Raw genomic sequence first — 115,343 nt, 5'->3', positions numbered from 1 at the left:
GCATCCACAGCAGTCGGTTAACGATCGCAGTTTGCCCGACCATCACCCCTTTCGGGCGTCCGGTGGAGCCGGAGGTAAAGATGATGTACGCCGTATGCTCCGGCTGTGAGAGCGCCAGCGGAGTATCATCATCCGCCGCAAGCGGCTGCTGATAACACAGGGTTTCAAGACCCGGGATATCGCTAAAGCGGGCCAGCTGATCTTCTGCCGTAATCAGCAGCGTAGGACGCGCGTCCTCCAGCATCATACGCAGGCGGTCGTCCGGATACCCGGTATCCAGCGGCAGCCAGGCCGCGCCGGCCTCAACGATGCCGTGCAGCGCGAGGGTGAGGAACACCGAACGCGGCAACGCCACCGCCACGCTGTCGCCGGGCTTGACGCCGCGTTCACGCAGCAGCCGGGCCAGCGCCACCACCTGCTGACGCATTTCCCGATAGCTGAACTGCCGGGTGGCATCCGCCAGCGCCGGGGCATCTGGCGTTTTCGCCGCCTGTTCCGCCACCAGGGCACTGAGCGTCGTCGTCGGCAGCGCCACGCCGGTATCATTGACCTGCGCCAACTGCGCCGTCTCGTCGGCCGAGAGCAGATTGGCCTCTGCGCAGCGTAGCGCCGGATCGGCGGCAAACTGGGTCAGCAGCGCGGATAAACGCGCCACGTGCGCGCGCAACGTGGTCTGGTCGTAGCGCGCTTTGTTCGCCAGCACTTCCAGCGACAGTCCGCCGGACTCATCCGGAAACAGCGCCAGTTCAAGATCGTTTACCGGGCCGGTCGCCAGGGTGTGGGTCACCGCCTCGATACCGTCAATATCCAGAACATAATCAAAAACTTTAACATTGAGCACCGGGCCAAACAGCGGCTCATCGCCCGCCGCTTTGCCGCTATCGCGCACGATTTGTTCGGCGTCGTAACGCTGGTGGCGACGCATCTTTTTCAGCTGGGCGCTGAGACGCAACGCCAGCTCCGCCAGGGTCTCTTGCCCATCGATATGTATCGCCAGCGGCAGGACGTTCAGTACCGGGCCGGTTGCGGTCAATGCCGCCGAGCCCATCCGCCGCATAAAGATAAAGCCCGCAGCATAGTCCATGCGGTTGCATAAACGGCCGAGCCACAGGGTGGTTAGCGCCAGCGCCAGATCGGCTCGCTGACACTGCGGTGCGCCGGCGGCCAGGCGGCTGAACAGGCCGGCATCCAGATCCAGCTTCAGGCGCCAGATATCGGTACTGGTCGCCCGCCCCGCCAGCGGTGCCGCAGAGAGCGATGCCGGTGACGGCAGGGCGTTGCGTTGCGCCATCCAGAACGCTTTATCGCGCTGCCAGGCCTCGCTGCCGTAGTAGCGCTGATACTCTTCAACAACCTCAGCGAAAGGGGTAAACGGTGACGCCGGCGTCGCCTCCCCACGTTGCCAGGCGCGATAAATCGCCGCGATCTGGCGGGTAATAGCGGGGAAACTGAAGCCATCGACCAGTAAATGATGATAACGCTGATACCAATACCAGCAGTCATCCGCCACGCGCAGCAGCTGGTGACAAACCAGCGGATTACCGCCATCCACGCGTAAATTCTGCCCGAGGTCGGCCTGCATTAACGCCAGCGCGGCGTCGTGCGGATCGCGCGCCTCGCGCAGATCGCAATAGTCAGGTTCGGCAAAAGCGCGGTGCTCATCGACCCATTGCCAGGCTTCGCCGTTATCTTCGCAAAAGCGCATGCTGAGCGTGTCGGCCTGCGCCAGACCAGTGACGATCGCCCGTCCCAGCAGCGCCGGGTCCAGATTGCCACGCAGTTCGACATAGTGGGCGACACTCCATGCGCCGGGCAGCGTAGAGAGCCGCTCCGCCATCCAGATCCCAGGCTGCGCCGCGACCAGCGGTAAACGAGTGCTCATGTCCGGCTCCTTGAGGTTGCATAGTGGGCAGGGGTAAGGGTTGACCAGTTCGCCGCCAGCCAGCCGTTGCACGCCTCTAAGGACTGCGGCGGGCATTCCACTACCCAGCCTTGCGGTAGCGCGCAGTGGTGCGGCCACAGGCTGTACTGCTGTTGTTCGTTGCGCAAAATGTAAAACTGCCCTTGCGGATTATCGAAGGGGTTGCTGAATTGCATACCAAACTCCTGTCTTTACTCGTCATCCTCCCGTCGGCTTTCGCCCTGGCTAGCGCCTCGGGGTATGCGGAAGGATGTTGAGTCTGAAGCGCACTTTGTTATTGCGCGCGGCTCAACGGCTGCCAGAGCTGGATGAGCCCAGCCGTCAGCCCACCACGCCAGCAAAGCGCATCGTGCCCGCCGTCAACCTGACGCCAGAAAATCGTCTGCTGTGTCTGCTGTAGTTGTGATAAAAGCGCCTGATTGGCGCGAAAAATAAGCGGCTCACGCTCTCCGGCTTCCAGCCAGATTCGCAGGCCGTGGGGGCGGAGCACGCCCTGGCTCAGGCGTTCGATCAGCAGGCCGGTTTGCGCGCCGCCGCGATGCGGCCACCAGTAGGAACCAGACTGACTCAGCACGCAGCCAAAGCGCTGCGGCCAGTACAGCGCGGCAAACATCGCCGCCAGGCCGCCAAAGCTCTGACCGGCGACCACGGTGCGATCGGCGCGGTCGCTAAAAGGCGCGATTTGGTGTACCCGAGGCAGTAGCTCTTCCTGCACCGCCAGCCAGAAATCGGCGTGACAGGGCAGCTCCCGACTCCGGTGTTCGTTGTCGATAACATCAATCAGCAGATAGACCGCAGGCGGCAGTTTTGCCTCGCGCGTCAGCCCGGCCAGTGCGGACCAAACCGGCATACTCTCGGCCCAGAACTGGCCATCAAGCAGTACCGCCAGCGGACGCTCTGCGGCAACGGCCTCACCGGTGGTGTAAACCCATATCCGCCGCGTGTTACCCAGCCGGGCGCTGTGCCATTCAATGCACACTGGCGGTTGATAAGGTGTATTCCGCAGCGACCAGCCGGGTTGTTCCGGCGCCAGCGGCAGCTCCAGCGCCGAAACCGCATGGCCGCGTCCGCCTTTCCAGCTTTGCGGGTTTAACGGATCGGCTATCGCCCGCGGCAGCAGTCTGCGCCAGCCTTCCCGCAGCAGCGTACGGTCCGGGCTACCGCCGTTGAAAATCTCAGGGGCAAAATCGTCATCGCGATCGGAGGGAATAAAGCAGTAGCTGCCGCGCCAGGCGGGCGACAGCGTGGTTTGCCATTGCCAGGCATCGGTACCGGGCACGCGCTTCAGGGTTTGCGGCACGGCATTTTGATGATGGTCGGTGACGCCGGTGATGTAAATCCACACCCGCTTCGTCAACGAAGTCTCTTCGCTGCCCGCCGGATCTCGCCACCAGAAGGTCACCCGATAGCCATCGCCAACGGCCTCAGCCTGCGGACCGGAGATCCCCTGCCACCAGTCATCACTTCCTGTCATTAACATTCCGTCATTAACCCTATGTTTACCGTGATTTTTCTCAATAAACGTAATTTTTATTGATAATATTATTGATAACTATTTGCATTTGCAATAGCGTATTACCGCGCTTTGGGAAGAGTCACTTCTAATTACACATGTCAGAAAGGGCCATTTGGTCAGCGATGGAATGCCTTCGCCCTCTACTGACCACATTTCTGCCGCCTCCCCTCCCGGTGGGAAGGGGTTTCAGGGGCATGCGGCAACGGAAAGCAGGACGTAAAATGAATAACAAGATCAAATCTTTGACCTTGCTGGTCAATCTGGGAATTTATGGGGTCGCCTTCCCGCTGTGTGCGGAAGAGACCCTCGACAGTAAAAAAACGGCTACCGAAGAGACGATGGTGGTTACTGCCGCCGAACAAAACCTGCAGGCGCCGGGCGTATCGACGATCACCGCCGAGGAAATTCGTAAACGTCCCCCCGCTCGCGATGTCTCCGAAATTATCCGCACCATGCCGGGCGTTAACCTGACCGGCAACTCCACCAGCGGCCAGCGCGGTAACAACCGCCAGATTGATATCCGCGGCATGGGCCCGGAAAATACCCTGATCCTGATTGATGGCAAACCGGTCACCAGCCGTAACTCCATCCGCCTGGGCTGGCGCGGCGAGCGCGATACCCGCGGCGATACCAACTGGGTCCCACCGGAGCTGATTGAGCGCATTGAAGTCATTCGTGGACCGGCGGCGGTACGCTACGGCAACGGCGCCGCGGGCGGCGTGGTCAATATCATCACCAAAAAAGGTGATAACGAGTGGCACGGTTCATGGAACACCTACATGAACGCCCCGGAGCACAAAGATGAAGGCTCCACCAAACGCACCAACTTCAGCCTGAACGGCCCGCTGGGCGGCGACTTCAGTTTCCGCCTGTTAGGCAACCTCGATAAAACCCAGGCCGATGCCTGGGATATCAACCAGGGCCATCAGTCAGAACGTACCGGTATTTACGCCGATACGCTACCGGCCGGCCGTGAAGGGGTGGAGAACAAAAATATCAACGGCGTCGTACGCTGGGATTTTGCACCGATGAACTCGCTGGAGTTTGAGGCGGGCTACAGCCGCCAGGGCAACCTGTACGCCGGGGATACGCAGAACACCAACAACGATAACAGCAGCAGCGGCCTGGTGAAGAAAAACTACGGCAAAGAGACCAACCGTCTCTATCGCCAGAACTATGCGATCACGTGGAACGGCGGCTGGGATAACGGCATTACCACCAGCAACTGGGCGCAGTACGAACACACCCGCAACTCCCGTCTCGGCGAGGGGCTAGCAGGCGGCCTGGAAGGCCTGTTTAACAGCGATAAGTTTAGTGATATCGACCTCTCCGACGTGATGCTGCACAGCGAAGTCAGCGTTCCGTTCGACCTGTGGGTCAATCAGAACCTGACCCTGGGCACCGAGTGGAACCAGCAGCGGATGAAAGACATGTCCTCTAACGGCCAGGCCCTACAGGGCGGTCCGATTGGAGACATGAGCAACGATCGTAGCCCGTACTCGCAGGCGGAGATCTTCTCGCTGTTTGCCGAAGACAACATCGAGCTGACCGACTCCACCATGCTGACCCCGGCGCTGCGCTTTGACCACCACAGCATTGTGGGGAACAACTGGAGCCCGTCGCTTAACCTGTCTCAGGGACTCGGGGATGACTTCACCCTGAAGATGGGCATCGGCCGCGCCTATAAAGCGCCGAGCCTGTACCAGACCAACCCGAACTATCTCCTGTACAGCAAAGGCCAGGGCTGCTACGCCAGCGCCGATAACGTCGGGTGCTACATGCTGGGTAACGATAACCTGAAGGCAGAAACCAGCATCAACAAAGAGATTGGCCTCGAATTTAAACGCGACGGCTGGCTGGCGGGCGTGACCTGGTTCCGTAACGACTACCGCAACAAGATTGAAGCCGGCTATGCGCCAATTGGCCAGACCGGAACGGGTAAAGTCGTCACCGATATTTATCAGTGGGAAAACGTACCGAAAGCGGTAGTAGAAGGCCTGGAAGGAACATTGAACGTCCCGGTTAGCGAAACCGTTAACTGGACCAACAATATCACCTACATGCTGCAGAGTAAGAATAAGGAGACCGGCGACCGTCTGTCGATTATTCCGGAATATACGCTGAACTCAACGCTGAGCTGGCAGATATACCAGGATGTTTCGGTGCAGTCGACCTTCACCTGGTACGGCAAGCAGGAACCGAAGAAGTATAACTACAAAGGTCAGCCGGTCACCGGCAGCGAGAAGAACGAGGTGAGCCCGTACAGCATCCTCGGTCTGAGCGCGACCTGGGACGTTACCAAATACGTCAGTCTGACCGGCGGCGTGGATAACGTCTTCGATAAACGTCACTGGCGCGCGGGTAACGCCCAGACAACGGGTAACACAGCGACCGGCGCTTATATGTACGGCGCGGGCGCCGAAACCTATAACGAATCGGGCCGGACCTGGTACATGAGCGTCAACACGCAGTTCTGATTACGCGCCTGAAGACCAGGCCGTTCTCCCCCCGGAGGGCGGCCTGGCTTTTTGGCCTCCTGCCAGGCTATCCCCTCACCTGCATCCTGACGTAGGATGACACTATGCAAACGACACACTCCACTTTTCTTTTTGCCGACCATCGGCTGCATCAGATTGATTTCGACCCGGCCACCTTTGCGCCTCACGATATCCTGTGGCTCTCCCACCACCCGCAGATCGAACATTGCGGCCGGAAACGGCAGATGGAACATCTTGCCGGGCGTATCGCGGCGGCCTGCGCCCTGAAAGCAGTGGGCGTGAAAGGCGTTCCCGGAACAGGTGACCAGCGGCAGCCGCTGTGGCCTGCCCCGTGGTCTGGCAGCATCAGCCACTGCGACACCCGCGCGCTGGCCGTCGTCGCCGCCCGACCGGTCGGTATCGACATCGAAAACGTGCTCACCCTCGCGCTGGCGGAGGAGCTGGAAAGCAGTATTATCAGCCCGGCGGAACGCGGGGTGCTGAAGGCGAGCGGACTGCCCTTCGAACTGGCTCTGACCCTGGCTTTTTCGGCCAAAGAGAGTGGGTTTAAGGCCCTGCCTCTCGCGCAGCAGGCAGGAACAGGGTTTATGCACTTTCGGATAACTGACATTCAGGGCGAGGTCATCACTTTGTGGACTGCGCGGCAGGTGTTCCAGGTGCATTGGATGGTGGATGAGCCCTACGTCATCACGCTTTGCCAAACGCAACACCGGTAATAAAGGAAGAACCCGCGCGGTCAGGGCCGCACGGGGGAAACGTCATGCTGACTCAACACATCGTTTTGGCGAGGGCGATAATAGCCTGGGCATCAAAACCGTGGTGCTGACGCATCCAGCCACGATCCGCCGCCGCCGCATATTCGCCATCTGGAATACCCAGCCGTTTCAGCGGAATACCGATACCTGCCTCCGCCATAACCTCTGCTACCAGACTTCCCAGACCACCGTTCACATTATGCTCTTCAACCGTAATCACCGCGTTGCATCCCTTCAGCGCGGCCAGTAACGCTGAGGTGTCACAAGGGCGAATCGAAGGTACGCTAACCACCTGCGCCTGAATCCCTGACTCTGCCAACGTTTGGGCGGCCTCGACAATTTCATGCACCGTCGAACCGGTAGCGACCAGCGCCAGATCGTGGCCTTCACGCAACGTGTTTACGGCGCCGGGAGCAAAACGATAGTTTTCAGCATACAGCTCCGGCAGCGCTTTGCCGTCGAGACGGATGTAAACCGGCCCCTGATGATGAAGGGCGTAGTCGATTATCTGCCGACATTCCCGTGGCGATGACGGCGCGTAAATCTCAATGTTGCCGAATCCACGCATCACCGCAAGGTCATCAATAGCGTGGTGCGTACTCGCCAACGGGCCATAGCTGGCTCCCGCATTCAGACCAAATAATTTGACGTTGGTGTTGTTGTAACAGACATCGACTTTAATCTGTTCATTGGCGCGGGAAATCAAAAATGGCGCGGCATTGCAGGTCACCGCCACTTTCCCCCCCAGCGCCAGACCGGCCGCCATACCGACCATGCTTTGCTCGGCAATACCGACGTTAACCAGCCGGTCAGGGAAATGTTTAATAAATGGCGCGATTTTTGCGGTTGATGTTGAGTCGGCGACAACAGGCACCAGATCAACTCCATTTTCTACGGCATCGATAAACGCCTGAACCATCACGTTTGCCAGGTGTTCTGCATTACTCATCTTTCAGTTCCTCCAGTGCCAGCGCAATCTCCTCACCTTTCGGCACCCGGTGGTGCCATTCCGGACGCCCCTGGATAAAGGAGATGCCGGCGCCTTTCGTGGTATTCGCAATAACGACGTTGGGTTTCCCTTCCTGCTTTAATCCTTCAAGCGTCGCGACAACCGAGGCCATATTATTGCCCTGACATTCGGTCACGGTCATACCAAAGGCCTGCCATTTTTCGGCAAGCGGATCGGTATTCATAATTTCGCGGGTTGGTCCGGCCAGCTGCAGGTTGTTTTTGTCATTAATAATGATCAGATTATCAAGACCGTAATGTGCGGCGGCCAGCGCGGCCTCCCAGTTACTCCCCTCAGCCAGTTCACCATCGCCGGTAATGAGGAAGACGCGGCGGGCGCTGTGGCTCTTTTTCGCTGCCAACGCCAATCCTACCGCCACGGGCAAACCGTGCCCTAAAGCCCCGGTATTCAGCTCGATGCCCGGCGTCTTCTGGCGAACCGGATGACCGGGAAGGTGGGAGTTGGCATGCTGATAGGTGCTCAGCCAGTCGACCGGGAAGAATCCCGCCTCGGCCAGCACGCAGTAGTAGCAGCCCACCGCATGACCTTTCGACTGGATATAGATGTCACGCCCTTCATCGGCAATGCGGTCCGCTGCAACGTTCAAAATACGAAAGTACAGCGCGGTTAAGAGCTCCACCTGCGACAGGTCGGCGCCGGTATGACCGCCGGCAGGGCTGTTGGCGTTCAATCTGATAATGTGGCGGCGTACCGCACGAGCCTGACGCTCAAGTGCCTGAACATCGTAGTTATAGGGATTCATTTAATACCTCTGAATTTAATTTCAACTTGGAATATTTATTCCGCAAGGGACTAAAAAAACCAGATATCCCCTGGCAGCGCATCACAGCGCTTTCGCCGCTGCACCAGACTCAGGAACATTCTGCCTCCTCACCATCAGGCATACCTGCGCCTGGATAATTTTTCAGTTGACCTGAAATCACCATGAATATATATTCATATATGACTCTTTATTCAATTATGCAACCGCTGTTCTGTTTTTGTCCATAGCTGTTTTAGAGGATTGATAAAAGTTAGAGTCTCATCACACTTAAATGTCTTTTTTTTTCGCGTATGATTACAGGCTCTAACATAATGGCTGCACGTTAATGATTTTCGGGGATATATATGGCTAAGCAGGATGAACAACGGCTATTAGTTAAGATTGCCACTCTTTACTACCTTGAAGGACGCAAGCAGTCCGACATTGCTCAACTTCTCTCGCTTTCTCAGTCATTTGTCTCCCGCGCCATCACCCGCTGCCAGAAAGAAGGGGTGGTCAAAATTAGCGTCGTGCAGCCCTCGAATATTTTCCTGAATCTCGAAAAAGGCATTGAGGATCGCTACGGCATAAAGCAGGCCATCGTGGTGGACACCGAAGAGGATGCCAGCGACCATACCCTTAAACGAGCCATCGGTTCGGCCGCGGCCCACTATCTTGAAACGCGGCTACGGCCAAAAGATCTGATTGGCGTCTCCTCCTGGAGCTCGACCATTCGGGCTATGGTTGACGAGGTTCACGCGCAGAACCTGAAAGCCAGCGGCGTGATTCAACTGCTGGGCGGAGTGGGTCCTAACGGCAATGTGCAGGCAACGATCCTCACTCAGACTCTGGCGCAACGGCTAAACTGTGAAGCCTGGCTGCTGCCTTCGCAAAGTATTGAAGGCTCGGTGGAAGAGAAAAACCGGCTGATTGCCAGCCAGGATGTAGCCGATGTGATTTCACGTTTTGATGAAGTTGATATCGCTATCGTCGGGATTGGTATTCTCGAACCTTCACAGCTGCTCAAAACATCAGGCAACTATTACCACGAAGATATGCTGCAGGTGCTGGCGGAGCGCGGTGCCGTCGGGGATATTTGTCTGCACTATTACGATAAAAACGGGCAGGCGGTGTTACGTGATGATGAAGATCCTGTTATCGGCATGGCGCTGGAGAAAGTCAAAAAATGCCCCAATGTCGTCGCGCTGGCCGGCGGTAGCGATAAAGTCGCCGCCATCAAGGGCGCCCTCTCCGGCGGTTATATTGACGTTTTAATCACCGATTATCCGACCGCCAGGCTGCTCGTCACCGCCTGATCCGCCGCTAAAACATCTTTTCTCATGCCTTTGCGCCCTCCTGGAAGACGCAAAGGCACATCAAATAAATGCTTATATTTCAATTTAATAAATAGTTTAAGCGCGGTACCCACTCAGCATCCCCTGTACATTTCACGATCCAGATAAGTGTGATTGCCAGCACAATTGATAACTTTCCCTCTGGCCCCAGAGAAACTTTCTGGCTAAGGTATTAAATAAATAATCACTATCGAATATATATTCAGTGATTAAAAAAGTGATAACGAAATGTCACATCATGGCCTGCTAAGCAGCAATGCGATAACGAGGAATGCTCGCCCTTCCCTTCGCGCCAGGACGACGTGTGACTCAGGAGACTATCTAATGCTGGCAACACAGAAAGAGTTCATCATTGCGCTCGATGAAGGTACCACTAACGCCAAAGCGGTGGTACTTGACGGCCGTGGCAACGTTATTGTGAAGTTTTCTCAACCGTTAGCTATCCAGACACCGCGCGATGGCTGGGTAGAACAATCCGGAGAGGCGTTAGTCGAGGCCTCGCTGGCGGTAATAGCCAATGCTATCGACCACGTTGGCGCAGAAAACGTGGCGGCATTAGCCATCAGCAACCAACGTGAAACCGCCATCGGCTGGTACCGCCAGAGCGGCAAACCGATTAACGCCGCCATCACCTGGCAATGTACCCGCAGCGCGGGGTTCTGTGAAGCGCTGCGCCGCGATCGCAAAGAATCCCGGATTAAATCCACCACCGGACTGCCGATTGCCCCGCTGTTTTCCGCCTCAAAAATGCGCTGGCTGCTGGAGTCGCTGCCGGAAGGCCGGGAGATGGCTGAACGCGGTGAGATTTGCCTCGGTACCATCGATAGCTGGCTGCTGTGGAACCTGACGCAAGGCGCAGCATTCAGCTGCGACTATTCCAACGCCGCGCGGACACAGTTACTCAATTTACATACCGGTCAATGGGATGACGAAATGCTGGCGCTGTTCCAGATCCCTCGCGCCGCGCTGCCTGAGATTAAACCCTCCAGCGGGTTATTCGGTTATACCCGAGGGCTGGCCGCCATTCCTGACGGCATCCCGGTGATGGCGATGGTCGGCGATTCACATGCCGCGTTGTTTGGTCACGCGCTCGGTGAACTGGGCTGCGTTAAGGCCACTTATGGCACGGGATCGTCGGTCATGGCGCCGGTGAAGTCAGCTCAATGCGATATTGCCGCACTGGCCACCACCATCGCCTGGCACGATGGCGACAGCATCATTTATGGTCTGGAAGGCAATATCCCCCATACCGGCGATGCGGTGGCCTGGATGGCCGATAGCACGGGATTAAGCGAGCTCTCCGCGCACGAACTGGCCCACGAGCTCAATACCCTGCCGGCCTCCGTCGATTCCACGCTGGGCGTCTATTTTGTCCCCGCGCTAACCGGTCTTGGCGCCCCCTGGTGGGACGACAGCGCGCGCGGGGTTATCTGCGGGCTCAGCCGCGGCGTCAAGCGCGCCCACCTGATTCGCGCCGCGCTGGAATCCATCACTTACCAGATTGCTGATGTGGTGCTTACCATGCGCCAGCATGACGACTTTCACCTGGCGGCGCTGATGGTCGATGGCGGGCCGACAAAAAATGACTGGCTGATGCAATACCAGGCCGATCTGCTGGGTTGCCCGGTGATGCGCAGCGATGTCCCTGAACTGTCGGCGATTGGCGCGGCCCTGCTGGCCCGCAAAGCGATTCATCCCGGTACGCTGACTGATTTAAGCGCGTTCTTAACCGAACACAGCGAATTTCGCCCCGATATGGCGCGCCATCTGCGTTTACAGAAAAGATGGCAGGAATGGCGCCATGCGGTGGACAGAACATTATGGAAACCGGCCCCGTCCGCCTGACGCCCCACCAGGGATCCTGCTGCGCGACGAACCTGAATCATCAACATAAGGAGAGCCCCGGACCATACAACTGATTTTCAGGCCTTGCGTTGTTTCACCGTACCCGACAATAACAACATAGAGAGAACATTGTCATGAAATTACGTTTAACGCTGTTAACTGCTGCAACCCTGACCGCTTTTTCATTTTCTGCTCAGGCGGTAGAAAAAGGCACCATTATGATTATGGTCAACTCGCTGGATAATCCGTATTACGCCTCGGAAGCCAAAGGCGCCAGTGAAAAAGCCAAACAGCTGGGATATAAAACGACGGTTCTGTCACATGGCGAAGATGTCAAAAAACAGAACGAACTTATTGATACCGCTATTGGTAAAAAAGTTCAGGGTATTATTCTCGATAACGCCGACTCAACCGCCAGCGTCGCCGCCATTGAAAAAGCCAAAAAAGCAGGCATTCCCGTGGTATTAATCAACAGGGAAATTCCTGTCGATGATGTGGCGCTTGAGCAAATCACGCACAATAACTTCCAGGCGGGTTCGGAAGTCGCCAACGTATTTGTTGAGAAAATGGCGGAGAAAGGAAAATACGCCGAGCTCACCTGTAATCTTGCCGATAATAACTGCGTGACCCGCTCCAAATCTTTCCATCAGGTTATTGACCAGTATCCTGACATGGTCAGCGTCGCCAGACAGGATGCCAAAGGAACGTTAATCGACGGCAAACGCATTATGGACAGCATCCTGCAGGCTCATCCGGACGTTAAAGGGGTGATTTGCGGTAACGGCCCCGTCGCTCTGGGCGCTATCGCCGCGCTAAAAGCCGCGAACCGTACGGACGTCGTGGTTGTCGGCATCGACGGCAGCAATGACGAGCGTGATGCGGTTAAAGCGGGAACCCTGCAGGCCACCGTGATGCTGCAGGCCCAGTCCATCGCCGCTCAAGGGGTCACCGACCTCGATAACTTCCTGCAAAAAGGGGTGAAACCGGCGAAACAGCGCGTCATGTTCCGCGGCATCCTGATCACTAAAGATAACGCAGACAAAGTTCAGGACTTCAATATCAAGTCCTGAGTTCGGGTTGTTGCGCCCCTTGCGGGGCGCACAGGAGAGTCTCATGTATAAAAAAACCTGGCTGGCATTGGCCATCGTAGCACTGGGAGGTTGCCGCATTGTCTCTCAGCAAGAGCTGGCCGATCTTAAATCCCCGCCCAATCCGCACATGGCACATATCGATCGGACGTGGCAGGAGAAAATTGTACCGCAGGTAGTCGCACAGGCTCGCCCCGCGGAAGCGTTAATGACCGCGCTACATGCGGCCAAAGATTTCGACAGCGCTTGTAAAACATTGGGTTATCGCGCTCAGGAAGAAAATCCGTGCATTTTCTTCGTCAAGGTTGAAGGTAAGGTCATCAAGCTTGACGCCACGTCACGCAGCGGAAAAATGACCGTTCAGGATCAAAATGGCCGCGCTATCGTCGTGCAAACGGGTCCGACGCTGCGTGGGACCCAGCTGCGCGATGGCTATAGCGGTGCCAGCTATGCCGACTTTAACGATCAGGTCCTGTTTGGCGAATATGGCCGGGCCATTAATGAACAGGCCGTAAAAATGATTAACGGCGCACAGCTAAAATCCGGCGAAACGGTTGAGGTCTATGGCGTATTTTCCGCCTGGGATATACCGCAAACATTCCCTGATATTACACCAGCGAAAATTGTTCACCCCGGAGGACAATAAGATGTCAGCGCAAGAAATCGTCACTCCCCAACCAGTCGAAGCTGAAGTTATTATCGAAACCCGCGGATTATCTCGCGTTTACCCAGGCGTTATCGCCTTAGATAACGTCGACTACCGGGTTTATCGAAATAAAGTCAACGTTCTGATCGGAGAAAATGGTGCGGGCAAATCCACCATGATGAAAATGCTTGCCGGTGTCGAAACGCCTTCCTCCGGACAAATTATTCTCGAGGGTTCTCCCGTTTCATTAAATTCGACTCACCAGGCTGAAAAACAGGGTATCAGCATTATTTTCCAGGAGCTGAATTTATTCCCGAATATGAATGTCATGGATAATATTTTCATGGCTAATGAGTTTTTCCAGAAAGGAAGGATCAACGAAAAATACCAATACGAACTGGCTAAATCACTGCTGGAACGACTGGAGCTTGATGTTGATCCCTACACTCCGCTCGGGGAACTGGGTATTGGCCACCAGCAGCTGGTCGAAATTGCGCGCGCCCTGTCCAAAGATACGCGCGTATTGATTATGGATGAGCCCACCTCCGCCCTCAGCCAGTCTGAAGTCAAAGTCCTGTTCAATGTTATCGGGCAGCTTAAACGGCGCGGCGTCACCATCATCTATATCTCCCATCGTCTGGAAGAACTGATGGAAATTGGCGACCACATTACCATTTTCCGCGATGGCCGTTTTATCAGCGAACGGACCGTCAGCGATGCCAGCATCCCGTGGATCATTGAACAGATGGTCGGCGATAAGAAAAAGCATTTCGACTATCAACCGGCCCCCAAAGGCGAAGCGGTGCTGGCGGTGGACGGTCTGACCGCGCTGCACCATAGCGGCGGTTACAAACTTAATGATGTCACCTTTACCTTATGTAAAGGGGAAGTCATCGGCATTTACGGCCTGCTGGGCGCCGGGCGTACCGAGCTATTTAAAGGACTGGTCGGCCTGATGCCGTGCCAGAATGGCAGCATCCATCTCAACGGTGAAAACATCGGCAGGGCCCCTTTTCAGGCCAGACTCAAAAAAGGGCTGGCGCTGGTACCGGAAGACAGACAGGGCGAAGGCGTGGTGCAGATGATGTCCATTCAATCCAATATGACGCTCTCCGATTTCAGTCTTCAGGGGTTTCGCCGCGCCTGGCAATGGCTGAATCCGCATAAAGAGCATGACAGCGTTAAAGAGATGATTCAGCAGCTTGCCATCAAAGTGAGCGATCCCGAGCTCCCCATCACCTCTCTGAGCGGCGGCAACCAACAAAAAGTGGTGCTGGGGAAAGCGTTAATGACGCAGCCGCAGGTCGTTTTTCTGGATGAACCCACGCGCGGCATCGACGTGGGCGCCAAAACGGACGTTTATCACCTGATTGGCAAAATGGCGCAACAGGGGCTGGCCGTGATGTTCTCCTCGTCAGAGCTGGATGAAGTGATGGCTCTGGCAGATCGTATTTTGGTGATGGCCGATGGCCGTATTACCGCTGATTTACCGCGTCATGCGGTCACCCGCGAAAAATTAATCGCGGCTTCAACACCTCAAGATTAATCAGGCTGGAACCCATCATGAACCAGAAATATATGATCTATATGTACCTGCTGAAGGCCAGAACGTTTATCGCTCTGCTGCTGGTTGTTGCGTTTTTCAGCGTGATGGTACCGAATTTCCTGACGACGTCGAATCTGCTGATCATGACCCAGCATGTGGCCATTACCGGCCTGCTGGCTATCGGGATGACGCTGGTCATTCTGACCGGGGGAATCGACCTTTCAGTCGGCGCCGTGGCCGGGATTTGCGGCATGGTGGCCGGCGCCCTGCTGACCAACGGGCTGCCGCTATGGAACGGTAGCGTCATCTTCTTCAACGTACCGGAAGTCATCTTGTGCGTGGCTATCTTTGGCGTGTTGGTGGGGCTGGTTAACGGCGCCGTGATCACCCGCTTTGGCGTGGCGCCCTTCATTTGTACCCTGGGAATGATGTACGTCGCCCGCGGTTCTGCCCTGCTGTTTAACGACGGTAGCACTTACCCCAATCTCAACGGCATGGAAGCGCTGGGCAATACCGGTTTCTCCACTCTCGGCTCCGGTACCGTCCTGGGAATTTATCTGCCGATCTGGTTGATGATCGCTTTTCTGCTGCTGGGCTACTGGCTGACCACGAAAACCCCGCTGGGCCGCTATATCTACGCCATTGGAGGCAATGAGTCCGCGGCCCGTCTGGCCGGCGTCCCGATTGTTAAGGCCAAAATCTTTGTTTATGCCTTCTCCGGACTCTGCGCCGCGTTCGTCGGGCTGATTGTCGCCTCACAGCTGCAAACCGCGCACCCGATGACCGGCAACATGTTCGAAATGGATGCGATCGGTGCCACCGTTCTCGGCGGGACCGCGCTGGCGGGCGGTCGCGGCCGGGTGACCGGGTCGATTATTGGCGCCTTCGTGATCGTCTTCCTCGCCGACGGAATGGTGATGATGGGGGTCAGTGATTTCTGGCAGATGGTGATTAAAGGCGTGGTCATCGTCACCGCCGTCGTCGTCGATCAGTTCCAGCAGAAGCTACAGAACAAGGTCATTCTCATGCGCCGCCACGAAGAAAAGCTGGCGACGGTTCACCCCAGCGGCGCGGCATCCAGTTAATTCACGCATAGCACCGATTCTTCCGCCGGGCGTAACCGCCCGGCTTCGCTAAAGGGAAAAAAGTATGCACAGAAATTTTCACAATAAAACCATCGTCATTACCGGAGCCTGCCGTGGTATTGGCGCCGGCATCGCCGAACGCTTTGCACGCGATGGCGCCAGGCTGGTGATGGTCTCTAATGCACCGCGCGTCCATGAAACCGCAGAAACCTTACGCCAACGTTATCAGGCCGATATTCTGTCGCTGGAGATTGATGTCACCGATGAAGCCCAGGTTCAGTCCCTGTACGAACAGGCCGCAGCCCGCTTCGGCACCATTGATGTCTCTATTCAAAACGCCGGAGTGATCACCATCGATTATTTCGATCGTATGCCAAAAGCCGATTTCGAAAAAGTGCTGGCCGTGAATACAACCGGCGTCTGGCTGTGCTGTCGCGAAGCGGCCAAATATATGGTCAAACAGAACTACGGCAGTTTAATCAATACCTCGTCCGGTCAGGGGCGCCAGGGCTTTATCTACACCCCGCATTACGCCGCCAGCAAAATGGGCGTTATCGGCATTACGCAAAGCCTGGCTCATGAGCTGGCACCGTGGAACATCACCGTCAACGCCTTCTGCCCCGGAATTATCGAAAGTGAAATGTGGGACTACAACGACCGGGTGTGGGGCGAAATTCTCAGCAATGAACAAAAGCGCTATGGCAAAGGCGAGCTGATGGCGGAATGGGTAGAAGGTATACCGATGAAACGGGCGGGGAAACCGGAGGATGTTGCCGGACTGGTGGCCTTTCTCGCCTCTGACGATGCGCGCTATCTCACCGGGCAGACGATTAACATCGACGGCGGCTTAATCATGTCTTAATACCCGCCAGGGTTTTGACCAGAAGAGTAATCACTATGATCGCAAAAGATTTTGCTCAACAGTTGTTTAACCTGCAGGACCGCGTTGCCTTTGTCACCGGCGCGGGCAGTGGTATTGGCCAGATGATTGCTTACGGGCTCGCCAGCGCGGGCGCGCGCGTCGTCGGTTTCGATTTGCGCGAAGACGGGGGACTTGCCGAAACCGTGCGTCATATTGAAGCGATAGGCGGCGAAGCCTGCTTTTATACCGGGGATGTGCGCCAGCTAAGCGATCTTCGCGCTGGCGTCGCGCTGGCCAAAAGTCGCTTCGGCCGTCTCGATATCGCCGTCAATGCCGCCGGTATCGCCAACGCCAACCCGGCGCTGGAGATGGAGACGGAACAGTGGCAGCGGGTTATTGATATCAATCTCACCGGCGTCTGGAACTCCTGTAAAGCGGAAGCGGAACTGATGCTGGAATCCGGCGGCGGCTCGATTATTAATATTGCCTCGATGTCGGGAATTATCGTTAACCGCGGGCTAGAACAGGCGCATTACAACAGCGCCAAAGCCGGCGTGATTCATCTCTCTAAAAGCCTTGCCATGGAGTGGGTCGGCAAAGGGATTCGCGTCAACTCAATGAGCCCGGGTTACACCGCGACGCCGATGAATACCCGTCCTGAAATGGTCCATCAGACTCGCGAATTTGAAAACCAGACGCCCATTCAGCGCATGGCAAAAGTTGAAGAGATGGCGGGGCCGGCTCTGTTTCTCGCCAGCGACGCCGCCTCATTTTGTACCGGCGTTGATTTGGTCGTTGATGGCGGATTTATCTGCTGGTAAGCCGCGCATATCGCGACATTCGCTCGAAAAAAGGCGCCCACAGGGCGCCTTTTTCCTCACTCCACCGTCCGCCGCCTACATCCCGGGAAACATCACGCTGTTCCCCGGCGCTTCCCGGTGCAGATGGATAAAGTTCAGGTGACGCTCGTACTGATCGAGAATATCGGTGATCACCTGCTCCTTGCTGTAGTCCATCAGGTCGTTGCCCTGGCTGCCCTCCAGCAGGAAAGTTTCCAGACGATAGTAGGTCGATTTACCGCTGCGCGCCCGGTAGGTGAAGCCCGGAATCGAATACTGCTGCGGCCAGATCTGATAGACAAAATTCTGTTCATCGCCCATATGCACCAGCAGGTCGAGATGGCCCAGATTATCCCCCTCCTCCGGCGGTAAACTTTTCAGATCCACATAGGCGCCGCGCAATTTAAGCTCCTGCGCCACCTCCTCCATCGCCGGGTAGCACACCGTCTCCATCATCTGACGCGTATAGCGGGTTCCCGGATAGTTCATCAACCGCGACAGGCGTTTCTTCCAGCTCAGTCGATCCTGCACGCCGAGCGGGCGCGGGGCGGTATCGCGACTGGCGCTCTCGCGGCGATAATCTTCGACCTTCAATGATTTATACAACCCCGCCATCACAAAGAAGATCACGAAACTAAACGGCAGCCCCATGATCACCGTGGTGTTCTGCAGCGCCGAAATCCCGTTGGTCATCAGCATTCCGATGGTCAGCAGACCGATAGCAACCGACCAGAAGATACGCAGCCAGTTCGGCGCATCGCTGTTGATATCTTTGAGTTTCGAGGTGAAGTTCCCCAGCACCAGCGCCCCTGAGTCAGCGGAAGTCACATAGAACAGCAGCCCGGTGATGGTGGCGACCGAGGCGCTGAAGGTAAAGGCCGGGTACTGGGCCAGCAGGTTATAGAAGCCGCGCTCCGGATGAGCCATCGCCTCTTCGGCAAAGGCGACATTGCCGTGAATAATTTCGTACAGCGCGCTGTTACCGAAGACCGACAGCCAGAGTAAGGTGAAGGTAAACGGAATAATCAGCGTCCCCAGCACAAACTGACGAATGGTGCGCCCGCGCGAGATACGCGCCAGGAACAGCCCCACAAACGGTGACCAGGCAACCCACCAGGCCCAGAAAAACAGCGTCCAGTTGTTCATCCACTCGACCGGGCGATCGAAAGCGAAGCTGTTGAGGGTCATGCCCATAAAGCGGTTCACGTAGTCGCCAACGTTCAGCACCAGCGCGTTCATCAGAAACTCGGTATCGCCCATAAACAAGATGAACAGAATCAGCCCCAGCGCCAGCACCACGTTCAGTTCGGAGAGAATACGAATCCCTTTATCGACCCCGGAGGTCACCGAAATCGTGGCAATAATCACCGACAGGACAATCAGCGCCGCTTTCGCCCCCAGCGAATCCGGAATATCAAACAACACGTTCAGACCATAATTAAGCTGTACGACCCCGATCCCCAGCGTCGTGGCAATCCCAAAAATGGTCCCGACCACCGCCGCAATATCCACGCTATGGCCGATGGGACCATCGATTTTTTTACCGAAAATGGGATAGAGGGCGGAGCGTATGGTGAGCGGTAAATTATAACGATAGCTAAAGTATCCTAGCGCCATACCCATCAGAGCATACATCGACCAGCCGGTCAGCCCGTAGTGGAACAAGGTCCAGACCATCGACTGACGCGCGGCCTCCATGGTCTGCCCGGCCCCTTCCGGCGGCTGCATATACTGGGTGACCGGTTCGGCGACCGAGAAGAACATCAGGTCGATACCGATACCGGCGGCAAACAGCATCGCCGCCCAGCTCAGCATGCTGAACTCCGGTTTGGAGTGCTCAGGCCCGAGCTTCACCGAACCGAAGCGCGAGCAGGCAATGCAGACCACAAACACGATATACAGCGTGGCCGCCAGCAAATAGTACCAGCCAAAAGTCGTTGAAACCCAGTTCAGGGTACGGCCAATCCAGGCCGCGGAAAAATCGCTGAAGAAGATAGTCATCAGGGAAAACAACAAAATCAGTCCGGCGGAAGTATAAAAAACCACCGGATTGATTTTGTCCTTTTCTCTGCTCGGCGAAAGGTCTGTCATCCAGTATCCTCACTGTTTTTGTAACTATTAAAATCCAAAGCCGCAACAATTAAGACACATTTTATATTGAACGTCCAATCAAAAACCGCTTTAATAGATAAACAAATCTGATGAATGGAACCAAGGAAATGCCCAAACTGGGGATGCAACCGATACGCCAGCGGCAGCTTATTGACGCCACCCTCGAGGCGATAAACGCGGTGGGAATGCACGATGCCACTATCGCGCAAATTGCCCGACGGGCGGGCGTATCGACCGGCATCATTAGTCACTATTTCAAGGATAAGAACGGTCTGCTGGAAGCAACGATGCGCGACATCACCGGCCAGCTCCGGCTGGCGGTACTGAGCCGTTTGCACGCGCTGCCGGGCGCCAGCGCCGAACGGCGGCTGCGGGCCATCGTGGCGGGTAATTTCGACGACAGCCAGATAAGCAGCGCGGCGATGAAAGCCTGGCTCGCCTTCTGGGCCAGCAGCATGCATCAACCGATGCTCTACCGTCTGCAGCAGGTCTGCAGCCGACGTCTGCTGTCGAACATCGTCTATGAATTTCAGCGCGAGCTGCCGCGCCAGCAGGCGCAGGAGGCCGGTTATGGTCTCGCCGCCTTAATCGACGGACTGTGGCTACGCGCGGCGCTGAGCGGTAAACCGCTCGATAAAGCCCGCGCCGAAACGCTCGCCGACCATTTCATCAGCCAGTATCTGCCACCGACGTCTCAATAATGGAGGAAACCATGTCCCGAATGGCCGAACAGCAGCTTTATATCCACGGTGGTTACGTCCCTGCCACCAGCGGGAAAACCTTCGAGACCCTCAACCCTGCCAACGGGGAAGTACTGGCGACAGTCCAGGCCGCGGGTCGCGACGATGTCGACCGGGCGGTAAAGAGCGCCCAACAAGGGCAAAAAATCTGGGCGGCGATGAGCGCCATGGCACGTTCGCGTATCCTGCGCAAAGCGGTGGATATTCTGCGCGAGCGTAACGACGAACTGGCGCGGCTGGAGACGCTGGATACCGGTAAACCGCTGAGCGAAACCGCCCATGTCGATATCGTCACCGGCGCCGATGTGCTGGAGTATTACGCCGGACTGATCCCGGCGCTCGAAGGCAGTCAGATCCCGCTGCGCGACAGTTCATTCATCTATACCCGCCGCGAGCCGCTCGGTGTCGTGGCCGGGATCGGCGCCTGGAACTACCCGATTCAGATCGCGCTGTGGAAATCCGCTCCGGCGCTGGCCGCCGGTAACGCCATGATTTTTAAACCGAGTGAAGTCACCCCGCTCACCGCCCTGAAGCTGGCGGAAATCTACCGCGAAGCCGGCCTGCCGGACGGCGTATTTAACGTCCTGCCGGGCATCGGCGCCGAAACCGGGCAGTACCTGACCGAACATCCGGACATTGCCAAAATCTCCTTTACCGGCGGCGTCGCCAGCGGCAAAAAAGTGATGGCCAACTCCGCCGCCTCATCGCTGAAAGAGGTGACCATGGAGCTGGGCGGCAAGTCGCCGCTGATTGTCTGCGACGATGCCGATCTCGACCTCGCCGCCGATATCGCGATGATGGCCAACTTCTACAGCTCCGGCCAGGTCTGCACCAACGGTACCCGGGTGTTTGTTCCGACGCGGGCTAAAGCGGCGTTCGAGGAAAAAATTCTCGCCCGCGTGGCGCGGATTCGTCCCGGCGACCCGTTTGAGGAAACAACCAACTTCGGTCCGCTGGTGAGCTTCCCGCATCGCGAAAATGTCCTGCGCTATATCGCCAGCGGTAAGCAGGAAGGGGCGCGTCTGCTGTGCGGCGGCGGTGTGCTGCAAGGCGATGACTTCGCCAGCGGCGCGTGGGTCGCCCCCACGGTATTTAGCGACTGCCGCGATGATATGACCATCGTACGGGAAGAGATCTTTGGCCCGGTGATGTCGATTCTGACCTATGACGATGAGGCAGAAGTGATTCGCCGCGCCAACGCCACCGAATACGGCCTTGCCGCCGGCGTGGTGACGGCGAATTTAAACCGCGCCCACCGCATCATTCATCAGCTTGAGGCCGGGATCTGCTGGATCAACAGCTGGGGAGAGTCCCCGGCGGAGATGCCGGTCGGCGGCTATAAGCACTCCGGTATCGGCCGCGAAAACGGCGTGATGACGCTCCAGAGCTACACCCAGGTGAAATCCATCCAGGTTGAGATGGGTCAGTTTCAATCCATATTTTAACCAGGAGGTCATTTTTGCAATTTGACTACATCATTATTGGTGCCGGCTCTGCCGGCAACGTACTGGCGACACGACTGACGGAAGATTCTCATACCACCGTCCTGCTGCTGGAAGCCGGCGGCCCGGATTATCGTTTTGATTTCCGCACCCAGATGCCCGCCGCGCTGGCTTTTCCGCTACAGGGCCGACGCTATAACTGGGCCTACGAGACCGAACCCGAACCGCATATGAATAACCGGCGCATGGAGTGCGGTCGCGGCAAGGGGCTCGGCGGCTCGTCGCTGATTAACGGCATGTGCTACATCCGCGGTAATGCAATGGACCTCGACAACTGGGCCGCCGCGCCGGGGCTTGAGCAGTGGAGCTATCTTGACTGTCTGCCCTACTACCGCAAAGCGGAAACCCGCGATATCGGCGCCAACGACTACCACGGCGGCGATGGCCCGGTGAGCGTCACCACGCCGAAGCAGAATAATAATCCGCTGTTCCATGCCATGGTGGAAGCCGGTGTCCAGGCCGGCTATCCGCGCACCGACGATCTCAATGGCTACCAGCAGGAGGGATTCGGACCGATGGATCGCACCGTGACCCCGCAGGGACGCCGGGCCAGTACCGCCCGCGGCTATCTTGACCAGGCCCGCGCGCGCCCAAACCTGACGATTCGCACCCATGCGCTGACCGACCATATTATTTTTGCCGGTAAGCGCGCGGTAGGCGTGGAGTGGCTGGAGGGCGATAGCACCGCGCCGTCAAAAGCAACGGCCAGTAAAGAAGTGCTGCTCTGCGCGGGAGCCATCGCTTCGCCGCAGATTCTGCAACGTTCCGGCGTCGGCGATCCCGAACTGCTACGCCAGTTTGATATCCCGCTGGTGCACGCCCTGCCCGGCGTCGGTGAAAACCTGCAGGACCACCTGGAGATGTATTTGCAATACGAGTGCAAGGAGCCGGTGTCGCTCTATCCGGCGCTGCAATGGTGGAATCAGCCGAAAATTGGCGCTGAATGGCTGTTCGGCGGGACCGGCATCGGCGCCAGCAACCAGTTTGAAGCGGGCGGGTTTATTCGCAGCCGGGAGGCGTTTGCGTGGCCGAATATTCAGTATCACTTCCTGCCGGTGGCGATTAACTACAACGGTTCGAATGCGGTGAAAGAGCACGGCTTCCAGTGCCACGTCGGCTCCATGCGTTCGCCCAGCCGCGGCCATGTGCGCCTGAAATCACGCGACCCGCATGAGCATCCGGCAATTCTGTTCAACTATATGTCCAGCGAACAGGACTGGCAGGAGTTCCGCGACGCGATCCGCATCACCCGCGACATCATGAACCAGCCGGCGCTGGATAAATATCGCGGCCGGGAAATCAGCCCGGGTCTGGCGTGCCAGAGCGATGCCGAGCTGGATGAGTTCGTGCGTAATCACGCCGAGACCGCTTTCCATCCCTGCGGGACCTGTAAAATGGGCTATGACGAAATGGCGGTGGTCGATGGCGAGGGGCGGGTTCACGGTCTGGAAGGGCTGCGGGTAGTGGATGCGTCGATTATGCCGCAGATCATCACCGGCAACCTCAACGCCACCACCATCATGATTGGCGAGAAGATAGCCGATGCCATTCGCGGCCGCGCGCCGCTGCCGCGCAGCACGGCGCGCTATTATGTGGCGAACGGCGCGCCGGTGCGTCGTCAGGCCGCTGTTAAGGGATAGCAAGCCTGCTCGGGCTCGTGTTCTGACATCTCTGCCGGGCGGCGGCTGACGCCTTGCCCGGCCTACGACAGCGAGTCTGTTCCGTAGAATCAGTCTACCGCCCCTGTTTGTCGCGAAGCCCTTACCTGCCTACCGGCACTGCGCCGGTAGGCCCATGCAGGCGAAGCGCCGCCGTATTTGTGAATAAGAAAGATTGACTGACTGGAGGTAGGCCCGCGCAAGCGAAGCGCCGCCGGGCAATTCCCGATGCACGCACTTTGTCCGCTGGCTGCAATCAGCGAAAATCCTCCAGCCGCTTCAGCTGTCTCCCTTCATTATCAAAATTCTCCGCCGCCAGCCATGCGCGCAGCGCCGCATCCCGCGCCGCCCACTCGCTATCAATAATCGACAGCTGGTCGCTATCGCGGGTGCGCCCTTTCCGCACCATTTTTTGCCGCAGACACCCTTCCCAGGTAAAACCCAGGCGCTCCGCGGCCCGTCGTGAGGCAATATTCATCGAATCACATTTCCACTCCAGCCGGCGATAGCCCTGCCCGAAGGCATTTTTCAGCAACAGCCATACCGCTTCCGTGCCCAGCGGCGTGTTCTTCATCTTCCGCGACCAGGTCACATGGCCGATTTCAACGGTCCCCATTGCCCGATCGATGGCCATATAGCTAACCAGCCCAACCGCCCGCTCGGTCTGCAGATCGATAACCGCAAACGGCACCAGCGCATCATCGTTGACTTTACCTGCCACCCAGTGGGTCGTCGCTTCCACGCTTGCCGGACAGGTGCTGGCCAGCCATGTCCAGTCGCTCTCATCTCCCAACGCGTAGGCGGCGAACAGATCGGCGGCATGGCGCTGCACCTCCAGCGGCTCAAGCCGGCAAAAGCGCCCGCTTAACGGCGTGCGTTTCAGGATCCTGGCCCCCTGCCAGTCTGCGACAACATCATTCACCACCTGACCATATTGATTGATTTCCGGCATGCCCGCACCCCGTTGAATTGTAATGAAATTGTTATATCAAGAAGCGCGGCGGACAAAAAGCGCGCCGCCGCTTTTTTTCATTAATAACCCAGCGCTATGAATTATTCTTTTTAAGCATAAGCTTATCCATATTTTGACTTTACGACTGCGGGGAAGCGGCCTAACGTAGCGAAGCATAAATAATCAAAACAACATTTTTTCAGGGATTGCACATGACCAAAAAACTGCTGTCTTTACTGGTGCTGACCGCACTCTCCGCCGCCGTCCATGCCGCGACACCGCCCTCCACCCTGGTCGTTGCCCAGGGTCTTGACGACATCGTCAGCCTCGACCCGGCAGAAGCCAATGAGCTTTCCAGCATTCAGACGGTACCGAGTCTCTACCAGCGCCTGGTTCAGCCAGATCGCGACAACCCTGAAAAAATCACCCCAATTCTGGCCGCAAGCTGGCAGGCCGACCCGGCGGCGAAAACCTTGACCATCAAGCTGAAGCCCGATGCCAAATTTGCCTCGGGCAACCCGCTGCGTCCGGAAGACATTATCTTCTCCTATACCCGCGCGGTGACGCTGAATAAGTCCCCCGCGTTTATCCTCAACGTCCTCGGCTGGCAGCCGGACAACATCGCCAGCCAGCTGAAAAAGGTCGATGACCATACGCTGCAGCTGCACTGGACCGCTGACGTCAGTCCGGCGGTCGCGCTGAATATCCTCTCCACGCCGATCGCCTCCATCGTGGATGAAAAGCTGGTGGCGCCGAACGTCAAAGATAACGATTTCGGTAACAGCTGGCTGAAAATGCACTCGGCGGGCAGCGGCGCGTTCAAAATGCGCGTCTATCAGCCGCATCAGGCCATCGTGCTGGAGGCCAACAACAGCTCGCCTACCGGGGCGCCGAAGCTGAAAAACATCATTATTAAAAACGTCCCCGATCCGGCCTCTCGCCGCCTGCTAATTCAACAGGGTGATGCCGATATCGCCCGCGATCTCGGCGCCGATCAGATAGCCGCCCTGCAGGGGAAACCCGGCGTTAACGTGCTGAGCATTCCCTCCGCCGAGCAGAATTACCTGGCATTCAACACCGGCAACAGCGCTAACCCGCTGCTGAAAAACCCGGCTCTGTGGGAAGCCGCGCGCTGGCTGGTGGACTACGACGGCATCACCAAAGATCTGCTTAAAGGCCAGTATTTTGTGCATCAGAGCTTCCTGCCGGTTGGTCTGCCGGGCGCGCTGGATAATAATCCGTTCAAATTTGACCCGGAGAAGGCCAAAGCGATTCTCGCCAAAGCGGGCATTAAGGACGCGCACTTCACTCTTGATGTCGAGAACAAACCGCCGTTCATTACTATCGCCCAGTCGATGCAGGCCAGCTTTGCCCAGGGCGGCGTGAAGATTGACCTGCTGCCGGCAGCGGGCAGCCAGGTGTATGCCCGCGTGCGCGCGAAGCAGCACCAGGCAGCTATTCGCCTGTGGATCCCGGACTATTTTGACGCCCACTCCAACGCCAGCGCCTTCGCGTGGAATGATGGTAAATCCAGCACCGTTGCCGGTCTCAACGGCTGGCAGATCCCGCAGCTAAATAAAGAAACCCAGGCGGCGGTCGCCGAAGCGGATCCGGCAAAACGCCTCGATCTGTACAAAAAAATGCAGGAAGAGCTGCAGCGAAGTTCGCCGTATGTATTTGTTGACCAAGGGAAAACGCAGATCGTGGTCCGCGATAACGTCAAAGGCTATCAGCAGGGCCTCAACGCCGATATGGTCTGGTACGATAACGTCACCAAGTAATTTCCCTTGTTGCCGGGTGGCGCTGCGCTTACCCGGCCCGGGTTCTCGTTTTTTGTAGGCCGGGTAAGGCGAAGCCGCCTCCCGGTATGAAGAGACTTCCCATGCCACATCTTTCCACGCGCGTGCTTCAGGGGCTGCTTACCCTGCTACTCACGCTCTTTGGGCTGTTGCTCGTCACGTTCGCGCTTTCCGCGTTTTCACCTGTCGATCGGGTGCTGCAAATCGTCGGCGATCATGCCAGCCAGTCGACCTATGATCAGGTTCGCCACCAGCTCGGGCTCGATCGCCCGCTGCCGGTGCAGTTCTGGCACTATCTGGTTAACCTTGCCCACGGCGACCTCGGCACGGCCAGCTCCACCGGCCAGCCGGTGCTGCACGACCTGCTCGCCACCTTTCCCGCCACCCTCGAACTGGCCACCCTGGCGCTGATCGTCGGGGCGCTGTTCGGGGTGATTGCCGGCGTGCTGTGCGCCCGCTACGCCGGTTCGCCGTGGGATCTGGCGGTACGCACCTTGACCTTGATCGGCAACTCGGTTCCCATTTTCTGGCTCGGGCTGCTGATGCTGGCGTTGTTCTACGCCAAATTGCAGTGGACGCCGGGCCCCGGGCGACTGGACGATATCTATCAATATACCGTCGAACCGCGAACCGGCTTCGTGCTGATTGATACCTGGCTCTCTGGCGATAAAGAGGCCTTCAAAAACGCCATTGGCCATCTGCTGCTGCCGGTGCTGCTGCTGGGATACTATTCGCTGGCCAGCATCACCCGTCTGACGCGTTCCGCCTGCCTCAGCGAGATGAATAAAGAGTACATCCTGCTGGCGCGCGCCAAAGGGGCCAGCGAAATGACGATTCTGCTGCGGCACGTACTCCCCAACATTCGCGGCACTCTGCTGACGGTCATCGCCCTGGCCTGGACCTCGATGCTGGAAGGCGCGGTGCTGACGGAAACCGTCTTCTCATGGCCGGGAATTGGCCGCTACCTGACTACCGCGCTGTTCGCCGGGGATACCACGGCGATCATGGGCGGTACGCTGCTGATTGGCGCCAGCTTTGTGTTCATTAACAATCTCACCGACCTGCTGGTGCGGTTGACCGACCCGAGGGTACGCTGATGCCGGCTTATCTGTTTTTGCGTCGTCTGCGTCGCTCCCCCGCCGCCTTTTTCGGGCTGATCGTCATCGCGCTGCTCCTGCTGGTGGCGCTGTTCGCGCCGTGGCTGGCGCCGCTCGATCCCAACTGGCAGGATGCCGCGGCACGCCTGCAAAGCCCCGATGCCCGGCACTGGCTCGGCACCGACAGCTATGGCCGCGACCTGCTCTCTCGCCTGATTTACGGCGCGCGCCCGGCGCTGGGGCTGGTGGCGTTAGTCACGCTGATTACGCTCCCCGCCGGTCTGCTGGTGGGGATACTTTCCGGCTATTACGGCGGCTGGCTGGAGCGTATTCTGATGCGATTTACCGACGTGGTGATGTCAATGCCGCGGCTGATCCTCGCCTTTGCCTTTGTCGCCATGCTGGGGCCTGGGTTGGTTAACGGTGCGCTGGCACTGGCGCTCACCACCTGGCCCGCCTACGCTCGCCAGGCGCGGAGCGAAATTCAACGTCTGCGCCATAGCGATTATCTGGCCGCGGCGGAAATGATGGGCATTCGCGGCTGGCGGCTGCTGACTGGCCATATTTTACCGCTGTGCCTGCCTTCCGCCATCGTGCGCCTGGCGCTGGATCTCGCCGGCATTATTCTCGCCGCCGCCGGGCTCGGTTTCCTCGGTCTCGGCGCGCGTCCGCCGATGGCGGAATGGGGGGCGATGATCGCCGACGGAATGCAGGTCATTTTCGATCAGTGGTGGATTGCCGCCGCGCCCGGGGCGGTGATCCTGATAGCCAGCCTGGCCTTTAACCTGCTGGGCGACGGCCTGCGCGATGTTCTGGAGCCGCAACATGACTGATACCCGACTCACCGTTCAGGGGTTAAGCATCGACTACCCCTCTGCCCGGGTGGTGAATAACGTCAGCTTTACGCTCGGCAACGAGCGGCTGGCGCTGGTGGGCGAATCCGGTTCCGGCAAATCAATGACCGCCCGCGCGCTGATGGGACTGGTGCGTCGTCCGGGCGTGGTCAGCGCAGAAACGCTGAACGTGCTGGGACACGATCTTCTGACCCTCAACGATCGCCGCTGGCGCGCGCTGCGCGGCAACGATATCGCCATGGTGCTGCAGGATCCGCGCTATGCGCTGAATCCGGTACAGACCATTCAGGCACAGCTGGAAGAGGCATTAACGCTGCATCAGCGCCTGAGCCGCCGCGCGCGGCAGGAGGCGGTGAAAGCCGCCGTTGCCGCCGTCGGCCTCGATTTACCCGTACTCAGCCGCTACCCCGGCGAACTCTCTGGCGGGATGGGGCAACGGGTGATGATCGCCATTGCGCTGTTGAACAACCCGAAGGTGCTGATTGCCGACGAGCCGACCTCGGCGCTCGATTCCCGCCTGCGCAATCAGATCCTCGAACTGCTGGTGGAACAGTGCGAGCAGCGGCAAATGGCGATGCTGCTGATCAGCCACGATCTGCCGCTGGTGGCGCAACATTGCCACCGGGTACTGGTGATGTACCAGGGGGCGCAGGTCGATGAGATGCACGCCCGCGAGCTACCTCAGGCCACGCATCCCTACACCCGTACGCTGTGGACCTGTCGTCCCGATGCGAGCACCTACGGCCAGATGCTGCCCACTCTCGACAGAACACTGGACTTTACGGAGGCGGCGCATGGCAGTCGTTAATCTCGATGCATTGCAGGTCATTTTTGCGGAAAAAACGGCGGTGTCCGCCGCCAGCTTCAGCGTTGAGGCCGGGGAAACCTTCAGCCTGATCGGCGCTTCCGGCTGCGGGAAATCGACGATTCTGCGGGTTCTCGCCGGACTACAGCGCGAGTGGCGCGGCGGCGTTCAGCTGTTTGGCAAAGCGATAGCCCCCGGCGTTCGTTTTCAGGGCGAGCTGCGCCGCAACGTGCAGATGGTGTTTCAGGATCCCTATGCCTCTCTGCACCCCAACCATACGCTGTGGCGTACCCTGGCCGAACCGCTGAAAATCCACGGTCTCGACGCCATCCGGCAGCGGGTCGATACCGCGCTGGAACAGGTGGGGCTCCCCGCCGACGCCGCGCGTCGTTATCCGCATCAGCTTTCCGGCGGTCAGCGCCAGCGCGTGGCCATTGCGCGCGCGCTGCTGCTGCGCCCGCAGATCCTGCTGTTAGATGAGCCTACCTCGGCGCTGGATATGTCGGTACAGGCGGAAATTCTCAATTTGTTGAACCGATTGAAGCAGGAGCACGGCATGACCTATCTGCTGGTCAGTCATGATGCCGATGTGATTGCACATATGTCGGATCGGGCGGCATTTATGGCCGAGGGAGTCATTCAGCGCTTCTTCGATCGCGAGGCGCTGGTGAAAGGTGAACACCGGATGGCGGGATAGCGGGGAAACTCCCCGGTGGCGCTGCGCTTACCGGGGCTACGGGGTCGTGCGGTCGGGTAACCCGGATAAGGCGCATCGCGCCGCTATCCGGGAAACTCCCCGGTGGCGCTGCGCTTACCGGGGCTACGGGGTTGTGCGGTCGGGTAGCCCGGATAAGGCGCTGGCGCCGCTCTCCGGGAAACTCCCCGGTGGCGCTGCGCTTACCGGGGCTACGGGGTTGTGCGGTCGGGTAGCCCGGATAAGGCGCTGGCGCCGCTATCCGGGAAACTCCCCGGTGGCGCTGCGCTTACCGGGGCTACGGGGTCGTGCGGTCAGGTAGCCCGGATAAGGCGCATCGCGCCGCTATCCGGGAACAAGGTTGGCTTATTTCGCCAGCGTGGCGAAGCGGGCGAATACGCTGTCAAAAATCGCCAGCCCTTTCGCAATCTGCTCGGCGCTGATGGTACAGGGCGGTACCACGTGAATGCGGTTTTCCACCACAAAGGCCAGCAGACCGGCTTCGGTTAAGGCCCCTTTAATCGCCGCCATATCCGCCGCGGTTAGCGGTGTTTTAGCTTCGCGGTCGCTGACCAGCTCCAGCGCCTGGAACAGCCCGCGGCCGCGGACATGACCAATGATCGCATGTTTTTCCGCCAGTGCCTCCAGCCCCGGACGCAGGACGTGATTCCCCACCTGCGCCGCGTTTTCGACGATGTTTTCCTCTTTCATGGCGTCGATCGTCGCCACAATCGCCGCCATCGCCAGCGGATGGCCGGAGTAGGTCAGGCCACCGGCAAAGAAATGGTCGTCAAAATAGCGGGCAATCGGGTCGCTAATCAGCACGCCGCCCGCAGGCACATACCCGGCGTTAACCCCTTTGGCAAAGGTCACCAGATCCGGCACCACGCCATCTTGCTCGAAGGCAAACCAGCTGCCGGTACGGCCAAACCCGGCCATCACCTCATCGAGGATCAGCACAATACCAAACTCGTCGGCCAGCGCCCGTACGCCCTGCATATAGCCATCAGGCGGCACCAGAATGCCAGCGGTTCCGGGAATTGACTCCAGCAAAATGGCGGCAATAGCGCCAGGGCCTTCGCACTCAATGATTCTGCGCAGATGCGCCAGCGCGCGCTGACACTCCTCCTCTTCCGTCACGGCATTAAATTCGCTGCGATAGAGGTAGGGGTTGAAAAAGTGAACGTGGCCGCGCGAGTACTCGTTCGGCACCCGGCGCCAGTCGCCGGTGGCGGCAATCGCGCTGCCGGTATTGCCGTGGTATGAACGATAGGCCGACAGCACTTTATCGCGTCCGGTATAGAGCCGCGCCATGCGGATAGCATTCTCGTTGGCGTCGGCTCCGGCATTGGTAAAGAACACTTTGCTGAAGCCTTCCGGCGCCAGCTCGACGATGCGTTTCGCCGCTTCGCCGCGGGCGAGGTTGGCGGTCGCCGGCGCAATTGTCACCAGCTCCTCCAGCTGCGCTTTCATCGCCGCCAGTACGCGCGGGTGCTGATAGCCGATATTGACGTTAACCAGCTGACTGCTGAAATCAAGGTAGGTTTTGCCTTCATAATCCCACAGTTCACAGCCCCTGGCCCCGGCAATCACCAGCGGGTTGATGTTGCCCTGTACCGACCACGAATGGAAAACATAAGCGCGATCCAGTTGGCGAACGTCATCGTTGCTTACCGTTACATCGTTCTGTATTGCCAGCTTCATACCCTGCCCTCTGATGTCATTGTTGTTGGCTCCATCATTGGTCGCCCGACGGAAAAAGGGATAGAGCCAGTCGCTCGAAAAGGTTGTGACACCGTGTCACAACGCCACCTGACAACTGGCCCTGTGTCGCCGCTCGCGGCGTTTTTATAGTGAGGGCAACAATGCGCACAGGAGAGTGAAATGACCACCAACAACGTAGTGTTTATTACCGGGGCCACCTCCGGTTTTGGGGAGGCAGCGGCACAGGTGTTTGCCGAAGCGGGCTGGTCGCTGGTGCTGAGCGGCCGCCGCCTGGCGCGCCTGCAAAAACTGTATGACCGGCTGAGCCTGCTGGTGCCGGTACATATTATCGAGCTGGACGTGCGTGACAGCGAGGCCGTTGCCGCCGCGGTGGCAGAGCTGCCCGCCGCCTTTGCCGATATCAAAACGCTGATTAACAACGCCGGGCTGGCGCTGGCGCCGCAGCCGGCGCAGAAGGTCGACCTGCAGGACTGGAAAACGATGATCGATACCAACGTTACCGGCCTGGTTAACGTCACCCACGCGCTGCTGCCAACGCTCATTCAGCATGGCGCCGGCGCCAGTATCATCAATGTCGGCTCCATTGCCGGTCAGTGGCCCTATCCGGGCAGCCACGTCTACGGCGCCAGCAAAGCGTTTGTGAAGCAGTTCAGCTACAACCTGCGCTGCGATTTACTCGGTACCGGGGTGCGGGTGACCGATCTGGCGCCGGGCATTGCCGAGACCGAATTCACTCTCGTGCGCACTAAAGGCGACCAGGCGGCATCCGATAATCTGTATCGCGGCACCACCCCGCTGAGCGCGCAGGATATCGCCGGGCAGATGTTCTACATCGCCACCTTACCGGATCATATGAATATCAACCGCGTAGAAGTGATGCCGGTGCGCCAGGCCTGGCAGCCATTCGCTATTGACCGGGATTGATTGTAGACCCGCCCGATTGATCTCCCCCCTCCCCGGTGGCGCTGCGCTTACCGGGGCTACCTGTTTCCGGCCGCCTGCGGCCAGAGAAAAGCGCTGACAGCAACTTAAGTCATTCTGCAACAACAAGACTTCCCGCGATGCTCCGGTATCCGCTGAAATCAGCGAACCGGAGCTCGGCAGGCAGGGGCTGGACGCCAGGGATGGGAGGAGTAGCATCGCGTTGAGCGTCGGGAGGCGAGCGCAGCGCCGATTTCTTTGCCGTACCGTGGGGATGGTGAAGCAGGAGAGGGTTTCTCCCCCTTTATCCGTTCACGTGCCACGATGAAACAGTTCTGTGAATGGATGGTGAACGGAACCAAATACCTTGCTGCCGGAACACCTCCCCGGATAGCGGCGCGATGCGCCTTATCCAGACTTCCCGACCACACAATCCTGTAGCCCCGGTAAGCGCAGCGCCACCGGGGGAGTTTCCCGGATAGCGGCGCGATGCGCCTTATCCAGACTCCCTGACCGCACAACCCCGTAGCCCCGGTAAGCGCAGCGCCACCGGGGAGAGCGGCCGCAGGCGATCGGGCCCCTCGTATTAGCGGCGGCTCTGCAAAAACTGGCGTACGCGTTCAGAATCCGGGTTGGTGAAAAATTTCTCCGGCGGCGCTTTCTCAATCAACAGCCCTTTTTCGAGAAACACCACTTCATCCGATACCTGGCGGGCAAAATCCATCTCATGAGTCACCACCACCATGGTGTAGCCCTCCGCCGCCAGCGCCTTCATCACTCCCAACACTTCGTTGACCAGTTCGGGATCCAGCGCCGATGTCGGCTCGTCAAACAGAATCACTTCCGGCGACATCGCCAGCGAACGGGCAATGGCCACCCGCTGCTTCTGCCCGCCGGAGAGGGTAATCGGCCAGGCGTCGGCCTTGTGCGCCATCCCGACCTTTTCCAGCTGCTGTATGGCGATTGCAGACGCTTCATCGCGCTTCATTCCTTTGACGTGGAGCAGCGCTTCGCTGACGTTCTGCTGCACGGTCAGGTGCGGCCACAGGTTAAAGCTCTGGAACACCATCCCCACCCGCTCACGAATCTTCGACAGCTGGCGATGGGACATGGCTTTGCCATTCTGTTCATCGATCCCCAGCCGCTGGCCGCCGATATGAATCTCCCCGCGGTCCGGCTGTTCCAGCCAGTTCATACAGCGCAGCAGCGTCGACTTACCGGAACCTGACGACCCCAAAATGCTGACCACCGATCCCTTTTCGACGGTCAGGTTGATATCGCGCAGCACTTCAATATTATCAAACTGCTTAGAGACGTTTTTAATGCTTACTGCAGTGGTATCAGGCATGACTCATTCCTCTTCTGGCTCCGAGGGCGCTCAGTCGCTTAATCAGCAACTCCAGCAAAATGCTGATCGCCCAGTAGAGTGCAATCGCGACGATAAAAGCGTTAAACGGGATGAACCAGGTCGCCTGCACGCTGTTGGCCGCGGCGGTAATTTCCTGAACGGTGATAATGCTGAGAAAAGCGGTATCCTTCAGGCAAATAATCAGCTGGTTGCCGAGCAGCGGCAGCGCCGATGAGACGATATTCGGCAAAATAATCCGCCGGTATATCTGGTAACGTGAAAAGCCCTGCGCCACCGCGGCCTCAATATATCCGGCGGAGAAGACCCGACGCTGGCTGCGCAGGATTTCAAAGAAATAGGCGCCGTGGTAGATCATCAGCGCCACCAGGCCGGCACTCCAGGCGTCCATACTGATCCCCACTTCCGGCAGGCCGTAATAGAGCAGATAGGCGAGGATTAAGAACGGAATCGCGCGCATCAGGCTGACAAAACCGATAATCACCCGGTTAAGCCAGCGCTTTTGATATTCGGTCAAATAGCACAGCACAATGCCAATGGCTAACCCCACAACGGCGGCCAGAATGAATAGCTCAAGAGTGGCGATCAGGCCGGCAATAAAGCTGTCGCGCGCTGACCAGATAATGGCCCACTGATTCATAGATCCTCCGGTTGTTATCGTGCCAGGCGTTTCGCTTTACGTTCCGCCAGTCCCTGCAGCTTCAGCAGCATGCCGATTATCACGACATAAAGCAGACCCGCCGCAAGAATCGGCGACAGGGGCTCATAGGTGACGGATGAGATGCGGTTGGTCACGCGGGTCAAATCGACCACGCCGATCACCGCAATCGCCGGGCTGCCTTTAATCAGGAAAGACATTTCGTTCACCAGCGCCGGCAGGCTTTCGATCCACATTTGCGGCAGCATGATGTAGCGAAAATAGGTCCAGCGGCGCATCCCCACGGATTCTGCCGCCTCACGCTGTTCACGCGGGAAGGTACGGAACGCATTGCGCCAGATTTCGGCGTTAAAAGCCGAGGTGTTGAGGGTCAGCGCCACGATTGCCGCCACGTTTTTATCCAGATTAATCCCCACCGTCGGCAGCGAGAGAAACAGAAACAGCACCAGCGTCACCAGCGGCGTGGCGCGCGCCAGGCTGATATAGACCACCAGCAGCTGGTCAATAATCGGCAGACGCAGCATCCGCACCAGCGCGATCAGCAGACCAATCACCACCCCAAAGGCGATAGCGATGGCCGAAATCCAGAGGGTCGTCCATGCGCCTTCAATCAATAACTGCCAGGAAATTACATCCATATGGCCCTCCTGTGGATTAAAAACGCGGCGGTGACCCGCCGCAAAATGTTACAAACCAGCCAGTTTATGGAACTGTTCCGGGCTGGTAATCGCTTCCGTCGGGAGGTTATCGTAGGTTTCGCCAAACCATTTTTTCTGCAGCTCTGCAAGCTTGCCGGTTTCGCGCATATGGTTGATAAATTTGGTCATGTAGGCCAAAAGCTGCGGTGAGTTTTTCGGAATCGGCCAGGCCATATAGCCCGGGCCGGACACCGCCAGTCCTTTGGCGAAGACCTTCGGTTTGGCTTTCGCCAGGTCGTTGACGGAAATCACCACGTTAATCACGTAATCGAGGCGCTTATTGGCAAGGTCGGCGTAGGCTTCCGGATAGGAGGGATACTCCACCACCGGCCCGAGCTTGCCGCCGGTTTTTTCCAGCATCGCTTTCAGTTCAGGCAGTCGCGCCAGCAGCGCGCTGCCCGCCTGCAGCCCCACTTTTTTGCCGCTCAAATCGGCGATGGTGTTGAGAGAGTTATCGCCAGCGCGCTTGACAAAATAGTGCTGCGCCGAGGCCCACGGCGGCGTGAAGTCAAAGACCTTAAGTCGATCGTCGGTAATCACCGCGCCGGTTAACGCCATATCGTACTGACCGGTGGAGACCGCCGCTAACAGGCCGGTCCACGGCAGGATGCTCTGGTCGACGTGGAATTTCGCATACTTGCGTAGCTCCTCCAGCATATCTTTGTTAAAGCCATCGGCCTGGCCGTTGCTCATAAAGTTAAACGGCGCGTAATCATCTTCGGTCGCGACTTTCAGGGTGCCGGATTTTTCAATTTCCGGGAGATCTGCTGCCGCTGCGTGATAAGAAAAAGCCAGTGCCATAACGGCGCCCAGACACATTGAACCCAACGATTTGTTCATCAATCCACCCCTAATTAATTCGCCAGACGTGTTCATTCCCGAACATGAAAAGGTTTTGCAAAACTTGTGCCGACGGAAGTTCCGTTCCGCGACTGATGAATGCGTTTTTACTGTAGGGAGCGTTTTTGTTTTCCGGATAGAGCCAGTTTCGTTGCGTCCGTGTGTCAGACTTTTTCAGGGTGGTATGGAATTTGCTGCAGGGTAGACAGAGTATTCACGTAAGGAGCCCCGCATGATCCGTCACCTTTTGCACGTCGAGTTCGACCAACGTCGCGGTTTACAGGAGCAGGTGCGGGAGACGTTGGTTAACGCCATTCTGAGCGGTATTTTTTCCGCCGACACGCCGCTGCCCTCCTGCCGTCAGCTGGCCAGCCAGCTGCGGGTATCGCGCAATACTACGGCGCTGGTTTTTGAGAGTCTGGTCAGCGAAGGGTATCTCATCAGCCGTCCGCGCAGCGGATACTATCTGCATCCCGACTATCAGCATTCCGCCGCGACGGTTGCCGTGCAGGATGCACCGGATGACGAGCGCGCTGCACCACGCTGGGGCGCGCGACTGCAAATCACTCCCAGCCAGCAGGAGTCGATTCTTAAACCCGCCGGCTGGATGAATTATCGCTATCCGTTTATCTATGGCCAGCCGGATACCCGCCAGTTTCCGCTGACCACCTGGCGTTCGGCGGCCAACTGGCTGCACGGCGGCGTGCGCGATCCGGCCTGGGTCGTCGATCACATCGACCAGGACGTCCCGATGCTGATTGAGCAGATCCGCACCCGGGTGCTGCCCAAGCGCGGCATCGTCGCCGCAGCGGATGAGATCCTGATTACGCTCGGCTCGCAGAACGCGCTCTACCTGCTCACCCGCCTGCTGATGTCGTCCACAACCCGGATCGGCGTCGAGAATCCCTGCTTCCGCGAGGCGATTAATACCTTCCTGCTGGCGGACGCCAACATCGTGCCGCACCCGGTGGACGAAGAAGGGATCGTGCTCGACGATGCTCCCTGCGATTACTACTACGTCACCCCCGGCCACCAGGTGCCGACGGGGGTGGCGATGAGCCAGGCGCGGCGCGGCCAGCTGCTGGAACATGCGGCCCGCCACGATGCGGTGATCGTTGAAGATGATTACGACTCGGAAAGTAATTTTATGCTGAACCCGCTACCGGCACTGAAAGCCAGCGACCGTAGCGGGCGGGTGATTTACGTCAGCAGCCTGTCGAAGGCGCTGTCTCCCGGCCTGCGGCTGGGATTTATGGTGGCCGACCCGGACCTGATTGATGAAGCCCGCGCGCTGCGGCGGCTGATTTACCGCCACCCGCCCACCAATATTCAGTATCAGATGGCCCATTTTCTCGCCCAGGGGCACTATGAAACCCACCTGCGCCGCTACCACTTTGACTCCGCCCAGCGCTGGGAGCGGCTGAATAATGCGCTGCACCGCTACCTGCCGGAGTGCCGGATTATTCCCGGGAGTGAACATGCCAATGCCTTCTGGCTGGCGACACCGAAACAGATCAATACCCAGCAGCTGACCTGGCGAGCCGCCCATGCCGGGGTGCTGATTGAACCCGGCGCGCGCCATTTTCTCAACGCCAACCCGCCGGAAAATTTTTTCCGCATGGGCTTTCACGCTATCAATCCCGATGCGATTGCGCCCGGCGTCGAGGTACTGTGCCACCAGCTGGCGCAGCTGGGGTAAACGAAGTCTGTCGTCGCCCCCCGCGCATCCTGCATTCCGTAGCCCGGATAAGGTGCGCGCGCCGTCATCCGGAGAAATCCCCCGGTGGCGCTGCGCTTACCGGGGCTACAGGGGCGTGCGGTCGGATTGCCCGGCTAAGCGTCGCGCCAGCCGGGGAGATCCCGGGCGGCGGGTTACGCCACCTGCGCGTACTGCAGCATGACCTGCAGCAGCACGTTTGCGCCGGCGGTAACGTGCCCGGGAGAGGCGTACTCGATTTCGTTATGGCTAATCCCGTCTTTGCAGGGAATAAAGATCATCCCCGTCGGCGCCAGATAGCTCATATATACCGCATCATGCCCGGCACCGGAGACGATCTCCCGCGCCGGATAGCCAAGTCGCGCCGCCGCATCGGCAATGGCCTGCTGGCAATCCGGATGGAACGGCGCCGCCGGGTAATGGCTGACTTCCTGTAACGTCACCGCCAGGCCGCTCTCCTGCTGCACGCGGGTGATAAAAGCCCGCAGCTGGCGGTCCATCTCATCGACCGCCGCGTCGCTGATATTGCGCATATCGATGGAGAAGGTGACCTCGCCCGGCACCACGTTGCGGCTGTTGGGATAGACCTGCACCATCCCGACGGTACCGCGCCCCTCTTCGCTACGCCCGGCAATCGCCACCACCTCCTGCATAATCCGGGTCGCTACCTGCAAGGCATCCTGACGTAGGCGCATCGGCGTTGGCCCGGCATGAGATGCCTGCCCCGTCACCACGCAATCGTACCAGCGGATCCCCAGCACCCCCTGCACCACGCCGATGATTTTCTCTTCATCTTCCAGGATCGGTCCCTGCTCGATATGGGCTTCAAAGTAGGCGCCGATCGGATGATCGCCGGGAGTCTGGCTGCCGACATAACCGATACGCGCCAGCTCCTCGCCCACCGTTTTTCCCTGCGCATCCTGCGCGGCATAGATTGTTTCCAGCGGGAATACTCCGGCAAAGACCCCAGACCCCATCATGACCGGCACAAAACGCGAGCCTTCTTCATTGGTCCAGAACACCACTTCAATCGGCGCTTCGGTTTCAATATCGAGGTCGTTCAGCGTACGCACCACCTCCAGCGCCGCCAGCACCCCGTAGTTACCGTCAAATTTCCCGCCGGTAGGCTGAGTATCAATATGGCTTCCGGAGACAATCGGCGGCAGCAGCGGGTTGCGCCCTTCCCGGCGCATAAACACGTTACCGATTTTATCAACCGTGACGCTCATCCCCGCCTCTTGCGCCCAGCCGATGACTACATCCCGTCCCTGTCGGTCGAGATCGGTGAGCGTCAGGCGACAGCAGCCGCCCTTCGGCGTCGCGCCGATTTCCGCCAGCGCCATCAATGAATCCCATAACCGTTCCCCGTTAATACGCCACCCCGTCGCCCCGGCAACCGGGGTAAAAAGAACCTCACTGCTCATCTTTGTCTCCTTGCGCAAATGCAACGGCCAGCTCCACCAGCAGACGATCGCTGCCGCGCGGCCCTAAAAAAGAGATGCCCAGCGGCAGACCGCCGGCCTGAGCCACCGGCAGCGTCACCTGCGGACGTCGGGTCATCACCGAAATCAACAATAAATCGTGGGAAAGACGCCGGGTGGTCTCAATCTCCTCAGCCTGCGCCGTCAGCAGCGGCGCACCGTCGGGCACGGTGGGCAGAACCAGTATCGCGTCGCCCAACAGCGCATCCCACCAACGGGTAAAGTGCTCCCGCCGCTGGCAGGCGGCCTCATACTGCGCCGGGGTCACCGCTTTTCCCCATAAGAAGCGTTCGCGTACATCCGGCCCCAGCTGCAGGCCATAGCGTTCTATCGTCTCCCCCTGCGCCTGCCAGGCCTCAAATCCCTGAATCTGCCGAAAGGCGAGGTAGATCTCATCGATGTCCGGCAGCGACGCATTCAGCGGCGTGAAGGTGCCAAAAACGCGCTCAAGCCGCTGCCGGACGGGCAACAATGCCTGCTGGCTACGCAGCGGCAGGCGGGAAAAAAGAGCGTCATGGCACGCCAGCGCCACGCCGGCAATCGCCGGAGGCTTCGCGTCCAGCAGGCAGTCAGCGACCGCCCGAAAGACCTCCGGCGTTTGGGCGAAGAAACCGCAGGTGTCCATCGTGGCGCACAGCGGCTGGCAGCCGTCGAGCGAAATGCGCCCGTGCGTGGGGCGCAGGCCAAACAAGCCGCAGTAGCTTGCCGGGGTACGCACCGACCCGCCGGTATCGGTGCCCAGCGCAAAATCGCACACGCCGTTCGACACCGCCGACGCCGACCCGGATGACGAACCGCCGGGTATATGGTTCGGCGCAGCGCCGTTGCGCGGCGTCCCGTAATGCACATTGTGGCCGCTCATCGAGTAGGCCAGCTCGCTGGTGTGGGTTTTACCGATAAAACGTGCGCCGTTATCCAGCAGGCGCTGCACCACCGGCGCCGTGCGGCGTTTAATGCCGGAGAGCGCCAGTAAATGTGGGTTACCGCCGCCGGTGGGATAGCCCGCAACATCAAACAGATCTTTGACGGCAAAGGTCATCCCGCTGAGCGGCCCGCTCAGCGCGTGGGGTACCGGCTGCGGCGGGTAAGGCATAAATGCGTGATTATCATCCTGCATGCGTATCACCTCTTTTACTCGGTCGACCGTTCAGGCATACAGCGCCGGTTTTTCGACGCCCGACGTCAGTTCTCGCCAGCGATGGCAACTCACCACATGACGCTGTCCCACCTGTTCGGTCACGGGTTGAGTTTGCCTACAAACGGGTCTCGCATGCGGGCAACGGTCGGCGAACGCGCAGCCCGGCGGCAGGCGGGAAAGATCCGGCGGCGAACCGGGAATGCAATGCAGCGCGTCGCCTTTTTTCAACCCGTCTTTGGGACGGCTACCCAGCAGCACCTGGGTATAGGGATGGCGAGGACGGGACAAAATATCCGTCATCGACGCCTCTTCAACGATCCGTCCGGCGTACATCACCGCCACCCGGTCGGCTATCTCCACCGCGGCGCCAATATCATGAGTCACAAAGATAATCGCCAGCTCGCGCTGCTTTTGCTGCTCGCGCAACAGGATCAGAATCTGGATCTGCACCGTGGCGTCCAGCGCGGTGGTCGGCTCATCCGCCAGCAGCAGCTGCGGATTGCACGACAGCGCCAGAGCAATCATCGCCCGCTGGCGCATACCGCCGGACATTTCGTGCGGGTAGGCATCCAGCCGTCGTTCCGGACTGGGGATCCGCACCTGACGCAGCGCCTCCAGAGCCCGCTCCCTCGCCGCCTGACGCGACAGCCCTTCATGGCGACGCAGCCCTTCAACGATCTGCTGACCGACGGTATACACCGGATCAAACGCCAGCAGCGGCTCCTGAAAAATCATCGCGCAGCGGGCGCCGCGATAGGCCCGCAGCCGGGAAGCGCTCATCTTCAGTACCTCCTCATCGCCGACGCGCAGCGTCCCCGAGAGCACGCTGCTTGTAGGCGGATGCAGGCGCATCAGCGCCCTCAACGTGACGCTTTTACCGGACCCCGACTCACCGATCAACGCCATCACTTCGCCTTTATGGACATCAAAAGAGACACCGTTAACCGCATTCACCGTCTGGCCATCGCGGCGAAATTCCACCCGCAGATCGCGAATATGGACAAAAGCCTCATGCGACATGACTCACCTCCTGAATGGCGATGTTCTGATGCCAGGGCGACGACGGCTGGGCCATCAGGCAGGCACTTTGATGCCCCTCGCCGACGCTTTCGAGCTTCGGTTTCACCTCGGCGCACACCGCTCTGGCGTGCGGGCAGCGGGTATGAAACCGACAGCCCGAAGGCGGTGATATCGGGCTCGGCGGATCGCCGTTCAGCGGCGAGGTCAGGGTGCGGTTTTGCGGGTCCATCGACGGCATCGAGCTGAGCAATGCGCGGGTATAAGGATGAGCGGAGCGGGTAAACAGCTGTTCCGCCGGCCCAATTTCCACTACCTCGCCGAGATACATCACCAGAATGCGATCCGATAGCCAGCGCACCACGTGCAGATCGTGGCTGATAAACACATAGGTCAGCTCAAGGGTACGTTTTAGCTCCTGCAACAGCTGCAGAACCTGCGCCTCTACCGATTTATCCAGCGCCGACACCGCCTCATCGAGGATAACCAGCCGCGGCTTCATTGCCAGGGCGCGGGCGATGTTGACTCGCTGACGCTGGCCGCCGGAGAGCGCATGCGGATAGCGGTGGGCAAAACGTTCGGGTTCGAGGCCTACGTGGGCCAGCAGATAGCGGGCATATTCGCTGGCTTCTTTGGCGCTCACACCGTGTACGCGCTGGCCGAAGGCGATACTCTCCTCCATCGTCATACGCGGATTGAGCGAAGCATAGCTATCCTGAAACACCATCTGTACCTGACGACGATACTCTTTCATCGGCAGGCGCGAGGACCCCACCGTCAGGCCATCAAAGATCAGCTCGCCGCTGTCCTGATTAAGCAGCTGCATCAGCAGGCGTGCCGTCGTCGATTTGCCGCAGCCGGACTCCCCTACCACGCCCAGCGTTTCACCTTTCATCACCGTAAAGCTGACGTTATCCACCGCCTGCACCACTTCACGGCTTTTTGCGCCACCGGCACGAAAATACTTCAACAGCTGATTGACCTTCAGCAGCGGCTGAGCCGGGCCGCCAAGGTCGATATTGATAAAAGGTTGCATCGTTACTCCTTAATCGCCATCGCCGTGCGCAGGCGGTCGGCGAGGATGTTGAACGAAATGGAGGTGATAAAAATCATCAGTCCCGGCAGGGCCGCCACCCACGGCTGGGTGTAGATGGCCGTGCGCAGGGTATTGAGCATCAATCCCCATTCCGGCTCCGGCGGCCGCACGCCCAGGCCAAGAAAAGAGAGGCCGGAGGCGAGGATCATGCATACCGAAATCAGGCCGGTGGAGAAGACAAAAATCGGGCCCAGCACGTTGCCGAGGACCTGGACGCGAATAATGGTAAAGGCGCTGGCCCCGGTAGCGCGGGCGGCCTCGATATAGTCCATATGGCGGACCTGGGCGGTAACGCTTTCCGCAATCCGCGCCACCTGCGGCACGAACACCAGCGTCAACGACAGCAGCGCATTGCCAATGCCCGCCCCCAGCGCGCCGGAGAGCGCAATCGCCAGTAGCACCGAAGGGAAAGCGTAAAACACGTCGACGGTACGCATAATCAGGGTATTGGTTTTACCGCCCGCATAGCCGGCGATAATGCCGATGGCGCCGCCGATGAAAAAGGCGAACACCACCGGAACAATGCCCATAAACAGCGACAGCCGGGCGCCGAGAATCAGGCGCGACAGCATATCGCGGCCCAGTTCATCAGAACCCAGAACAAAACCGTCGCTGCCGATAGGTTTAAGGCGTAAAAACATCGAAGTCTGATAAGGGTCTTTCACTATCAGCCACGGGCCAAACAGCGCCAGCGCCAGCAGCAGCAAAATGAGGGTGCCGACGATCAGGCCGCCGGGATCGCGCAGCAGGCGGCGAAACACGCCGCGCCAGTAGCCCTGCCGGACAGCCACAACCGGAGAAGCCGGCGCCATTTTTGTCGTCGCGGTATCCACCATAGTCAGCTCCTCTTAATTCGCGGATCGAGGGTGGTTTGCAGGATATCCACCAGCAGATTGAGCAGCACAAAGAACAGCGCCAGCACCCAGATAGTTCCCTGCAGCAACGGCAGGTCGCGCTGGAAAATCGCCGTATTCAGCAGCAGGCCGGTCCCCGGCCAGGAGAAGACCGTTTCAACGAGAATCGATCCGCCCATCAAATACCCCACCTGCAGCCCCATCACCGCCAGCGCGGTCGGCGCGGCGTTTTTCACTACGTGGAGGAAGATGCGCGATTCGTTCAGCCCGCGGGCGCGCAGGCCGACGATAAACTCCTGGCTAAGAATATCCGCCACCTGCGAACGCACGGTGCGGGCGATAATCCCGGTCGGGATCACCGACAGCGTAATCGCCGGCAGCAGCATGAACTGCAGATGCTCCCGGTCCCACTGCCAGCCAATCTCGCCAATCGGTCCGCCGCCGGTGGCCGGCAGCAGGGAAAACTTGACGCTAAAGACGATGACCAGCAGCATTCCCAGCCAGTAATGCGGCACGCTGACGCCGAAAACCGACAGCAGTGACGCCAGGCGGTCAACGATGCTGTTACGAAAGTAGCCGGCGACAAAACCAAACAGACTACCCAGCACAAAGCCGATAATGGTTGCCAGCAGCGCCAGACGCAGCGAATAGCTGACCGCCGTCAGCACTTCGCCAAGTACCGGTCGGCCCGTCGCCACCGACATGCCTAAGTCGCCATGCAGCGCCCGCCATAGCCAGTGCACGAACTGCAGCGGCAGCGGTTTATCAAAGCCATAGGCCTGCATTAATGTCTGGCGCAGCGCCTCGGAGGCATCCGGCGGCATCACCGAAACCAGCGGGTCACCCGGGGCAATCTGCACCAGCATAAAACAGATCAGCGCCACGCCGAGCATCGTCGGAATGGCCAGCAGAATGCGGTATAGCAGCGTATTGATCATCTGTTCCCCCTGTGCGGTTACTCTTTCTTACTCACCAGGCTGAGATCGATAAACCAGCTTTGTGGCTGGACCACCCCGGTCACCGCAGGTGAAATCGCGCGCGGCCCAACGTCATGGGCGACAAACAGGAACGGCACCTGGTCGACCAGCGCCGCATGCAGTTCACCGGCCGCTTTGTCCATCTCCGCCGGGGTAAAGGCGTGTTTTACCGCCGTCGCCAGTCTTTCCGTCTCCGGCGTTGCGAAATAGCCCCAGTTGGTGGCGACCGGTGGGAAGGCTTTGGCGGTCGAGAAACGGATCAGGCCGAAGTAGGGATCGTTCACCGCCGCGCTGACATTGATCGCATCGATCCCCTTCGCCGACGGATCTTTCGCCCCCAGCCGCCAGTTGGTAAACAGGGTGTTCCATTCCGTCACTTTGATATCGACATTGAAGAAGCAGCTTTTCAGGCTCTGCTGGATGTATTCATTCATCGGCAGCGGCTGCATCTGCCCGGAGCCGGAAGCGGAAGTCGCCACCGTGACGTGCAGCGGTTTCGCGGCGCTAAATCCGGCCTCGGTCATCAACTTGCGGGCGCCGTCCGGGTCGTATTTGATCTGGAAAGTGGGTTGGCCGTGCCACGGACTGTCGGCTTCATAGACGCCGGTCGCTTCGGTCATGTAGCCGCCGAGATAGCTTTTGAGTTCGGCGCGGTTAAGGCACAGGTTGGCGGCTTTGCGCACGCGAATATCTTTCCACGGCGAGCCTTCTGCAAAGGAGAACTGCCACGGCCACAGGTGCGGCTGAGTGTTGGCGTAGATTTTAAAACCCTGAGCTTTAATCTGATCGACCGAATCCGGCGCCGGGGCTTCAATCCAGTCCACCTGTTTTGACAGCAGCGCGGCGGTACGGGCATTGGCCTCCGGCAGCGGGATCAGCACCACTTTATCGACCCGTGGAATACGCTCTTTATTCCAGTAATCCGGGTTTTTATCGAGAATCAGCTGCTGGCGCGGAACCAGTTTTTCCATTTTAAAGGGACCGCTGCCCACCGCCTGAGCGGCAAACGCCGTCCACGCCTGCTTGCTGCGGGCCGCCGCATCGCCGATGCTGGCCGCTACCGCGTCATACTGCTTCTGCCAGGCCGTCGGCGAGACAATAAACAGGTTGGTGATGTTGTACGGCAGCAGCGCATCTGGCTCGGAGGTGGTCAGCGCAACCGTATATCGATCGATTTTTTCCGCCCCGCTGAGCGTCGGCATACGGGACAGCGTATTGCCAATCTGCCCCGGCGCATATTGCGGCGCGGTTTTGTTCAACACCTTATCGACGTTCCAGACGATGGCGTCGGCGTTCACCTCGCTGCCATCATGAAACTTCACCCCGGGACGCAGGGTAAAAATCCAGCGACGTTGATTCTGCGGGTCAACGTGCCACTCCGTCGCCAGGCCCGGAACCAGGCCGCTGGGCTTTTCGCCCTGTGAAAGATCCCACTCGACCAGCGCATCGTATAGCGGGATACCGGTGAAGCGGTTGCCTTCATATCCTTGATCGGGCTGCCCAAGCGTCAGGGGGATATCGGCGGCGGTCATGGCGATCCGCAGCGTGGAGGCACTGGACGGCAGGGAGGCAAAGAGCGCCAGCGCGCCGCTCACAGCAACGGCGAGATGACGTTTGCGCAAAAGTACGGTGTTATTTAGCATCACATTGTCCCTGTTAAATAAAAGTCGTTATTTAACAGGCAAGATGCATACCAGTTTATCAGGGCGAAAAATAAGTGTGAAAGCGCTTATAAAATAAGAGCAACCTATTATATCCGAATGATTTTAATTGAAAAAATAAACAACCCTTATCTTTACGCACCATCTGAGTGAAATAAGTTGCACAATTGCACCAGCCCGTTTATTGCCGCACGGGCAAAGCCGGAATAATCACTTAACATCACTTTTATAAAATAAATTCATCATTTCCGCGCAGCGATCTGCCCGCGGCGAACCCATCTATACTTCGTTTATCGCGCTAATCAGGGAGTCACCATGCCGCTACCCGACTTTCACCGCTCCGCCCCCTTCACCCTCGGGATTGAACTGGAGCTTCAGGTGGTCAATCCGCCAGGATACGACCTGAGCCAGGACTCCTCGCGGCTCATCGACGACGTGAAAAGCGGCCTGAGCGTCGGGGAGGCTAAACATGACATCACCGAAAGCATGCTGGAAATCGCCACCGGGATTTGTCGCGATATCCACCAGGCCGCGACGCAGCTGGGCACCATCCAGCAGGCGGTTTTACGCGCTGCCGCCCGCCACCATCTGCAAATCTGCGGCGGCGGCACCCACCCTTTCCAGACCTGGCAGCGCCAGCAAATCAGCGATAATCCGCGCTATCTGAAAACCGTGGAGCACTTCGGCTATCTGGCGCAGCAGGCCACGATATTCGGCCAGCACGTCCATGTTGGCTGCCAGAACGGCGATGATGCGCTTTATCTTTTACATGGCCTGTCGCGCTTCGTTCCGCATTGTATTGCGCTGAATGCGGCCTCGCCGTGGCTCGACGGCGCCGACAGCGGTTTTGCCTGTTCGCGTCTGAATCTGTTCGCCGCCTATCCTGACAACGGGCCGATGCCGTGGGTCAACAGCTGGCAGGAGTTTACCCGCTTATTCCGGCGCCTCAGCTATACCAGCATGATCGACAGTATGAAGGATCTGCACTGGGATATTCGCCCCAGCCCCCGTTTTGGCACCGTCGAAGTACGGGTGATGGATACCCCGCTCACTCTCGCGCAGGCGATCAATGTCGCCGGATTCATCCAGACCCTCGCCTGTTGGCTGCTGACGGAGAGGCCGTTTAAACATCATCCCGATGACTACCTGCTGTATCCGTTTAACCGCTACCAGGCCTGTCGCTACGGTCTGGAGGGCATCACTACCGATGTTCACAGCGGCGAACAGCGCCAGCTTCGCGAGGAGATTTTACAGCTGATCCCTCGTCTCATGCCCTACGCCGAGCGCCTCAATGCCGCCAGCGCTCTTGCAGCGATCGGGCGCCAGCTGCAGCAGGAGACGAGCGAAGCCCGGCAGATGCGCGAGTTTGTCGCCGCCGGCGGCTCGCTGATCGGTCTGGTGCAAAAGCACTGCGAAATCTGGGCGGCATAGTCCGGCAAAAAGGTATACTGCGGCCAATATTGCTTTCGCCGCCCCGCATCTTCCTGCGGCATACCTGGAACGTTCTCATGACTTTGCGCCTTCTGCCGCTGCTGCCAGCGCTGTTGCTTCCCCTCTCCGCGCTGGCCAGCGGGAAATGCACCCTCACCGACCCGTCGCTGACGCTACAAAGCTATACCGTCAATCCGCAGCGTGAGCGCATCGCGATGTACTGGAAAAAAGCGGATGGCGAGGCCTTCGGATCGCTGCGTGCGCTGCTGGCGGATATCAATCAGAGCGGACGCGTGCAGATGGCGATGAACGGCGGTATCTACGCGAAAAGCTACGCGCCGCTGGGGCTGTATATCGAAAAGGGCGTGCAGAAAGTTCCGCTGAATCGCGCTTCCGGCGGCGGCAACTTTTTTATCCGCCCCGGCGGCGTGTTTTATCTGCAAGGCGAACGGGCGAAAATCGTCAGTATCGACAAATTTAAGCCGACGCCGGGCATCGATTATGCCGTGCAGTCCGGCCCGATGCTGATTGAAAACGGCACAATAAACTGGCGTCTGAAGCCGTCTGCCGGCTCACGCAAGCTGCGCAATGGCGTCGGTATCACCCGGCAGGGCCAGGTGATTTTTATGCTCAGCGATCGCGAAACCAACTTCTACGATTTTGCCTGCTACGCGCAGTCAACGCTCAACGTGCGGCAGATGCTCTATCTCGACGGCACCATTTCAAAGATGTACCGGAAAGGCGGCAGCGTACCGTGGCAGTATCACCCGTTCGTCACCCTGATTACGGTGGAGAGCAAGCCGTCCCCGTAGCCGATTGGCTGTCCGTAGCACCACGCCAGCCGTGGCGGCGGCAACAGCAGCTCATCTCATTCAGAAACCACAAAACATGCGGCGATGCCCAGCTGTCCGCTGAAATCGGCGAACCGGAGGCCGGAGGACAAGGCTGGCCGACAGAAGCGCGCTTACATCCGCCGATGCCCCCATTCGCGCAGGCGCTGGAACAGCACGAACAGCGAGGGAATAAACACAATCCCGATCGCCGTCGCCACCAGCATGCCGCTGAACACCGTAGTGCCGATAATCCGCCGACTCTGCGCCCCGGCGCCGGTGGCGAGCATCATCGGCATAATACCGATGATAAAGGAGACGGCGGTCATCAGCACCGCCCGAAAACGCCGGGTGGCTCCCTCGCGGGCAGCATCCACCACCGACATCCCCTCTTCCCGTCTGGCCCGGGCAAACTCGACGATTAATATCGCGTTTTTCGCCGCCAGCGCGATTAACAACACCAGCCCTATCTGCACATACACATCGTTGGCATAGCCGGCTATCCACAGCCACAGCAGCGCTCCGCCGAGGGCAAACAGCACCGACAGCATCACGCTGGCCGGCAGCGTCCAGCTTTCATACTGGGCGACGAGGAACAACCACGCCATCGCCACCGCCGCCAGGACGATCCAGATGGCCTGGTTGCCGGTCTGCTGCTCCTGCCAGGAGATGCCGCTCCACGCGTAATCATACCCCTGCGGCAAATTCGATAGCAGAATTTGCTCCATCACCGCCATCGCCGTGCGGCTGCTGACGCCCTGTGCCGCAGAGCCGCTCACCGACACCGACGGGAACTGGTTGTACTGCTGAATGAACGGCGCGCCGACGGTGGGGGTGACGGTCACCAGATTGCTCAGCCGAATCCGCTCGCCGTGATGATTTCGTACGTACAGCTCGCCGATTTGCTCCGCCCGCTCGCGCCACTGCATCTCGTTTTGCACCACCACCGGATAGACACGATTGTTGATGCTGAAATCCCCGGCGCGCGTCCCGCCAAACGCCGTTTGCAGACTATTGAAGATTCGCGATACCGGCACATCCAGCCGCGCCGCCTGGTCGCGGTCGACGTTGAGCGTCAGCTGCGGCACGTTGCTACTCCAGGTGGTAAACACCTGGCTCAGCTGCGGATGCTGGTTCGCCATCCTTAGCACCTGCTGCGTTACCTGCTCCAGCTCTGCCGTCGATTGCCCGGCCTGTGCCAGAATGCGTAAATTGAACCCGGACGCATTGCCCAGGCCCGGCAACGTGGGCGGCGCAAAGGCCATAATGGTCGCCTCCGGCAGGCCCATCAGCTGTCCCTGCAATTTGCCCATCACCTCATTCAGCGGCGGCCGCTGATGCCACTCCTTCAGCATCACCGAGATAAAGCCGCCGTTGGAGGCGCTGGTTCCGTTGAGAATATTAAACCCGGACACCTGAATCACATCCTCAACCGCCGGATTGGCCAGCAGCAGCTCGCGCGCCTGGGCCATCACCGCTTCGGTACGCTCCAGCGACGCGGCTTCCGGCAGCTGTACGCTGGCGAAGAAATAGCCCTGATCCTCCTGCGGCAGAAAACCTTTCGGCATCTGGCTAAAGCTGAAGGCCACCAGAGCGGCGGCGGCGATCGTTGCCACCAGCGCCAGCCACAGACGACGGTTCATCCACCCGACCAGCGCCCCGTAGCCGTCACGCACCGTCGCCAGAGCGCGGTTAAAAGCCCGCCAGATGGCAGCAGGCTGCGCGGGACGCGGACGCAGCAACAGCGCGCACAGCGCCGGCGTCAGGGTGAGCGCGACGATGCTCGACACCGTCACCGCCGTCGACAGAGTGACGGCAAACTGGCGATACAGCTCACCGACAATCCCCGGCAGGAGCGCCACCGGAACAAACACCGCCAGCAGTACCAGCGTTGTGGCGATCACCGGCCCGGCGATTTGCCGTAGCGCCAGCGCGGTCGCCTCCGCACGCCCCACGCCTTCGGCGAGATGGGTTTCTACGCTCTCCACCACCACGATGGCATCATCGACCACCATGGTCAGGGCGAGAATAATGGCGAATAGGCTCAGCGTATTGGCGCTATAGCCCAGCAGATAAAGCACGGCAAAGCTGCCGATCAGCGACACCGGGATCGCCAGGGTGACAATCAGCGTGGCCCGCCAGCTTTGCAGAAACAGCGATACCACCAGCACCACCGCCAACAGGGTCAGCACCAGCGAGACGCCAATCTCTTTAATCGTCGCCGCGACAAAGCGCGTCGTATCGAACTTCACCTCCCAGGTCAGATCCGCCGGAAAGCGGCTGTGCAGGCGGGTCAGTTCGGCGCGCACCGCGTCGGCGACCTGCAGGGCGTTGGCGGTTGGCGTCGGATAGATACCGAGATAGGCGGAGTCTTTGCCGTTCAGCTGCGCGCCGGAACTGTAGCTGCGCGCCCCCAGTTCAATGGTGGCCACTTCGGCGAGGCGAACCAGCTGACCGTGTTCCCCGCTGCGGATCGCTATCTGGCTGAAGCTTTCCGCATCGCTCAGGCGGCCGATGCCGTTGATGGTCAGCGTCTGCTGCTGACCGTTGAACACCGGCGGCGTGCCTACCTGCCCCGCCGCCCCCTGCACATTCTGCTCCCGCAGCGCCTGGGCAATATCGTCGGTCGTCACATTCAGCGCGTTCATGCGATCGGGGCGCAGCCAGACGCGCATGCTGTAATCACGGGCGCCGAACATCTGTACTTCGCCGACGCCCGGTAGACGGGCCAGCGCCTCACGCACCTGGGTGCTGGCGTAGTTGCTGACGAACAGCGGAGAGAGCGTCTCCAGCGGCGAGTACAGGCTGACGCCCATCAGCAGGTTGCTCGCCCGCTTGCGCACCTGCACGCCGTTCTGCTGCGCATCGACAGGGAGTTGCGCCACCGCCTGCGACACCCGGTTTTGCACGTCAATCGCCGCCAGATCGGCATCGGTTCCGGCCGCAAAGGTCAGGCTCAGGCTGTAGGTGCCGTCATCGGAACTGGTGGACTCCATATACAACATATGGTCAACGCCGTTGAGCTGGGTCTCCAGCGGCGCGGCGATTGCCTCGGCGACGTCCGCCGCGCTGGCGCCCGGCCAGCTGGCGCTGACGTTGACCACCGGTGGCGTAATCTGCGGATATTGTTCCACCGGAATCAGCTTCAGTGCTACCGCGCCGATAAAGGTCAGCAGCAGCGCAATCACCATCGCAAAACGCGGGCGACGAATAAAAAACGTCAGCATCCCTTCTCCTTTCCTTATTTCAGCAACTGAACGGCGGCGCCGTCACGCAGACGCTGCGCGCCGTCCGTCACCACGCGCTCGCCCGCTTGCAGACCGTCCGCCACGACAAACTGCTGCCCCTGCTGGCCGCCCGATGTCAAACGGCGCAGCGCAACGGTGTTATGGTCCGTCACCACCCAGCTATAAAACCCCTGCGCATCCTGCTGGACGGCGGCAACCGGGATCATCAAACTCTCCTGCGCCTGTCGCGGGCGAAGAATGACCGGCACGTTGCCGCCCGGCAGCAGGCGATGCTGCGGATTGGCGAATTCGGCGCGCAGCACGACGCTGGCGGTGCGGGTATCAATCCGGTTATCGACCGAGGTCAACACCCCATCTTCCCGCCTGCCGTCGGGTTCAATCTGCGCCAGCCACGCCTGCTTCAGCGCGCCGATATCGGCATGCTGCCCGGCTTTACTGTAAAAGGCGGCTTCATCTAAGGCGAAAGAGACGCGAATCGGGTCGAGCTGGACGATATCCACCAGCATGCCGCTGGTCGGCCCCACCAGGCTGCCGACATGAAAACGACTGTGGCCAATACGCCCGCTGACCGGCGAGTCGATGCGCGTATAATCCAGCGTAATTTGCTGCGTGGTGACGCGCGCCTTCGCCTGTTCCACGGCGGCGGCGGCGACATCGCGCTGCATCCGGGCGTTATCGACATCGTTGCGGCTGATGGAGTGATTGTTTTTCAGCTGTTGATAGCGGGTCAGCAGCTGCTGGGCCTGACGCAGCGAAGCCTGCGCGCTTTTCAGCTCGGCCCCGGCCAGCGCCAGCGCAGCCCGAGGTTGGGCATCATCGAGGGTGAACAGCCGATCGCCTTCCCTGACGTACTGCCCGTCCTGGAAGTGGCGCTGCACAATGGTCCCCTCCGTGCGTGCGCGGATCTCCACGTCATGAATCGCTTCAATGCGGCCGGGAAGCGGACGTTCAGCCACATGCGGCAGCAGTTGAACGACGGTCGCGCGAACCGGGATGGCGGGCGCGGCGGTGGCCGTCAGGGCGTAACCGGCCAGGCCAAGGGTCAGGCAGACCAGGCGCAAAATATTTCTCATCGGGATTCCTTGCTGGCGATGCGGCGTCCCTCCCCTGAGCGGAGAGGGGCGCCGGGCGGATCAGGCGGTTTTACGTAACGGGCGGGTCAGACGCTTCTCGACTTCCACCACCAGGAACATCACGATGGCAATCGCCAGGGTGATAAACCAGTAGCGCAGCGGCAGCGACTCGGTGCCAAACATCGTCTGCATAAACGGCAGGTAGATAATCGCCAGCTGCAGGAGCAGCAGCACGCCGCTGACCAGCCAGATGCCTTTGTTGCGCAGCAGGCCAGTATTTAATGAGAAGCCCTCGCTGCGACGGCAGTTAATCATGTACACCCACTGCGCGGTCACCAGCATCTGTAACAGCACGGTGCGGATAAACTCGGCGCTATGGCCGCGCGGCGCCAGCCAGGCCTCAAGAATAAAGGCGGCGACGGCAATCATGGTTCCGACGAAGGCGACGCGCCAGATGGCATAACCATCCATGACGTGCTGGCCGGTTTTCCGCGGTGGGCGGTTCATGACGTTGCGCTCCGCGGCTTCGAAAGCGAGACCGAAAGAGAGCGTGGCGGAGGTTGCCATGTTCATCCACAGAATCAACACCGGCGTCAGCGGAATAATGTTCCCCGCTAACAGGGCAATGATAATCAGCAGCCCCTGCGCCAGGTTGGTGGGCATAATAAACAGAATCGTTTTCTTCAGGTTGTCGTAGACGCGACGCCCCTCTTTCACCGAGCTGGCAATGGTGGCGAAGTTGTCGTCCGTCAGCACCATGTCGGCCGCCTCTTTGGTGACTTCAGTGCCTTTGATCCCCATCGCAATGCCGACGTCGGCCTGGCGGAGCGCCGGCGCATCGTTCACCCCGTCACCGGTCATGCCGACGACTTCACCGGTATCCTGCAGCGCTTTGACCAGGCGCAGCTTATGCTCCGGACTGGTACGAGCAAAAATGTCGTACTCCACGGCGGCTTTCGCCAGTTCGCCATCGTCCATGTGCTCCAGCTGATAGCCGGTCATCGCCTGATGGCTGTTGGTGATCCCCAGCATCTGGCCGATGCTCATTGCCGTCTGCGGGTGATCGCCGGTGATCATTTTCACGCGGATCCCTGCGGTCTGGCAGGCGTGAATCGCCTCTATGGCCTCCGAACGTGGCGGATCCATCATTCCGGCGATGCCGAGGAACACCAGCCCCTCACGCAGATCGTCGTGGGTCAGCGTCGTGCTGCCGGCGCGCGCCGGTTTACAGGCGGCGGCAACCATGCGCAGCCCCTGGCTGGCGAAGCGAGAGATCTCATCCTCCCAGTACTGGCGCTCGAACGGAACCGTCCCCTGCTTTGTCATCTGCTCGCGGCACATCGCGAAAATCACATCCGGCGCGCCGGTGATCAACACACGCTCAGCGGTGTCGATTCTCTGCTGCGTCGCCATGTACTTATACTGTGAATCAAACGGAATTTTGGCAATCAGCTGCGTCTCAACCGGCGGCAGCTTTGCCTTCGCCGCCAGCACTTTTAACGCCCCTTCGGTCGGGCCGCCGGTGATGCCCCACAGGCCGCGCGCGTCCTGTACCAGCTGGCTGTCGTTGCACAGGTCAATGGTACGCAGATACGTTTCCAGTACGCTTCCGGCATGAATTTGTACCGGCTCATCGCTGCCTTCCAGATAGATATTGCCCTGCGGCTCATAGCTGTCACCCTCAACCCGGTAGCAGCAGTCGGCGGTGATAATCGCTTTGACCGTCATTTCGTTCATGGTCAGCGTACCGGTTTTATCCGAACAGACGACGGTCATCGCCCCCAGCGTTTCTACCGTCGGGAGCTTGCGAATAATGGCGTGTTTGCGCGCCATCGCCTGCACGCCGAGGGAGAGGATGATCGAGATAATCGCCGGAAGTCCTTCCGGGACCGCCGCTACGGCCAGGCTAATCAGGGAGAGCAGCAGTTCCCCCATGGGGATATCACGCAGGGCCAGGCTGAAGACAAACAGCGCCGCCATCATGGCGAGGATAATGACGAAAATCGCTTTACCCAGCTTATCCATCTGCACCAGCAGCGGCGTGCGATGTTTCTCGATACCGGCCATCATCTGGTTGATATGCCCAAGCTCCGTATCCTGCCCGGTCGCCGTCACGACGCCGACGCCACCGCCGGCGCTGATGGTGGTACCGGAAAACACCATGTTGGTCCGGTCGCCCAGCGGCAGTTCGCCTTGCAGCGCATCGGTGATTTTATCCACCACCGTTGATTCGCCGGTCAGGATCGCCTCTTCCACACGCAGGTTGTGAGTTTCGATCAGGCGCATATCCGCCGGAACGCGGTCGCCCGCCCGCAGAATAACGATATCACCCGGCACCAGATCGCGGGTGGGCAAGGTTTCGTGTTTACCGTTGCGCTGCACCCGGGCATTGCTGGAGAGCATGTTGCGGATCCCCTGCAGGGATTTCTCGGCGTTGCTCTCCTGCACGTGACCGATCAGGGCGTTGATGACCGTGACGCCCAGGATCACCAGGGTATCCACCCAGTGCCCCATCACCGCCGTCAGCGCCGCCGCCGCCAGCAGGACGAAAATCAGCACGTCGTTAAAGTGGGCCAGGAAACGCAGCCAGGCCGGCTTGCTTTTCTTTTCCGGCAGCGCGTTAGGGCCAAAGGAGGCCAGACGTTCTGCGGCCTCGGCGGAATGCAATCCCTCGGCGCGACTGTGGTTCTGCGCCAGTACCTGTTCAACGGTCTGCCGGTAGGCTGGCTGTGCCGCAGTATCTCCCGCAGGAGGCGAATTATGGGGATGATGGATTCTGGTCAAATTAAATTTTCCTTATAAATTCCGTTATTCGGAAAGCCTGAAATCATTTCTGGCCAATGAATGAATATGATTTTATATAGCGAGATGAAAATTGATCCAGGACAATTAACAGCCCTCGCAAAATTTAAAATCTGTGATAAGTTAATTCCTCAAACAACTATTACAGAATATTAATAAACATATATTAAACGAGGTTCATTATGTCAGGAATCTACCGCGGACGCCGCCTGGTGCTGTACATCCTGCTGGCTATCAGTATTGCCACGCTGGTGGGATATAGTACCTATACTTTTGTAAAGTACACTCTTTAATAATGACGTTAATTGACATTAAGATGCTATTAATTTAATTACAAATAACGCCAACAATATTAACAGAAGGAATAAAAGTCCTGATATTAGCGCTACGTATAATGGCGTAAAATAATCACTCAGGAAAGGATATTGCGTTAAATGTCATTATACCTGACAATATGTTTTTTAACTGATGATTAACAAGTAATGAAACATCCGCTCGAAACGCTGATCGCCGCCGCAGGCATTTTATTGTTGGCCCTGATCTCTTGTTTACTGCTGCCAGCGCCATCCCTTGGGTTAACGCTGGCGCAAAAACTGGTCGATACCTTCCATCTGATGGATCTCAACCAGTTTTATACCCTGCTCTTTTGCCTGTGGTTCTTAGCGCTGGGCACGGGAGAATATGTGGTGTTGCGTTGGGTCTGGCGCCGCTGGTTTTCCCTTGAGCGCTAACCCGGTAAAGTCACGCATTCCCGCCACCAGCGCCTCGCACCAGGCGGCATAATCATGGCCGCTTGATGAAGGATGGAAGCTGACGCGATAGCCTTTATCGCGTAGCGCCTGTTCAAAGGTAAGGGTATTGCTGTAGATCCCGCCATCGGCTCCCGAGGTCTCAAACCGGCCTGCCTGAAGCCAGAAACGTATCGGATAGCGCGGCGACTGCTGATACTGGCGCGTCAGCCAGCCGGCTTCCTCGCCTTTGGGCGCCCACCAGTAAGAGCCCGACAGACTGAGGACATTGGCAAACAGCCGCGGATAGCGCAGCGCGACCCACGATGCGGCCAGGCCGCCGTAGCTGGAGCCGGCGACAACGGTTTTTTGGCGAATGGCATCCAGCCCCTGTTGTCGCAGCCAGGGCAGCAGCTCATGGGCCATAAAATCGGCGAAGAAGGGGTTGGGCGGCAGCTCTTTCGCCCGGCGCGGGTGATCGAGACTATCAATAAACACCACGTTGATCGGCGGCAGCACATGGCTGGCGATCAGGCTGTCCAGCACGTTGGCGAAGCGGTATTCATCCTGATAGGTTTTGCCATCAAACAACATCAGCGTCCAGCGCGCGGGCTGCGGCAGGCGCGGACGGTAGATCATCACTTCCCGGGTATTATGCAAAAAATCGCTGCGCAGCTGATGGCGGGTCAAAGTGCCATAGCGCAACGGCTGCGCCCTACGCTGCGGCGTGCAGTAGCGCGCCGGATTGAGCGCCAGCAGCGAATAGCGGTTCCAGCGATCGCTGGCGCGGTTGACGCTGTTCGGATTCAGCGGATCGGCCTGAGCGCTGACCAGAATCGCCCGCCGCTGCTCGTGCCCGACGCCGTCGACCTGCGGGACATCCGGCGCCAGCTTATATTGCATCAGGGTATCTGCCGGTACCACGTAGCTGCGAAACCAGACATCGGAATGACCAAGCCGAAACAGCGGATCGTGATCGCCCGCCGGGGATCCCAGCAGGAAGACGTTTTTTCTCGCCCCGCGCCACAGGAAGGTGACGCGCTTGTGTCCTGCATCCACCGGTTCCACCATCGGCGTCCCTTCCTGTTCGCGCTCCTGCCAGAAACGCGTCGTAGAGCCACCCGCCGCCAGCTCCTGCATCAGCTGCTGCAAACGGGGACTGACGGGATCCAGTGCCTGGGTTTTCGCCAGCGCGGTGGTCTCCTTCATCCGCCAGCGGAAATGCCAGCGGGTGCCTTCTTCGCCGTGGAGCACCAGCGCTGAAGCGCGGTTCACCGGCAGGGAGAACAGCAGCGTTTGCTCGCCATCCGGCGGCCCTCCCGCCAGCAGCGTACGCAGCCGACGGTTATTTTCATCCAGCAGGCGGGCATCCGTTACCCCGGAAATCGTCGCCGAAACGTAGTTTTCCCCTAACGTCGGCAGATCAAAACAGACTTCGCCGCTGGCATCGAATTTTCCCTGCAGCTCTCCCTGCCGCGAAGAAGATTCGCAGTTCATTGCCACCGCCGGTAGCGCACTCATGCCGATCAGCAGACCACCCCATGCCATTTTCATCGCCCGATTTATCCCTGTAAAAATTTGTTACTAACGCTAATGCAAATGGTAATGATTTGCAATAACATCAACTCCGCTCGTTCAGGCCATTAGATTTTTCTGATGGGGGAAAGGGATGATTATGGCAATTTCAACCAAGGACATAGCAAATAAAATGTTTAAATATAATAAGATAACTAAACTCTGGGTCACGGGTCTTGCCGTGGCGACACTCGCCGGGCAGGCGCTGGCGGAGGAGACCCTCGTGGTCACCGCGAGCAGTAATGAAGATCCCACCGCGCCGGTCAAAGGGATCGTGGCGACGAAAACGCTTTCCGCGACGAAAACCGCCGCCGGGCTGGTGAAAACCCCGCAGTCGGTCTCGGTCATCACCCGCGATCAGATGGCGGCGCTGGACGTGACGTCGGTGTCACAGGCTCTGCGCTATAGCGCCGGGGTGTTCACCGAGTATCGCGGATCGTCCAACCGCAATGACGAAGTCTTCGTCCGCGGCTTCAGCTATGTACCGAAGTATCTCGACGGCCTGAGCTATGGCGCCACCGCGTCGTCGCAAACCGGCACAATGGATCCGTGGCTGCTGGAGCGCGTCGAGCTGGTACGCGGCCCGGCCTCGGTGCTGTTTGGCCAGGTCAACCCCGGCGGGCTTATCAGCATGACCAGCAAGCGTCCCACCAGCCAGCCGGTGCATCAAATCCAGTTCCGTACCGGCAACGACAATCTGGCGGAAGGCGCCTTTGATGTCGGCGGGCCGTTAAGCGACGACGGCCACCTGCTCTATCGCCTCAACGGTATCGCCCGCAGCCAGAACAGCCAGGTCGAGGATTATAAAGAGACGCGCATCGCCATTGCGCCGGCGCTGACGTGGTATCCCAACGATGCGACGCGCTTCACGTTGCTGACCAGCTATCAAAAAGATCCCGACGCCGGTTATCGCAACTTCCTGCCGCGCTACGGCACCGTCAACAGCGTCGATGGCAGCTATATTCCGCGCGACTTTAACGTCAGCGACCCCGGCTACAACCAATCCTGGCGCGAGCAGACTCTCATCGGTTATGAATTTGAGCATCAGCTCAACGACATGCTGACCCTACGGCAGAACGCGCGCTATGGGACGATAAAGCAGAAATATCGCTATCTGGTCTATTCCAACAGCGCAGCCAACAGCTCCGTGCTCTCGCGTCGCGCCCAGCATGAGGAGCGGCAAACCGATGAGTTCGGTATCGATAACCAGCTTGAGGCGCAGTTCACGACCGGTCAGCTGGCGCACACCGTTCTCGGCGGCCTGGACTACAAAACCAGCAAGGATAAGCAGTACCTCGGTCGCGCCGGCGGTTCACAGTACGATCTCGACTGGCGTGCCCCGGTCTATGGTGTGAAGGTCGATGAAAGCACCTTCCGTACCGCCAGCGATGAACAGCAGAATCTCGATCAGGTTGGCCTCTACCTGCAGGATCAGCTGAGCCTGGAAAACTGGGAGCTGCTGCTTTCCGGCCGCTATGACTGGGCGGAAGTGCGTACCACTGACTTTACCGACAGCAGTCGCACCCAGAAAAACGACAGCAAGTTTACCTGGCGTACCGGTCTGCTGTACGCCTTTGACTTTGGCCTGTCGCCCTATATCAGCTACAGCACCTCCTTCGAACCCAACCTGCAAACCAATCGTGCGCCGGGCGTCGCTCCGTTCGATCCCAGCGAAGGGAAACAGGTGGAAGTGGGTGTGAAATATCAGCCTACGCCGACGGCGTTGATGACTCTGGCGATGTACGACCTGACCCAAAGCAACGTTGCGACCTGGAACAGCGCGGCGGGATGGTATGAGAACAGCGGTAAGGTCCGCTCGAAGGGGGTGGAAGCCGAAGCGCACGCCACCTTCTTTGACAACCTCAACCTGATTGCTTCATACACCTGGACCGACGCGGAAACCGTGAATACCACCGTCGCCGGCACCGAAGGGAAAACCCCGGCGCGCATTCCGACCCATATGGCCTCGGCGTTCACCAGCTACACCCTGCCCAATGGCGCGCTAAAAAGCCTGACCGCTGGGGTTGGCGTGCGTTATATCGGCACCAGCTACGGCGATGCGAAAAACACCTTCAAGGTACCGGCGGTGGATCTGTATGACGCGATGGTCAGCTATGAGTTAGGCGAATTGAGCTCGAGCCTGAAAGGGGCGAAAGCGCAGTTCAACATCAACAATATCGCCGACACTAAATATGTTGCCTCGTGCGCCGGCGATAGCGCCTGTTTCTATGGCGTGGGTCGTACGGTGACGATGACGGTAAACTACGCCTGGTAGAAGCTCAAAATGCGTCCGCCGGTCTTTCCGGCGGACGCGCCTCAGTGGGCGCGATTGTGATTCTCTTTGCGGTAGGCACCCGGCGGCTGATGAAAGGTGCGGGTGAAAATGCGGGTAAACGTCTGCTGTGAATCAAAGCCGTATTTCAGGCAGATATCATAAACCCGCTGATCGGTGTCGCGCAGGTCGCGCGCCGCCAGCCGCAGTTTACGTTCGCGGATATAGCGCCCCAGACTCTCCCCTTTGTACTGCAAAAAGAGTCGTTGCAGATGCCATTTCGAATAACCAGAGTGACGCGCAATATCATCAATACGCAGCGGCTGATGCAAATTGTCATCAATCCACCCGACGATAGTCTCAATCACCTGAGCGGAAATAGTCATAAGTCCTCTCCTCTTTAATCAAACCCGTATTTATTGCCACCAGGTAGTAAATGATTGCGTCTTATCGGCAACCCAAACCGGCTCGCCAAGCATCGGCGTTAACAACCGCCACGGTCTTTGCTGGCTGGCCGCAGCCAGCCGCTTATAAGGATCGTCCCAGCTGTGTTTCGCCAGCACAAAGCGCCCCGCATGCCCCGGGAGCACCGCGCGCGCGCGGAGATCGTCGGCGGCCTGAGCCGTCTCGTCAGGCATCATATGAATGTATTTCCAGTCCTGGTCGTACTGGCCGTTCTCCATAATCGCCAGATCCACGGCGCCAAACTGTTCGCCGATGGCTTTAAAGTGCGGGCCGTAACCGCTATCGCCGCTGTAGTAAATCTTCTGCTGCGGGGTGACGAACATAAAGCTGGCCCACAGCGTTTGATTGCGCTTCAGCCCACGACCGGAGAAATGACGGGCCGGCAGCACATGCACGGTCAGCTCGTCGCTGATCTGCACCGCCTGATGCCAGTCCGCTTCGCTGATAATGGCGCTCTCCATGCCCCAGTAGCGCAGATGCGATCCCACGCCGAGCGGCGTCACCACGCGCTTGATTTTTGGCATCAGCGCTTTGATGGTGGCGTAATCCAGATGGTCGTAGTGATCGTGCGAAATAATCAGCAGGTCTATCTCCGGCATACGCTCCGCACGCCACGGATAGTCACCCGGGAAAGCTTTATTAATAAATGAGAACGGAGCGGCATAGTTGCTGAAGACCGGGTCAATCAGGATGCGTTTCCCCGCCAGCTGCACATACCAGGAGGAGTGGCCGAGCCACACCATCGTATCCTGCCCGATTGGCAGGCTGGCGAGATCGGTATTGACCAGCGGCAGCGGCTGCGCGGGACGGGCATTTTCGCGTTTAGTCACCAGAAACTCCCACCAGGCGGCCAGCATATTTTTCTGCCCGGTGAAGCCCGGCGTGGGGAGCTGATTATGAAACTGGCCATCGCGATAGTGTGGCGACTGTTCCACCAGACTGAGCTGCGCACCCTGCGGCGCCCGGCCAAACCCGGCATTTAAGACAAACGGCAAAGCTGTTGCTGAGGCTAATAACATAATGGCGACCACGCTGAAAGTGACACGGTTCATAACCTGACCAGATGAAACTCCCTATTATGAGAGTTTAGTGATATAACTTGATTATGAGTGAGTAAGCACTCATTATTAAGACGAATATGAAAGTCGTCAAGACGATTTTCAATTTTTTAACATCCACCGTTGCAGTGCCATGACATGGCGTGGTTAGATCGGGGTTTGATTTCGCGTGAGGTAAAATGTAGTGGCTCGTCCTAAGAGTGAAGATAAAAAACAAGCGTTGCTGGAGGCCGCAACGGCCGCCTTTGCCCAGTCGGGTATCGCCGCCTCAACATCGGCCATTGCCCGTAGCGCCGGGGTTGCCGAGGGGACGCTGTTCCGCTATTTCGCCACCAAGGATGAGTTACTCAACGAACTGTACCTCTCGATCAAATCGGGGTTAGTTAAAGCGATGGTCTCCGGACTGACGCCAAACGAAAAACGGCCGAAAGAGAACGCCCGCAATATCTGGGACAGCTATATCGACTGGAGTATTCGCCACCCGATGGAGCACAAGGCGATTCGCCGGATGGCGCTCAGCGAACGCATCACCGATGAAACCCGAACCCGCGTGAGAGAGATGTTCCCCGAGCTCAACGAAATGTGTCAGCTATCGGTCAAGCCGGTCTTTCTCAGCGACGCCTACAGCGCCTTTGGCGACGCCCTGTTTCTTTCGCTGGCGGAAACCACTATCGAATTTGCCAGCCACGATCCGCAGCGCGCCCGCGAGCTGATCGCCCTCGGTTTTGAGACCATGTGGCAAGCGCTTCACGAGAACGACGCCTGATGGACCGCGCTTCGCTGCACGCCAGCGCCCACCGGATTGCGCTCAGCTATCCGTTTACCGAACACTGCTGGCCGTTCGGCCCGGAGTATGACGTGTTCAAAGTTGGCGGGCGCATTTTTATGCTCACCATGACCCTTCGCGGTCGGGCGCTGGTGAATCTGAAAGCCGATCCGCAAAAATCGCTGCTCAATCGGGAGATTTACCGCAGTATTGAGCCGGGATATCACATGAACAAAAAACACTGGATCACCGTCGTCCCCGGCGAGGATATCAGCGAGGATCTGCTGGCCGAACTTATCGATGATTCATGGAATCAGGTGGTGAATAAGCTGACAAAAAAAGAGCGGATTCGGCTCCGTCCGGAAGGATTTTCAGGCTAGCGCGATAAGTGTTATCGCATTTTTGTCTCTTATCATTTCCCCGCCTTCGCTGTACTCTTCTCCCACTAAACGCCCCGTAAGGGGCTGTAAACTCGAATTATCTTGAGCATAAACCGTGAGGAAGAGTTATGGATATCGTCTCCGTTGCCTTAAAGCGTCACTCCACAAAAGCCTTCGATGCCACAAAAAAACTGACGGCTGAAGAAGCGGAAAAGCTGAAAACACTGCTGCAATACAGCCCGTCGAGCACCAACTCCCAGCCGTGGCACTTTATCGTTGCCAGCACGGATGAAGGGAAAGCACGGGTGGCGAAAGCCGCCAGCGGCACCTATGTTTTCAACGAACGTAAAATTCTTGATGCTTCTCATGTCGTGGTTTTCTGTGCCAAAACCGCCATGGACGACGCCTGGCTGGAGCGCGTGGTGGACCAGGAAGAGGCCGACGGACGTTTCGCTACTCCGGAAGCCAAAGCCGCTAACCACAAAGGCCGCGTTTTCTTTGCCGATATGCACCGTAAAGATCTGCATGACGACAACCACTGGATGGCGAAGCAGGTTTACCTCAACGTCGGCAACTTCCTGCTCGGCGTCGCGGCAATGGGGCTGGATGCCGTGCCGGTTGAAGGGTTCGACGCCGCGATTCTTGACGCCGAATTTGACCTGACCGCACAGGGCTTTACCAGCGTGGTTATCGTTCCGGTCGGCCACCACAGCGTGGAAGATTTCAACGCCACGCTGCCGAAATCACGCCTGCCGCAGGCGACCACCATCACCGAGATTTAATCTCCCCGCGCACGCCGCTCGCCGGCGTGCCAGATTCGTTCTGCATAGCGGCCAATCACCGCCAGCGAAACGGCGAGGATCAGGAAGAACAGCACCTTGTGCATCCCGTCCCAGAAAAACTCGAAGAAACGCGTATAGAGATTGATAGCCAGGAAGGTCAGGCCAAAACCGCGTAGCATTCCGTCATCCGTTTTCAGACTGATATAAATACAGACGCCCGCCGCGACGCCGAATAACAGCGCCCACGGCAGCTGCTGCAGCGGTGAAATGCTGTACCAGGCGTCGGGATCCCGATAGCCAAAAATCGACAGAATCCATAGCGCGATAAACAGATACGTCAGGCCCATGGCCTTACTGACGGTAAACAGCCGGCGCGGAAGCAGCCACTTTTGCAGCATAAAACAGAGCGCCAGCAGCACGCCACCGAACAGCACAAAACGCAGCGGATAGTTCATGCCCAGCCAGTAGGCCCCCCACCCCGCCAGGTAGCCGGTTTCCGCTCCGAACCAGTTGCCCAGCGCCAGCAGGAAGAACAGCCACACCAGCCCGGAACGGGCCGCCAGGCCGATAGCACCATAAATAGCGCAGCCGACCAGAAACAGTGGCGCAATATGGCCGCTGCCGTCATCCAGCCGCACGCCGAGTTGCCACAGCGCCAGCGCGGTAAACACCACGCCGACAAACAAAATCGCCTCACTGCTGTAGTGCCAGTGCGAGGCCTGCCGCTGGCGACGGAATCCCCAGAGGTAGCAAACCAGCGCCACCGCCGCAGGCAGCGCAATCCGCGCCAGCGCCGAGTCGCTGAACAGGCTCACCAGCCAGGCAATCAGTTCACTATCGGCGAACAGGCTGCCCAGCGCGATCAGCAGGCAGGCCAGCGCCGTCCAGAAGGCATAGCGGCTCAGTCGCTGCCAGTCAAAGGTGCTCACGCGCAAAGTGCCCGCCAGCCGCTGGCTTTCCGCGTGGCTCAACTCCCCCGCGGCCTGCCATTCATCCAGCGCCTGCTGAATCACCCGCTGTTGTTTCCTGGTTACGTTCATCTGCGTTCCCTGTCGCTATAAGAGAGAATCCTGTTTATCCAGCCATGCCAGCGCCTGCTCGCCGGCGTCGTCCATCGGCAGGTATACCAGCAGCCGGGAGCCATTACGCGGGGCGGAATACCAGTACATCTGCTGCAGACTAAAGCGTCCGAGCTGGGGATGATTGAAATTCTTCACCTGATTTTCCACGCCGCGGACGTCATAACGCTGATGCCACAGCGTTTCAAATTCGGCGGAGGCGGCAAAAAAGCGCGCCAGCTTATTTTCCCACAGCGGGTCGCCCCGGTGTTCGGCCATGGCCGCGCGGAAATAGGAGACAAACGTCGGCAGCACATCGCGATTTTCAATACGGCTGCGCCAGGTCTCGTGGGTGAGATAGAGATAAATACAGTTACGGTTTTCTTCGGGAAGCGCGGCAAAATCGACGCCCATCAGCCGACAAAAACTGTCGTTCCACGCCACGATATCGAAATTGGGTTTCTGGATGCTGGCCGGCTGCGGCATCAGGCTATCGAGCATCCGCCGGGTCCCCGGAGCGATCCCTTCACATACGTTGACCTGCGTGGTTTCCGGCGGCGTCAGACCGGCCAGCACGAACAGATGGCGCGTCTCCAGCGGACTGCACTGCAGCGCATTCGCGACGCCCACCAGTACCGATTCCGACGGATTAACCTCCCGCCCCTGTTCCAGCCAGGTATACCAGGTCACGCCGACATCGGCCAGCATCGCCACCTCTTCCCGGCGCAGCCCGGGCGTGCGCCGCCGCCCTACTCGCGGCAGGCCAAGACGCTGCGGATCAAGGCTTTCACGCCGGGAGCGCAGAAAGGCGCCCAGCTGCTTACGGCTATCGTCGGGCGCTATCGGCACCGTTTCACGTTGCGGCATTCCCGTCATATTGACTCCAGCATGGTAGTACCAATACCAGTATAGACAGGAACTGGTACCCGTTTAATTTATCGGTAATGCTACGGCCATCCGCTGAATGACGCAATGGAGAGATCCGATGAATTCGTCTGCTGTTTCACCCGGCCGCGCCGGTTTACTGCTTCTGTTGACCGGCCAGATGCTGCCGCTGATCGACACCTCAATTACCAACGTGGCGCTGGACTCCATTACCCATTCACTGGATGCCAGCGCCACCCAGCTGGAGCTGATCGTCGCGCTCTACGGCGTCTCTTTTGCGGTGTGCCTGGCGATGGGCAGCAAACTGGGCGATAACTACGGCCGCCGCCGTCTGTTTATGTGGGGGGTCGCGCTTTTTGGCCTCGCCTCTTTGCTGTGCGGCATGGCCAACTCCATCGGCGGGCTGCTGGCGGCCCGCACGCTACAAGGCGCGGGCGCGGCGCTGATTGTGCCGCAAATCCTCACCACCCTGCATGTAACGTTGAAAGGCAGCGCCCATGCGCGCGCGATCAGTCTGTATGGCGGGATTGGTGGGATTGCTTTTATCGTCGGGCAGATGGGCGGCGGCTGGCTGGTCTCGGCGGATATCGCCGGCCTGGGCTGGCGCAACGCGTTCTTTATCAATGTCCCGATCTGCCTGCTGGTGCTGGCGTTTAGCCCCCGCTATGTCCCGGAAACCCGCCGCGAAGCCCATTCGGCCATCGACTGGCAGGGCACCTTCAGCCTGGCGCTGATCCTCTGCTGTCTGCTGTTTCCGATGGCGCTGGGGCCGGAACTTCACTGGCCGTGGACGCTCCAGCTTTTGCTGGCGGCCGTGCTGCCGCTGCTGGTCTGGATGCGGGCCAGCGCGTTGCGTAAGCAGCAGCGCGGCGAACAGCCGCTGCTGCCGCCCCGTCTGCTGAAACTCACCAGCATTCGCTTTGGCATGGCGATCGCCCTGCTGTTCTTCAGCGCCTGGTCCGGCTTTATGTTCTGCATGGCGCTGACCATGCAGGCCGGTCTCGGCATGGCGCCATGGCAGTCAGGCAACAGCTTTATCGCCCTCGGCGTGGCCTATTTCCTCTCTGCGCTGTACGCGCCGAAGCTGATTGCCCGCTTCAGCATGGGACGTATTCTGCTGATTGGGCTGGTAGTGCAGATAGCCGGTCTGCTGCTGCTGATGGCGACCTTCGGTCACTTCGGCGCTCACACCTCGTCGCTGGCGATGGTGCCCTCTACCGCGCTTATCGGCTACGGCCAGGCGCTGATCGTTAACAGTTTTTATCGCATTGGCATGCGCGATATCAGCGCCAGCGATGCCGGTGCCGGGAGCGCCATTCTCAGCACCCTGCAGCAGGCGACGCTGGGATTAGGTCCGGCAATTCTCGGCTCGCTGTTTTTAACCCTCGCTCAACGCGGCGGCGGCACCTATCCGCAGGCGCTGATCGATTTCCTGGCCGTGGAGGTGGCAATGATGCTGCTCTTAGGCGCGATGGCCCTGCGGCTGCGCCATCATCTCAATATTCGTCCGGTGGCTACCGCCTAATAATCCATCATTGCATGACGCCTGATTTGCATAATATACATCCAGCGGTCATCATTACCGCTGGATGTACAGGAGACGTTATGCAGGAATTAATCTCACAAATTGCCGCCTTAGGCATCGAAATTACCCCTACCACTTCACTCATTATTATCTTCGGCATTATTTTACTGACCGCCATTGTCGTTCATTTTATTTTGCATAAAGGCGTGCTGCGCGCCTTCGAAAAGCGCGCGCAGGCCAGCAGCCATTTGTGGCTGCAAATCATCACCCAGAACAAACTGTTTCACCGGCTGGCCTTTACCCTGCAAGGGATTATCGTCAATGTGCAGGCGGTGCTGTGGCTGCAAAAAGGCAGTGAAGCCGCCAATATATTGACCACCTGCGCCCAGCTGTGGGTCATGATCTATGCCCTGCTGTCTTTCTTTTCACTGCTCGATGTGGTCTTCAATTTATCGCAGAAATTCGCCACCGCATCCCAGCTGCCGCTGAAGGGGATATTCCAGGGCATTAAGCTGGTCAGCGCGATTATTATCGGCATCCTGGTGATCTCATTACTGATTGGCCAGTCGCCGGCAATATTGATCAGCGGCCTCGGCGCCATGGCCGCGGTACTGATGCTGGTATTTAAAGACCCGATCCTGGGTCTGGTTGCCGGCATTCAGCTTTCCGCCAACGACATGCTGAAGCTCGGTGACTGGCTGGAAATGCCGAAATACGGCGCCGACGGCGCGGTCATTGATATTGGCCTCACCACGGTGAAAGTCCGTAACTGGGACAATACCATCACCACGATTCCTACCTGGTCGCTGGTCTCCGACTCCTTTAAAAACTGGAGCGGGATGTCCGCCTCCGGCGGGCGCCGCATTAAGCGCAGCCTGAATATTGATACCACCAGTATCCATTTTCTCGATGAGCGGGAGCAGCAGCGCTTAATTCAGGCCCGGCTGCTTAAGCCCTATATGGACTCGCGTCATCAGGAGATCAGCGAGTGGAACCAGCAAAACGCCGCCGACCATTCGGTGCTGAACCTGCGCAAGATGACCAATATCGGCACCTTCCGCGCCTATTTACAGGAGTATCTGCGCAACCACCCGCGGCTGCGCAAAGATATGACGATGATGGTGCGCCAGCTGGCGCCGGACGCCAACGGCCTGCCGATTGAGATCTACTGCTTCACCAGCACCGTGGTATGGGCAGAATATGAAAGTATCCAGGCGGATATTTTTGACCACATTTTCGCCGTGGTGGACGAATTCGGGCTGCGTATCCACCAGTCACCGACCGGCAACGATATACGTTCGCTGGCGGCGGCAAATCACGGGTAAGGGTAAGGCTCAGGCACTGGCGCGGGCAATGATGCGCCAGTCCATCATCACCCGTTCGGCGGTGGCCTCCGGGTTGTCGATTTTCTTCAGCAGTAGGGTCACCGCCGTACGGCCAATGTCGCGCGACGGCTGTTCCACGGTGGTCAGCTGCGGCGAGACCATCTCCGCCAGCTCCGTACCATCAAATCCCATGACCGCAATATCGTCCGGCACCCGCAGTCCGGCCTGGGCGATCGCCCGCAGGGCGCCCGCCGCCAGCGAGTCGGCGACGGCAAATACCGCATCCGGCCGCTCTCTGGAGGCCAGCAGCGTTTCCATTGCCGCTTTACCGGCGGCGGCGCTGAGGTCGCTGGCATAAGCCACCTGCTGCCAGGCCAGTTCACGCACATGCAGTACGTTTTTATAGCCGCGCTCGCGCAGGCGGGCATAGCGATAGCTCAGATCGTGGTTAATCAGGGCAATGCGCCGATGACCGCTCTCCGCCAGCCGCGATACCGCCCCCTGCGCCGCATCGATGTCGTTAATGCCGACGCAGGAGATACTGCCGGCATCGGCATACTCGGCGCACTGTACCCACGGCGCATCACCGATCATCATCGTCAGTTCCGGCAGACTGGAGAGCGCGTTCATCGTAATAATCCCGTCGACCACTTTCCCCGACAGCAGCCTCAGCCCGGAAGTCGAGCGCGCCAGATCGGACCCGGAATTACACAGTAAAATACGGTAGCCGTGCTTCTCCGCCTCCTCTTCAATGCCCTTCACCACTTCCGCACAAAACGGGTTCGCAATATTCGACACCATCACCAGAATCATATAGCTCCGTGCCGTCCGCAGCTGGCGGGCCAGCAGGTTAGGCTGATAGTTGCTCTCTTTAATCGCCTGCAGCACGCGTTCGCGGTTCTTCGGTTTAACGGTATCGCTGTTATTCAGCACCCGCGATACGGTTGCCACTGAGACACCCGCCAGACGGGCGATTTTCTGAATTGACATAAAGGCGGCACTTCCTGGGATAAGGGGAATAATGCGCAGGCTACCATAAACGGGCCGTCGGTGTGCAGCGGGGCGCGCGCCAGCCCGCTGATGCCCCTACGCATCGTGATGGAAAACTATTAATTATCAGGGCTATTATCCTTGCGCGTTAAGCGCGATGATTTTTCAGGTAACATAAACACCGCGCTCGGGCGCCGATAATTATAAAAGCTTACTATCAATACGTTAGGGATGATGTCATCAATGAAAATTCAAGTCGCACTGCTTGTCCTCGGCGGTTCTCTCGCCGCCCTCACCGGCTGCACCGCCTCAAAATCATCGCCGGAGCGCCATGCGTACTATTTTGTCGCCCATCGTTCTGATTTTGTCGGCGGTAATTTTGCCGTTAACCGGCAGGAAAATTACCGCTTAAATCTGCCGACCTTCACCGAGATCTATCACCGCGGCAAACAGGACCGAACCGCCGGCGTCAGCGAAAGCGATGCCCGACGCAATGCCGATGCCATTAAGCAGCAGGTTATGAAGGGTACCCGGTCACAACACACCTTCACCGGCAATGCCAGCGATAGCTGGAATAATGACATGGAGAATAAAGACGCGGTGCTGTTCGGCAACGAACTTTCCGCCGCCTATCTGGACGGGTATCTCGGCGTAAAATAAGTCATTGCGCGCCACCGGAGTGGCGCACAACCTGCCGCCTATCGCCTGACGCTGACCCAGCGCTGCTGCCGATGGCTTTGCAAAATCGCGTCAACGATATACATCACATCCGCCCCTTCATAAAATGAGGCGAAACGCCGTTCGTCGGCTGCCGGCATCGTCCCGGCGCGTACCGCCTGATAGAAGCTCAACATCATATTCTTGAAGGCGTCCGGCCACCCCTCATTATGCCCGCCGGGGAAGTGGGCGCTGGCGGCGATGTCCGCCTGCATCAGACTCGGGTCATCGCTGAGCAGCTGATTTGGCTGCGCGCGCTGGCCAATCCACAGCCGCTGCGGAAGCTCCTGATCCCACGCCAGCGAACAGCGGCTGCCGTTAATTTCAACCGCCAGGCGGTTCTTTCTTCCGGCGCTGACCTGAGAAACGGTAAAACAGCCTTTGCTGCCGTCATCAAAGCGAAACAGCACGGACCCCATATCTTCCGTATCTACCTCGCGCACCTCAAAACGCGGAGATTCCCCCGTCTGGCTGAAGGTGGACTCGCCGGAAACGGCCGCGTGGCGCGTCGGCCAGACGATAGAAAGATCCGCCATCACCTCGGTGATGCGCCTGCCGGTCATAAACTGCACCGTGTCGCACCAGTGGGAGCCGATATCCGCCACCGCCCGCGAAGCGCCGCCCAGCGCCGACTCCACCCGCCAGTTATAGTCACTTTGCTGCACCATCCAGTCCTGCAAATAGCTGCCGTGCGCCGAAAAAAGCCGTCCGACCTGCCCGGCGCGCATCATGCTGGCGGCCTGCTGGACCATCGCGAACTGGCGATAGACGAAGCTTACGCCGTGCACCACCCCCGCCTTCTCCGCCAGCGTGACCAGTTCACGCGCCTCATCCGGAAGCATGCACAGCGGTTTTTCCGAGAACAGATGCAGCCCGGCGTGCAACGCCTGGCGGTTAATCTTCGCGTGCAGGTGGTTCGGCGTGCAGTTATGTACCACCTGTAAACCGGGATGTGCCAGGAGTTCCTCAACCTGACCATAAGCATGAGCCACATTCAGCTGCCGCGCTTTTTGCTGCGCCTGCGCCAGATTGCTGTCGCACAGCGCCACCACCTCGATGTCCCCGACCCGGCGCAGCGCTTCAATATGCGCCGGACCAATAAATCCAGTCCCAACAATGCCAACCTGAATCATGCTTGCCCCTCGCGACCGCTGGCGAAATCATCAAACGCCCGTTCGGAGACGGGAATAATATGGCGGCGGATAAATTCGCTGCCTTCGCGCGCGCCGGCCTCCGCCTCCTTCAGGCAGCACTCCCACTCCAGCACCGCCCAGCCGTCAAAGTCGTACTCGGTCAGCTTGCTGAAAATGCTCTTGAAATCAATTTGCCCATCCCCGGGCGAGCGAAAGCGCCCCGCCCGCTGCAGCCAGTTCTGATAGCCGCCGTACACGCCGCTGCGGCCGTCGCGACGAAACTCGGCATCTTTGACATGAAAGGCTTTGATCCGCGAATGGTAGATATCGATATACGCCAGGTAGTCCATCTGCTGGAGGTGCAAATGGCTGGGATCGTAGAGCATATTGCAGCGCGGATGGTTATCTACCCGCTGCAGGAAACGTTCAAAAGTCACGCCATCGTGCAGATCCTCACCCGGATGAATTTCATAGCAAAGATCGATCCCCTGCTCATCGTATAGATCGAGGAGCGGACGCCAGCGCCGCGCCAGTTCATCAAACGCCTCATCAATTCGTGACGGATTATGCGGCGGCCAGGGATAAAACAGAGGCCACGCCAGCGATCCGGAAAATGTCGCATGGGCCTGCAGGCCTAAGCGCGCCGAAGCCACCGCCGCCTGACGTACTTTTTCCACCGCCCACTGCTGGCGTGCCGGCGGATTTCCGCGTAGCGCGGCGGGGGCAAAGGCGTCGAACGCCGCGTCATAGGCCGGATGAACCGCCACCAGCTGCCCTTCCAGATGGGTTGAGAGCTCGCTGATGGTCAGACTATGTTCCGCCAGTCGCCCGCGAATCTCATCGCAGTAGGTCTGGCTCATCGCCGCGCGTTCAACATCAAAAATAGCCGGATGATTACACGGGATCTGTAGCGCCTGATAGCCCAGTCCGGCGGCCCAGGCGGCGATCCCGTCCAGGGTGTTAAACGGCGCCTGCGCGCCGATAAACTGCGCCAGAAAAATCCCCGGTCCCTTCATCGTTTTCATACCCCCTCCTGATAGTTAATACTGCTCTTTCTCGCGATACTGGAAAGAGAAAAGGAAAATCAGCGCGATAACCGCCGCGGCCACCGCCGGGATCCACCAGAAGGTGACCCACGCCTGCGGTACGGTCTGCCCGGCCACCAGCTGGTTATACAGCGCGCCGGAAATTTGCGATCCCAATAGCATCCCGATGCCGTAGGTAAACATGACTATCATGCTTTGCGCCTGGCCTTTGACCTTCTCTCCCGCCACGCGGTCGGTATAGATAAAGCCGACGACAAAAAAGAAGTCGTAGCACACGCCGTGCAGCAGGATGCCGAGATAGAGCAGGAAGCGCCCCTCTTCGCTCACTCCAAGGGCAAAGAAGGCATAGCGCACAAACCACGCCACCATCCCGACCAGCAGCATGTACTTGACCCCGAGACGGCGAAACAGCAGCGGGATCACCAGCATAAACGCGATTTCCGACATCTGCCCAAATGACATCGCGGTGCTGACATCCGCCACGCCGGCATCCGCCAGCCAGGAGGCGGTGTAGGCATAGTAGGTCCCCAGCGGAATCGAGATCAGCGTGGCGCAGAGTGAGAAAATAAAGAAATGGCGCGTCTTGAGCAGCGCAAACGCATCGGCGCAGAGCAGGTCGCGAAACTTCAGCGGAATGCCTTTCGCCGCTGCCGGCGTATGCGGCAAAGTCAGGCTGTAGAGGGCCAGTAAGACCGAACACAGCGCCGCCAGATTAAAGATAGCCGTGGTATCGGAAATTCCGCTCACGCCAATACAAATCCCGGCAATAATCCAGCCGATGGTGCCAAAGACGCGCACCACCGGGAAGGTTTTATCAACATTATTCAGGCTGTGGAAAGCGATATTGTTGGTCAGCGCCAGCGTCGGCATATAGCACAACGTATAGCCAAACAGCAGGCCGATAAGCAGCGCGCCATTGTGCGCGACCAGCGCCTGGGGGACGAACCACAGGATCGCGGCTCCCGCCAGGTGCATCACCGCCATCACTTTCTGCGAAGCAAAGAAGCGATCGACCAGCATCCCCAGCACAAACGGCGACAAAATCGAGGCAATAGGCCCGGCAGAGAACGCATCGCCAATCAGCAGCGCCATATCGTATCGCGTCATCACCAGCCCCAGGGTCACCGACCAGCTTCCCCAGATAAAGAACTGCATAAACATCATTAACGCCAGGCGCGGCACCAGAAACCGGTGCTGCACGCCAACGCTTTCACGTCCTTCCGTCGTTGATACCATTTTGTCCGCCCTCAAAAAGTAATCGATTACAAAACGTCACGAAATAAAAAGTAATCGATTACAAAAAGAAGATCCTGCGCTAATTACGCTAAGCGCGAAGACGATCACAATAAAAGGCAGAACGCCCCGGCGAAGGCCGGGGCAAGGAGGCATTACGCCGGACGGCGCAGCAGCTTAAAGACGATAAACAGGAACAGGATCCATACCGGCAGCAGAATGGCCGACAGGCGCATCCCGTCGATGGTGCACATCAGCACCAGAATCAGCGCAAGGAAGGCAATACAGAGGTAGTTGCCGCCCGGTGCCAGCAGCGCTTTGAACTTCGGCTCCCGCCCTTTTCGACGCTGGGCCGCGCGGAACTTCAGGTGCGCCATGCAGATCATGATCCAGTTCAGCAGCAGCGTTGCCACTACCAGCGCCATCAGCAGACCCAGCGCTTTCTGCGGCAGCAGATAGTTCAGCAGCACCACCAGCGAGGTAATCACCCCGGAGAGGATCAGCGAATTGACCGGCACGCCGCGTTTGCTGACGCGGGCCAGAAACTTCGGCGCATTGCCCTGTACCGACAGACCGAACAGCATGCGGCTGTTGGAGTAAACGCCGCTGTTGTAGACCGACAGCGATGCCACCAGAATGACGAAGTTAAGTGCAGAAGCTACCACGTTACTGTCAAGATTATGAAAAATCATCACAAACGGGCTGCTGTCGGACTTGATTTCCACCCACGGATAGAGCGCCAGCAGCACCACCAGCGAACCGATATAAAACAGCAGAATACGGTACACCACCTGGTTTACCGCCTTCGGAATGCTCTTTTCCGGATTTTGCGCTTCGGCGGCGGTAATACCAATCAGCTCCAGGCCGCCGAAAGAGAACATAATCACCGCCAGAGACATCACCAGGCCATGCCAGCCGGTGGCGAAGAAACCGCCGTGGCGCCACAGGTTGTCAAATCCGGCTTTGCTGCCGCCGTGGCCGCCAAACAACATCCACAGGCCAAAGCCAATCATGCCGATAATCGCCAGCACTTTAATTAAGGCAAACCAGAATTCCGCCTCGCCATACAGGCGAACGTTAACGAGGTTAACGGCATTGATGATGACAAAGAAGGCCGCCGCCCAGACCCAGGTCGGCACATCCGGAAGCCAGTACTGCATATAGATGCCGGCGGCGGTGAGCTCAGCCATCCCCACCAGCACAAACATCACCCAGTAGTTCCAGCCGGAGAGAAAACCGGCAAACGGGCCCCAGTATTTATACGCGAAGTGGGCAAAGGAGCCGGATACGGGCTCTTCGACCACCATTTCGCCAAGCTGGCGCATGATCAGAAAAGCGACGATCCCGGCGACGGCATAGCCGATCAGGACGGCCGGCCCGGCCATCTGAATCGCCGGTCCGATACCGAGAAACAGGCCGGTACCGATAGCCCCGCCGAGGGCAATGAGCTGAATATGTCGGTTCTGTAAACCGCGATGAAGCGTCGGGCCGCTCTCCGCTGTGGCATCTGACTGCGTTGACGCGTCTTTCACGTCTTTCCCCTGTGAGTTTTTATGAAGGGGCACCTTTTAACACTTCTGCTCGCCCGACTTCAAGTTGCAGATGCGTTGATTGCGCGGCAAGGGATGGTGACGAACGGCGGAAAAGGGATACACAGAAGGGGCGAGCGGCGTTGTCCCGCCCCGAATTTTACGATCAGAAATCGTAGCTCATCGATACTTTAACGGTACGTGGCTGGCCCTGGAACAGATAGGTGCCGGTATCATCAATACCTGACCAGTAGTTCTCATTGGTCACATTATCCACCCCGGCACGCAGGACCATCTGGTTTTGATTCTGGTTCAGCGCCAGACGGTAGCGTACGCCCAAATCGAGGGTCGTATAGCTGTCGAGTTTTTTGCTGTTCGCCGCGTCGGCATACTGTGAACCGGTGTGGTTCACCCGTGCGGTGGCCGTCAGCCCGTCAACCGGCTTGATGTCATACTCCGCGCCTAACACCGCGTAGAAGCGAGAAACGCCGATGGCATCTTTACCATCGTTGATACCCTTCGCCGTTTTGGTTTGCTCCGGATCCAGCCACTGAACGCTGCCGTTCAGGCGCAGGCCCAGCGTCGGTTCGCCGAAGATGTTCAGTTCGACGCCGCGGTTACGCTGCTCGCCATCCAGCCCGTAGTAGCCGTTAGCATCGGAGATAGCGTTAGGCTTTTTAATTTCAAACAGCGCCAGCGATCCCCCCAGGGTGCCATAATCAATTTTCACCCCAACCTCATCCTGTTTCGAATGAGCGATCCCGGTGCTCTGCCCGGCATTTGTCGCGGTATTTGGCGCCACGCTCCCCGGCTGCAGCGCCTCGGTGTGGTTGGCGTACAGCGACAGCGTCTCCCACGGCTTGTAGACCAGACCCACCGTCGGCGTCCAGCGGCTCTGGGTATAGCGGGAAGACGTATCTTCCAGACCGGTTTTGTTGCTGTAGTTACGCACCACCACTTTCTGATGACGCGCGGCGGCGGTGAGCAGCAGGCTGTTATCAAAGAAGCCTAGCGTGTCGCTCAGCAGCCAGCCCTGGGTACGGCTGCGTGACGTGGTGAGCGGGTCGAAGTAATTGCCGCCAAAATAGGCGTTATCCGGCATCGCCACATCATGGTTGTCATAGATATTGGTGGTCGGGTTTTTCGCCGACATACGCCAGGCGGTGGCATCGGTTCTGACCTGGGCGGCATAGCCGACGTTGACCTGATGAGAGATAACCCCGGTGTTGAAATTACCCCGTACACCGCCCATTCCGCTGATCGAGTCGATGATGCGGTTGGTATCCAGACGCCCGACGGTAGCATCGCCGTTGCCGTTAACCAGCTTCGGCGCGCTATAGGTGCCGGTTTCATGCGAGTGCTGGCCGCCGAGGGCGCTGTACAACGTCCAGCTGTTGGTCAGGTCATACTCGGCTTTGGCCATACCGAATTCGCTTTCTATATCGCTATAGCCCCACTTCTGGCTGTAGTTTTTGCTGTTATCCGGCAGCGCAGGAACAAAATCGACGCCGCTGATATTGATCCCCATCGTTCCGCCATGGAACGTCTTTTTCTGATAGCCGAAATCAAGAGAGGAGCGCAAACGGTCGCCGCGATAATCCAGCCCCAGTGACCCCAGCGTCGTGCGGCGCCGGTCATTATCAACCGCGCCCTCACCTTCGCGGTGAACTAGGTTCACCCGGGCGCCAAACTGATTATCTTCGCCAAAGCGACGGCCAAGGTCGAGGCTGCCGCCGACCTGAGAATCAGCGGTATAGTCCACGCCAACGCGGGTGGTCGGCACATCATCCGCACGTTTCGGTTCGAGGTTGATCATCCCGCCGACGCCGCTGCTGGCGACGCCATTGAGCAGACCGTTAGCCCCTTTGAAGACTTCAACGCGCTCCAGCATCTGGGTATCCATCACCTGACGCGGCACCACGCCCGCCAGGCCGCCCATGGTCATATCATCGCCATCCAGCTTAAACCCGCGAATGCGATAGGTTTCGGCAAAGTTACCGTAGCCCTGCACCGCCTGTACGCCGGCGTCATTACCGATAACGTCGGCGATAGTTTGCGCCTGCTGGTCCTGAATCAGTTTCGAGGTATAGCCGATAACGCTAAACGGCACATCCATCGCCTTTTGTTCGCCAAGCATACCGATACGGCCGCCGTGGGCAATTTGTCCGTCAAGGAAGGCCGGTACCACCAGGTCGCCGCCGGCTTTAAAATCGCTGCCTTCGGTCGCCTGAACGAGCATAACCTCTTCGTTTTTGTTGCTATCCGCGGTGTTGTCTGCAGCTACAGCGCTCTGGGTAATGGCGCCAATGGTTAACGCCAGCAGCGTTTTGCGCAGCGGGAATGGGGAAGACGTGATGTGCATAATGAGTCCGTGATGAAGATAAATGGAACAAATGGCCCGCTGCCGGGCCAGAATTTTTTATTGCGCGTTCAGGTCGATGCGGACAACGCTGTCCGGACCTTTGGTGGAGTGATCTTTGTTGAACGGTTGTTTAACGGTCACAAACAGCGTCTGCCCCTCGGCATCAAGCAACAGGCTGTTTGGATTCACGGGGATATCCCACTGTTTTTTCAGCGCATAGGTAGTGCCATCGAGGCTGATAACCTTGCCGGACTCGCGCTGGGAGATATAAATCTCATTGCGTTTCGGGTTGAACAGTACCGCCAGCGAGTCGCCCAGGTCGAGCTGCTTAATCACCTTGCCGCTGTGAATATCCAGCACCAGAGTGGTTTTCGCTTTTGAGTTATCGGTGACGAACAGGCGGCCGGTCTCGCTGTCTTCGGCGATATTCAGCAGCAGCGCCGGCTTGTCGCCCAGCGGCTTCCAGCGCTGTTCAATGCGGTTATTGCGCGGGTTGATTACGAGGATTTCCCCGCCGCCGTTGGCTGCATACAGACGTCCGGTTTGCGCGGAATAGTGCAGGCCGGTCATCCATTTGCCGGTATTTTTAATCCGCGCTTTCAGCTTCAGCGTATTGGCATCAACCACCCAGATTTGCGCCGGATCGGCAACCGCCCCCACGTAGAGGGTATTATTCAGCAGCAGGATCTGGCGCGCGCCGTACGGCAGCCCCTTCTCGTTGCGCTCGCTAAACAGCAGGCGCTTTTTGACTTTGCCGGTGGCGGTGTCAATGGCGCTGATGCCGCCGTCAAGCGAGTTGGTGACGAACAGCGTTGCGCCATCCGGCGTTATCTGGACGGCAAAGTTTTTCAGGTCGGTGTAGCTCAGGCCGATGGTCTTCAGCGTTTTCGGGTCGAGCTTATAGACCGCTCCGCCCTGCACGTCTTTAAAACCTTCGGCGCTAGCCACGTACAGCGCATCGCCCCGTGGGCTGAGCGCCATTTCGTACAGCCCCTCGGCCAGTTGACGTTTGAGCGGCTGTATGACGGTCACGGCGTTTTTCTCGGCGACCGGCGGGGTTACCTTAGTGGAAGGGGGTGTGGCGCAGCCGCTTAAGACGGCAGAAATGACCAGAGCTAATACCGGAATGGTGTATTTCATCATTGAAATCCTTAACAAAATCAATAAACCGGTGGTAGCTCTGCGCCGATATTATGTTGTTCCGGCATAGCAAGACTGAACCCCACCCTACGCCTTCGCTGTTTCCTTGTGAGCGGCTCACTGGCGCAGGTTAGTCCATTCTTAGCCTGCAAACAAAAAGAAGAATGAGAACTATACTCATTATCTTATAGCGTGCAAGCCTAATCACAACCGACCCGCGCAAAAGCGATAATCTGCTGAAAACAAGGCGTTCTTATGGGGGGAGCGGCTCTCACGAGCGGGAGAAAACGACAGACCCCGCGCGCTGACCGTACGGGGTAAGGGAAAATACGGGCCACATCCGACAAATCGCACGGCCCGATATACGATCGCTTCAGCACTATAGCGGCCGATGGCGCCGGACTAATAGCGTACCATCACCGATTTGAGTTCGGTGTAATCATCGATAAAGGCGCTGCCGAACTCGCGGCCAATCCCCGACCCTTTCATGCCGCCAAACGGCACCGCCGGATCGAGAAAGGTGTGCATATTCACCCAGACAATTCCGGCGTTAATCGCGTCGGAATAGCGCAGCGCCTTGCGGATGTTCTCCGACCAGACGCTGGCGGCCAGGCCAAACGGCGAAGCGTTAATCCGGGACAGCGCCTCCTCTTCGCTTTGGTAGCCGATAAAACTGCACACCGGACCGAAAGTCTCTTCCTGCATCAGCGTGCTGTTTTCGCTCCGGACCTTCACCGCCGTCGGTAAGACAAAATAGCCGTCGCCGGGCAGCGCTTCGCCGCCGCAGACAATGGTGTCGCCCTCTTCCCGCGCTTTTTCAATCAGCTGCAGCACCTTCTCAAACTGCACCCGATTAGCCAGCGGCCCCATCAGCGTCTGTTCATCCAGCGGTGAGCCGGGACGCAGCGCAGACAGGCGCTGCTTCAGTATTTCCAGCACCGCATCCAGCTTGCCCTGCGGCAGATAAAACCGCTCGGCGGCAGCGCAGATTTGCCCCTGGTTCAGATAACCTGCTTCGATAATGCCGTCCGCCATCGCCTCGGGGGTGAGATCGTCGAGAAACAGCGCGGCGTTTTTGCCCCCCAGTTCGAGGGTGACGCGTTTTCCGGCGCCGATCGCCGCATGCTGAACTTTCTCGCCGGTCGCCACCGAACCGGTGAAGCTGACCTTGGCGCAGGCCGGGTGGGCGATCAAGCGCTGGGCGATTTCACCGCCCGCGCCGTTCACCACGTTAATCACCCCGTCCGGGATCCCCGCCTCTTTCGCCAGCTCCGCAACCCGCAGCAGCGTCAGCGGCGTATACTCGCTCGGCTTCATCACGATGGTGCAGCCGCACACCAGCGCCGCCGCCAGCTTCCAGATAGCGATCATTATCGAAAAGTTCCACGGCACGATCCCTACCACTACGCCAACCGGCTGACGACGAGTAAAGGCCGTGTACTGCTCTCCCGCCATGGACGGGAGCGAGACATCCAGCGTTTCGCCGGTGACCTTGCCTGCCCAGCCGGCAAAGTAGCGCAGGAACGCTACCGACTGATCCAGCTCAAGCATTCGCGCCAGGCCGATGGTTTTACCGGAGCACAGGCTCTCCAGCTGCGCCAGCTCCTCACGATGGCTGGCCAGCAGATCGGCCAGCCTGAGCAGCAGCGTGCCGCGCTGCAGGGTCGGCATCGCACGCCAGGAGTCAAAGGCCTGGCTGGCGCTGGCCATCGCCCGATCCGCCTGCCCGACATCCGCCGACGTTACCCCGGCAATCGCTTTGCCAGTGGCGGGGTTTATCACCGCCAGCGTCGGTCCGTTGCCGGGCAAAGCCTCTCCGGCAATAAACTGCCCGTGCGGTTGGCGTAAAAAAGCTGCTACTTCAGCAAGTAAGGTCACGTCGCTCATCGGTGGCATCCGTTTTTTCAGGAAATGTTCCTCATCACATCACGCCAGAAACAGACTGCCTATCGTTCTAAAGAACGTCATTCTTTCGGACGATATTCAGCGCCCCGCCGCCATGCTGTGATGGAGGTCTTAGCCAGGCGAGACAGACAGGGTAACGCTATGAATATCAAAATCGATGCGCTGAACTACTACGGCGCCACCAAAAAATATCAGCTGCATTTTCCGGCGCTGCAGGATGATATTGACGCCGACGTGGTGATCATCGGCGGCGGCTTTTCCGGTATCAACACTGCGCTGGAGCTGGCAGAACAGGGCATCACCAACGTGGTCGTACTCGAAGCCCGTCATTTAGGCTACGGCGGCACCGGCCGCAACGGCGGCCAGGTCATGGCCGGCATTGGTCACGACATCGAAGCGGTGAAAAAACATGTGGGTAAAGAGGGGCTGGAGACGCTGTTTAAAATCTCGAACCTTGGTGCAGGAATCATTCGCGAACGGATTAAGAAATACAATATCGATGCCGACTTTGTTCCGGGCTACGGCTATCTGGCCTATAACCAGCGTCAGCTGAAGACCCTGCGCCAGTGGGAAAAAGAGTTTAAGGCCGCCACTCCGGATGAGGATATCGCGCTCTATACCGGCAGCGATGTGCAGCAAATTGTGGGCTCCGACGTCTACTGCGGCGCGCTCAAGCATATGGGCGGCGGGCAGATCCACTCCCTGAATATGCTGCTGGGCTCGGCAAAAGCGGCGCATTCATTAGGGGTGAAAATTTTCGAATCCTCTCCGGTCGTAGAGGTGAATTACGGCAAAGAGGTGCGGGTTCGCACGGCGATGGGCAGCGTGAAGGCGGCTAAACTGCTGTGGGCCTGCGACAGCTTCCTCAATAATCTGGAGCCGGAAATCTATAACAAGACGCTGGTGACCTACTCTTATCAGGTCTCAACGGAACCCCTTTCCGATGAGCTGATCGAACGCATCAGCCCGCTACGCGGCGCCTTCAGCGACATTCGCCCGGTCATCAACTACTACCGAATTACGCGGGAAAACCGCCTGCTGTTCGGCAGCGCCACGCGCTACCTTGAATATACGCCGAACGATTTTGCCGCCTGGAATCGTACGCTGCTGGCGGAAGTGTTCCCCTATCTTAAGGATGTCAAAATCGACTTCGCCTGGGGCGGCCCGATGGCCTGTAGCGCGAACCTGTTCCCGCAAATTGGCACCCTGCGCGAGCACAATAACGTTTTCTACGTTCAGGGTTATTCCGGGTTTGGCGTCACCCCCTCGCATATCGTGTGCAAAATTCTCGCCGAAGGAATTAACGGCGGCTCAGATCGTTACCGCCTGATGAGCAGTATTCCTCACGCCACAATCCACGGTCGTGACAGCCTGCGTCTGCTGCTGGTCACCGCCGGAAAACTCATGCATCAAACCGCCGGTTACTGGAAAGGCCGGAGTTAACCAGGAGAACATCATGCAAGCATTTAAACTCGATCAACCGGTTCCTGAACTGCAGCCTATCGGCAGCGTCAGCCTGCTGGGCGCAACGCCAACCGAAGGCGATCCGCAGGTGGCGGGCGCTATGGTTTACGGCGAACCACAGGACGCCTTTACCTGCGGTCTGTTTTCGTCCACTCAGGGGAGTTTCACCATGACCTATCCGTTTACCGAACACGCCACCGTGCTGGAAGGCGAAGTTGAGCTGACCGTCTCTGGCGGCAAGCCGCAGCGCTTCGCCCCGGGCGACAGCTGGTTCGTGAAGCAGGGCACCGAAGTGGAGTGGAAAATCCTCACCCCGCGCTTCGTCAAACACTACCTGGCGAACGTCGAAAGCCGCTAACCAACGCAGACAATCCCCGGTGCCCGGCGGCGGGGATTGTATTCATGCACTGGGTCACAGATTCAACCGCCGTTCTCCACCTTCAGGACGATATTCATTGAGCCGGATGCCAACCTAAATTATGACTATCCGGAATGGCTATTCACTTCCAGCCACTCCCTGCCCTTACCTATCTTGTGCAGAGGTTGACTATGTTCAGTAAAAGACTCGCCAGCCATCTCGAACGCGGCGTCGTCGGCTTTCCTACTACCCTCGCCAGCTCCGTCGGACTGATTATGGCCAGCCCGGTGATCCTGACCGTGACCAGCGGTTTTGGGATGGGCGGCGATACCTTCGCGCTGGCGGTACTGCTGGCGTTTATCATGATGCAAGCGCAGGTCACCACCTTTGCCGAAGCGGCGACGCTAATCCCCACGACCGGCTCGGTATATGACTATATCGCCTGCGGGATGGGGCGTTTTTTCGCCATTACCGGCGCGCTGTGCGCCTATCTGATCGTGCATATTTTTGCCGGCACCGCGGAAACCATTCTGGCCGGGGTGATGGCGCTGGTGAACTTTGAGTCCATCAGCAGCCAGATGGCCGCCCATCAGAATACCTGGATGGTCGGCGTCGGAATGGTGGTGGTGTTCGGCCTGCTGAACGCCATTGGCGTCGAGATCTTCGGAAAGGTCGAAGTCGTACTGACCTTCGGGATGTGGAGCACGCTAACCATTTTCGGCCTGTGCGGAATTTTTATGGCGCCGGTGACCCATCTCTCCGGCTGGTTCGGCACGCCGCTTGATGTCAGCGATCTCTCAGGTCTGTTCGGCTATATCGGCATGGCGATGTTTATGTTCGTCGGCTGTGAACTGGTGACCCCCATGGCCCCGGAAATTAAACACGCGCACCGCACCATTCCTCGCGCGATGGCGCTCGGCCTGCTGGGCGTCGCAAGCTGCATGTTTATCTATGGTGCGGCCATTAACCGTCAGGTCGAGAACGTGGTACTGGACGCGGCCAACAACGTCCACCTGCTGGATACGCCGATGGCTATTCCGGCCTTCGCCGAACGGGTGATGGGCCACGCGGGACAGTACTGGCTGGGCGTCGGCCTGCTGCTGGCGGGCTGCGCGACCATTAATACTCTGATGGCCGCCGTACCGCGGATTATCTACGGCATGGCGCTGGATGGCGCGCTCCCGCGCTTCCTGACCTGGCTGCATCCTCGCTTCAAGACGCCGGTTATCGCCATTGCCATTGGCGTGGCGATACCCTGCCTGCACGCCTGGTATCTGAACGGCAATATCGATCGTATCGTGCCGCTGATCCTCGCCGCCGTCTGCGCCTGGGGCGTCGCCTATCTGCTGGTGACCCTTTCGGTGGTACTGCTGCGTATTCGTCGTCCGGATCTGCCTCGCGCCTACCGCTCGCCGTGGTTCCCGCTGCCGCAAATTATCTCCAGCGTCGGGATTATTATCGCCATCATCAATATCACCCCGCCGGGGATGGACAGCCGCGAAGTGCTGGTGCCATTTGGCATCATGCTCGGTCTGACCGCCGCCTATGCCCTCTTCTGGACGGTGTGCGTCCAGCGGGTCAACCCGTTCCGTCCGGTACCGGTTGAAGAGGTGGTGGAACGCGCGATTGGCAACTATGAGAAACAGAACCAAGGGGAGATGACGCCAGATGCCCTCCGTCCCCTCGTTTAGTACCCCGCTGATGAATGCGGTGCAGCGCGACCTGGCCGGCTGGAACAGCGAAAAGCTCAGCGAGCGCAGTGCGGTGCTGCACCTGAACGCCACCACCGACGTCACCTTCAGCGTTCGCCAGAAAAGGCTGTTTATGGCCAGCATTCACAGCTGCGAATTTGTCGTCGAGGGGCCGGTCACCCGGCCCGCTCAGGGTAGCATTCGCGCCCATCAATCCGGCTGGCTTAAACGCCAGCCGGTGACCTTCCGGGCGGCAAAACCGGCCGCCGATCTCGCCCGTTACCTCAACCGTTTTCCGCGTTTACAGCAGACATTAAGCGAACTGGATTACCGCCGTTTCTCCTTAACCATTGATAATCAGCGCTGGCGCTGCTGCATTGAGCCGTGGGCCGCCAGCGAGGTGGTCTGCAAAATGCCGCCGCTGCGCCGCTATCTGCGTCTCGAAAAACATCAGCGGATGCTGCTGCTGAGCGTTATGAATATGCTGCATCAGGCGATCGGTCAGTGGATGGCGCAAACGGCGACAGAGAAGTGACATCAAAGAGAAGTGAAAAGTAGTCTCACACAGGAGAGCGCTTCTCCGCCTTCCTGGCGGAGAAGCGAAAGGAGATTACTTCAGCCCAAACCGGTGCGCCAGTTCGTCAATCGCCTGGCGCTGAAAGCGGGTAAAGGCCTCGCGCGGTTGCTGTTGCTGAATAAACGCCAGCAGCGGATCCTCAACCTCGGTTTTCACGCCGCTCAACGCCTCCATCACCGCCAGCCCGCAGAACGGTACATAGGATTCGGCATAGCCCCCTTCATGCACCATCACCAGCTTACCGCCGCACAGACGATCGGCCGCCTCCTGCACCCGTTCGGTCATGGCGCGGAAACTATCGCTGTGGAGCAGCATTCGCGCCAGCGGATCCATAGCGTTGGCATCGTAACCGCAGGCGACGATAATCAGATCCGGTTCAAAACGCGCCAGCGCCGGCAGCACGATCGTTTCCAGCGCATAGCGCCAGCCGTCGTCCCCTGCGCCGGCCATCAGCGGAACGTTAATGTTGTAACCTTCGCCGGCACCGGTGCCGCGATCTTCCTCTCCGGCATAGCCCGGTGGGAAACAGCCGTCCTGGTGCAGCGAGATTGTCAGCACATCGTCACGATGCAGGTAGATATGTTGCGTACCGTTGCCGTGGTGCACATCCCAGTCGAGGATCGCCACTTTACCCAGCCCGAACCGCGCCTTCGCCCGCTCCACGGCAATGGGAATGTTGGCAAGAAAACAGAAGCCCATCGATTGATCCGGCAGGCAGTGGTGGCCCGGCGGCCGCGACAGAGAGTAGGCATTATCCAGCTCGCCGCTCAGCACCGCCTCAACCGCGGCACAGGCCAGCCCGGCAGAAAGGCAGGCAATTTCATAGCTGCCCGGCCCCAGCGGCGCCTCTTTGCCCAGCAGACCGCCGCCGCTATCGCTGATCGCCTTAAAGCGCTCCAGATAATGTGCCGGGTGAATGCGGCGCAGATCCTCCTCGCCGGCGGCCGCGCCGCCGCGTAGCTGAAGCTGCGCAGTCAGCCCCGCGACATCCATCAGGTTTTTCATCCGACGCTTGGTCTCCGGCGATTCCGCATGGCCGCCCCCTGCCGGAGGTTGTACCCAGCCGCCGACCGGTAGCGTCACCGCATGCAGGCCGGTACTGTGCCAGAAACAACGTTCATCAAAGAAGAAACCGGTTTTTCTTTTCACTCTATCCTCCCGTTGGCTCACTCTTCCCGGCGGACGATGCCGCCAGAATTAATCCTGCTGAGATCAGCGCGCAGCCGCCTGCCGCCGCAAGCAGCGCATCGGCGCTGGAAAAACGTTGTAGCAGCGCCCCGGCCAGCGCCGGACCGGCCGCCATTCCGCCGCCAATCACCAGATTGATGCTGTTCATCAGGCGACCGTTGTTATCCAGCCCGGCAACGCGCGCGAGAATAAAAGGCAGAACAAAGGTCCAGGTGAATTTGAACAGCAGCGCGGCCAGCGCGAAGCGCACCAGCAGCGGATGACTGACCAGCAGCACAATGCTGAGAATCAGCAGGCCGTAGCCCAGCCAGACCGGTATCCGGTCCGGGCGCCGCGTGCCGCGCAGAGCGGCGCCGCCCGCGCCGATAATGCCGCACACCGTCGCAGCCGCCAGCACCATGCCAATTTGCGCCGCGGTCAATCCCGCCGCGCTGCCGATGGTGCCGATAAAAGTCCACACCGCGCTGAGGCTGATATAAAACGTGAGGATCGCCAGCACCGCGCACAGCTTACGTCGCGGTGCGGCCGCGGGCGGCTGGCGGGAAGAGGCCGACATCGGCTGAAAGCGCTGAGGAAAGGCCGGGACCAGCGGCAGACAGCAGAGCATGATAGCGGCGAGGATCAGATACACCACCTTCAGGCCAAAGCTGGCAAACAGGGCGGGTAACACCAGCAGTCCCACCATTCCCAGCAGCAGTTGTCCCAGCACCCAGAAGGCATACACCCGGGAAGGATTGGCCGTCCCGGCCGCACAGCTGATACACAGGATCATCAGGGTGCCCCCCGCCAGCGAGGCGATGAAGCGGGCGATCAGCAGCGTTTCGTATTGACTGACCGCCGCCGAGACAAGATTGGCGACGAGAAACACCGCGCAGGCGCACAGGGCCACGCGGCGCCAGTTCAGACGACTCATCCACCACCATGCGGGCAGCGTCGCAAGGCTCATGGCGCCGAGTTCGGCGGAGAAAAGATAGCCAATCTCTGCCGGCGTCAGCTGCCATTCGCTGGCCAACTGCGCCGCGACCGCTGGCGCGGTCATCAGAATCCCCGGCGCAACGGCAGCGAAAATGACGATGGCCGCCAGCAGGCGGGCGGTGAAAACCAGCCCGGACGGCTGGGATAACAGCTTTTCGGCAACAGGCGTACTCGACATCGTGGTGCGTGCTCCAGTCAAAAAAGTCTCCCCCCGGGCAGCAGTCCAGGGAGTGATACCGTCAGGCATCAGGAAAACGCCGCGGTCGGCGGCGCGCGCGGGATGCGATGAGTCAGATTACAGATGCAGCGTGCGCTGAGCGGATGGCATCCAGGTTCGGGAAACGAGCTCGGTACGATTGACCACTTCGGTCTTGGCAAAAATATTGCGTAGGTGGGTCTTCACCGTGGAGAGAGAAATATCCAGCTGACGAGCAATCAGCTTATTACTGGCCCCTTCGCGGACCATGCCAACAATTTCACGCTCTTTCGCCGTCAGCATCGCCGGCAGATCTTCCTCTTCCTGGAGACAATCGTGGATGGCCAGCTCCACCAGCGGTAGCACCGCCTGGGCGCGCAGACGCTCTTCGCTGGAGAAAGCGACGTCGCGCATTAAGGAGATACCGGCAATAATCCGTCGGTCGCGGCGAATAAACACTTCGGTCATGTCGCGAACATTATTCGGCAACATAAACTCATGATAGTAATGACGGTTACGGTCACAGAGGCCTGGCGTCATCGCCGCCATGGTAATTGCCTGATGGCTAAAGCGGGACGGCAGCAGCGGATCTAACGGCTGAAAACACTCCAGATATTGCTGGTGCGTATTCGCAGAAATATTATGCAAAATATAGTGTTCTGGTTTTAAACGATGATTGACCCGATAAAACACCGCCGACGACAGTGGAATTAACTGTGAAATAGTCTGTAAACAACGGGCAATTATCGCATCATTACGACTGGCTTTTAATAAAGCAGACATGATCCCCTCCCGTCGAGGTGAAAGTGCGTTAAACGCGGATGACCAACGATACAAGAAGCATACATTTCACATTTAAGTAACACAATCATTAACATATTAACAATGTGATATTGGTTGCAAAATTTTATTTAACACACTGTTATTTAAAACATTATTATTGCGCATAGCGTTGTGTTATCGACCTAATATTAAAACATAAACAAAAGTTATTAACTTTATCCCCTGGCGCCGCGCGCTTCACATTCTCACGCTTTTCAGCGCCGAACTCGTCCTTTAGAACGATAGTCTTTTTCAACGACTCCTCTATACCTGATAAATAACACTCAGGTCATTTTCATCAGGCGCTTAACTCTGCAGGGAAGCGTAGGTTTTTCTGCTGCCCAAACAGGACCGCAGGCCGAAAAAATTAACCGGAGACGGAGTGCTGCCCCGCGCCAGAATGGCAAATAAAATAACTTAACCGGACAGGATCAAAACGATGCTGAATATCGCCGCACTACGCCAGCAGCAAATTCCGCTGGCTATGGAGCCTCGGGCAACGGTGCCCTTTCATCTTTTGATCAAACCCATTGGCCCGGCCTGCAACCTTGCCTGCCGTTACTGTTATTACCCACAGGGCGATACCCCGGTGCGGAAAATGGACGATGCGACGCTGGAGTCGTTTATCCGCCGCTATATTGCCGCCCAACCGGCCGGGGCCCGGGAGATTAATTTCGTCTGGCAAGGCGGCGAACCGCTGCTGGCCGGACTGCGGTTTTATCAGAAGGCGCTGGCGCTGCAGCAGCGCTATGCCCCCGCGGGCGTCACCATCAGCAACAGCCTGCAAACCAACGCCACGCTCATCAACGATGCGTGGTGCCGCCTGTTCCGGGAACATCACTTCACGGTCGGCGTCAGTCTGGAAGGCAGTGAAACACTGCAAAACCACCATCGTCCGGATAAACGCGGCCAGGCCAGCTACCCGGCGGCGCTGCGCGGCATCGCTCTGCTGCACCGGCATCAGGTGGAATTTAATTTACTGGTGGTGGTCCACGACGAGATGACCCGGCACGCGGCCTCCATTTACGACCATATTGTCAGTCTTGGCGCCCGCTACCTGCAGTTTCAGCCGCTGATGAGCGAAGGCGATGCCCTGGCGCAGGGCTACCGGCTCAGCGCCGATAACTGGGGGCGCTTTATGGTCGCTATCTGGCGCCAGTGGCGTAAGCGCGACGATATCGGGCGGGTTTTTGTGATGAATATTGAGCAGGCGTGGGGGCAATATTTTAGCCATACCAGCGCCACCTGCGTCCATGCCGCTCGCTGCGGCAGCAACCTGGTGATGGAGCCCGACGGCCGGCTCTACGCCTGCGATCACCTGATTAACGACCGGCATCATCTTGGCCAGCTCGACGACCGCCCGCTGGCTCAGGCGGTGGACAGCGCGACCCGCCTGCCCTTCGGCAGCGAAAAAAGCCGACGCCGGGAGTGTCAGCAGTGCGCGGTAAAAATAGTCTGCCAGGGCGGCTGTCCGGCCCATCTTAACGACGCCGGCTACAACCGGCTGTGCGCCGGCTACTTCCATTTTTTTAGCGAAATTCTTGCTCCGCTGCGCCCCTACTCCCGCGATCTGAACGGCCTGCGCGCCTGGCGCGCCCGCTTTATCGACAGTCGGGCGACGCGCTAACCGACATTTTTCCATGGTCGCGCCGCCTTCATCTTCGGGCGCGATGAATCCCCGATCCTGAACAGGAGACCCGGTAGTGAAGAAAAAAACAGTGGCCGCCGCGCTGAGCATGATCCTCTCCGGCGCAGCGCACAGCGCGCAAACCGAGCGCCCCAACATCATCGTGATTATCGCCGACGATATGGGGTATTCCGATATCAGCCCCTTCGGCGGTGAAATCCCGACGCCTAACCTGCAGGCGATGGCCGAACAGGGCGTGCGCATGAGCCAGTACTACACGTCGCCGATGTCAGCCCCTGCCCGTTCGATGCTGTTGACCGGGAATACTAACCAGCAGGCCGGCATGGGCGGAATGTGGTGGTATGACAGCACCCTTGGCAAAGAGGGGTATGAACTGCGCCTCACCGATCGCGTCACTACCATGGCCGAACGATTTAAAGATGCCGGCTATAACACGCTGATGACCGGGAAATGGCACCTCGGCTTTGTACCCGGCGCCACGCCAAACGATCGGGGCTTTCGCCACTCGTTCGCCTTTATGGGCGGCGGCACCAGCCATTTTGACGATGCGATACCGCTGGGTACCGTCGAAGCCTTCCACACCTACTACACCCGCGACGGCCAGCGGGTTTCGCTCCCCGCCGACTTTTACTCCAGCGAGGCCTACGCCGCCCAGATGAACCAGTGGATCAAAGAAACGCCGTCGGAACAGCCGGTTTTTGCCTGGCTGGCCTTTACCGCCCCCCACGACCCGCTGCAGGCGCCGGATGAATGGATTTCCCGTTTTAAAGGTCAGTACGAGCAGGGCTATGGCGAAGTTTATCGCCAGCGAATTGCCCGTCTGAAGGCGTCAGGTATTCTCCATGACGACACGCCGCTTCCTGGGCTGGATCTCGATAAAGAGTGGGCGGCACTGACGCCGGAGCAGCAAAAATACACCGCGAAAGTGATGCAGGTATACGCCGCGATGATTGCCAACATGGATGCGCAGATCGGTACGGTGATGGAAACGCTGAAGCAAACCGGGCGGGATAAAAATACGCTGCTGATCTTTTTAACCGATAACGGCGCTAACCCGGCAGAAGGCTTTTACTACGAATCAGAACCCGCGTTCTGGAAGCAGTTCGACAATCGCTACGAGAATATTGGCCGCAAAGGTTCGTTCGTCTCCTATGGCCCGCACTGGGCGAACGTCAGCAACGCCCCTTACGCGCGCTACCACAAAACCACCAGCGGCCAGGGCGGCATCAATACCGACTTTATGATTGCCGGGCCCGGGATTGTCCATAGCGGCAAAATCGACGCCACCACCATGGCGGTGTATGACGTCGCGCCCACCCTCTATGAGTTCGCCGGTATCGATGCCACGAAAGCGCTGGCGAAAAAACCGGTCCTGCCGATGGTCGGCGTCAGCTTTAAACGCTATCTGACCGGCGAAAGCTTACAGCCGCCGCGCTCCCGCTACGGCGTCGAGCTGCATAACCAGGCGGCCTGGATTGACGGTGACTGGAAGCTGCGGCGGCTGGTAAAAACCTTCCCGCAGGCGGGCGACGCGCCGTGGGGGCTGTTCAATCTTAAGCAGGACCCGCTGGAAACCCATGATGTCGCCGCACAATATCCGCAGCGGGTGCAGACCATGAGTCAGGATTACGCGGCGTTTGCCGGTCGCACCATGGTGGTTCACGCCGACGGCAAAGCCATCGACTATGTCGGCATCGACGCGAAAACCGGTCGCTACCTCGCGGTGGATCCTCAGACCATGAAACCCGTTGCGGCGCCACAGGCGATACCGGCGCCGCAGCACGATTGATTCATCCGGCGATCGTTCTTTCGGGCGATAGCCGGGAGCATATCCCCTTTCTAAGGTACAAAGCAGGCGTGTTGGGAGAGAAACGATGAGTAGAGTGGTAGTGATTACCGGCGGTGGCACCGGGATTGGCGCCGCCTGTGCACGACTGATGGCGGCGGCGGGCGAGACGGTGTTCATTACCGGCCGCCGTCTTGCCCCTTTGCAGGCGCTGGCGGAAGAGACCGGCGCGCTGGCGCTGGCGGGCGATGCCGCCAGCGGCGATGAGTGGCAGGCTCATCTGCTGCCGACGATTCTCGAACGCGCGGGCCATATCGACGTTTTAATCTGTAGCGCGGGCGGCATGGGCAACGGCGCCGTCGTGGAGACCAGCGACCGGCACTGGCGTGCGGCGCTGGAGAGCAATCTCAACAGCGCGTTTGCCAGCGTCCGCGCCTGCCTGCCATCGCTGATTGCCCGACGCGGCAACGTGCTGTTTGTCGCCTCGATCGCCTCCCTCGCCGCCGGACCGCAGGCCTGCGGCTACGTCACCGCCAAACATGCAGTGATGGGCCTGATGCGTTCAGTCGCGCGGGACTATGGCCCGCAAGGCGTACGCGCCAACGCCATTTGCCCCGGCTGGGTGACTACGCCGATGGCCGATGAGGAGATGCAGCCGCTGATGGACGCGCAGGGGATCAGCCTTGAGCAGGCCTATCAGCAGGTGTGTCGCGACGTCCCGCTGCGCCGCCCGGCCAGCGCGCAGGAGATTGCGCTCGCCTGCCAGTTCCTCTGTTCCCCGCAGGCGTCGATTATCAGCGGTGCGACGCTGGTTGCCGACGGCGGCGCCAGTGCGGTTGATGTCCCGACGCTGGCATTTGCTTAACGTTCTTACACAACAAGGATCTCACATGACTTCAGAAGCCGTATTTATTCAGGTCGGCGCGCTTGCGGACGGCTTTGCGCCTCACGGCAACGTGCTGCCGGTTGCCTCTTTGCCCGGCGGAAAGCCACTGACCTTTTATTTGGCCGACGGCGCCCGTCATCAGCTGACGATGGCCGATGACCACGCCCTGCTCTGGGACGGGCAGCCCGTTTCCGGGCGCGTGACCGCCATTCGCCCCGATGTACTGTTTATCGATTTTCTCGATCCCGGCAAGGAGAACGCCAGCATCAGCGCGGTGTGCAACCTGACGCAAAATAACGCTACCCTGGTCTACGGTCAGCTGCCGACGGAGCAGGCCGCGCGCCTCGATGCGTTCAGCCGCGTCGAGCAGGGGCTGCCGCTGACGGCAGTCGAAGCCCGCTTCCATTTTGCCCGACTGAACCGCGAGCCGGGACCGCTACCGACCTTCACCCGCGCGCTGGTGGGAATGCGTAACCAGTACACCTACAGCCCGACCGAACGCTACGAGCATATTTATCTCAACGATAACTTCTATGCCTGGCAGTGTCTGGAGGGTGTGGAGAAAGGTCTGGCGGATGTCGATCGCTGTCACTATGTGCAGGTGGCGGACGATCTGACGCTGTTCGTCTGGCGCGAGAAAATCATTCCGACGCTGGGCGTGATCCTTATCGATCTGCAGCAGATGCGCACCGACGGCAAGATTCTCGGCTATCAGGGAAGTGATTTTGCCGCGCTGAGCAATTTCCCGGTCGGGGCCAGCGCGCAGATTCTGAATGTGACGAACCATTCTTCCTGAGCGTAACGCCGGAGCCTGGCGGCTCCGGCACGTCGTCGTCAGGCGCTGGCAATCTCCAGCCGCGCCAGTTGGGCGGCATTCAGCGTCAGCTGAGCGGCACGAGCAAAGCTCTCGACCTGAGCCACGCTGGTGGCGCTGGCAATCGGCGCGGTCACCCCTTCCCGGCCCATCAGCCAGGCCAGCGCCACTTCGCCAGGTTTGGCATGATGCTGGGCGGCAACCTCTTCCAGGGTATCGATAATCCGCATTCCGCGCGGATTAAGGTATTTCCCGATGCCGCTGCCGCGCTGGCTTTGCGCCAGATCGGCCTGTTGACGGTATTTACCGGTCAGGAAGCCGGAGGCGAGGCTGTAGTAGGTGACGACGCCTATTTCCCGGCTGATGCACAGGTCGCACAGCGCCCCCTCAAAAGCGGAGCGGTGATAGAGGTTGTATTCCGGTTGCAGCACCTGCCAGGCCGGCAGCCCCTCTTTCCGCGCCACTTCCAGCGCCGCGGAAAGCTGCTGGGCATCCAGGTTAGAAGCCCCCGTCGCGCGAATTTTCCCCGCCTGCTGCAGCGCGTGAAAAGCGCTCAACGTCTCGGCAATGGGGGTTTCCGGGTCCGGCCAGTGGGCAAAATAGAGATCGATATAATCGGTGTTCAGACGGCGCAGCGAGTTTTCCACGGCCTGCTGGATCCAGGCTTTCTTCAGCCCTTTTTGCCCGGGCAGCCCTAAATCAGAGCCCACTTTGGTGAAGATTTTTACCTTATCACGCATCCCCGGACGCGCCTGCAGCCAGCGGCCAATCAGGGTTTCCGACTCGCCACCCTGGTTGCCATCCGCCCAGCGGGAGTAGACATCAGCGGTATCAATGGCGTCAAAGCCGTGGTCGACAAAAGCATCAAGAATGGCAAAACTGGTTTTTTCATCGCAGGTCCAGCCAAACACGTTGCCGCCGAAGACCAGCGGCGCGATGGAAAATCCGGTTTTGCCCAATGGACGTGTATTCATGCCGTTCACTCCTTATCGCTTATATTCTGCATCCTTCGCCAGGCCGCAAGGGGCGGGAAAGAACTATGAGTGGAGAGTCAGAAAAGGAATCTTGCGGCGGGCCCATCCGTGCCCGCCGGACGCATCACAACATTATGTCCCGGAATAGACGTCAAAGCTAAAATATTTACCCGACAGTTTTTTATAGGTTCCGTCGGCAAGAATCTGCGCGATCGCGCGGTTAATTTCCTGACGCAGCGCATCGTCCTCTTTACGCAGGCCAATCGCAGCGCCGGCGCCAAACAGCTTATCGTCCTGCAAATGACCGCCAACAAAGGCGAAATCTTTGCCCTGCGGCTGCTGCAGGAAGCTGTAGTCCGCCATCATTCCGGAGAGCACCGCGCCATCAATACGCCCGGACTCCAGATCCCGCACGACGCTGTCAGCGCCCTGATAGGCCACGATATTAATTCCCGCCGGACGCCAGTGCTGGTTGACGTAAGTCTCCTGCGCTGAGCCCTGCTCCACGCCGATCGTTTTGCCTTTGAGCTGCTCCGGCGTATTGCCGGTCAGCGTATTTTTACGCGCCACGAGGAACACCGGGCCGTTATATAGCTTGTCGCTAAAGCCAATCTGCTCTTTGCGTTTCTCGGTCATATACATGCCGGAGAGAATCGCGTCGAATTTACGCGCCTTCAGCGCCGGAATAATGCCGTCGAAGTTGCTTTCCACCCACACGCATTTCGCCTGCAGCTGCTGGCAGATGGCGTTGCCTAAATCAATATCGAAACCCGCCAGTTTGCCCTGCGGGTCTTTCCATTCAAACGGCGCAAAAGTGGGATCGACGCCAAAACGAATTTCTTTTTGTTCTGCGGCCAGCGTCGATGCGGATGCCATCAGCGCGACCCACAGCAGTAGTGATTTTTTCATTATTTACGAGCTCCAGAGATCAACGGCAGTGTGTTTCAACTAACCGGGCGAAAAACGACGCCCCGGTGGTAATAATGTCATCGTTAAAGTCATAGCCAGGGTTATGCACCATGCAGCCGCCTTTATCGCCCTTCTCGCCGTTACCCAGCAGGAAATAGCAGCCCGGACGCGCCTGCAGCATAAAGGCAAAATCTTCGCTGGCATTCATCGGTGAAATGGATTCCAGCACCTGTTCGCTACCAAAGAGTTCCGTCGCTAATGCTTTGGCGAACGCGGTCTCCTCCACGCTATTGGTCAGCACCGGGTAGGAGTCGTAGACCTCAATCTCGCTGGTCGCTCCGTAGCTTTTGGCGGTAAATTCGGTGATGTCGTGAATCCGTTTAATCAGCAGGTCGCGTACCTCCTGCTTCATCGCCCGCACGGTCAGTTCCATCACCGCGCTTTCCGGGATCACGTTAGAGGCGATGCCCGACTGGAAGGTGCCGACGGTGACAACGGCGGTTTCCCCCGGCGGCACGTTACGCGCGACGATACTTTGCAGGGCCATCACCAGCGCCGAGCCGGCGAGAATGGGATCGACCGCGCGCTCCGGATGGGCGCCGTGGCCGCCGTAGCCGTGAATGGTTATCTTGACGGTATCCGCCGACGCCATAAAGTTGCCGGCGTAGAAGCCCAGCTTGCCGACCGGCAGTCCAGGCATATTGTGCAGCGCAAACACGCAATCGCAGGGGAAGCGTTCAAACAACCCGTCTTTTATCATCAGGTCTGCGCCGCCAATCGCCTCTTCCGCTGGCTGGAAAATCACATGCACCGTGCCGTTAAACTGGCAGGCCGGCGAGGCAATATATTTTGCCGCCGCCAGCAGAATAGTGGTGTGACCGTCGTGGCCGCAGGCGTGCATTTTCCCTGGTACGGTGCTGGCCCAGGGTAATTCCGTGGTTTCAAAAATCGGCAGTGCGTCCATATCGGCGCGCAGCCCGATCGTGCGCGATGAATGCCCTTTCGTAAGCGACCCTACCAGCCCGGTTTTCCCCAGCTCGCGGGTCACCGCATAACCCCACTCCGCCAGTTTTTTCGCCACCAGCTCGCTGGTATTAAACTCTTCCAGACTTAATTCCGGATGGGCATGTAAATAATGACGGATCGCAATCATCTCTTCTTCAGCTGCTTTAATTTCTGGAATCACAAAATTGCTCATGCCGGTCTCCGGGAAATAAGAAATAGATATTCTGATTCATTCAGGCTTCAGGTAAACGGTTGTCGAAAAGTGGGATGCCAGAACCCCAAAACGTGAAGTATGAAGAATAATCTCAGACTCAATAACTTATCTGGATAAGCGTTTAATGCAAGCAAGATTTCTGATTTCCGGCGTGCGCTTCATCTCATTTACTAATGATTATTCAGCAAGTTACCGGCAATGCGAAAAAGAGTAAGGCGTTCAACAGAATGTAAAAAAGGCCAGCAACACCATGCTAATAAACCTTATTTTAATAGTGACATAGCCCACAAATAAGGCAAAATTTAAATATAAACTTTTAATTATTGGATTGTTAACGAGTTTTTATTCTACGATCGCCACGCTTAAATCAGCGTATTAAATACCCGCATTTCCTCAGGAGGCGCCATGTTGCGGGCAGCGAGCATGCCGATAGCGCAGGCAGCGAAATCACCACGACATACCTGAAAATGATTCACGACGCCTCCTCCGGAACCAACGGAAAAATAAACGCGCGCCATAAGATGGACGCAGAATAGCGTAGAACTCAAATATGAAATATCAGGCTCTTTTCCTGGCGTCAGCGCTGGCGCTGGCAGGCTGTAGCGCCCAGGGTGATACCGCCAGCCAGCAGCGCGCCAGTATTCAAAAAATACGCAGCGAAACGCTGAGCAAACTCTATTCTCTCTACCCGGAAGCCCGTAGCGATATCCAGCACGCCGATGGCTATGCCGTATTTGCCAGCAACAGCAGCAAAATTCTGGTATTAGGATTTGGCAGCGGTTACGGCGTGGTTAAAGATCTCCGCACCGGCAAAGATACCTATATGAAAATGGCTCAGGGCGGCGCCGGGCTGGGGATGGGCGTGAAGCAGCAGCGCACCGTACTGGTGTTCCACGATAAAGCGGCACTCCACACCTTTATTACCCAGGGCTATATGGTCGGCGCAGACGCGAATGCTGCGGCGAAATATGATGATAAAGGTGTCGCGCCGGTCGCCGCGTCGGCAAGCGGCGTCGCAAAGGATACCTCTTCGCTGCCGTCGAAAGTGAACGTTTATGAAATTACCGAGAAAGGGCTGGCCGCTCAGGCGATGCTCAACGGCTATAAGTACTGGCCGGATGAGGCGTTGAATAAAAGATAGATTGCACGGGATAACAGATCACCCGGCGGTAATCCCCTCTCCCTGAACGGGAGAGGGTTTGCCCGAGGGCGGATTCGCCCCTGCAGCATCGGTGCGAAATTAATGCGAAAGGACGCCGTTCACCAGAATAGACGTAATGATGCCGGTGGCCGCCGCAATCAGGACATAGTTGCCGTTAATATACGACCAGCGCTGCCCCTGCGGAGGCGGCGGCAGGCCGCGATCGTTCCAGTTGCTGACCCGATAATCATTCCCGCGATAACGCTCCGGCGCAGGTTGCCCCTTACGGAAGTCATGCCCGTTCCACGCAAAGTGGTCTTGTTCATGACGTTCCTGATGCGACTTCCCTTGTGCATGATTATTGCCGCGATTGTCGCCGGGGTTGTGACGATCCGAGCCGCGATTATCCGCGCCCTGACGATGGCTGTCGCCGTTGCCCTGAGGACCATTATTACCCGGTCCCTGCTGACGATTGCCGTCCGGACTACCGTGCCCAGAGCCGTTTTGCCACACCTGCTGTTGGCCTGGGTTACCGTTGCCGTTCGGGCCGTCGGCCCAGGCTAACGAGCTTAATGCGCAGGACAACATAACGGCCAGAGAAATCATTTTTTTCATTGTACACCTCCTGATATGCCTCCTTTTTACCGCCGGAATGTGGAGAAAGAGTGAGTATCAGGATATCCAGGACAATTCCTGGCATTATCGTTCGCTATCAACGCCGCGAGGGGCGTCGCCGCGACGTCATCACCGTCGCTGCCGATGAGGGGCAAAAAAAAGGCCGCTTTCGCGACCTTATTTTATGCAACGCTACCGGAATTATTCGGTGACTTTATTTTTCAGCTCTTCCGCACCCTGCTTGGTTTTATCCCAGCCTTTTTCGGTGGCGGCTTTAGTCTTATTCCAGCCTTTTTCCGTCCCTTCTTTGGTCTTATCCCAACCCTTCTCCGTCCCTTCTTTGGTCTTATTCCAGGTTTTTTGAGCACCTTCGCTCACCTGGCTGCCGACGCTGTCGCTTTTACCTTGCGCCGCGTGTTCGGCTTTCAGCTTCTGCTCTTCGCCCTCGTTCTGGGCCTGGTGCAGTTTTTCTTTCGCCGTATTCGCCCCTTCATGGGCCGCCGCGACGGTATCATCAGTTGCGTGTGTTGTCGCAGCAAAAACAGGGGCTGCTACCAGAATCGCAGATAACGCAATCATTGCTTTTTTCATCATTTCCTCTCTAACGTGCTTAATGTTATGAGTCATCAACAGCATGGCATAACATTCCGGTCATGACTTTAGGGATAGTTCTTAAAACCAGAGCCGTCTATTTTTCCCATTTTTCAGTCTTACTACCACGCTATTCAGGATGCACCAGCAAATTCCAGTAAGTTGTTACATTTTATGAAAATGCTTTTTCATATACCTGCCGTTTATTTTTATACGCGAATAATTATCAAAATCATTATATTTATAAATATGCAAACGGAACTCAAATTATGGCAAGAAAATCAGTAAGTTCACTCATTCTTACTGCCTTAATCTCGATCCCCGCGCTTAGCTACGCGACGCAATATCCCCTCACGGTTACCGACCTCGATGGCCGTCAGATAACGCTCCAGCATGAACCCCAGCGCATCATCCTGCAAGATGGACGGGATCTCATGTCGCTGGCGCTGCTGGATCGGGACAACCCGTTTCAACGCGTTGTGGCCTGGAACAACCTGGCGAAAAAGCAGGACGTGGCGACCTGGAAAATGCTGCAGCAGAAGTGGCCGCAGTCAGCAGCCATTCTTGATATGGGCTTTAGCGACAAAGGCAACGTTGACCTGGAAAGCGTCCTCTCCCGCCAGCCCGATCTGATGATTGCACAGCTGCGCGCAAAGCCGGCGCTGACCGAAAGCGGGGTGATCGGCAAACTTACCGCACTGAAGATTCCGGTGTTATTTGTCGATTATGAAGTCAATCCTTCCCGCGATACCGCCCCCAGCATCGACCTGTTAGGTCAGGTGCTTAACCGTGAGAGCAACGCCAAAGCTTATACCGATTTCTACCGCCGGCACCTGCACGCTATCGAGCAGCAAACGGCCACAATCACCCCAAAAGCCACGGTTTTCGTCGAAGCGCTGGCCGGCAATAGCGACGCCTGCTGCTTTACCCACGGGCACAGCGGTTGGGGCGGATTAGTGGAAGCCGTCGGCGCCACTAATGTTGGCTCCCAGCTGCTTCCCGGCGCCTCCGGATTTGTATCGCTGGAAAAAATTATCAGCATGAAGCCCGATGCCTACATCATGACGGGTTCGAAGCGCGGCAACAGCCAGGTACTGCCGCTAGGCTACCAGGTCAGCCAGCAGGAGGTTAATGCCCAGGGTGAAGCGCTGCTGGCGAGAACCGGCGTCAGCGATATCCCGGCGGTAAAAGCGAAGCGGGCCTACGGGGTTTACCACCATTTCTATAACCATCCGTGGAATATCGTCGGCATGGAGTACCTGGCAAAAGATATCTACCCGCGGGCGTTCACTACCCTGAATCCCGATGAGACGTACCACGACATCGTGCGTCGCTTTACCTCCCTGCCAGACCTGCCGTTCGTTTTTTCCTGGAAACAAGGTGAGTAACCCGCATGAGTTCGACCACTGAATCCGGCATCCGCATACGGAATACTGGTACCGACGGCGTGATGGCCCACTATCGCCAAATTCTGCGTCGCCGCATCGCATTGATGCTGCTGTTGTTGCTGCTGATTGTCGCCTCGCTGCTACTCGATTTCGTGCTCGGGCCGTCAGGCATGTCGCTACATACCCTATGGCAAACCCTGACGAACCCCGGCAGCGCAGCGGCCGGAACGCGGGTCATTGTCTGGGATATTCGTATGCCCTACGCGCTGATGGCAGTGGTGGTGGGCCTTGCTCTGGGCCTGGCCGGCGCAGAGATGCAAACGATCCTCAACAATCCGCTCGCCAGCCCTTTTACACTCGGCGTCTCCTCAGCGGCGGCGTTCGGCGCAGCGCTGGCCATCGTGCTGGGGATTGGCCTTCCCGGCATTCCCAACCAGTGGTTTACCTCCGCAAACGCGTTTCTGTTCGCCCTACTGGCCGCCCTGCTGCTGGACGGCATTACCCGCTGGACCCAGGTCGCCACTTCCGGGGTCATCTTATTTGGTATCGCGCTGGTATTTACCTTTAACGCCCTGGTATCGATGCTGCAGTTTGTTGCCAATGAGGACACGCTACAAGGCCTGGTGTTCTGGACCATGGGCAGTATCGATCGCGCCTCCTGGCAAAAAGTGGGGATTTTATTTGCCGTCCTGGCGGTCGTGATGCCACTTTCCATGCTGAATGCGTGGAAGCTAACCGCGCTGCGCCTCGGCGAAGATCGGGCGATGAGTTTTGGCATCAACGTCCGTCGTCTGCGTCTGACCACGCTTTTGCGCATTAGCATCTTATCGGCGCTGTCGGTGGCCTTCGTTGGCCCAATCGGCTTTATTGGCCTCGTCGCACCGCACATTGCGCGCCTGGTTTTTGGTGAGGATCACCGCTTTTATCTGCCCGCCAGCGCCTTTATTGGCGCGCTGGTGCTATCGCTCGCCTCGGTGGCGTCGAAGAATCTGCTGCCCGGCGCGATCATCCCGGTAGGGATAGTCACCTCGCTGGTCGGTGTTCCCTTCTTCCTGAGCATTATTTTACGCCATCGGGGGAACGTATGAGCCTGCACACCCCAGCGGAATCGGGACTGGCGCTCGGCCATTTCAACGCCGGTTATCCGAAACGTCAGGTCATTCACGATCTGACTGTCCCTCATCTACCGTGCGGTAAAATCACGGCGCTTCTGGGTCCCAACGGCAGCGGGAAATCGACGCTAATGCGGGCGATGGCGGGCCTCGGCCCGTCGACGGGGGAACTGTCACTGGCCGGAGAAAACCTGCTGACGCTACCGTTTGCCAGACGGGCAGAAAAAGTGGTCTATCTACCGCAAACGCTGCCTGCAGGCGTGCATCTGCACGTGCTGGAGTCAATTATCGTCGCCCGGCACGCTGCCGGAGGCGTACGTTCTGATAGCGAGGCGGAAGTCATGTCCCTGCTGCGCCAGCTGGGTATTGCACATCTGGCGTTAAGCTACCTGGACCAGCTTTCCGGCGGGCAAAAACAGCTCGTCGGCCTGGCCCAGTCGCTTATCCGCCAGCCGTCATTACTCCTGCTGGATGAACCGCTCAGCGCGCTGGATTTGAACTACCAGTTTCACGTGATGGACCTGGTACGCCAGGAGACCCGCCGGCGCAATATCATCACCCTGGTGGTGGTACATGATATTAATATTGCGTTGCGCCATGCCGATCATGTGCTGATGCTGAAGGAAGGCCAGCTGCTGGCCGACGGCGCGCCGTCGCAGGTGATTACGCCGGAGATACTTGCGTCGGTCTATGGCGTGCGCGGCCGGATTGAACCCTGTTCTCAGGGGATAATGCAGGTGATTATCGACGGTCTGGCAGAGGGATGATAAGACGCTGGCCAGGCACGTGAGTTGCCCGACCAGCGCCCGCTTAACGGCGTACGCAAACGACAGGTTAATGATCGAGATAAAGGTAGTTTTCCCAGCTTTTCATGCGGATCAGGATCTTCCTGATTAGCGACAGGTGCTCTAAATGGCCGGAGTAAACCGCCGCTTCAACATCGGTTCCCTGCGGCAGATGGTAGTTTTGTAGCCGCGTATCCGTCACCCGGAAGACCACCAGCGCCCGACCGCGGGTATCCAGATCGCGAGTTGTCAGCAATGTCCCCTGTCCCTGAAACTGACTCTCGCCAATCGCCGGCAGCACCTCGGTCACCTCGGCGTGAAATACCGTCCCCGGTACCGCCGGGAACAGGAGCTCGGCCTGCTCGCCTTTTTCCAGACGCTGCAACGAATTCTGGCGGAAGGCCGCCACGAACTCACGTTTGTCCGCTTCTCCCGTCGGGACAAAGGTCATCACCGGCTTCAGACCGAGGGCTGTCGACATCGTCCCGGGGCGTAAACCGACGGTGCTGACGTAGCCATCTGACGGGGCGCGAACGACGGTATTTTCCAGTTTAAACTCCGCCGCGCGCAGCTGCGCCAGCAGCGAGGCGACTTTGGTGTTTTCGCCGTTGACCACCGAATTCAGGTTATTGTGCGCCTGAACTACGCTCGCCTGAGCAGCGGCGACCGCGGCTTCATCGGCCTTCCAGCTCTGACGGCGGGTATCCACCATCTGATCTGAAAATGCGCCTTTGTCGTGGCCCGCCTGGAAGCGAGCATATTCCCGCTGCGCCCGATCGCGCAACGCTATCGCTTTTTGGAGATCGGCCTGGGCACTGTTGAGAGCGGCGTTGAGCGACAGCGCATCCTGGCTGGCCGCTTTGACCTGCGCTGTCAAATCATCAACCTGCGCCTGAAAGGGCGTCGGGTCGAGGGTGAACAAGACGTCCCCCTTGTGCAGCATTTGATTCGGCTGCACCGGCACGCTCATCACCCGGCCGCGCGTTTGCGAGACAACAGGCACCGTGCGAAAGACCTGTTTACCTATATCGGTGTAGGGGAAGTTATAGTTCATTCCCAGAATTAATGCGCCAATCAGTACCACCCCACCTAATACGGCGGTAGGCACCGTCCATTTATTCAGCGGAATACGGAAAATTTTAAATATCGCAATACTTAATGCGGCATAACACAGGAGCAGCAACGTTTCCATTATTCAGCCCCTTTATTATTTATATTGACTGCGGCACGCTGTTTCACCACATTTAATTCCTGCTGAAGGGTGTCCAGACGAGTGCAGGCCTGTTCCAGGCGATGATGCAGGTCGCTCTGTTCTTGCGCCATTTTTTGCATCCCCCAGCCGCGGTCTTCACGCCACAGAGTGGCCCAAATCCACAGCAGCGGCCACAGGATATGCAGTGTAAACAGGCTCACCCATCCGGCGTAATGGATCGCATCCTGATGCGGATGATTTCTTTTTTTAGCAATTTCATAGGGGATATCGTGAATCACAATTACCCCGTAAAACAGGATCAGGACTACCGCAACGAGGATAGCCAATGCAACATAATCCAGGGTCATAGAATAACTCCAGAGAGATAATTAAATTAAGCCGTAAGCGGAATGAAGGCGTCACGACGCCGGGGAAATAATTAAAAATAATTTTCCATGCGAGTATTAATCAGAATTTTTCAGGGATTTTCCGGTCAATGGAAATAAGCTGCCCTTTTTTCACCGTAATATATCCCCCCTCTTTCAGCGCCGCCAGCACCTGATAGACATAGCTTCTTGAAAGATTCGTTCGTTTGATAATAAAAGCGGACAAACTTTCGCGCTTGCCGGTATCAATTTCGCGGCGGTACAGATAGCGAAAGAGCATCGATTTGATGGTCTGGAACCCCGACAGATTGCCTCTTTCATTGCTGACATCCAGTACGAAGATGCCCATATAAACCAGAATTGTCGTCAGCTCTTTCATGTACTGCGGCGACGAATGATAAAAAATACGTTCAAAATCGCTGGCGGTAATTTTGCTAAAGCGACAATTTTCCTGGCAGCGGTAGAAGAATCTGGCCGACGGACAATAGTGCTCCAGCAGGCCCAGCGGCATATTTTCAATAACAATACCCAGCAGATTTTGCTCATCATCTACGGCAAGGGTCACCTGCCCTTGCCGCAAAAAGTAGATGAACCCTTCTGCGGGCTGGAAACGCTCGCCGCTGGCCAGCTCAAGATCTTCACCGCAGGCAATAACCTCTGGCAGATGGCTTGTCAGCTCCAGCGACTGGTAAAAAGCGTGAATATTGCCAAAACGACTCACCATCTTTAAATACGCTCTCCCTCGCTCGCCGGCAGTGGGCAAATCATTGCTTCACAAAATATAGCGAAGAACACCAGGCAGTAAAAGTCCACAGCTGGAGTTCTGCCTCCGGGAACGATGCTCCCCGCTTCCGTCACGCCGTTTTTTGTCCTGCTTCTCACTTTATCGATCGCAGCGTTTCGTTCATCGGCGGGCTATGCTTAAATAAGCTAAACCGGTTTAATTAAGTTTAGCATTGAGGTGAAAACAGTATGAATGCAAAAGTTTGGGTGCTTGGGGATGCGGTAGTGGACCTGCTGCCGGAAAGCGGCGGTCGCCTGTTGCAGTGTCCCGGCGGCGCACCGGCCAATGTGGCGGTAGGTATCGCCCGCCTGGGTGGCAACAGCGGGTTTATCGGCCGCGTCGGCGACGATCCTTTTGGCCGCTTTATGCAGCAAACTCTGCGCGAGGAGCAGGTGGATACCCGCTACATGCGCTGCGATCCGCAGCACCGGACCTCTACCGTGGTGGTCGATCTTGATGGCGAAGGGGAAAGAACCTTTACCTTTATGGTGCGCCCCAGCGCGGATCTGTTTTTACAGCCGGAAGATCTTCCGCCCTTCGCCGCCAACGAATGGCTGCACGTCTGCTCCATCGCGCTCAGCGCCGAACCCAGCCGCAGCACAACCTTCGCGGCGATGGAGAGAATAAAATTAGCCGGCGGTCGGGTCAGCTTTGACCCCAATATCCGCGCGGATCTCTGGCAAGACCCGGAGCTGCTGCACGCCTGTCTCGATCGCGCGCTGCGTCTGGCAAACGTGGTAAAACTGTCCGAAGAAGAGCTGGCGTTAATCAGCGGCAGAGACGATTTAGTCGAAGGGATAACCGCCCTGACCCAGCGCTACCAGCCTGAACTTCTGCTGGTCACTCAGGGTAAAGCCGGGGTGCTCACCGCTTTTCAGCAGCAGTTAATCCACTTCTCCGCGCAGCCGGTGGTCAGCGTTGATACGACCGGCGCAGGCGATGCGTTTGTCGCCGGGCTGCTTGCCAGTCTTGCCGCGAAGGGAATGCCAACGGATCCCGCGGCGCTGGAACCGGCAATCATGCAGGCGCAAACCTGCGGAGCGCTGGCCACTACCGCCAAAGGGGCGATGACCGCCCTTCCCTACCAGCACGATCTTAACCTCTCATTTTGATCCTTTCGGGCTGCTCTGGCGGCCCACTTTGTTGCATCCATCACATTTATTAAATCGGTTTAGCAATTTATATTCACAGATGTTAAAGGTCATGTTTAACATAGCGCCTAAACCGGTTTAGCAAAAACACAATAATGTCAATTTTACGTTTGGGATGCGACCTACATGTATAAAAAAAGCACACTCGCGGTTGTTATTACTTTGCTCACCGGCGCGGCCTCAGCTCATGCACAAACGGACCTCAGCAGTATCGAAGCCCGTTTGATCGCCCTGGAAAAACGCCTGCAGGATGCCGAAAACCGGGCGCAGACCGCGGAAAACCGCGCCGAGTCGGCGGAGAAGAAAGTCGAGCAGCTCACCACCCAGCAGCAAAAAACCCAGGACAACACCCAGCAGGTAGCCCAGCGCACCGCCCAGCTGGAGAAAAAAGCCGACGAGAAAAGCGGGTTTGAGTTCCACGGCTACGCCCGCTCCGGCGTAATCATGAATGACTCCGCCGCCAGTACCAAATCCGGCGCCTATATGACACCGGCGGGGGAAACCGGCGGGGCCATTGGCCGTCTGGGGAACCAGGCCGACACCTATGTCGAAATGAACCTCGAACATAAGCAGACCCTGGATAACGGGGCAACGACGCGCTTCAAGGTGATGGTGGCCGACGGCCAAACCACCTACAACGACTGGACGGCAAGCAGCAGCGATTTGAACGTGCGCCAGGCTTTCGTCGAGCTGGGTAATCTGCCCACCTTCGAGGGTCCCTTCAAAGGTTCAACCCTGTGGGCCGGGAAACGTTTCGACCGCGACAACTTTGATATTCACTGGGTCGACTCCGACGTGGTATTCCTCGCCGGGACCGGCGGCGGTATTTACGACGTGAAGTGGAACGACAGCCTGCGGAGTAACTTCTCTTTATACGGGCGCAACTTCGGCGATATTGATGATTCAAGCAATAGCGTGCAGAACTACATCCTCAGCATGAATAACTTCATCGGCCCGGTGCAGGTGATGGTCAGCGGGATGCGGGCGAAAGATAATGATGAGCGCAAAGATACCAACGGTAATCTGGTCAAAGGCGATGCGGCAAATACCGGGGTACATACGCTGCTCGGTCTGCACAACGACAGCTTTTACGGCCTGCGTGAAGGGACCAGCAAAACGGCCCTGCTCTATGGCCACGGGCTGGGTGCCGAAGTGAAAGGCGTCGGTTCCGACGGCGGGTTGCGCCCGGGAGCAAATACCTGGCGCTTCGCCAGCTACGGCACCACGCCGCTCAGCGAGAACTGGTTTATCGCCCCGGCGGTGCTGGCGCAGAGCAGTAAAGATCGCTATGTCGATGGCGACAGCTACCAGTGGGCGACGCTCAACCTGCGTCTGATTCAGGAGATCACTCAGAACTTCGCCCTTGCTTACGAAGGCACCTACCAGTACATGGATCTCAAACCCGAAGGCTACAACGACCGCCATGCGGTGAACGGAAGTTTCTATAAACTCACCTTCGCCCCCACCTTTAAGGTCGGTAGCATTGGCGATTTCTTCAGCCGTCCGGAGATCCGTCTCTACACCTCGTGGATGGACTGGAGCAAAAAACTGGATAATTACGCCAGCGATGATGCCTTAGGCAGCAGCGGTTTTAAATCAGGCGGTGAATGGTCGTTCGGTATGCAAATGGAAACCTGGTTCTGACGGTTAGCGCCTGATGCCAGAAACACCGGGGCGGCGGCGAGTCGGCCATCGCCCCGGACACAATAACGACGCAGAGACTGCGCCCCCGTAAACCCGGGACCACAACACGATAATTATTACGCATTCAGAGGGTACTATGGATTTTGAACAGATTTCCCGCTCGCTGCTTCCGCTTCTGGGAGGTAAGGAAAACATCGCCAGCGCCGCGCACTGCGCCACGCGCCTGCGTCTGGTGCTGATCGATGATGCGCTCGCCGACCAGCAGGCTATCGGCAAAATTGAAGGCGTAAAAGGATGTTTTCGCAACGCCGGACAGATGCAGATTATTTTTGGCACCGGGGTGGTGAACAAAGTTTACGCCGCGTTTATTCAGGCCGCCGGCATCGGCGAATCCAGCAAGTCGGAAGCCGCCGATATCGCGGCGAAAAAGCTTAATCCGTTCCAGCGTATCGCCCGTCTGCTGTCAAACATCTTTGTACCCATTATTCCGGCTATCGTAGCCTCCGGTCTGCTGATGGGCCTGCTCGGCATGGTGAAAACCTACGGCTGGGTCGACCCGAGCAACGCTATCTACATTATTCTGGATATGTGCAGCTCGGCGGCGTTTATTATTCTGCCGATCCTGATTGGCTTTACCGCCGCCCGCGAATTTGGCGGTAACCCCTACCTTGGCGCGACGCTCGGGGGCATTCTGACCCACCCGGCGCTCACCAACGCCTGGGGCGTGGCCGCCGGTTTCCATACCATGAACTTCTTCGGCCTTGAGATTGCGATGATCGGCTATCAGGGTACGGTGTTCCCGGTGCTGCTGGCGGTATGGTTTATGAGCATTGTTGAGAAGCAGCTGCGCCGCGTCATCCCCGATGCGCTGGACCTGATCCTGACGCCGTTCCTGACGGTGATTATTTCCGGTTTTATCGCCCTGCTGATTATCGGTCCGGCGGGCCGCGCGCTGGGAGACGGCATCTCATTCGTGCTCAGTACGCTGATTACCCACGCCGGTTGGCTGGCTGGGCTGCTGTTTGGCGGTCTCTATTCGGTTATCGTGATTACCGGTATTCACCACAGCTTCCACGCTATCGAAGCCGGACTGCTGGGCAACCCCGCCATCGGCGTCAACTTCCTGCTGCCGATTTGGGCGATGGCCAACGTTGCTCAGGGCGGCGCCTGCCTGGCGGTGTGGTTTAAAACCAAAGATGCCAAAATCAAAGCCATTACCCTGCCATCGGCGTTTTCTGCCATGCTGGGTATCACCGAGGCGGCGATTTTTGGTATCAACTTACGCTTTGTGAAGCCGTTTATTGCAGCGCTGATCGGCGGCGCAGCGGGCGGCGCATGGGTCGTCTCCATGCACGTCTATATGACCGCGGTCGGCCTGACGGCGATTCCAGGCATGGCTATCGTGCAGGCCAGTTCGCTGCTGAACTACATTATCGGGATGGTCATCGCCTTCGGCGTTGCCTTTGTCGTCTCCCTGCTGCTGAAATACAAAACGGACGCGGAATAATGTCACTTCCATCACGCCTGCCTGCGATTTTGCAGGCCGTTATGCAAGGCCAGCCGCGCGCGCTGGCCGACAGCCACTATCCCCGCTGGCACCACGCGCCGGTCACCGGGCTGATGAACGATCCCAACGGCTTTGTCGAATTTGCCGGGCGCTATCACCTGTTCTATCAGTGGAACCCGCTCGCCTGCGATCACACCTTCAAATGCTGGGGGCACTGGAGTTCTGCCGATCTGCTGCACTGGCGGCATGAACCGATTGCGCTGATGCCGGACGAAGAGTATGACCGCAACGGCTGCTACTCAGGCAGCGCGGTGGATAACAACGGGACGCTGACCCTGTGCTACACCGGCAACGTCAAATTTGCAGACGGCAGCCGGACCGCCTGGCAGTGCCTGGCGACGGAAAATCCCGACGGCACCTTCAGCAAAACCGGCCCGGTCCTGCCGCTGCCAGAGGGCTATACCGGCCACGTGCGCGACCCGAAAGTCTGGCAGCATGAAGGCCGCTGGTACATGGTGCTGGGTGCGCAGGATCGGCAAAAGCGCGGCAAGGTGCTGCTGTTCAGCTCCGCAAATCTCCATGAGTGGACGAGCGAGGGCGAAATCGCCGGCGCCGGCATCAACGGACTGCACGATGCCGGTTATATGTGGGAGTGTCCGGACCTGTTCCCGCTTGGCGACCAGCATATTCTGATTTGCTGCCCGCAGGGGATTCCCGGCGAGGAAGCGCGCTACCTCAACACCTATCCGGCGGTGTGGATGGCCGGCGGCTTCGATTACGCCAGCGCCGCCTTCACGCACGGCGAGTTGCACGAGCTGGATGCCGGATTTGAGTTCTATGCCCCGCAAACCATGCAGACAGCCGACGGCCGTCGGCTGCTGGTTGGCTGGATGGGCGTACCGGACGGCGAGGAGATGCGCCAGCCGACGCGGGCCAACGGCTGGATCCACCAGATGACCTGCCTGCGCGAACTGGAGTGGGTGGACGGCAAACTCTATCAGCGCCCGCTGCGCGAACTGAGCGCCCTGCGCGGCGAAGTCCGCAGCTGGCAGGGCAACGTTCTGCCGCTGGCCCCGCTGGAAATCGCCCTCGATACCGCCGCTGACGACGCGTTTAGCCTCGATTTCGGCGGCGCGTTGACTCTCGAGCGCGATAGCCACGGCCTTCGTCTGGCGCGGCGCAGCCTCGCCAGCGACGAAATGCTCTATCGCTATTGGCGCGGCACGGTTCGCTCGCTGCGGATCTTCATCGACCAGTCGAGCGTGGAGATTTTCATTAACGACGGCGAAGGGGTGATGAGCAGCCGCCTCTTCCCGGACTATCCCGCACAGCTGGTTTTCAGCGGCGCGACGCCGGTAACATTCTGCTACTGGTCGCTGGAGCCATGCATGGTAGAATAAGCGTTTTAAATTCAGGCGCATGTTGTCGTGATGAAAACCAAACGCGTTACCATTAAAGATATCGCCGAGCTGGCGGGTGTCTCGAAAGCCACCGCCAGCCTGGTGCTGAACGGTCGTGGCAAAGAACTCCGCGTGGCGCAGGATACCCGCGAGCGCGTGCTGGCCATCGCGCGAGAACAACATTATCAGCCCAGTATTCACGCCCGCTCGCTGCGCGATAACCGTAGCCACACCATCGGTCTGGTGGTGCCTGAAATTACCAACTACGGGTTTGCCGTCTTCTCTCATGAGCTGGAAATGCTCTGCCGCGAGGCGGGCGTTCAGCTGCTGATCTCCTGTACCGACGAAAACCCCGGCCAGGAAACCATGGTGGTCAATAATATGATTGCCCGCCAGGTTGACGGGCTGATCGTCGCCTCCTGTATGCACAACGACGCCGATTACCTCAAGCTCAGCGAACAGCTGCCGGTGGTACTGTTTGACCGCTGTCCCAGCGACAGCACGCTGCCGCTGGTGATGACCGACTCCATCAGCCCAACGGCGGATCTGATTTCCCGCATCGCGCCTCAGCATCGCGACGAGTTCTGGTTTCTCGGCGGGCAGCCGCGTCTGTCGCCCTCCCGCGATCGTCTGGCAGGGTTTACTCAGGGGCTGGCAAACGCCGGTGTCGAACTGCGTCCCGAGTGGGTGATTAACGGCAACTATCATCCGAGCTCCGGCTACGAGATGTTCGCCGCCCTCTGCGCGCGTCTCGGGCGGCCGCCAAAGGCGCTGTTCACCGCCGCCTGCGGTCTGTTGGAAGGGGTGCTGCGCTATATGAGCCAGCACCATTTACTGGATTCCGATATTCATCTGGCGAGCTTTGACGATCACTATCTCTACGATTCGCTATCGCTGCGTATCGACACCGTCCAGCAGGATAACCGTCAGCTGGCCTGGCACTGCTACGATCTGATAAGCCAGCTGATCGACGGCAACACGCCTGAGCCGCTACGGCGCTACCTGCCCGCGACGCTGCAGTTCCGCCATCGTTGATTCGCCAGGCGTTTTTAAATGACCAACTTGAATGAGACCGTGCGCGCGTATCTCTGCCGGGTGGCGGCTAACGCCTGACCCGGCCGACGAAAACCAAACACCGACCCGGCAAGGCATTAGCGCCACCGGGTGATAGCAGAGAGGGTCTCTTGAATGGAACATCCCTGGCCTTTACCTCCCGTTAATAGAACACGCTCACGCATCCAGCCCGCTAATCCGCACCAGATGCACGGTGAGCCACAGCAGCTCGTTGCCGCCGAGGGTGATATCGAGCTGGGCCTTGACGTAATCGCGGATCCGCAGCGCGCAGCGGTAGGCCTCCGGATACTCCTTAATCACCTGCACCAGCAGAAAACTGTCCCGCGCGTCGTCCAGTTCCCCCTCCTGTAAACGCTGGAGGAAGAACTGCATATGGACCAGAAAGCGCGAGTAGTTAATCGATTCGGTGTCTATCTGCTGCTTAAAGTGGTACTGCACGAGATTAAAAATATCCTTCAGCATCTTCACCGACTGCATGGTCTGCGCCACGTCGTCACCCTCGCTCTGGCCGTTAACCAGATGAAAAGCGATATTTCCGGCCTCCTCCTCCGGCAGTTCAATCCCGTACTGCTGGCGAATAATCGTCACCGCGTCGCTGGCGACGCGGAACTGCTGCGGATAAAAACGTCTCACTTCCGGCAGCAGACGGTTTTGAATGGCGATCCCTTTGCGGCTGCGTTCGATGGCGAAGGTCAGGTGGTCGGCGAGGGTAAAGAAAATCTGCTCGCGAACCTTGCTGGCAAGCTGCATATTGGCGCGGGAAATAATCATCGCGGCCATTTCGATGACCTCGTCCGGGATGGCGGAGAGCGCCTCGAGATAGCCGCTGCGCGCGCCAAGCGCCTGGGTCACGAATCGCTTCTCTATCTTCTCCGGATCAATCTCATCCCCGGGTCTGCTGTTGAAGCCAATGCCTTTCCCCATGACGATAACCTCCCGGTCATCGTCATCCATAGAGAGCACGAGGCTATTATTGAGCACCTTCTGAACAATCATCTCTGCGACTCATCGTGGTTGCCGTTTTGCGCGATGACATCCTTATACCACCAGAAGCTGCGTTTACGGATCCTTTGCAGACGCTTCAGGTCATCCTCACCGCGATCGACATAAATAAAACCGTAGCGCTTGGCATATCCCTGATGGGTGCTGACCACGTCAATTGCCGCCCACGGGCAGTAGCCCATCAGCTCGACGCCGTCGGCAATCGCCAGGCGCATTTGCTCAATATGCGCCTGTAAGAAGGCGATGCGGTAATCGTCATTCACCGTCCCGTCATGCTCGAGCTTATCCGGCGCGCCCATGCCGTTTTCGCTAATCAGAACTGGCAGACCGTAGCGCTCGCACACTTTGCGCAGCGTCAGGCGCAGCCCCACCGGGTCGACGACCCAGCCGTAGGGGGTTTTGCCGACCCACGGGTTTTCCGCCGGGCGATAAACCCCCTCTTCGCCCAGCATAATTTGCTGGTCGCCCGCGCGAGGCGCAACGTCTGCACCGTCGCCCCGACTGGCGGCAATAGTGGCGGTGGAGTAGTAGTTAATGGCGATAAAGTCCGGCCGCCCCTGCTGCAAAATCAGCGCATCCTCTGGCTGCACTTGCGGCGCGAGGCCGCGATCCTGCATATAGGCCCACGCCAGGGCGTTGTAGCGGCCATGCACCGCCACATCCAGAAAGCTCCAGCAGCGCAGCGTCTCCCAGTTATGCGCGGCAATGGCATCCTCCGGTTTACAGCTTTCGGCGTACATCGAGGTGGTATTTATCGCCGGGCCGATACGCACTCCGGGAAACTCGCGGTGGCACAGGGCGAAGATCTGCGCCTGGGCCAGCATCATATGGTGATTTTGCTGGTACAGCGCCTTCTTGTCCGGCAGTGGGCGATCGGCGGGCACGCCAATCGCCCCGGGGTGGAGGATCATGGTGTTTTGTTCGTTAATCGTCAGCCAGAGCGGGACTTTAGCGGCAAACTCGCTGAACAGCAGCCGGGCATAGCGCACGAAGGCCTCCCCGGTGTTGCGGTTCAGCCAGCCTCCTTTGAGCTCCAGCGCCCACGGCAGGTCGAAGTGGTACAGCGTCACGATGGGGGTGATCCCGTGGCGCGTCAGGGCGTCGATCAGCCGATGATAAAAGGCCAGCCCGCCCGGATTCACCGGGCCGTCGCCGTCCGGGATCACCCGCGACCAGGCCACCGAAAAGCGGTAGGCCTTCAGCCCCATCTCCGCCATCAGCGCGACGTCTTCCTCCACGCGATGGTAGTGGTCGCTGGCGATGCGGAAGTCCGCCGTTCCCGGCGGATGGCTGAGCATATCGACCACCGACGGCCCTTTACCGTCTTCATTCCACGCGCCCTCAACCTGATAGGCCGAAGTGGACGCCCCCCACAGAAAACCATCCGGGAACCGGGCCTGCTGTTGATAAATCATGCCTGTGCCTCCTTAGCGGATTGCACCATCAGCGGTTCACCGTAATCCACCTGCGCGGCGGCGGTGAGGCGCAGAGAGTGCCGCTCATCGCCGTTGACCACAATCACCGGGGTAATCAGGTCGTACCCGGCCTGCTCGATGGCCGAAATATCGAAGCGGATCAGCGCCTGCCCGGCCTCCACGCTATCGCCCACCTTCAGCGCCGAGCTAAAGTGCTGGCCGTTAAGATTGACGGTGTCGATACCAATATGGATCAGCAGCTCAAGACCGCTGTCGCTCTGCAGGCCAACCGCGTGGCAGGAGGGCAGAAACATCATCACCTTGCCGCTAAACGGCGCGCGCAGCACCCCTTCCTGCGGACGAATCGCCACGCCCTCGCCCAGCAGACCGCCGGAAAAAACATCGTCGTTCACTTCGCTGAGCGCCACCACCTGGCCGCGCAGCGGACTTAATACTTCAAACTCGCCCTCGCTTTTCGCGCTGACCGCGGGCTGCGGCGCCTCGCTCACCTCCTCTTGCTCCTGCGGAACCTCTTTGAAGGCGATAAACCAGGTCAAGGTAAAGGTCACCACGATGGAAATCGCGCAGGTCACCAGCGCATGGACGATATTCATCGGGTTTTCGCCGATAAACGCCGGCAGCGCCGCCAGTCCCGGGGAGACAAAAGCGTAGCGTACCAGCCCGCTCACCCCGGCGTAGACCCCGGCACAGCCGCCGCCGATCATCGCGGCAATCAGCACCCGGCGGAACTTGAGCAGCACCCCGTACAGCGCCGGTTCGGTGATCCCCAGCAGCGCGGTAAAGCCCGACGAAGAGGCCAGCTGGCGCAGGTTGCTATTTTTGGTTTTCAGCGCCACGCACAGCGTCGCCGCGCCCATCGCCACGTTTGATGCCAGCATCCCCGGCCCGTTAATCATCTCGTAACCGCTTTTACTCAGCTGACCGGTGGCGATCGGCGTCATCGCCCATGCGGTACCGGTAATGATCAGGAAGGGCTGCAGGGTGCCCATCAGCATCGGGATCAACCAGCTGGCGTGGCGATCGATAGCCCCCGCCCCCGCGGCAACCAGGTCGTTAAGCAAAATGCCCGCCGGGCCGACAACCACCAGCGCCAGCGGCGCGGTAATCAGCAGAATCAGCATCGGCTTGACGAAAAACTTGATAATCGATGGCGACACTTTTTCGGCAAAACGCTCCACCCACGACATCAGCCACACGGTCAGAATGATCGGCAGCACCGACCCGGCGTAATCGGAAAGCAGGACGTTGATACCGACAAAATCGACCGCTTTACCGGCCGCCAGCATCTGGCCGATGCCGGGATGCAGCAGCACGCCCGCGAGAGTCATCGCCAGAATCGGGTTGCATTCAAACTTCAGCGACGCCCCGTAGGCCAGCAGCACCGGCAGGAAGAAGAAGGCGGCGTCGGCAATGATATTGAGCAGTTGCCAGGTCGAGCTGGTTTCGCTAATCACGCCGGTAAGCTTGAGAATGGCCAACAGCGCTTTAATCATCCCCGCGCCGGTGATCGCCGGGATCACCGGGGTAAATGTGGTCGAGATGACGCTGATAACCCGCGCAACGATGCCGGTCGGTTTGGCGTTTTTATCGCCGCCGGTCGGGCTTTTCTTCTCAGGCAGGGCCTTATTGAGCAGGCGATAAACCCGCTGCACCTCATTGCCGATAACAATCTGGAACTGGCCGCCCTTCTCCACGACGCTGATCACGCCGGGGATAGTGCCAATCTGCGCATCGTTAACCTTCGCGCGGTCGTTGAACTCCATGCGCAGCCGGGTCGCGCAATGGGTGAGCATGCGGATATTCTCCGCACCGCCCACCGCGTGGAGGATTTTGTCTGCTGTTTCGTTATAGTTCATAGTGTTCCCTGGTGTTGGGGCAAAAAAAAAGACCAAAACAGAGACGCTCCCCTTGGCGGGAGAGCATTTCTATTTTGGTCTTGCCTGCTTTCGCAGTAGCACGCCATCATAAAAATGGGTTATTTCGGCGGATTATCTAAGCGTCCCTGCGCAATGACAACGGCGACCGGACAAAAGTGTGAGCTGGATTAAGTAAATTCTTAAGTGAAGTTCATCCGAGGGCCTGCTGACGCAGCCAGCTCTGTAATAGCTTACCGTTGGGGGTCATATCGCTATCCTGACGCACGCAGAGATAGTAATCCCGGCCATCATCTATCGCCGTATCGAAGATTTTCACCAGCTCGCCGCTCTTCAGATAGGGGGCGATCAGCGGCTCGCGCATCAGCGCACAGCCCAGCCCGGCCTGCACCCCCGCCAGGGTCAG

At 58.4% G+C, this 115,343-nt stretch carries 97 protein-coding genes (2 of these 97 running past the window's edge); 47 read left to right on the top strand and 50 right to left on the bottom strand.

Going from position 1 to position 115,343, the window contains the following annotated elements; genetic code table 11:
- The 3 genes from entF to fes form a co-directional block, all read right to left on the bottom strand.
- Positions 1–1,882, bottom strand: the beginning of a protein-coding gene (gene entF / locus ROR01S_RS16005) for an enterobactin non-ribosomal peptide synthetase EntF (protein WP_015584928.1). 2,000 nt of this gene lie to the left of the window's left edge; the window shows 1,882 of its 3,882 coding nt (coding positions 1–1,882); the start codon lies at positions 1,880–1,882; the stop codon falls past the left edge of the window.
- Positions 1,879–2,097, bottom strand: a complete 219-nt coding sequence (locus ROR01S_RS16000; RefSeq protein ID WP_004859340.1) for an MbtH family protein — start codon at positions 2,095–2,097, stop codon at positions 1,879–1,881. The genes entF and ROR01S_RS16000 overlap by 4 nt, the downstream gene beginning before the upstream one ends.
- A 98-nt stretch (positions 2,098–2,195) precedes the next feature.
- Positions 2,196–3,440, bottom strand: coding sequence for an enterochelin esterase (gene fes / locus ROR01S_RS15995; RefSeq protein WP_224050163.1), 1,245 nt, complete (start codon positions 3,438–3,440; stop codon positions 2,196–2,198).
- A gap of 218 nt (positions 3,441–3,658) precedes the next feature.
- Here fes and ROR01S_RS15990 point away from each other — a divergent pair, with 218 nt between their 5' ends.
- Together ROR01S_RS15990 and entD are read left to right on the top strand one after the other, a co-directional pair.
- Entirely contained in the window at positions 3,659–5,914 is a 2,256-nt protein-coding gene (locus tag ROR01S_RS15990; protein WP_064359678.1) for a TonB-dependent siderophore receptor, read from the top strand.
- 104 nt (positions 5,915–6,018) lie between these two features.
- Positions 6,019–6,651, top strand: a complete 633-nt coding sequence (gene entD, locus ROR01S_RS15985) for an enterobactin synthase subunit EntD (protein WP_064359677.1) — start codon at positions 6,019–6,021, stop codon at positions 6,649–6,651.
- A 52-nt stretch (positions 6,652–6,703) separates the two neighbouring features.
- On the opposite strand, the gene ROR01S_RS15980 is transcribed toward entD, so the two are convergent.
- Together ROR01S_RS15980 and ROR01S_RS15975 are read right to left on the bottom strand one after the other, a co-directional pair.
- Entirely contained in the window at positions 6,704–7,639 is a 936-nt protein-coding gene (locus ROR01S_RS15980; RefSeq protein ID WP_004859326.1) for a transketolase family protein, read from the bottom strand.
- Positions 7,632–8,462: a transketolase gene (locus tag ROR01S_RS15975; protein WP_004859323.1), complete on the bottom strand. Its 831-nt coding sequence runs from the start codon at positions 8,460–8,462 to the stop codon at positions 7,632–7,634. Before ROR01S_RS15975 ends, ROR01S_RS15980 begins: the two co-directional genes overlap by 8 nt.
- A gap of 365 nt (positions 8,463–8,827) precedes the next feature.
- Here ROR01S_RS15975 and ROR01S_RS15970 point away from each other — a divergent pair, with 365 nt between their 5' ends.
- From ROR01S_RS15970 to ROR01S_RS15935, 8 genes are all read left to right on the top strand, one after another.
- Positions 8,828–9,778 carry a sugar-binding transcriptional regulator gene (locus tag ROR01S_RS15970; protein WP_004859320.1) on the top strand — a complete coding sequence of 317 codons (951 nt, stop codon included), beginning with the start codon at positions 8,828–8,830 and terminating at the stop codon, positions 9,776–9,778.
- 363 nt (positions 9,779–10,141) lie between these two features.
- On the top strand, positions 10,142–11,662 hold the full coding sequence (locus ROR01S_RS15965) for an FGGY family carbohydrate kinase (protein ID WP_032716850.1): 1,521 nt from the start codon (positions 10,142–10,144) through the stop codon (positions 11,660–11,662).
- A gap of 134 nt (positions 11,663–11,796) precedes the next feature.
- Entirely contained in the window at positions 11,797–12,732 is a 936-nt protein-coding gene (locus ROR01S_RS15960; RefSeq protein WP_004859313.1) for a D-ribose ABC transporter substrate-binding protein, read from the top strand.
- A 43-nt stretch (positions 12,733–12,775) separates the two neighbouring features.
- Positions 12,776–13,396 carry a DUF2291 family protein gene (locus tag ROR01S_RS15955; protein ID WP_004859311.1) on the top strand — a complete coding sequence of 207 codons (621 nt, stop codon included), beginning with the start codon at positions 12,776–12,778 and terminating at the stop codon, positions 13,394–13,396.
- A 1-nt stretch (position 13,397) separates the two neighbouring features.
- Positions 13,398–14,942 (top strand): sugar ABC transporter ATP-binding protein, encoded by a 1,545-nt coding sequence (locus tag ROR01S_RS15950; RefSeq protein ID WP_032716849.1) that lies wholly within the window; start codon positions 13,398–13,400, stop codon positions 14,940–14,942.
- Between the two features lie 17 nt (positions 14,943–14,959).
- Complete coding sequence (locus tag ROR01S_RS15945) at positions 14,960–16,027, top strand: ABC transporter permease (protein WP_015584935.1); 1,068 nt, start codon at positions 14,960–14,962, stop codon at positions 16,025–16,027.
- A 64-nt stretch (positions 16,028–16,091) separates the two neighbouring features.
- Positions 16,092–16,889, top strand: coding sequence for an SDR family oxidoreductase (locus ROR01S_RS15940; RefSeq protein WP_004859298.1), 798 nt, complete (start codon positions 16,092–16,094; stop codon positions 16,887–16,889).
- Between the two features lie 35 nt (positions 16,890–16,924).
- Positions 16,925–17,710: an SDR family oxidoreductase gene (locus ROR01S_RS15935; RefSeq protein WP_004859296.1), complete on the top strand. Its 786-nt coding sequence runs from the start codon at positions 16,925–16,927 to the stop codon at positions 17,708–17,710.
- A 75-nt stretch (positions 17,711–17,785) separates the two neighbouring features.
- Here the strand turns inward: ROR01S_RS15935 and ROR01S_RS15930 are convergent, their stop codons facing one another.
- Positions 17,786–19,819 (bottom strand): choline transporter, encoded by a 2,034-nt coding sequence (locus tag ROR01S_RS15930; protein ID WP_004859293.1) that lies wholly within the window; start codon positions 19,817–19,819, stop codon positions 17,786–17,788.
- Between the two features lie 128 nt (positions 19,820–19,947).
- Here ROR01S_RS15930 and betI point away from each other — a divergent pair, with 128 nt between their 5' ends.
- The 3 genes from betI to betA are packed head-to-tail and all read left to right on the top strand — an operon-like array spanning position 19,948 to position 23,722.
- Positions 19,948–20,541: a transcriptional regulator BetI gene (gene betI, locus ROR01S_RS15925; protein WP_004859289.1), complete on the top strand. Its 594-nt coding sequence runs from the start codon at positions 19,948–19,950 to the stop codon at positions 20,539–20,541.
- Between the two features lie 11 nt (positions 20,542–20,552).
- Entirely contained in the window at positions 20,553–22,025 is a 1,473-nt protein-coding gene (betB, locus tag ROR01S_RS15920; protein ID WP_004859284.1) for a betaine-aldehyde dehydrogenase, read from the top strand.
- A gap of 14 nt (positions 22,026–22,039) precedes the next feature.
- Positions 22,040–23,722, top strand: coding sequence for a choline dehydrogenase (gene betA, locus ROR01S_RS15915; protein WP_064359676.1), 1,683 nt, complete (start codon positions 22,040–22,042; stop codon positions 23,720–23,722).
- Positions 23,723–23,996: 274 nt separating this feature from the next.
- On the opposite strand, the gene ROR01S_RS15910 is transcribed toward betA, so the two are convergent.
- Positions 23,997–24,692 carry a GNAT family N-acetyltransferase gene (locus ROR01S_RS15910; protein WP_064359675.1) on the bottom strand — a complete coding sequence of 232 codons (696 nt, stop codon included), beginning with the start codon at positions 24,690–24,692 and terminating at the stop codon, positions 23,997–23,999.
- 212 nt (positions 24,693–24,904) lie between these two features.
- Here ROR01S_RS15910 and ROR01S_RS15905 point away from each other — a divergent pair, with 212 nt between their 5' ends.
- From ROR01S_RS15905 to ROR01S_RS15885, 5 genes are all read left to right on the top strand, one after another.
- Positions 24,905–26,473, top strand: coding sequence for an ABC transporter substrate-binding protein (locus ROR01S_RS15905; protein ID WP_064359674.1), 1,569 nt, complete (start codon positions 24,905–24,907; stop codon positions 26,471–26,473).
- 101 nt (positions 26,474–26,574) lie between these two features.
- The gene (locus tag ROR01S_RS15900) at positions 26,575–27,588 is read left to right on the top strand and encodes an ABC transporter permease (RefSeq protein ID WP_004859271.1); all 1,014 of its coding nucleotides are present in this window, start codon (positions 26,575–26,577) and stop codon (positions 27,586–27,588) included.
- Positions 27,588–28,421, top strand: a complete 834-nt coding sequence (locus tag ROR01S_RS15895) for an ABC transporter permease (RefSeq protein WP_004859268.1) — start codon at positions 27,588–27,590, stop codon at positions 28,419–28,421. Before ROR01S_RS15900 ends, ROR01S_RS15895 begins: the two co-directional genes overlap by 1 nt.
- Positions 28,414–29,250, top strand: a complete 837-nt coding sequence (locus ROR01S_RS15890; protein ID WP_064359673.1) for an ABC transporter ATP-binding protein — start codon at positions 28,414–28,416, stop codon at positions 29,248–29,250. Before ROR01S_RS15895 ends, ROR01S_RS15890 begins: the two co-directional genes overlap by 8 nt.
- Positions 29,237–29,944, top strand: coding sequence for an ABC transporter ATP-binding protein (locus tag ROR01S_RS15885; protein ID WP_004859262.1), 708 nt, complete (start codon positions 29,237–29,239; stop codon positions 29,942–29,944). The genes ROR01S_RS15890 and ROR01S_RS15885 overlap by 14 nt, the downstream gene beginning before the upstream one ends.
- A gap of 363 nt (positions 29,945–30,307) precedes the next feature.
- On the opposite strand, the gene ROR01S_RS15880 is transcribed toward ROR01S_RS15885, so the two are convergent.
- Positions 30,308–31,645 carry an aspartate aminotransferase family protein gene (locus ROR01S_RS15880; protein ID WP_064359672.1) on the bottom strand — a complete coding sequence of 446 codons (1,338 nt, stop codon included), beginning with the start codon at positions 31,643–31,645 and terminating at the stop codon, positions 30,308–30,310.
- A 180-nt stretch (positions 31,646–31,825) separates the two neighbouring features.
- Between ROR01S_RS15880 and ROR01S_RS15875 the strand changes: the two genes are divergently transcribed.
- Complete coding sequence (locus ROR01S_RS15875) at positions 31,826–32,590, top strand: SDR family NAD(P)-dependent oxidoreductase (RefSeq protein ID WP_004859254.1); 765 nt, start codon at positions 31,826–31,828, stop codon at positions 32,588–32,590.
- Between the two features lie 583 nt (positions 32,591–33,173).
- Here the strand turns inward: ROR01S_RS15875 and ROR01S_RS15870 are convergent.
- The 4 genes from ROR01S_RS15870 to ROR01S_RS15855 are packed head-to-tail and all read right to left on the bottom strand — an operon-like array spanning position 33,174 to position 36,149.
- The gene (locus ROR01S_RS15870) at positions 33,174–33,935 is read right to left on the bottom strand and encodes an amino acid ABC transporter ATP-binding protein (protein WP_004859252.1); all 762 of its coding nucleotides are present in this window, start codon (positions 33,933–33,935) and stop codon (positions 33,174–33,176) included.
- Complete coding sequence (locus ROR01S_RS15865) at positions 33,928–34,593, bottom strand: amino acid ABC transporter permease (RefSeq protein WP_004859249.1); 666 nt, start codon at positions 34,591–34,593, stop codon at positions 33,928–33,930. Before ROR01S_RS15865 ends, ROR01S_RS15870 begins: the two co-directional genes overlap by 8 nt.
- 14 nt (positions 34,594–34,607) lie before the next feature.
- Positions 34,608–35,249: an amino acid ABC transporter permease gene (locus tag ROR01S_RS15860; RefSeq protein ID WP_015584941.1), complete on the bottom strand. Its 642-nt coding sequence runs from the start codon at positions 35,247–35,249 to the stop codon at positions 34,608–34,610.
- 48 nt (positions 35,250–35,297) lie between these two features.
- Positions 35,298–36,149, bottom strand: a complete 852-nt coding sequence (locus tag ROR01S_RS15855) for a transporter substrate-binding domain-containing protein (RefSeq protein ID WP_004859243.1) — start codon at positions 36,147–36,149, stop codon at positions 35,298–35,300.
- A gap of 232 nt (positions 36,150–36,381) precedes the next feature.
- Between ROR01S_RS15855 and pdxR the strand changes: the two genes are divergently transcribed.
- A complete protein-coding gene (pdxR, locus tag ROR01S_RS15850; protein WP_064359671.1) occupies positions 36,382–37,848 on the top strand; it encodes a MocR-like pyridoxine biosynthesis transcription factor PdxR in 1,467 nt (488 codons plus the stop codon).
- A 173-nt stretch (positions 37,849–38,021) separates the two neighbouring features.
- On the opposite strand, the gene ROR01S_RS15845 is transcribed toward pdxR, so the two are convergent.
- The 7 genes from ROR01S_RS15845 to ROR01S_RS15815 are packed head-to-tail and all read right to left on the bottom strand — an operon-like array spanning position 38,022 to position 46,072.
- Entirely contained in the window at positions 38,022–39,290 is a 1,269-nt protein-coding gene (locus tag ROR01S_RS15845; protein ID WP_004859237.1) for a Zn-dependent hydrolase, read from the bottom strand.
- Positions 39,280–40,464 (bottom strand): amidase, encoded by a 1,185-nt coding sequence (locus ROR01S_RS15840; protein WP_015584944.1) that lies wholly within the window; start codon positions 40,462–40,464, stop codon positions 39,280–39,282. The genes ROR01S_RS15845 and ROR01S_RS15840 overlap by 11 nt, the downstream gene beginning before the upstream one ends.
- Before the next feature lie 30 nt (positions 40,465–40,494).
- Positions 40,495–41,505: an ABC transporter ATP-binding protein gene (locus ROR01S_RS15835; protein WP_032716838.1), complete on the bottom strand. Its 1,011-nt coding sequence runs from the start codon at positions 41,503–41,505 to the stop codon at positions 40,495–40,497.
- The gene (locus ROR01S_RS15830) at positions 41,495–42,538 is read right to left on the bottom strand and encodes an ABC transporter ATP-binding protein (protein ID WP_004859228.1); all 1,044 of its coding nucleotides are present in this window, start codon (positions 42,536–42,538) and stop codon (positions 41,495–41,497) included. Before ROR01S_RS15830 ends, ROR01S_RS15835 begins: the two co-directional genes overlap by 11 nt.
- 2 nt (positions 42,539–42,540) lie before the next feature.
- Positions 42,541–43,434, bottom strand: a complete 894-nt coding sequence (locus tag ROR01S_RS15825; RefSeq protein WP_004859224.1) for an ABC transporter permease — start codon at positions 43,432–43,434, stop codon at positions 42,541–42,543.
- Positions 43,435–43,436: 2 nt separating this feature from the next.
- Positions 43,437–44,390 (bottom strand): ABC transporter permease, encoded by a 954-nt coding sequence (locus tag ROR01S_RS15820; protein WP_004859222.1) that lies wholly within the window; start codon positions 44,388–44,390, stop codon positions 43,437–43,439.
- Between the two features lie 17 nt (positions 44,391–44,407).
- Positions 44,408–46,072, bottom strand: a complete 1,665-nt coding sequence (locus ROR01S_RS15815; protein ID WP_064359670.1) for an ABC transporter substrate-binding protein — start codon at positions 46,070–46,072, stop codon at positions 44,408–44,410.
- A gap of 333 nt (positions 46,073–46,405) precedes the next feature.
- Here ROR01S_RS15815 and ROR01S_RS15810 point away from each other — a divergent pair, with 333 nt between their 5' ends.
- Together ROR01S_RS15810 and ROR01S_RS15805 are read left to right on the top strand one after the other, a co-directional pair.
- On the top strand, positions 46,406–47,521 hold the full coding sequence (locus ROR01S_RS15810; RefSeq protein WP_004859217.1) for a YbdK family carboxylate-amine ligase: 1,116 nt from the start codon (positions 46,406–46,408) through the stop codon (positions 47,519–47,521).
- Positions 47,522–47,604: 83 nt separating this feature from the next.
- Entirely contained in the window at positions 47,605–48,333 is a 729-nt protein-coding gene (locus ROR01S_RS15805) for a phosphodiester glycosidase family protein (RefSeq protein ID WP_369974017.1), read from the top strand.
- A gap of 152 nt (positions 48,334–48,485) precedes the next feature.
- On the opposite strand, the gene ROR01S_RS15800 is transcribed toward ROR01S_RS15805, so the two are convergent.
- Genes ROR01S_RS15800 through ROR01S_RS15790 form a run of 3 tightly spaced genes read right to left on the bottom strand, consistent with a single transcriptional unit; the run spans position 48,486 to position 55,456 of the window.
- A complete protein-coding gene (locus tag ROR01S_RS15800; RefSeq protein ID WP_004859212.1) occupies positions 48,486–51,578 on the bottom strand; it encodes an efflux RND transporter permease subunit in 3,093 nt (1,030 codons plus the stop codon).
- A gap of 14 nt (positions 51,579–51,592) precedes the next feature.
- Positions 51,593–52,672 carry an efflux RND transporter periplasmic adaptor subunit gene (locus tag ROR01S_RS15795; protein WP_004859208.1) on the bottom strand — a complete coding sequence of 360 codons (1,080 nt, stop codon included), beginning with the start codon at positions 52,670–52,672 and terminating at the stop codon, positions 51,593–51,595.
- 60 nt (positions 52,673–52,732) lie between these two features.
- A complete protein-coding gene (locus tag ROR01S_RS15790; RefSeq protein ID WP_004859205.1) occupies positions 52,733–55,456 on the bottom strand; it encodes a cation-transporting P-type ATPase in 2,724 nt (907 codons plus the stop codon).
- A 500-nt stretch (positions 55,457–55,956) separates the two neighbouring features.
- On the opposite strand from ROR01S_RS15790, the gene ROR01S_RS26345 reads away from it, so the two are divergent.
- Entirely contained in the window at positions 55,957–56,205 is a 249-nt protein-coding gene (locus ROR01S_RS26345) for a DUF1158 domain-containing protein (protein WP_004859198.1), read from the top strand.
- On the opposite strand, the gene ROR01S_RS15785 is transcribed toward ROR01S_RS26345, so the two are convergent.
- Entirely contained in the window at positions 56,134–57,756 is a 1,623-nt protein-coding gene (locus tag ROR01S_RS15785; RefSeq protein ID WP_004859195.1) for an alpha/beta hydrolase-fold protein, read from the bottom strand. The genes ROR01S_RS26345 and ROR01S_RS15785 overlap by 72 nt on opposite strands.
- Before the next feature lie 154 nt (positions 57,757–57,910).
- Between ROR01S_RS15785 and ROR01S_RS15780 the strand changes: the two genes are divergently transcribed.
- Positions 57,911–60,052 carry a TonB-dependent siderophore receptor gene (locus tag ROR01S_RS15780; protein ID WP_032717170.1) on the top strand — a complete coding sequence of 714 codons (2,142 nt, stop codon included), beginning with the start codon at positions 57,911–57,913 and terminating at the stop codon, positions 60,050–60,052.
- Positions 60,053–60,093: 41 nt separating this feature from the next.
- On the opposite strand, the gene ROR01S_RS15775 is transcribed toward ROR01S_RS15780, so the two are convergent.
- Complete coding sequence (locus tag ROR01S_RS15775) at positions 60,094–60,435, bottom strand: RamA family antibiotic efflux transcriptional regulator (protein WP_004859189.1); 342 nt, start codon at positions 60,433–60,435, stop codon at positions 60,094–60,096.
- A 30-nt stretch (positions 60,436–60,465) separates the two neighbouring features.
- Entirely contained in the window at positions 60,466–61,566 is a 1,101-nt protein-coding gene (locus tag ROR01S_RS15770; RefSeq protein ID WP_064359669.1) for an MBL fold metallo-hydrolase, read from the bottom strand.
- A gap of 190 nt (positions 61,567–61,756) precedes the next feature.
- Between ROR01S_RS15770 and ROR01S_RS15765 the strand changes: the two genes are divergently transcribed.
- The 3 genes from ROR01S_RS15765 to nfsB all read left to right on the top strand — a co-directional run bounded on the left by ROR01S_RS15765 (position 61,757) and on the right by nfsB (position 63,500).
- The gene (locus tag ROR01S_RS15765; RefSeq protein ID WP_004859175.1) at positions 61,757–62,338 is read left to right on the top strand and encodes a TetR/AcrR family transcriptional regulator; all 582 of its coding nucleotides are present in this window, start codon (positions 61,757–61,759) and stop codon (positions 62,336–62,338) included.
- Positions 62,338–62,718, top strand: coding sequence for an MmcQ/YjbR family DNA-binding protein (locus ROR01S_RS15760; protein WP_004859171.1), 381 nt, complete (start codon positions 62,338–62,340; stop codon positions 62,716–62,718). The genes ROR01S_RS15765 and ROR01S_RS15760 overlap by 1 nt, the downstream gene beginning before the upstream one ends.
- 128 nt (positions 62,719–62,846) lie before the next feature.
- Positions 62,847–63,500: an oxygen-insensitive NAD(P)H nitroreductase gene (nfsB, locus tag ROR01S_RS15755; protein ID WP_015584949.1), complete on the top strand. Its 654-nt coding sequence runs from the start codon at positions 62,847–62,849 to the stop codon at positions 63,498–63,500.
- Here nfsB and ROR01S_RS15750 read toward each other — a convergent pair.
- Entirely contained in the window at positions 63,497–64,540 is a 1,044-nt protein-coding gene (locus ROR01S_RS15750) for a hypothetical protein (RefSeq protein ID WP_064359668.1), read from the bottom strand. The two genes, nfsB and ROR01S_RS15750, sit on opposite strands and share 4 nt — an antisense overlap.
- A gap of 15 nt (positions 64,541–64,555) precedes the next feature.
- On the bottom strand, positions 64,556–65,434 hold the full coding sequence (locus ROR01S_RS15745) for a helix-turn-helix transcriptional regulator (protein ID WP_044023557.1): 879 nt from the start codon (positions 65,432–65,434) through the stop codon (positions 64,556–64,558).
- A gap of 109 nt (positions 65,435–65,543) precedes the next feature.
- On the opposite strand from ROR01S_RS15745, the gene ROR01S_RS15740 reads away from it, so the two are divergent.
- Both ROR01S_RS15740 and ROR01S_RS15735 read left to right on the top strand, forming a co-directional pair.
- A complete protein-coding gene (locus tag ROR01S_RS15740; RefSeq protein ID WP_064359667.1) occupies positions 65,544–66,968 on the top strand; it encodes an MFS transporter in 1,425 nt (474 codons plus the stop codon).
- An 80-nt stretch (positions 66,969–67,048) separates the two neighbouring features.
- Positions 67,049–68,293, top strand: coding sequence for a mechanosensitive ion channel family protein (locus ROR01S_RS15735; protein WP_004859156.1), 1,245 nt, complete (start codon positions 67,049–67,051; stop codon positions 68,291–68,293).
- Between the two features lie 9 nt (positions 68,294–68,302).
- Here the strand turns inward: ROR01S_RS15735 and ROR01S_RS15730 are convergent, their stop codons facing one another.
- Complete coding sequence (locus ROR01S_RS15730) at positions 68,303–69,283, bottom strand: LacI family DNA-binding transcriptional regulator (RefSeq protein ID WP_004859153.1); 981 nt, start codon at positions 69,281–69,283, stop codon at positions 68,303–68,305.
- Between the two features lie 243 nt (positions 69,284–69,526).
- Between ROR01S_RS15730 and ROR01S_RS15725 the strand changes: the two genes are divergently transcribed.
- The gene (locus tag ROR01S_RS15725; protein WP_004859150.1) at positions 69,527–69,943 is read left to right on the top strand and encodes an Exc2 family lipoprotein; all 417 of its coding nucleotides are present in this window, start codon (positions 69,527–69,529) and stop codon (positions 69,941–69,943) included.
- Positions 69,944–69,981: 38 nt separating this feature from the next.
- On the opposite strand, the gene ROR01S_RS15720 is transcribed toward ROR01S_RS15725, so the two are convergent.
- The 7 genes from ROR01S_RS15720 to ROR01S_RS15690 all read right to left on the bottom strand — a co-directional run bounded on the left by ROR01S_RS15720 (position 69,982) and on the right by ROR01S_RS15690 (position 80,339).
- Positions 69,982–71,133, bottom strand: a complete 1,152-nt coding sequence (locus ROR01S_RS15720; RefSeq protein ID WP_004859146.1) for a Gfo/Idh/MocA family protein — start codon at positions 71,131–71,133, stop codon at positions 69,982–69,984.
- Positions 71,130–72,158, bottom strand: a complete 1,029-nt coding sequence (locus tag ROR01S_RS15715; protein ID WP_064359666.1) for a sugar phosphate isomerase/epimerase family protein — start codon at positions 72,156–72,158, stop codon at positions 71,130–71,132. Before ROR01S_RS15715 ends, ROR01S_RS15720 begins: the two co-directional genes overlap by 4 nt.
- Before the next feature lie 15 nt (positions 72,159–72,173).
- Positions 72,174–73,379, bottom strand: coding sequence for an MFS transporter (locus ROR01S_RS15710; protein WP_162268840.1), 1,206 nt, complete (start codon positions 73,377–73,379; stop codon positions 72,174–72,176).
- 188 nt (positions 73,380–73,567) lie between these two features.
- Positions 73,568–74,944, bottom strand: a complete 1,377-nt coding sequence (pheP, locus tag ROR01S_RS15705) for a phenylalanine transporter (protein ID WP_004859136.1) — start codon at positions 74,942–74,944, stop codon at positions 73,568–73,570.
- Positions 74,945–75,107: 163 nt separating this feature from the next.
- The gene (locus ROR01S_RS15700; protein WP_064359665.1) at positions 75,108–77,303 is read right to left on the bottom strand and encodes a TonB-dependent receptor; all 2,196 of its coding nucleotides are present in this window, start codon (positions 77,301–77,303) and stop codon (positions 75,108–75,110) included.
- A 57-nt stretch (positions 77,304–77,360) separates the two neighbouring features.
- Complete coding sequence (locus ROR01S_RS15695; RefSeq protein ID WP_015584956.1) at positions 77,361–78,443, bottom strand: YncE family protein; 1,083 nt, start codon at positions 78,441–78,443, stop codon at positions 77,361–77,363.
- Between the two features lie 402 nt (positions 78,444–78,845).
- On the bottom strand, positions 78,846–80,339 hold the full coding sequence (locus tag ROR01S_RS15690) for an aldehyde dehydrogenase family protein (RefSeq protein ID WP_160873196.1): 1,494 nt from the start codon (positions 80,337–80,339) through the stop codon (positions 78,846–78,848).
- A gap of 150 nt (positions 80,340–80,489) precedes the next feature.
- Between ROR01S_RS15690 and ROR01S_RS15685 the strand changes: the two genes are divergently transcribed.
- From ROR01S_RS15685 to ROR01S_RS15670, 4 genes are all read left to right on the top strand, one after another.
- Positions 80,490–81,791: an NAD(P)/FAD-dependent oxidoreductase gene (locus tag ROR01S_RS15685; protein ID WP_004859120.1), complete on the top strand. Its 1,302-nt coding sequence runs from the start codon at positions 80,490–80,492 to the stop codon at positions 81,789–81,791.
- Positions 81,792–81,804: 13 nt separating this feature from the next.
- The gene (locus tag ROR01S_RS15680) at positions 81,805–82,170 is read left to right on the top strand and encodes a cupin domain-containing protein (RefSeq protein ID WP_004859114.1); all 366 of its coding nucleotides are present in this window, start codon (positions 81,805–81,807) and stop codon (positions 82,168–82,170) included.
- 191 nt (positions 82,171–82,361) lie between these two features.
- Positions 82,362–83,861 carry an APC family permease gene (locus ROR01S_RS15675; RefSeq protein ID WP_004859112.1) on the top strand — a complete coding sequence of 500 codons (1,500 nt, stop codon included), beginning with the start codon at positions 82,362–82,364 and terminating at the stop codon, positions 83,859–83,861.
- Positions 83,839–84,396 carry a DUF3156 family protein gene (locus tag ROR01S_RS15670; RefSeq protein ID WP_064359664.1) on the top strand — a complete coding sequence of 186 codons (558 nt, stop codon included), beginning with the start codon at positions 83,839–83,841 and terminating at the stop codon, positions 84,394–84,396. The genes ROR01S_RS15675 and ROR01S_RS15670 overlap by 23 nt, the downstream gene beginning before the upstream one ends.
- A 75-nt stretch (positions 84,397–84,471) precedes the next feature.
- Here ROR01S_RS15670 and ROR01S_RS15665 read toward each other — a convergent pair whose 3' ends face one another.
- The 3 genes from ROR01S_RS15665 to ROR01S_RS15655 form a co-directional block, all read right to left on the bottom strand.
- Entirely contained in the window at positions 84,472–85,587 is a 1,116-nt protein-coding gene (locus ROR01S_RS15665) for a class II histone deacetylase (RefSeq protein ID WP_032716820.1), read from the bottom strand.
- Between the two features lies 1 nt (position 85,588).
- Positions 85,589–86,779: an MFS transporter gene (locus ROR01S_RS15660; protein WP_064359663.1), complete on the bottom strand. Its 1,191-nt coding sequence runs from the start codon at positions 86,777–86,779 to the stop codon at positions 85,589–85,591.
- 117 nt (positions 86,780–86,896) lie between these two features.
- Positions 86,897–87,580 (bottom strand): helix-turn-helix transcriptional regulator, encoded by a 684-nt coding sequence (locus tag ROR01S_RS15655; RefSeq protein WP_004859096.1) that lies wholly within the window; start codon positions 87,578–87,580, stop codon positions 86,897–86,899.
- 478 nt (positions 87,581–88,058) lie between these two features.
- On the opposite strand from ROR01S_RS15655, the gene ROR01S_RS15650 reads away from it, so the two are divergent.
- The 4 genes from ROR01S_RS15650 (at position 88,059) to ROR01S_RS15635 (ending at position 92,735) form a co-directional block, all read left to right on the top strand.
- Entirely contained in the window at positions 88,059–89,246 is a 1,188-nt protein-coding gene (locus ROR01S_RS15650; RefSeq protein WP_064359662.1) for an anaerobic sulfatase maturase, read from the top strand.
- Positions 89,247–89,322: 76 nt separating this feature from the next.
- Complete coding sequence (locus tag ROR01S_RS15645; protein WP_015584962.1) at positions 89,323–91,056, top strand: arylsulfatase; 1,734 nt, start codon at positions 89,323–89,325, stop codon at positions 91,054–91,056.
- An 85-nt stretch (positions 91,057–91,141) separates the two neighbouring features.
- Positions 91,142–91,918: an SDR family NAD(P)-dependent oxidoreductase gene (locus ROR01S_RS15640; protein WP_064359661.1), complete on the top strand. Its 777-nt coding sequence runs from the start codon at positions 91,142–91,144 to the stop codon at positions 91,916–91,918.
- A gap of 25 nt (positions 91,919–91,943) precedes the next feature.
- Complete coding sequence (locus ROR01S_RS15635) at positions 91,944–92,735, top strand: MoaF C-terminal domain-containing protein (protein WP_004859082.1); 792 nt, start codon at positions 91,944–91,946, stop codon at positions 92,733–92,735.
- 38 nt (positions 92,736–92,773) lie between these two features.
- On the opposite strand, the gene ROR01S_RS15630 is transcribed toward ROR01S_RS15635, so the two are convergent.
- From ROR01S_RS15630 to ROR01S_RS15620, 3 genes are all read right to left on the bottom strand, one after another.
- Positions 92,774–93,727, bottom strand: coding sequence for an aldo/keto reductase (locus ROR01S_RS15630; RefSeq protein WP_004859079.1), 954 nt, complete (start codon positions 93,725–93,727; stop codon positions 92,774–92,776).
- A gap of 132 nt (positions 93,728–93,859) precedes the next feature.
- On the bottom strand, positions 93,860–94,636 hold the full coding sequence (locus ROR01S_RS15625) for an ABC transporter substrate-binding protein (protein WP_004859075.1): 777 nt from the start codon (positions 94,634–94,636) through the stop codon (positions 93,860–93,862).
- A 19-nt stretch (positions 94,637–94,655) separates the two neighbouring features.
- Positions 94,656–95,834, bottom strand: coding sequence for a M20 aminoacylase family protein (locus ROR01S_RS15620; protein ID WP_015584965.1), 1,179 nt, complete (start codon positions 95,832–95,834; stop codon positions 94,656–94,658).
- A 571-nt stretch (positions 95,835–96,405) separates the two neighbouring features.
- Between ROR01S_RS15620 and ROR01S_RS15615 the strand changes: the two genes are divergently transcribed.
- Positions 96,406–96,996: a lipid-binding SYLF domain-containing protein gene (locus tag ROR01S_RS15615; protein WP_004859069.1), complete on the top strand. Its 591-nt coding sequence runs from the start codon at positions 96,406–96,408 to the stop codon at positions 96,994–96,996.
- A gap of 99 nt (positions 96,997–97,095) precedes the next feature.
- Here the strand turns inward: ROR01S_RS15615 and ROR01S_RS15610 are convergent, their stop codons facing one another.
- Entirely contained in the window at positions 97,096–97,611 is a 516-nt protein-coding gene (locus tag ROR01S_RS15610) for an RcnB family protein (RefSeq protein ID WP_064359660.1), read from the bottom strand.
- A 201-nt stretch (positions 97,612–97,812) separates the two neighbouring features.
- Positions 97,813–98,202, bottom strand: coding sequence for a KPN_00521 family repetitive protein (locus tag ROR01S_RS15605; protein ID WP_015584967.1), 390 nt, complete (start codon positions 98,200–98,202; stop codon positions 97,813–97,815).
- 269 nt (positions 98,203–98,471) lie between these two features.
- On the opposite strand from ROR01S_RS15605, the gene ROR01S_RS15600 reads away from it, so the two are divergent.
- Genes ROR01S_RS15600 through ROR01S_RS15590 form a run of 3 tightly spaced genes read left to right on the top strand, consistent with a single transcriptional unit; the run spans position 98,472 to position 101,469 of the window.
- Positions 98,472–99,590 (top strand): ABC transporter substrate-binding protein, encoded by a 1,119-nt coding sequence (locus ROR01S_RS15600; RefSeq protein ID WP_015584968.1) that lies wholly within the window; start codon positions 98,472–98,474, stop codon positions 99,588–99,590.
- 59 nt (positions 99,591–99,649) lie between these two features.
- Positions 99,650–100,678, top strand: coding sequence for a FecCD family ABC transporter permease (locus ROR01S_RS15595; protein WP_160873239.1), 1,029 nt, complete (start codon positions 99,650–99,652; stop codon positions 100,676–100,678).
- A complete protein-coding gene (locus ROR01S_RS15590) occupies positions 100,675–101,469 on the top strand; it encodes an ABC transporter ATP-binding protein (protein ID WP_015584969.1) in 795 nt (264 codons plus the stop codon). Before ROR01S_RS15595 ends, ROR01S_RS15590 begins: the two co-directional genes overlap by 4 nt.
- A gap of 67 nt (positions 101,470–101,536) precedes the next feature.
- On the opposite strand, the gene ROR01S_RS15585 is transcribed toward ROR01S_RS15590, so the two are convergent.
- From ROR01S_RS15585 to ROR01S_RS15575, 3 genes are all read right to left on the bottom strand, one after another.
- Complete coding sequence (locus tag ROR01S_RS15585) at positions 101,537–102,679, bottom strand: HlyD family secretion protein (protein ID WP_004859055.1); 1,143 nt, start codon at positions 102,677–102,679, stop codon at positions 101,537–101,539.
- The gene (locus tag ROR01S_RS15580; protein ID WP_004859053.1) at positions 102,679–103,047 is read right to left on the bottom strand and encodes a DUF3302 domain-containing protein; all 369 of its coding nucleotides are present in this window, start codon (positions 103,045–103,047) and stop codon (positions 102,679–102,681) included. The genes ROR01S_RS15585 and ROR01S_RS15580 overlap by 1 nt, the downstream gene beginning before the upstream one ends.
- A 100-nt stretch (positions 103,048–103,147) precedes the next feature.
- Positions 103,148–103,789 (bottom strand): helix-turn-helix domain-containing protein, encoded by a 642-nt coding sequence (locus ROR01S_RS15575; RefSeq protein ID WP_064359659.1) that lies wholly within the window; start codon positions 103,787–103,789, stop codon positions 103,148–103,150.
- A 248-nt stretch (positions 103,790–104,037) separates the two neighbouring features.
- Here ROR01S_RS15575 and cscK point away from each other — a divergent pair, with 248 nt between their 5' ends.
- The 5 genes from cscK to ROR01S_RS15550 all read left to right on the top strand — a co-directional run bounded on the left by cscK (position 104,038) and on the right by ROR01S_RS15550 (position 110,586).
- Positions 104,038–104,961, top strand: a complete 924-nt coding sequence (cscK, locus tag ROR01S_RS15570) for a fructokinase (RefSeq protein WP_064359658.1) — start codon at positions 104,038–104,040, stop codon at positions 104,959–104,961.
- A gap of 165 nt (positions 104,962–105,126) precedes the next feature.
- Entirely contained in the window at positions 105,127–106,644 is a 1,518-nt protein-coding gene (locus ROR01S_RS15565; RefSeq protein ID WP_004859034.1) for a carbohydrate porin, read from the top strand.
- 136 nt (positions 106,645–106,780) lie between these two features.
- The gene (locus ROR01S_RS15560; protein ID WP_004859031.1) at positions 106,781–108,151 is read left to right on the top strand and encodes a sucrose-specific PTS transporter subunit IIBC; all 1,371 of its coding nucleotides are present in this window, start codon (positions 106,781–106,783) and stop codon (positions 108,149–108,151) included.
- Positions 108,151–109,551, top strand: a complete 1,401-nt coding sequence (locus tag ROR01S_RS15555; RefSeq protein ID WP_015584971.1) for a sucrose-6-phosphate hydrolase — start codon at positions 108,151–108,153, stop codon at positions 109,549–109,551. Before ROR01S_RS15560 ends, ROR01S_RS15555 begins: the two co-directional genes overlap by 1 nt.
- 30 nt (positions 109,552–109,581) lie before the next feature.
- A complete protein-coding gene (locus ROR01S_RS15550) occupies positions 109,582–110,586 on the top strand; it encodes a LacI family DNA-binding transcriptional regulator (RefSeq protein ID WP_004859026.1) in 1,005 nt (334 codons plus the stop codon).
- A gap of 195 nt (positions 110,587–110,781) precedes the next feature.
- Here ROR01S_RS15550 and licT read toward each other — a convergent pair whose 3' ends face one another.
- The 4 genes from licT to ROR01S_RS15530 all read right to left on the bottom strand — a co-directional run.
- Positions 110,782–111,621, bottom strand: a complete 840-nt coding sequence (licT, locus tag ROR01S_RS15545) for a BglG family transcription antiterminator LicT (RefSeq protein WP_004859023.1) — start codon at positions 111,619–111,621, stop codon at positions 110,782–110,784.
- A complete protein-coding gene (locus ROR01S_RS15540; RefSeq protein WP_004859020.1) occupies positions 111,618–113,042 on the bottom strand; it encodes a glycoside hydrolase family 1 protein in 1,425 nt (474 codons plus the stop codon). Before ROR01S_RS15540 ends, licT begins: the two co-directional genes overlap by 4 nt.
- Positions 113,039–114,919 (bottom strand): beta-glucoside-specific PTS transporter subunit IIABC, encoded by a 1,881-nt coding sequence (locus ROR01S_RS15535; RefSeq protein WP_015584973.1) that lies wholly within the window; start codon positions 114,917–114,919, stop codon positions 113,039–113,041. The genes ROR01S_RS15540 and ROR01S_RS15535 overlap by 4 nt, the downstream gene beginning before the upstream one ends.
- Positions 114,920–115,130: 211 nt before the next feature.
- A protein-coding gene (locus tag ROR01S_RS15530; RefSeq protein WP_004859015.1) for a LysR substrate-binding domain-containing protein crosses the window boundary here: on the bottom strand, positions 115,131–115,343 show its 3' end. Its footprint extends 717 nt past the window's final position; 213 of the gene's 930 nt are visible here — the last part of the coding sequence; the start codon falls outside the window, past its right edge; it ends in the stop codon at positions 115,131–115,133.

Source organism: Klebsiella ornithinolytica NBRC 105727 = ATCC 31898 (assembly GCF_001598295.1).
Lineage (GTDB): Bacteria > Pseudomonadota > Gammaproteobacteria > Enterobacterales > Enterobacteriaceae > Klebsiella > Klebsiella ornithinolytica.
This window is presented reverse-complemented; position numbering and strand designations above follow the sequence as displayed.

Coding starts and splice junctions, on each gene's coding strand:
- ROR01S_RS16000 (WP_004859340.1), bottom strand. CDS start 2,097: ATGCAATTCAGCAACCCCTTCGATAATCCGCAAGGGCAGTTTTACATT.
- ROR01S_RS15990 (WP_064359678.1), top strand. CDS start 3,659: ATGAATAACAAGATCAAATCTTTGACCTTGCTGGTCAATCTGGGAATT.
- entD (WP_064359677.1), top strand. CDS start 6,019: ATGCAAACGACACACTCCACTTTTCTTTTTGCCGACCATCGGCTGCAT.
- ROR01S_RS15980 (WP_004859326.1), bottom strand. CDS start 7,639: ATGAGTAATGCAGAACACCTGGCAAACGTGATGGTTCAGGCGTTTATC.
- ROR01S_RS15975 (WP_004859323.1), bottom strand. CDS start 8,462: ATGAATCCCTATAACTACGATGTTCAGGCACTTGAGCGTCAGGCTCGT.
- ROR01S_RS15970 (WP_004859320.1), top strand. CDS start 8,828: ATGGCTAAGCAGGATGAACAACGGCTATTAGTTAAGATTGCCACTCTT.
- ROR01S_RS15965 (WP_032716850.1), top strand. CDS start 10,142: ATGCTGGCAACACAGAAAGAGTTCATCATTGCGCTCGATGAAGGTACC.
- ROR01S_RS15960 (WP_004859313.1), top strand. CDS start 11,797: ATGAAATTACGTTTAACGCTGTTAACTGCTGCAACCCTGACCGCTTTT.
- ROR01S_RS15955 (WP_004859311.1), top strand. CDS start 12,776: ATGTATAAAAAAACCTGGCTGGCATTGGCCATCGTAGCACTGGGAGGT.
- ROR01S_RS15950 (WP_032716849.1), top strand. CDS start 13,398: ATGTCAGCGCAAGAAATCGTCACTCCCCAACCAGTCGAAGCTGAAGTT.
- ROR01S_RS15945 (WP_015584935.1), top strand. CDS start 14,960: ATGAACCAGAAATATATGATCTATATGTACCTGCTGAAGGCCAGAACG.
- ROR01S_RS15940 (WP_004859298.1), top strand. CDS start 16,092: ATGCACAGAAATTTTCACAATAAAACCATCGTCATTACCGGAGCCTGC.
- ROR01S_RS15935 (WP_004859296.1), top strand. CDS start 16,925: ATGATCGCAAAAGATTTTGCTCAACAGTTGTTTAACCTGCAGGACCGC.
- ROR01S_RS15930 (WP_004859293.1), bottom strand. CDS start 19,819: ATGACAGACCTTTCGCCGAGCAGAGAAAAGGACAAAATCAATCCGGTG.
- betI (WP_004859289.1), top strand. CDS start 19,948: ATGCCCAAACTGGGGATGCAACCGATACGCCAGCGGCAGCTTATTGAC.
- betB (WP_004859284.1), top strand. CDS start 20,553: ATGTCCCGAATGGCCGAACAGCAGCTTTATATCCACGGTGGTTACGTC.
- ROR01S_RS15910 (WP_064359675.1), bottom strand. CDS start 24,692: ATGCCGGAAATCAATCAATATGGTCAGGTGGTGAATGATGTTGTCGCA.
- ROR01S_RS15905 (WP_064359674.1), top strand. CDS start 24,905: ATGACCAAAAAACTGCTGTCTTTACTGGTGCTGACCGCACTCTCCGCC.
- ROR01S_RS15900 (WP_004859271.1), top strand. CDS start 26,575: ATGCCACATCTTTCCACGCGCGTGCTTCAGGGGCTGCTTACCCTGCTA.
- ROR01S_RS15895 (WP_004859268.1), top strand. CDS start 27,588: ATGCCGGCTTATCTGTTTTTGCGTCGTCTGCGTCGCTCCCCCGCCGCC.
- ROR01S_RS15890 (WP_064359673.1), top strand. CDS start 28,414: ATGACTGATACCCGACTCACCGTTCAGGGGTTAAGCATCGACTACCCC.
- ROR01S_RS15885 (WP_004859262.1), top strand. CDS start 29,237: ATGGCAGTCGTTAATCTCGATGCATTGCAGGTCATTTTTGCGGAAAAA.
- ROR01S_RS15880 (WP_064359672.1), bottom strand. CDS start 31,645: ATGAAGCTGGCAATACAGAACGATGTAACGGTAAGCAACGATGACGTT.
- ROR01S_RS15875 (WP_004859254.1), top strand. CDS start 31,826: ATGACCACCAACAACGTAGTGTTTATTACCGGGGCCACCTCCGGTTTT.
- ROR01S_RS15870 (WP_004859252.1), bottom strand. CDS start 33,935: ATGCCTGATACCACTGCAGTAAGCATTAAAAACGTCTCTAAGCAGTTT.
- ROR01S_RS15865 (WP_004859249.1), bottom strand. CDS start 34,593: ATGAATCAGTGGGCCATTATCTGGTCAGCGCGCGACAGCTTTATTGCC.
- ROR01S_RS15860 (WP_015584941.1), bottom strand. CDS start 35,249: ATGGATGTAATTTCCTGGCAGTTATTGATTGAAGGCGCATGGACGACC.
- ROR01S_RS15855 (WP_004859243.1), bottom strand. CDS start 36,149: ATGAACAAATCGTTGGGTTCAATGTGTCTGGGCGCCGTTATGGCACTG.
- pdxR (WP_064359671.1), top strand. CDS start 36,382: ATGATCCGTCACCTTTTGCACGTCGAGTTCGACCAACGTCGCGGTTTA.
- ROR01S_RS15845 (WP_004859237.1), bottom strand. CDS start 39,290: ATGAGCAGTGAGGTTCTTTTTACCCCGGTTGCCGGGGCGACGGGGTGG.
- ROR01S_RS15840 (WP_015584944.1), bottom strand. CDS start 40,464: ATGCAGGATGATAATCACGCATTTATGCCTTACCCGCCGCAGCCGGTA.
- ROR01S_RS15835 (WP_032716838.1), bottom strand. CDS start 41,505: ATGTCGCATGAGGCTTTTGTCCATATTCGCGATCTGCGGGTGGAATTT.
- ROR01S_RS15830 (WP_004859228.1), bottom strand. CDS start 42,538: ATGCAACCTTTTATCAATATCGACCTTGGCGGCCCGGCTCAGCCGCTG.
- ROR01S_RS15825 (WP_004859224.1), bottom strand. CDS start 43,434: ATGGTGGATACCGCGACGACAAAAATGGCGCCGGCTTCTCCGGTTGTG.
- ROR01S_RS15820 (WP_004859222.1), bottom strand. CDS start 44,390: ATGATCAATACGCTGCTATACCGCATTCTGCTGGCCATTCCGACGATG.
- ROR01S_RS15815 (WP_064359670.1), bottom strand. CDS start 46,072: ATGCTAAATAACACCGTACTTTTGCGCAAACGTCATCTCGCCGTTGCT.
- ROR01S_RS15810 (WP_004859217.1), top strand. CDS start 46,406: ATGCCGCTACCCGACTTTCACCGCTCCGCCCCCTTCACCCTCGGGATT.
- ROR01S_RS15800 (WP_004859212.1), bottom strand. CDS start 51,578: ATGCTGACGTTTTTTATTCGTCGCCCGCGTTTTGCGATGGTGATTGCG.
- ROR01S_RS15795 (WP_004859208.1), bottom strand. CDS start 52,672: ATGAGAAATATTTTGCGCCTGGTCTGCCTGACCCTTGGCCTGGCCGGT.
- ROR01S_RS26345 (WP_004859198.1), top strand. CDS start 55,957: ATGAAACATCCGCTCGAAACGCTGATCGCCGCCGCAGGCATTTTATTG.
- ROR01S_RS15785 (WP_004859195.1), bottom strand. CDS start 57,756: ATGAAAATGGCATGGGGTGGTCTGCTGATCGGCATGAGTGCGCTACCG.
- ROR01S_RS15780 (WP_032717170.1), top strand. CDS start 57,911: ATGTTTAAATATAATAAGATAACTAAACTCTGGGTCACGGGTCTTGCC.
- ROR01S_RS15775 (WP_004859189.1), bottom strand. CDS start 60,435: ATGACTATTTCCGCTCAGGTGATTGAGACTATCGTCGGGTGGATTGAT.
- ROR01S_RS15770 (WP_064359669.1), bottom strand. CDS start 61,566: ATGAACCGTGTCACTTTCAGCGTGGTCGCCATTATGTTATTAGCCTCA.
- ROR01S_RS15760 (WP_004859171.1), top strand. CDS start 62,338: ATGGACCGCGCTTCGCTGCACGCCAGCGCCCACCGGATTGCGCTCAGC.
- nfsB (WP_015584949.1), top strand. CDS start 62,847: ATGGATATCGTCTCCGTTGCCTTAAAGCGTCACTCCACAAAAGCCTTC.
- ROR01S_RS15750 (WP_064359668.1), bottom strand. CDS start 64,540: ATGAACGTAACCAGGAAACAACAGCGGGTGATTCAGCAGGCGCTGGAT.
- ROR01S_RS15745 (WP_044023557.1), bottom strand. CDS start 65,434: ATGACGGGAATGCCGCAACGTGAAACGGTGCCGATAGCGCCCGACGAT.
- ROR01S_RS15740 (WP_064359667.1), top strand. CDS start 65,544: ATGAATTCGTCTGCTGTTTCACCCGGCCGCGCCGGTTTACTGCTTCTG.
- ROR01S_RS15735 (WP_004859156.1), top strand. CDS start 67,049: ATGCAGGAATTAATCTCACAAATTGCCGCCTTAGGCATCGAAATTACC.
- ROR01S_RS15730 (WP_004859153.1), bottom strand. CDS start 69,283: ATGTCAATTCAGAAAATCGCCCGTCTGGCGGGTGTCTCAGTGGCAACC.
- ROR01S_RS15725 (WP_004859150.1), top strand. CDS start 69,527: ATGAAAATTCAAGTCGCACTGCTTGTCCTCGGCGGTTCTCTCGCCGCC.
- ROR01S_RS15720 (WP_004859146.1), bottom strand. CDS start 71,133: ATGATTCAGGTTGGCATTGTTGGGACTGGATTTATTGGTCCGGCGCAT.
- ROR01S_RS15715 (WP_064359666.1), bottom strand. CDS start 72,158: ATGAAAACGATGAAGGGACCGGGGATTTTTCTGGCGCAGTTTATCGGC.
- ROR01S_RS15700 (WP_064359665.1), bottom strand. CDS start 77,303: ATGCACATCACGTCTTCCCCATTCCCGCTGCGCAAAACGCTGCTGGCG.
- ROR01S_RS15695 (WP_015584956.1), bottom strand. CDS start 78,443: ATGAAATACACCATTCCGGTATTAGCTCTGGTCATTTCTGCCGTCTTA.
- ROR01S_RS15690 (WP_160873196.1), bottom strand. CDS start 80,339: ATGCCACCGATGAGCGACGTGACCTTACTTGCTGAAGTAGCAGCTTTT.
- ROR01S_RS15685 (WP_004859120.1), top strand. CDS start 80,490: ATGAATATCAAAATCGATGCGCTGAACTACTACGGCGCCACCAAAAAA.
- ROR01S_RS15680 (WP_004859114.1), top strand. CDS start 81,805: ATGCAAGCATTTAAACTCGATCAACCGGTTCCTGAACTGCAGCCTATC.
- ROR01S_RS15675 (WP_004859112.1), top strand. CDS start 82,362: ATGTTCAGTAAAAGACTCGCCAGCCATCTCGAACGCGGCGTCGTCGGC.
- ROR01S_RS15670 (WP_064359664.1), top strand. CDS start 83,839: ATGCCCTCCGTCCCCTCGTTTAGTACCCCGCTGATGAATGCGGTGCAG.
- ROR01S_RS15660 (WP_064359663.1), bottom strand. CDS start 86,779: ATGTCGAGTACGCCTGTTGCCGAAAAGCTGTTATCCCAGCCGTCCGGG.
- ROR01S_RS15655 (WP_004859096.1), bottom strand. CDS start 87,580: ATGTCTGCTTTATTAAAAGCCAGTCGTAATGATGCGATAATTGCCCGT.
- ROR01S_RS15650 (WP_064359662.1), top strand. CDS start 88,059: ATGCTGAATATCGCCGCACTACGCCAGCAGCAAATTCCGCTGGCTATG.
- ROR01S_RS15640 (WP_064359661.1), top strand. CDS start 91,142: ATGAGTAGAGTGGTAGTGATTACCGGCGGTGGCACCGGGATTGGCGCC.
- ROR01S_RS15635 (WP_004859082.1), top strand. CDS start 91,944: ATGACTTCAGAAGCCGTATTTATTCAGGTCGGCGCGCTTGCGGACGGC.
- ROR01S_RS15630 (WP_004859079.1), bottom strand. CDS start 93,727: ATGAATACACGTCCATTGGGCAAAACCGGATTTTCCATCGCGCCGCTG.
- ROR01S_RS15625 (WP_004859075.1), bottom strand. CDS start 94,636: ATGAAAAAATCACTACTGCTGTGGGTCGCGCTGATGGCATCCGCATCG.
- ROR01S_RS15620 (WP_015584965.1), bottom strand. CDS start 95,834: ATGAGCAATTTTGTGATTCCAGAAATTAAAGCAGCTGAAGAAGAGATG.
- ROR01S_RS15615 (WP_004859069.1), top strand. CDS start 96,406: ATGAAATATCAGGCTCTTTTCCTGGCGTCAGCGCTGGCGCTGGCAGGC.
- ROR01S_RS15610 (WP_064359660.1), bottom strand. CDS start 97,611: ATGAAAAAAATGATTTCTCTGGCCGTTATGTTGTCCTGCGCATTAAGC.
- ROR01S_RS15605 (WP_015584967.1), bottom strand. CDS start 98,202: ATGAAAAAAGCAATGATTGCGTTATCTGCGATTCTGGTAGCAGCCCCT.
- ROR01S_RS15600 (WP_015584968.1), top strand. CDS start 98,472: ATGGCAAGAAAATCAGTAAGTTCACTCATTCTTACTGCCTTAATCTCG.
- ROR01S_RS15590 (WP_015584969.1), top strand. CDS start 100,675: ATGAGCCTGCACACCCCAGCGGAATCGGGACTGGCGCTCGGCCATTTC.
- ROR01S_RS15585 (WP_004859055.1), bottom strand. CDS start 102,679: ATGGAAACGTTGCTGCTCCTGTGTTATGCCGCATTAAGTATTGCGATA.
- ROR01S_RS15580 (WP_004859053.1), bottom strand. CDS start 103,047: ATGACCCTGGATTATGTTGCATTGGCTATCCTCGTTGCGGTAGTCCTG.
- ROR01S_RS15575 (WP_064359659.1), bottom strand. CDS start 103,789: ATGGTGAGTCGTTTTGGCAATATTCACGCTTTTTACCAGTCGCTGGAG.
- cscK (WP_064359658.1), top strand. CDS start 104,038: ATGAATGCAAAAGTTTGGGTGCTTGGGGATGCGGTAGTGGACCTGCTG.
- ROR01S_RS15565 (WP_004859034.1), top strand. CDS start 105,127: ATGTATAAAAAAAGCACACTCGCGGTTGTTATTACTTTGCTCACCGGC.
- ROR01S_RS15560 (WP_004859031.1), top strand. CDS start 106,781: ATGGATTTTGAACAGATTTCCCGCTCGCTGCTTCCGCTTCTGGGAGGT.
- ROR01S_RS15555 (WP_015584971.1), top strand. CDS start 108,151: ATGTCACTTCCATCACGCCTGCCTGCGATTTTGCAGGCCGTTATGCAA.
- ROR01S_RS15550 (WP_004859026.1), top strand. CDS start 109,582: ATGAAAACCAAACGCGTTACCATTAAAGATATCGCCGAGCTGGCGGGT.
- licT (WP_004859023.1), bottom strand. CDS start 111,621: ATGATTGTTCAGAAGGTGCTCAATAATAGCCTCGTGCTCTCTATGGAT.
- ROR01S_RS15540 (WP_004859020.1), bottom strand. CDS start 113,042: ATGATTTATCAACAGCAGGCCCGGTTCCCGGATGGTTTTCTGTGGGGG.
- ROR01S_RS15535 (WP_015584973.1), bottom strand. CDS start 114,919: ATGAACTATAACGAAACAGCAGACAAAATCCTCCACGCGGTGGGCGGT.